Genomic DNA, 113,601 nt, shown 5'->3' with positions numbered 1-113,601 from the left:
GCCCACACGATAGGGCTTGCTGTCCGGGCCGATCACGTAGAGGCCACCGATTTCCGGCTCTTCACCGGCATCTTCGGCAAACGGCGGCACCGGGAAGGCAGCGCCCGGGCGCACGACGGTGCTGCCGTCGCCCTTGTAGAACCACTCAGGTTGCACGCCCGCCTGGCCGGCCGCCGGCTTGCCGCCCTCCACGCCCCATTTGAAGATGCGCATGGTGTCGGTCAAGGCGGTCTCGTCGCCCGCCTGGTGCATCTTGTCGCGTGCCGAGGCGCTGCCCAGGTGGGTCAGGCCGGTGCCGCTGATCAGCATGTGCGCGGGGTCCGGATGATCCAGCGGCGGCAGGACCTTCAGGTCGGCCAGCAGGCTCGCATAGTCGTGGCTGTCGCCCAGACCGAGGCCGTTCACCTGTTGTTCCAGGCTCACGCCCGCTTCGATGGCGGCCAGGGCCAGTTCGCGCACGCTGCGCGCCGTGCGCACCTCACGCAGTTGACTGCCCGCGACGACGCCGACGCGGCGTTCGCCGTTGCTTGACTCGAACTGAACTAAACGCATGAATTTTCTCCCAGATTAAGGTCGTGTGGCGCCACGGGCGCTGGCGGCGAATTGGTCGACGGGCAGCACATGCTTGCGCTCCAGCACGCGGTAGACCACGCCGGTCAAGACCAGCCCGAACACCATCACCGCAGACAGGAAATACAGGCCCGAGGCCAGGTTGCCGGTGTATTCCTTGAGCGCACCGATCACGAACGGGCCGATATAGCCGCCGAGGTTGCCCACCGAGTTGATCAACGCAATACCCGCCGCCGCACTGGCGCCGGCGAAGAACCGCCCCGGCAAGGTCCAGAACACCGCCGTGCAGGAAAACATGGCGAATGCGGCCAGGCACAGCGCGGCCATTTGCAGCACTGGCGCGCTCAGCCAGGCGCTTGAGAACAGGCCGATGGCGCCCAGCACATAGAGCACGGCGAGATGGCCATAACGGTCGTTCAGGCGGTCGGAACTGCGCGGAATGATCAGCAAACCGATGATGCCGAAGAGGTAGGGCACGGCCGAGATGAAGCCGGTAGTGAGGTCACTGCCGCCAAACTGCTTGATCAAGGTCGGCAGCCACAGGCCCAGGCCGTAGATGCTCAGGGTCACCGGCAGGTAGAACAGCGCCAGCAGCAACACGCGTTTGTCTTTCAACGCATGCAGCGGGTTGCCATGGCGGGTCTGGCCGTAGGCTTGCAGGTCTTTGTTCAACTCACCCGTGAGCCAGGCCTTTTCTTCCTCGCTCATCCACTTGACCTGTTTGGGACCGTCCGGCAGGTAGCGCAGCACCGGCCAGGTCAGCAGGATCGCCGGGGTGCCGATCACGATAAACAGCCACTGCCAGCCGTGCAGGCCGAGAATCCCATCCATGCCCAGCAGGCCGCCCGACACCGGGCCGGTGATCATCATCGCGATGGGTTGGGAGAGAATGAACAGCCCGAGGATCTTGCCGCGATGGCGCACCGGGAACCATTGGGTGATGTAGTACAAAACGCCGGGAAAGAACCCCGCCTCTGCCGCGCCAAGCAGAAAGCGCATCACATAGAAGCTGTGCGGCCCCTGCACAAAGGCCATGCCGATGGTGATGGTGCCCCAGGTGATCATGATGCGCGCAAACCAGCGCCGCGCGCCGAAGCGGTCGAGCATCAGGTTGCTGGGAATCTCGAACAGGAAGTAGCCAATGAAGAACAACCCCGCGCCCAGGCCATAGGCCGCATCGCCGATGCCGACGTCGGCGCCCATGTGCAGCTTGGCGAAGCCCACGGCGGAGCGGTCCACGTAGGCAATCAGGTACAGCAGGATCAGGAAGGGAATCAGTTTCAGCGTGATGCGCCGAATAAGCCGCAGTTCCTGGCTCATGGGGTCGATCTCCGATTGTTGTTTTTATAGAAGCTCGGGGGACGCCTCTCGCGAAAATCCGCCAGGGTCATACCTCAGTTGAGAAAGACTATATAGTAGGACTATTTACAAAACAACTCTTCCAAAGCTTGGTCTTTGCGCTTATGTTTAGCTACGGTTAGAACATATAGTCATACAATAAGAGAATCGATCATGTCTGATAAAAAGCCCGGCCTACGCTCCGCCCAGTGGTTCGGTACTGCCGACAAGAACGGCTTCATGTACCGCAGCTGGATGAAGAACCAGGGCATTGCCGACCATCAGTTCCATGGCAAGCCGATCATCGGCATCTGCAACACCTGGTCGGAGCTGACCCCGTGCAACGCGCATTTCCGCCAGATCGCCGAGCACGTCAAACGCGGCGTGATCGAAGCCGGTGGCTTCCCGGTGGAATTTCCGGTGTTCTCCAACGGCGAATCCAACCTGCGCCCTACCGCCATGCTCACGCGCAACCTGGCGAGCATGGATGTGGAAGAGGCGATTCGCGGCAACCCGATCGATGGCGTGGTGTTGCTGACCGGCTGCGACAAAACCACCCCGGCGCTGCTGATGGGCGCCGCCAGTTGCGATGTGCCGGCCATCGTTGTCACCGGCGGGCCGATGCTCAACGGCAAGCACAAGGGCCAGGACATCGGCTCGGGCACGGTGGTGTGGCAGCTCAGCGAACAGGTCAAGGCCGGCACCATCACCCTGGATGATTTCCTTGCGGCCGAAGGCGGCATGTCGCGCTCGGCGGGTACCTGCAACACCATGGGCACCGCGTCGACCATGGCCTGCATGGCCGAGGCGCTGGGCACTTCCCTGCCGCACAACGCAGCGATCCCGGCGGTGGATGCGCGGCGTTACGTACTGGCGCACATGTCGGGCATGCGCGCGGTGGAGATGGTGCGTGAAGACTTGAAGCTGTCGAAAATCCTCACCAAGGAAGCCTTCGAAAACGCGATCCGCGTGAACGCGGCCATCGGCGGTTCGACCAACGCGGTGATTCACCTGAAAGCCATCGCCGGGCGCATCGGCGTCGAGCTCGACCTGGATGACTGGACCCGCATCGGACGTGGCATGCCGACCATCGTCGATTTGCAGCCGTCGGGGCGCTTTTTGATGGAGGAGTTCTACTACGCCGGTGGCCTGCCCGCCGTGTTGCGACGCCTGGGCGAAGCCGACCTGATCCCGCACCCGAACGCCCTGACCGTGAACGGCAAGTCGCTGGGCGAGAATACCAAGGACTCACCGATCTACGGCCAGGACCAGGTGATCCGCACCCTCGATAACCCGATCCGCGCCGACGGCGGCATCTGCGTGCTGCGCGGCAACCTGGCGCCACTGGGTGCGGTGCTCAAGCCGTCGGCCGCCAGCGCCGAGCTGATGCAGCACCGGGGCCGCGCGGTGGTGTTCGAAAACTTCGACATGTACAAGGCCCGCATCAACGACCCGGCGCTGGACGTGGACGCCAACTCGATCCTGGTCATGAAAAACTGCGGGCCCAAGGGTTACCCAGGCATGGCCGAGGTCGGCAATATGGGCCTGCCGGCCAAGCTGCTGGCCCAGGGCGTGACGGATATGGTGCGCATTTCCGATGCGCGCATGAGTGGCACCGCTTACGGCACGGTGGTGCTGCACGTGGCGCCGGAAGCCGCGGCCGGCGGGCCCTTGGCCGCGGTGAAGGAAGGCGACTGGATCGAACTGGACTGCGCCAATGGCCGCTTGCACCTGGACATCCCCGACGCAGAGCTGGCGGCGCGCATGGCCGACCTGGCGCCCACCGAAAAACTCATCGTCGGCGGCTATCGCCAGCTGTACATCGACCATGTGCTGCAGGCCGACCAGGGCTGCGACTTTGACTTCCTGGTGGGCTGCCGTGGCGCCGAAGTCCCACGGCATTCCCACTAATTGGGATGCTATGATGCGGCGAATCTAAGCCAGAGCCTGCCCGTCGTTATGGATCACCAGCCGCCCAAGCCGCGCAAGAGCATGCATGCCCAGATCGTTCAGGACTTGGGCATGCACATCGTTTCCGGTCGCTTCAAGCCCGAAGAAAGACTGCCCATGGAAGCCACGCTGTGCGAGGAATACAAGGTCAGCCGTTCGGTGCTCCGCGAGGCGACCCGGGTGCTCAGCGCCAAGGGCCTGGTGTATTCCAAGCCCCGGGTGGGCGCCGTGGTGCGGCCGCGCTTGAAATGGCACCTGCTCGACCCGGACGTGCTGTCCTGGTTGATGCAGTCCACGCCCCACAGTGAATTCTTCAACACCCTGGCTGGGGTGCGGCGCATTCTCGAACCGGAAATCGCCGCCATGGCCGCGACCACCGCCACCGATGAAGACATCGCCACCATCGAACACGCCTACCAGGGCATGGAAACCGCCAAGACCCACGACGAGCTGTTGCAGGCCGACCTGGATTTTCACCGCGCGATTGCCGACGCCACGCGCAACGACCTGCTCGCCTACATGTGCAACATGCTCTCGCTGCCCTTGCGCGAATCGATCAACATCACCAACCGCCGCCCGGACATCCAGGGCCTGAGCCTGCCCCGGCACAAGGCGATTCTGACCGCGATCCAGAACCGCGATGCACTGGGCGCGCGGCATGCCTCGCTGGTGCAGCTGGATGACACGCGGGTGGCGCTGGATACGGTGATGAATGTGTTGACGCCGTTGTAGCGCGCCCAGGGTATAAATGGGATCAGATGTGGGAGGGGGCTTGCCCCCGATGGCAGTGGATCAGTCTCAATATTTTTGACTGATACACCGCCATCGGGGGCAAGCCCCCTCCCACATCTGGAACTGTGTACAACCTCAGAGGGTGTAGGCGATTCCGACCTGCACCGTGCGCGGTGCGCCTGGGTAGGCGTAGATATTGCCGAAGGCGCCCTCTTCATACTCACGGTTGAACAGGTTTTTCACGTCCAGATTGACGCGTACCTGTTCATTGATTTTGTAGTACCCGAGCAGATCGACCACGGTGTACGCGTCCATCGAGAAGGCCGTGTTGGCGGTCTGGCCGGCGCGCTGGTCGACGTATTTGCCGCCGGCGCCAAGGCCCAGCCCTTTCAGAGCGCCGTCCTGGAACTCGTAGACGTTGAGCAGGCTGAAGCTGTTGCGCGGGATGTTCATCAAGCGCGTGCCGGAGCGCAATGTGTTGTCGCGGGTGACTTCGGCATCCACGTAGGCGTAACCGCCGATCATGCGCCACTCGGGTGTGAGGTTGCCCGCCACGTTCAGGTCGAACCCGCGGCTGCGCACCTGGCCGGCAGCGACGCTGAAGGTGTTGTCCACCGGGTCGGTGGTCAGCACGTTTTTCTTGTCGATCTGGTAGATCGCCGCGTCGACGCTCAGTTGGCGGTCAAGCGCTTCCCACTTGATACCCATCTCGTAGGACTTGCCCTTCTCCGGTGCGAAACCACCGCCCTCACGGCTGGCGCCGGTGTTGGGCTTGAACGAACGTGCGGCGTCGGCATACACCGCGACGGTGTCGGTAAGGTCGTAGATCACCCCCACTCGCGGGGTGACGGCATTGTCGGCGGCCTGCCAGTTTTTACTGCCCGGCACGAAGGTGTCGTAAGCGTGTTCAAAACGTTCGAAGCGCGCACCCGCGAGCACTTTCAAGCGTTCGGTCAAGGCGACCTGATCCTGCACAAACGCGGCGTAGGTCTTGAGGTTTTCTTTGTCGTGGGTGGGCGTGCGGGTCAGCGCCGGACGAGGCTGGCCGTACACCGGGTTGAAGATGTCGATTGGGTAAGTCCCCGCAGCGGCGCTGGAACGCTGGATGATCGACTTGTAATCGTAGTCCTCGTACTCCACGCCTGTGAGCAAGGTGTGGTCGAACCCGCCAGTGGAAAAATGCCCGGTCAGGTTGAGCTGGTAGTCCTTGTCGGTCCACTCCAGCTTGCGGTAGTTGAAGTTGCGTTGCAGGGTGCGGCCATCGGCGCCCAGGCTGCCCGGCCCGTTGGCCTCGATGGCGTTGCCTTTCAAACTGCCGTCCAGCCACTGGAAGCCGCCGCCGAGGGTCCAGTTGTCGTTGAGCGCATGTTCGAAACGCAATTGCGCCATGTTGTTGTCGTTGTGCAGCTTGCCGGCGTCCTTGTCGCCCCAGAACGTGTCGCGCGAGGGCGTGCCGCGCTGGTTGGGCAAGCGCGTCAGGCCACGGTCCAGCGGATGATTGTTGCGCATGAAGTCGCCTTCGAAGATCACCTTGGTGTCATCGCTGGCCTGCCAGGTGATAACCGGCGCCACGCCGTAACGCTCGGTCTCGACGTGATCGCGAAAGGTGTCGCCGCCCTCGCCCACCACGTTCAGGCGATAGGCCAGGCGGCCTTCTTCGTCCAGCGGGCCGGAGGCGTCCAGGGTGCCGCGCTGCATGCCCTGGTCATTGACTTGGCTGCCCAGGGTGACGCTGCGTTCGGCCAGCGGCTGCTTGGACACCACGTTGAACGTGCCACCCGGGTCGCCACGGCCGTAGAGCATGGTCGCGGGGCCGCGCAATACCTCCAGGCGCTCGATGGTATTGGCATCCGGCATGTTCGGGTAACCCCGATTGATCGGGAAGCCGTTGCGGTAAAATTCACCGGTGGTGAAGCCACGCACGGTGAAGGTGGTCAGGCCCTGGCCACCGAAATTGTTGGCGCGGCCCACGCCGCCGGCATAGTCGAGGGCATCCTGCAGGCGCGTTGCGCCGATGTCTTCAACCACATCCTTGGACACCACGCTGATGGACTGCGGGGTTTCATGAATCGAAGTGTCGGTGCGCGTCGCACTGGCTGATCGTGTGGCGTGGTAGCCCTGCACCGGTCCCTGGGCCGACTCGAAATCCGCCGTGGCGGTCACATTGGTCGCTTGCAGCTCAATGCCGGCTTTGTCAGCAGGGGCGTCCTCTGCCCAGGTAAAGGGCGAAAACGCCTGAAGCACACAGATGGAAATCAGGGTACGACGCATGGATGTTGAACCTAGTGAATGAGCCAGATGGGGCGGCAAACCTGCCAAGAATTCGCCGCGCATCATATATCAAACAATTCTCGTTTGATATCGGTTCTCATTTGTTGTTTTTCGTGTATCAACTTTGTATGGAGTGACTCGGAGTTATCTGAGGCATGAAAAACAAAATGTGGGAGGGGGCTTGCCCCCGATAGCGGTGTATCAGTCGAAACTATCGAGACTGACCCACTGCTATCGGGCGCAAGCCCCCTCCCACAGGAAAGCGGCTACCCTACAACCCGCTAGCTCAACGATAGCGTTCCAACCAATGCGCGTAAGGCGCCGGCAGGGTCCAGGACGATTTGTCCACGCCCAGCTCCTTGGCCGCAAAGTAGGCCCAATGCGGATCCGCCAGGTGTGCACGGCCCACCGACACCAGGTCAAGATGCCCGGCCTGCAGCGCGCCTTCGGCCAGTTGCGGCGTACCAAAGCCCCATGCCGACGTCACCGGAATGCCCGCTTCGCGGCGCACACGCTCGGCGATCGGGCCCATGAAGGCCGGCCCCCACGGGATGTTGGTGTCGGGAATGGTGAACCCGACGCTGACGCTCAGCAGGTCCAGACCACCGGCCTTGAAGCGGCGAGCCAGTTCGATGGACTCGGTCAGGGTCTGCTCGTCGCGACCGTCGTATTCGATCACACCGAAGCGTGCGGTAAGCGGCAGGTTTTCTGGCCAGACTTCACGCACGGCGGCCAGGGTTTCCAGGAGGAAGCGGCTGCGGTTGTCGAAGCTGCCACCGTAGGCGTCGGTACGCTGGTTGGAGTGTTCGGAGAAAAAGCTCTGGCCCAGGTAACCATGGGCGAAGTGCAGTTCGATCCACTCAAAACCGGCATCACGGGCGCGACGGGCGGCGTCGACGAAATCCTGCTGGACGCGGGCGATATCGTCCAGGGTCATGGCACGCGGCACGTTGGGCAGGTTCGCGCCGAACGCGATCGCCGACGGGGCGATGGTTTCCCAGCTACGGGCATCCGAGGCAGGGATGTGGTCGTCACCTTCCCATGGACGATTGGCGCTGGCTTTGCGACCGGCGTGGGCAATCTGGATGCCCGGTACGGAACCTGCGGCCTTGATGGCCTTGACCATCGGCACGAAGGCCTCGGCATGGGCATCGCTCCAGATACCGGCGCAGCCTGGGGTGATACGCCCCTCGGGCGCGACGGCAGTGGCCTCGACCACCAGCAGGCCGGCACCGCCGCGGGCCATGCCGGCCAGGTGCACGTGGTGCCAATCATTGACCATGCCGTCGTCGGCCATGTATTGGCACATCGGTGGAATGGCAATGCGATTGCGCAGGGTAACGTCTTTGAGTTTGAACGGTTCGAATAAAGCAGACATCAGATACTCCGAGGGAAAGGTGAGTGATTCGATAGTTCGATGGTAATCGAACTATGGTATTCAGTGCTACCCCCCTGTTATGATTCGCCCCATGCGCGCCTTCAAACACCCTACCCCGCAAGAACTCACGCTGGAGCGTCTGCTCTACGCTCTCAGCGACCCCGTGCGCCTGGACATCGTGCGCTGCCTGGCCGGCGTGCCCGAAGCCACCTGTGGCGAACTGGACGGTGGGCGACCCAAATCCAGCATGTCCCATCACTTCAGGGTATTGCGCGACGCCGGCCTGGTGAACACGCGCAATGTGGGCACCACCCACATGAACTCGTTGCGGCGTGAAGAGCTCGAGGAGCGCTTCCCCGGGTTGCTGGCCAGTGTGCTGGCCCAGCGCTGACCGACTCGACCCGCGCTTCAGGCCGCGACGGGGCGCAGCGGTGCGCCATCCAGATGCACACAGTCCTTGCCATTGCGCTTGGCGCCATACAGGTTCTTGTCGGCGATCTTGAGTACCATCGACAGTTCGTCACCTGACGCAAAGCGCGCCATGCCGGCACTGCACGTATAGTTGTGCGGGGCCGCGACGCTGCAACGGATCGCCTGCAGCAAATCCAGCACAAACTCGCAGGCAAGCGCCGGGTCATCGCCTTGCAACAGCACCCCGAACTCTTCCCCGCCGATCCTGCCAAAGCTGTAGCTGCCTTTGGCGTTTTTCAGGCAGAGCGCCATGGCGCGCAGAATCTTGTCCCCGACGTCGTGGCCATACAGGTCGTTCATGGCCTTGAAACTGTCGATGTCGAGCATGATGAAGTAGCCACCGTGGCCACTGTCGAGCAACTTTTCGAAGCTCTGCATGAACGCTCGCCGGTTGAGGATAGACGTCAGGTAATCGGTCTCGGCCAAGGCGCGAAACTCACTTTCCACCAGCAACACCGAACGCAGGTTCTTCAAGTACGAGTAACTGAGGATAAAACCGATCGACACCGACGAGGCGCAAAATATCAACAGATAACCCTGGGTTGCGGCATACAGCTCGGCCTGCATGGGCGACCACAGGATGAGCCACACCGACAGCGCGCCGACCAGATAGTCCTGAACGCTGATAAACAGGATGGCGCTGCCGACCACCAGGGTGACCGCCAAGGGCAAGCCATAGATACGCAGTTGCGGATTCAAGTGAATCACATAGGCAAACCCCACGGACAACAGCACGATATAGATCACCCCCAGCAATCGCCACAGCAGAAAATTCGTGGTCAGCGAATGAACACGGCAGACAAGCAACAGGCCAAGGGTGACACTCAACATACAGAGATCGAACAGCGTGGCCTGGATCCAACCGATACCGGTCCAGGCAATGATGCCTATCCATTCGGCTTGCGTGACCGCAGGCGACAGCAACCTGCGCATCCTGGGTCTTAACTTCAAGTGAGCCGGCATCCTTACGCTCCCATTTCAATAGCATGCAGGCCTACCGCAAATGAAAAGGCCATGAACCGCTTTACCAGGCTGACGAAGGGTGGCAGCACTTCCAGGCGGGTCTTGGAGTGCGCTTTGAAATAGCCCTTTTCCACGCCCTCTTGAACCATTCGGATAATGTGGGTCTTGGACACCGAAAGTTGCTTGGCCAATGCCAGATAGGACGATGACCTGAACGTTGCCCGATCATTTTCCGGCGCAAAGGCATCGTTATAAATGGCCAGCATCAACAGGTGTCCGGCGTCTCTTTTCACCAGCCAGTAACACTCGGGCAGCAATACATCGACCGTAAGGTCGGCGTCGAGAATAATGGCAAAGCCCCTGAAGTAGAGGGCCAGGAAGCCGCGATCATCCAACTCGCGCATTTGCCGGAAGATCGCCCGGTCAGGGTACAGCCGCGCCAACGACTCAGTGAGCGAGGTCAACATCAAGCGTGCTTCGCGGCAGGCCTCGTCCGAGGGCGCATACACCCGAAAACGACTGTCTTCCGGGTGCGGCGCCACCTCCATGAAGCCCAGCGCGCGTAGTAACAGAAACATTGACTCCAGGCTGTTTTTCGAACAATACCTGCGCGTTACGCACAGGGTTTTAACTTCGGACAACAACGGTAACGGTGTGGCGAAGTACTCACTCAATAACGCAAACGACACCATCAAACGACTGTATTTAAGTGCACTCTTGTAGAAAAACGGTCGTCTGGAATAGGGCACGAGCAGCACGTGGTAATGCGCTCTCAAGCACGATTCAAAATCCTTATGACGTTCGAGCGCTTGCGCGGTATTACACATAGCCGACTTCAACGAACTGACATGCATGAAAGAGCCCTGATCATCCAACTTGATTCCTGATCTCAGCTACGAAATCCCTGCAGCCCGGCCCCAAAACAAATCACGTGGTAAACCCTGCGGTTAATGGCTTTTTGCCTCGAACGCAATGTACAGCGATTGCTGCGCAAGACGTCATCAATACCAAAGTTGTTCCAGTTTCCCAGGTGGTCTCAGGCCTCGGCAGTTCGAAGATACTTCCTGTTACATTCCTGCCGACACAGGGCCTTGCCGTGACTAAAACATCCAACCGGGTCTCGCCGGGCGAACCTTCATCCGCCATCGGCGTCGTAACCTGGCACTGTCGCCAACTGCACGCCGCGAGGTTCTCGTTTGAAAGCTGCCCTTCTCAAGAAATACCGCCTGATCATCAAGACCATGGGCTATGTGGGCTGGGCCCTGTTCTGGCTGTTGTTGTGGGATATCGCCGTCACGGTGGATTTCATGCTGTTCCTCAACACCAAGATCAACCTGCCGCTGATGCCCCTGACCTTGCTGGGTTCGGCGCTGGTGGTGCTGATCAGCTTTCGTAACAGCAGTGCCTACAACCGCTGGTGGGAAGCGCGCACCTTGTGGGGCGCGATGGTCAACAACTCGCGCAGCTTTGCGCGCCAGGTGCTGACCTTGCTGGACGATCCCGACAGCGAAGTGAACCCGATCAAATCCACCCTGCTGCGCCGTCATGTGGCCTATGTGAATTGCCTGGCCGCGCACCTCAAGGGCGAGCCCTGCCCGGAGGAAGTGCGCGCGTTCATCCCTGACGAGGAATTCGCGCGCAATGGCGCCACCAACAACTTTGCCAACGATATTCTCACCGGCTCGGCCGCCTTGCTGGCGCGCGAATACAAGGCCGGTCACCTGGACAGCATCCGCCTTGCGCGACTGGAGTCGACCCTGGTGGACCTGTCCAATGCCCAGGGCGGCATGGAGCGCATCGCCAACACGCCGCTGCCCTACCCTTACGTGTATTTCCCACGGCTGTTCATCTCGCTGTTTTGCCTGATCGTCCCCGTGGGCCTGGTGGAATCCCTCGGCTGGTTCACCCCGCTGGCCTCTACGGTGGTGGGCTTCATGCTGCTGGCGATCGAACGTATCGGCACCGACCTGCAAAGCCCGTTTCGCTCCAGCGAACATCAGATCCAAATGGAAGCGATCTGCGAAACCATCGAGAAGAACCTGCAGTCCATGCGCCGCGACGCCCTGGCCGGCGATCAGATCGGCTGAGTCCCCGCCCTTCCCCCTCAAGTGCCGGCGCCCTCGGTCGATAAACCGAGGGTACGCATGGCCTCGCCCCCATAACAACGCATGCGACGCTTAGCACGACCGTTTCCCCCTTGCCAAAACTATAAATACCCGCGGGTGAAGTCATGAATATCAAGCAGAAGCTGACATGGGCGTTTGCGGCCATCGCGTGCGTGCCGGTCATCCTGGTCGCCGTTATCGTGGTGCTGAACGTGCGCGAAGGCGCCCTCGCCAACTTTCTCGACAGCAGCGGTCGCGAGATCCGCCAGATCGACAATGGCATGAAGCAGTTTTTCGACGGCATCAGCCAGAACGTGGAGTACGTGGCCAAGGACCCGCGCGTTGTCGCGGCCAAGGACCTGAAAAGCTACGCCGGCGCGGACGCCGCGCAAATCCCCCTCACACCGACCAATACCGAACTGCTGGCGATATTCGACCAGTTCGCCAAAAGCCACCCCAGCACCGCCTACCTGTCCCTGGGCCTGCGCGACGGTGGCTACGCCAGTTGGCCGGACGACACCAAGCTGAACAACTACGACCCACGCGTGCGCCCCTGGTACCAGGCCGCCGTCGCTGCGCCGGGCAAGACCGTGCGCACCGGTGCCTACTACTGGGCCCCGGACGACGTGGTGCTGATCGGTACCGTGCGTACCGTCGCCGATGCCGCCGGCGACATTCTCGGCGTGGTCGGTCTGGACGTATCGCTCAAGCAACTCACTGAACTGGTGCGCACCATCAAGCTTGGCGACAGCGGCTACCTGATGCTGGTGGAAGGCAACGGCAACGTGCTGGTGGACCCCAGCGATGCCAAGCACAACTTCAAGCCCCTGGCCGACCTGGGCCCCAACTACGCCGAACTGGCCAAGGGCGGCGACGGTGTGACCCAGGTCGACATCGACGGCGTGGCCTACATGGCCAACGTGGTCAGCTCCAAAGACCTGGGCTGGCGCTTTATCGGGCTGATCAAGCGCGATGAAGTGATGGCCGGCGCCACCCGCCTGACCTGGTTGATCGCGGCCATCGCCGCCGTATTGGCCGTGGTGTTCGCCATCGTCGGCGCGAGTTTCGCCAGCATGATCGTGCGCCCGATTCGCGGCGTGGCCGATGGCCTGCAAGAGATCGCCGAAGGTGAAGGCGACCTCACGCGCCAGCTCAAGGTGCAAGGCAAGGACGAAACCGCCAGCCTGGCCGGCTGGTTCAACCAGTTCCTGAGCATGATCGCCCAACTGGTGCAGCGTATCGGCAACGCATCCTCCGACTTGCAGACCGCCGCCGCCGACACCAGTGAAGTGGCCAATAACATGAACCAGGCCGCCGGTCGCCAGCGCGAAGCCGTGGAACTGGTGAGCACCGCCTTCAACGAAATGGTGGCTACCGCCAATGAAGTGGCCCGCTCATGCAGCGCCGCGGCGGTGAGCGCCGACGAAGGCTATCGCGACGTGCACAACGGCCAGCAGCACATCGGCGAAGCCACCGGCAGCGTGCTCAAGCTCAGCGAAGATCTGCAGAAGTCGACCCAGACCATGCAGTTGCTGGAGCAGGACAGCCAGAACATCAACACCATCCTCGACACCATCCGTTCGATTGCCGAACAGACCAACCTGCTGGCGCTCAACGCCGCGATCGAAGCCGCCCGCGCCGGCGACCAGGGCCGCGGTTTTGCGGTGGTGGCCGACGAGGTCCGCGCCCTGGCCCGACGCACTGCCGACTCCACCGGCGAGATCGACAGCCTGCTGGGCAATCTTGCCCGTCGCACCCAGGAAGTCACCCAACAGATGCAAGGCAGTTTGCTGGTGTCGCACACCAGCGTGGAGCGCATCCAGCAGGCCCGCGACAGCTTCGACAAGATCCGTGGCTCGGTGGACTCGATCCGCGACCAGAACACCCAGATCGCCACCGCCGCCGAAGAACAGCACCAGGTGGCCGAGGAGATCAACCGGCACATCGCGCAGATTCATGCCGATGCACAGCTGGTGGAAGGATTTGCGCATACGGCGCAGACCGGGTCGGGTCGGTTGACCGATATTTCCGGCCAGCTCAAAGGCTTGGTGGGTCGCTTCAAGTTCTGACCTCCCCTCCCAAAGCAGGCGGTGAACCCTTCACCGCCTGATCGCTGCACACCTCACCTCCTCAACAACCCCGCACGCTTGCCCGGGATCTTGCCGCTCGCCTATTGCGCTTCTGGTATTATGGTATACCATCATACGCAGACCCTCACTTAGACGGAGCAGCCCATGAGTTTCGAAATCCGCAAGATCGTCAGTTATGTAGAAGAGACCTTTATCGAGGGCGGCAAAGCCTCCGACACGCCTGTGAAAATGGTCGGTCTGGCCGTGGTGCTGAAAAACCCCTGGCTGGGTCGTGGTTTTGTCGAAGACCTGAAGCCGGAGATCCGCGCCAACTGCTCCGACCTCGGCGCGCTGATGGTCGAGCGCCTGGTGGGCATCATCGGTGGCGCCGAGAACATCGAGGCCTACGGCAAAGCGGCCGTGGTGGGCGCCGATGGCGAGATCGAGCATGCGAGCGCGATCATCCATACCCTGCGCTTCGGCAACCACTACCGTGAAGCGGTCAAGGCCAAGAGCTACCTGAGCTTCACCAACAAGCGCGGCGGCCCGGGTACCTCGATCCAGATTCCGATGATGCACAAGGACGACGAAGGCCTGCGCTCGCACTACATCACCCTGGAAATGCAGATCGAAGACGCGCCGCGCGCTGACGAAATCGTCGTCGTGCTGGGCTGCGCCGATGGCGGTCGCCTGCACCCACGGATCGGCAACCGTTACATCGACCTGGAAGAGCTGGCGGCTGAAAAAGCCCAGTAAGCGACACCGGCCATAAGAAAAAGCATGCAGGAGCGCTCCATGATTCGGCTCACCGCTGAACACACCCCGGCGGGTACCAGTTACCTGGCGACCGGCCAAGGCCAGCCTGTGGTTTTGATCCACGGCGTGGGCCTGAACAAAGAAATGTGGGGCGGGCAAATCGTTGGCCTGGCCACGAATTACCATGTGATCAGCTATGACATGCTCGGCCATGGCGCCAGCCCGCGCCCAGCCGCCGGCACGCCGTTGCTCGGCTATGCGGACCAGTTGCTGGAACTGCTTGACCACCTGCAACTGCCCCAGGCCACGGTGATCGGATTTTCCATGGGCGGTTTGGTTGCACGGGCGTTTGCCCTGCATTACCCCGACCGTCTCAAAAGCCTGGTGGTACTTAATAGTGTGTTCAACCGCAGCCCCGAGCAGCGTGCCGGCGTCATAGCGCGCACGGCCCAGGCCGCCGAGCACGGTCCGGATGCGAATGCGCAAGCGGCGCTGTCGCGCTGGTTCAGCCCTGAATACCAGGCGGCCAACCCGGCGCAGATCGCCGCGTTGCGCCAGACCCTGGCGGGCAACGACCCCCAGGGCTACCTCACCACCTATGAGCTGTTTGCGACCCAGGACATGTACCGCGCCGACGACCTCAAAGGCTTGCGCGTGCCCACCCTGGTCGCCACCGGCGAACTGGACCCCGGCTCGACGCCGGAAATGGCCCGACAACTGGCCGACCGTATTCCCGGCGCCACGGTTGCGGTGCTGGCCGAGCAACGGCATATGATGCCGGTGGAATCACCGCGCCTGGTCAATAGCCTGTTGCTGGGGTTCCTGGACACCGTGTACGCCCAAAACACTCCAATAAAGGGGATCGTTGCATGACACTCGCACGCTTCCAGATGTGCATCGGCGGTGAATGGGTCGATGCCCTGTCCGGCAAGACTTTCGACAGCCTCAACCCGGCCCTGGCCGAACCCTGGGCGCAATTGCCCGATGCCGATGAAGCCGACGTGGACCGCGCCGTACAGGCCGCGCAAACGGCTTTCGAGAGTCCGGTCTGGCGCGGCCTCAGCGCCACGGCACGGGGCAAATTGCTGCGCCGCCTGGGTGACTTGATCGCCCAGAACATCGAACAACTGGCGCAATTGGAAAGCCGCGACAACGGTAAGCTGATCCGCGAGACCCGTGGCCAGGTCAGCTACCTGCCGGAATTCTTCCACTACACCGCAGGCCTGGCCGACAAGCTCGAAGGCGGCACCTTGCCGCTGGACAAACCGGACCTGTTCGCCTACACAGTGCACGAAGCCATGGGCGTGGTCGCCGCGATCATTCCGTGGAACAGCCCGTTGTACCTGACCGCAATCAAGCTCGCGCCGGCCCTCGCGGCGGGCAATACCATCGTGATCAAACCCTCGGAGCACGCCTCGGCAACCATCCTGGAATTGGCGCGCCTGGCCCTCGAAGCCGGGATCCCGCCGGGCGTGGTCAACGTGGTGACCGGCTACGGCCCGAGTACCGGCGCCGCCCTCACCCGCCATCCGCAGGTGCGCAAGATCGCTTTCACCGGCGGTGCGGCCACCGCACGGCATGTGGTGCGCAGCAGTGCGGAGAACTTCGCCAAGCTGTCGCTGGAACTGGGTGGCAAGTCACCGAATATCATTTTTGCCGACGCCGACCTCGATAGCGCCATCAACGGTGCGATTGCCGGGATCTATGCGGCGTCCGGGCAGAGTTGCGTGTCCGGTTCGCGCCTGCTGGTGCAGGATGAAATCTACGACGAATTCGTCGAGCGCCTGGTGGCACGTGCCGAGCGCATCCGCATCGGCAACCCTCTGGACGATGCCAGCGAAATGGGCCCCATGGCCACCGCCCAGCAGTTGGCTGTGGTCGAAGGGCTGGTGGCGGACGCCATCGCCGAAGGCGCACGCCTGCGCACTGGTGGCAAGCGCCCGCAGAACCTCGGTGAGGGCTGGTTCTATGAGCCGACATTGTTTGAGTGCGACGCCAACTCAATGAAAATCATGCAGGAAGAAGTGTTCGGCCCGGTGGCTTCGGTGATCCGTTTCAAGGACGAAGCCCAAGCGCTGGCGATTGCCAACGACTCGCAGTTCGGCCTCGCCGCCGGCATCTGGACCCGCGACCTGGGCCGCGCCCATCGACTGGCCCGGGACGTGCGCTCGGGGATCATCTGGGTCAACACCTACCGCGCCGTCTCGGCCATGGCGCCCATCGGCGGCTTCAAGAACAGTGGCTACGGACGCGAAAGCGGCATCGATTCGGTGCTGGCCTACACCGAGCTGAAGACGGTGTGGATCAACCTATCCCAGGCGCCCATGCCTGATCCCTTTGTGATGCGTTAAGAGGCCACACCCATGATCGAACCCGGCATTTACAAAGACGTCATGAGCTCGTTTCCTTCGGGCGTCACGGTGGTCACCACCCTCGACCCGGACGGCGGCATCGTCGGCATTACCGCCAGCGCATTCAGTGCGCTGTCGATCGACCCGGCCCTGGTGCTGTTCTGCCCCAACTACGCATCGGACACCTACCCGATCCTGCGCGACAGCAAGCGCTTCGCGATCCACCTACTGTCCGCCGGCCAGACCGCCGAAGCCTATGCCTTCGCCAGCAAAGGCAAGGAAAAGGCCAAGGGCATCGAGTGGCACCTGAGCGACTTGGGCAACCCGCTGCTGGCCAACGCCACGGCCATCATCGAGTGCGAGTTGTGGCGCGAATACGACGGCGGCGACCACGCGATCATTGTCGGCGCGGTGAAGAACCTGATCCTGCCCACACAGCCGGTCACGCCGATGATCTATCACAAAGGCAAGCTGGGCCCGCTGCCGACCCTGGCCTGAGGAGCGCTGAACCATGAGCAACGACAAATATGCACAAGGCCTGAAAATCCGTACGCAGGTCTTGGGTGAAGCCTACGTACAGCGTTCAATCGACAATGCCGATGACTTCACCCGACCACTGCAGGAGATGGTCACCGAGTACTGCTGGGGCCATGTGTGGGGCCGGGAGGGTTTGTCGCTTAAGGAACGCAGCATGATAAACTTGGCAATGATTTCGGCCCTCAATCGGCCTCACGAACTCAAGCTGCACGTGCGCGGCGCCTTGCGCAACGGGCTGAGTCGTGAACAAATACGCGAAATTCTGCTTCAGGTCGGCATTTATTGCGGGGTTCCCGCCGCCGTGGACAGCTTCCGGCTGGCCCGTGAAGCCTTCGCGCAAGCCGATGCCGAGGCCTCCAGTTAACCGCTACATTCAGAGCAAACCCCATGAAACGCGCGCCCCTCGACGACAGCTTCAAGGTCAATCACAACCCGGTCACCCTGCGCGAAATCGTGCTGGAGAAACTGCGCAGCGCCATCATGAATTTCCAGCTGCTGCCCGGTGACCGCCTGGTGGAGCGCGACCTGTGCGACCGCCTTGGCGTCAGCCGCACGTCGGTGCGCGAAGCCTTGCGCCACCTGGAGTCCGAAGGCCTGGTGGAATTCGCCGATGCCAAGGGCCCGCAGGTGGCGATCATCACCCTGGCCGATGCCGTCGATATCTATGAACTGCGCTGCGTGCTCGAAGGCTTGATCGTGCAGCTGTTCACCCTGCGCGCCAAGGCCAAGGACATCAAGGCCCTGGAAAAAGCCCTCGAGGAAAACCGCAAGGCCCTCAAGGAAGGCGAACTGCAGCAAGTGATCGACTCCGTGCAGGGCTTCTACGATGTGTTGCTCGAAGGCTCCGGCAACCACGTGGCCGCCACGCAATTGCGCCAGTTGCAGGCGCGCATCAGCTACCTGCGCGCAACCTCGGTGTCCCAGCAGAACCGGCGTGGCGCCAGCAACCAGGAAATGGAACGCATGGTCCAGGCGATCAAGAGCGGCGACCCCCTTGCCGCCCACCAGGCCTGCGTCGATCACGTGCGTGCGGCGGCAGCCGTGGCCCTGGATTACCTCAAGCGCAAACAGGAAGAAACCGGCAAGCTCCCCGAGATAACCCTGCCCATCGCGCTCAAAGAACCGCGCATAGGTCACTGACCGTGCCCAGCCCCAGCTTCTGCCCGACCTGCGGCGGCCGTGACCTTAGTCATCAGCTGCCACCGGGCGACACCCACGAGCGCCTGATGTGCCGGGGCTGCGGCTACATCCACTATATCAACCCCAAGATCATCGCCGGATGCATCATCGAGCAGGACGGCAAATACCTGCTGTGCCAGCGCGCAATCCCCCCGCGCCCCGGCACCTGGACGCTGCCGGCGGGCTTCATGGAAGGTGGCGAAACCACCGAAGAAGCGGCGTTGCGCGAAGTCTGGGAAGAAACCGGTGTGCGCGCCGAGATCGTGTCGCCCTACTCGATCTTCAGCGTGCCGAAGATCAGCGAGGTGTACATCATCTTCCGTGCCATCGCGCTGGAGACCACCGGCCAGTTCGGCCCGGAAACCCTGGCCTACACATTCTTCGCCCCCGAAAACATCCCCTGGGACAGCATCTACTACCCGGCGATCCGGCAGATCCTGGAGCGCTATATCGAAGAGCGCCAGGCGGGGGTGTACGGCATCTATATGGGGAATGATGACAGCGGCAAGATTCACTTCATGCGCTGATCTTCAGCCCAGAATCAGTTCAAAATGTGGGAGGGGGCTTGCCCCCGATAGCGGCCTGTCAGTCAGCTTGTTTATAACTGACCCACCGCCATCGGGGGCAAGCCCCCTCCCACATTTGGACCACACTCGGTCTCGTGTGGCCTAGGATGCCAGCCCTTCCACGATTATGATCTGCGCCTCCCCCACCCCCGCTCTGTGCCCCTTCGCCTCCTGATATTCAGCAGACTCATAGCACGCCACCGCCTGCTCGTAGCTATCAAACTCAATCACCACATTGCGCTGCCGTGCCGGCCCGCCTTCCAGCGCCTCACTGCGCCCGCCCCTGGCCAGAAATCGTCCGCCGAACTTCGCAAACGCCGCCGGGGCGCGCTGGGTGTACTGGGTGTATTGCTCTGCATCGGACACGTCCACATGGGCAATCCAATAGGCCTTCATCGAGACATCCTCTTGTTTGGAATTTGTGGTATACCATAATACATACAACCAACAAGCAGAGCACTCCCCATGCCCTTCAACAACATCGCAGACATCATCGAAGACTACCGCCAGGGCAAGATGGTGCTTCTGGTGGACGACGAAGACCGGGAAAACGAAGGCGACCTGCTGCTGCCTGCGGCGTGTTGCACCGCCGAGACTATCAGCTTCATGGCCCGCGAGGCCCGTGGCCTGATCTGCCTGACCCTCACCGATGAACATTGCCAACGCCTGGGCCTGGAGCAGATGGTGCCCAGCAATGGCAGCGTGTTCAGCACTGCGTTTACCGTGTCCATCGAAGCCGCCACCGGCGTGACCACCGGCATCTCCGCCGCCGATCGCGCACGCACCGTTGCGGCGGCTGTGGACATCAACGCGGGGCCCGCCGATATTGTGCAGCCAGGGCATATCTTCCCGTTGCGCGCCCGGGATGGTGGTGTGCTGACCCGCGCCGGCCACACCGAAGCCGGTTGCGACCTGGCGCGCCTGGCCGGGCACACACCGGCCTCGGTGATTGTCGAAGTGATGAACGACGACGGCACCATGGCCCGCCGTCCCGAGCTGGAAGCCTTTGCCCGCAAGCACGGGATCAAGATCGGCACCATCGCCGACCTGATCCACTACCGCCTCAGCACCGAACGCACCGTGGTACGCATCGGCGAACGCGACCTGCCCACGGTGCACGGCACCTTTCGCCTGATCACCTTTGAAGACCGCATCGACGGCGGCGTGCACATGGCCATGGTCATGGGCCAACTGCGCCGCGATGAACCGGCGCTGGTGCGTGTGCATGTAATCGACCCGCTGCGCGACCTGGTCGGCGCCGACTACAGCGGGCCGTCCAACTGGACCTTGTGGGCCGCCCTGCAACGCGTGGCGGCAGAGGGCTGCGGCGTGGTGGTGGTGCTGGCCAACCATGAATCGTCCCAGGCACTGCTCGAACGCGTACCGCAGTTGACCCAGGCGCCACGTCAGTTCAGCCGCTCCCAATCACGGATTTACTCGGAAGTGGGTACCGGCGCGCAGATATTGCAGGATCTGGGCGTGGGCAAACTGCGCCACCTCGGACCACCGCTGAAATACGCAGGCTTGACCGGTTACGACCTGGAAGTCGTGGAAAGCATCCCCTTCATCTGAGGTGAGAAACCCAGCGCCGGCGGATAGCCGGTATGGCAAAGTGCTTGCGCAAAGTTTGGAATACCATAATATGATATTCCATGGTCCGGACACCCCCAATAAGTGGTCCGGACCGACTGCTCCCGATAGGCGGGCACTCCAAAGCCCCGCTCATAAACACAACAATGAGGGCGTAAACATGGTGTTGAACAAAGGTACAACCGCGCTGCTGTTCGCGGGATTGTTGAGCGTGGCCTCCCACGCGGCCATGGCAGCCGAAAGCGTCAATTTCGTCAGCTGGGGCGGCAGCACCCAGGATGCGCAGAAGCAGGCGTGGGCCGATCCTTTCAGCAAGGCCAGCGGCATCACCGTGGTCCAGGATGGCCCCACCGACTACGGCAAACTCAAGGCCATGGTTGAAAGCGGCAACGTACAGTGGGACGTGGTGGATGTCGAAGCCGACTTCGCACTGCGCGCCGCCGCCGAAGGCCTGCTCGAGCCCCTCGACTTCTCGGTGATCCAGCGCGACAAGATCGACCCGCGCTTCGTCTCCGACCATGGCGTCGGCTCATTCTTCTTCTCCTTCGTGCTCGGCTATAACGAAGGCAAGCTCGGCGCCGGCAAACCGCAGGACTGGAGCGCCTTGTTCGACACCAAGACCTACCCCGGCAAACGCGCCCTCTACAAATGGCCAAGCCCAGGCGTGCTCGAACTGGCGCTGCTGGCCGACGGTGTTGCAGCCGACAAGCTCTACCCCCTGGACCTGGACCGCGCCTTCAACAAACTCGACACGATCAAGAAAGACATCGTCTGGTGGGGCGGCGGCGCGCAGTCGCAACAGTTGCTGGCCTCCGGCGAAGTCAGCATGGGCCAGTTCTGGAACGGTCGCATTCACGCCTTGCAGGAAGATGGCGCACCGGTGGGCGTGAGCTGGAAGCAGAACCTGGTGATGGCCGACATTCTCGTGGTGCCTAAAGGCTCGAAAAACAAAGCGGCCGCGATGAAATTCCTGGCCAATGCCAGCAGCGCCAAGGGCCAGGCTGATTTCTCCAACCTGACCGCCTATGCACCGGTGAACATCGACAGCGTGCAGCGCCTGGATTCAGTCCTGGCGCCCAACCTGCCGACGGCCTACGCCAAGGACCAGATCACCCTCGATTTCGCCTACTGGGCCAAGAACGGCCAAGCCATTGCGACACGGTGGAATGAATGGCTAGTCAAATGAAAATGACGGCAACCACGCGGGCCGAAGGCGCCATCGGCGGTGCCGTTGGCGCCAGGGTCGGGGCGCCGTCCCTGGCAAGGCGTTGGCGCGGATCGAGCAACCTGATCCCGGCACTGCTGTTCCTTGGCCTGTTCTTCCTGGCGCCGCTGATCGGCCTGCTGCTGCGTGGCGTGCTGGAGCCGGTGCCGGGCCTGGGCAATTACGAACAGCTGTTTGCCAATTCCGCGTATGCGCGGGTGTTGCTCAATACCTTTTCGGTAGCCGGCCTGGTGACGCTGTTCAGCCTGCTGCTGGGCTTTCCGCTGGCCTGGGCGATTACCCTGGTGCCGCGCGGCTGGGGCCGCTGGATCTTGAGTATCGTGCTGCTGTCGATGTGGACCAGCCTGCTCGCCCGCACCTATTCCTGGCTGGTATTGCTGCAGGCCTCGGGGGTGATCAACAAGGCGTTGATGGCCATGGGCATCATCGATCAACCGCTGGAGATGGTGCATAACCTCACCGGCGTAGTGATCGGCATGAGCTACATCATGATTCCGTTCATCGTGTTGCCGCTGCAGGCGACCATGCAGTCCATCGACCCGATGATCCTGCAGGCCGGCTCCATCTGTGGCGCCAGCCCGTGGACCAACTTCTTCAGGGTGTTCCTGCCGCTGTGTCGGCCGGGGTTGTTTTCCGGCGGGCTGATGGTGTTCGTGATGTCCCTCGGTTACTACGTCACCCCGGCCCTGCTGGGTGGAGCGCAGAACATGATGCTGCCCGAGTTCATCATTCAGCAGGTGCAATCGTTCCTCAATTGGGGCCTGGCCAGTGCCGGTGCGGCGTTGCTGATTTTCATCACGCTGGTGCTGTTCTACTTGTACCTGAAGCTCCAGCCGGAATCCCCGGTTGGCGCCAGCAACGCGAGGTAAGCCGTCATGCTCCTGACCCCCAACGCCATGAGCCGCAGGATGCGCCTGGGCCTCTACACCACCACCGGTTTGATTGGCCTGTTCCTGCTGCTGCCGATCGTATTCATCGTGTTGCTGTCGTTCGGTTCGTCGCAATGGCTGGTGTTCCCGCCACCGGGCTGGACGCTGAAATGGTACGGCCAGTTCTTCTCCAACCCCGACTGGATGAACGCGGCGATGGCCAGTCTCAAGGTGGCGGTGCTGACCACGTTCTTCGCCGTCGCGCTGGGGCTGCCGACCGCCTTTGCCCTGGTGCGCGGACGCTTCCCCGGTCGCGAGCTGCTCTACGGTCTGTTCACCCTGCCGATGATCGTGCCGCTGGTGATCATCGCCGTGGCGGTGTACGCGCTGTTCCTCAAGCTCGGCTACACCGGCACGATGTTCGCCTTCGTGGTCAGCCATGTGATTGTCGCGCTGCCGTTCACCATCATCTCGATCATCAACTCGCTGAAGCTGTTCGACCAGTCGATTGAAGACGCGGCGGTGATCTGCGGCGCCTCGCGCGTGCAGGCGGTGTTCAAGGTGACCTTCCCGGCGATTCGCCCAGGGATGGTGGCCGGTGCGCTGTTCGCCTTTCTCGTCTCGTGGGACGAAGTGGTGCTCAGCGTGATGATGGCCAGCCCGACCCTGCAAACCCTTCCCGTCAAAATGTGGACCACCCTGCGCCAGGACCTGACGCCTGTGATCGCCGTCGCCTCGACGTTGCTGATCGGCCTGTCGGTACTGGTCATGGTGATTGCCGCCGCCCTTCGTCGGCGCACCGAAACCCGCGCCTAGGCGCCCAGGAGCAGAACATGAGTGCAGTGATCCAAGATGCCACGCAGAACCCCGGCCAACCCCTGGTGAGCCTGCGCAACCTGAACAAGTACTACGGCGACTTTGCCGCCGTGGACAACATCTCCCTGGACATCCAGGACGGCGAGTTCCTCACCTTCCTTGGTTCCAGCGGCTCGGGCAAGAGCACCACCCTGTCGATGCTCGCCGGCTTTGAAACGCCGAGCAGCGGCGAGATCCTGGTGAGTGGGCAATCCCTGGTCAACGTGCCGCCGCACAAGCGCGACATCGGCATGGTGTTTCAACGCTACTCGCTGTTTCCGCACTTGTCGGTGCGCGACAACATCGCCTTCCCCCTGGCCATCCGCAAACTGGCCAGCGCCGAACGTGAGAAACGCGTTGACGCCATGCTCAAGCTGGTGCAGCTGGAACCGTTCGCCCATCGCCGCCCTTCGCAACTCTCCGGCGGCCAGCAACAACGCGTCGCCATCGCCCGCGCGCTGGTGTACGAGCCGCGTATCCTGCTGATGGACGAACCCCTCGGCGCCCTCGACAAGAAGCTGCGTGAAGACCTGCAGGACGAGCTGCGCCAGCTGCACCGGCGCCTGGGCATCACCATCGTCTACGTGACCCATGACCAGGAAGAAGCCATGCGCCTGTCCCAGCGCATCGCGATTTTCAGCCACGGCAAAATCGTCGGCCTGGGCAGCGGTTTCGACCTGTACCAGAACCCGCCGAACGCGTTTGTCGCCTCGTTCCTGGGCAATTCCAACTTCCTCAAGCTCAAGGCCCAGGGCAATGCGGCAGCGTCGTTCGAAGGCCAGTCGCTGTCGATCCGCCTGACCACCGGGCTGCGCACCGAGCAGGACGTATTGCTGATGGTGCGCCCGGAAAAGGCCCTGGCGCTGAGCGTCGAACAGGCCACCGAGCAACCGCTGGCGGCGGGCTGGAATGAGGTTTCGGCGATTGTCGGGGAGGTGCTGTTTCTGGGCGAGAGCCAGACGTGCGCGGTGAAAACCCTGGGTGGGACTTCGATGACGGTCAAGGCGCTGTCTGCTGCGGGCATGCCGCTCAAGGCCGGTGACCCGGTGCGGGTGCGCTGGGCCACGGCGGATGCGTGTGTGTATACGCAGTGGGCCGAGAGTGATTTGAACAAGGCGGCCGGGGCGCATTGAGCCTGCCTTGGAAGGCTTCATGTGGCAGCGGCTGGGAGAGTGTCAGCTCGTTTGTAGCTGGCCGTTCCGCCATCGGAGCTTCGTATCAACCTCTGTACCAAATGGCCCAGATGACGGTTGCAATCGCCCAGATATGACAGCTGCGATAGGGCCACAATGCCCATCTTCTGAGCGCTAAAGGAACTGACGCCAACTCTTCCTCGGTGACGAGGCCAGCTTTCACGAAGCGCTTTGAATCGGACAGGAAATCAACCATAAGCCCCATGCGGTGAAACCTATCGATCCGTTGGTTTCTTTTCCAAAAACGTTTATGCCTACGAACTCTTTCGTTGTCACTGAAGTAACTTTCCAGCTCGTCGAGTTTTCTATATTCGGCGTATAGAATCAGCCCCAAAAGGACGTGCGTCCCAGCCATCAGCACGATGCTATAGACAAGAAAGAGCGACATTATTAAGCCCCCTCTGATTGAAATAAAAAAACACCATCGACCTCTAGGATCTCTCCACCCAGGAAAGCACCGACATCTCCCAAAAAAGAACCTCCTGCGTACCCTCCCGCAGCGCCACCGATAATTCCACAGGCCAACTCAGCGCGTCCCTTGGTCGAAATAGCGAAAGCTATCTTACAAACACTCCGCCCAACCCTTGCACCATAGACTCCCCCGATCGAGGCCCCCGTCACGCTACCCGCCAACCGCCCCGTCTCCACGTATTTGGCTCGCCGACACTGCGCCTCCCTCCCGGTCATACAGGCCTCCTTGATCTCCAATCCCGCCGCGCCAACGTCCATCGCCATTCCCACATACATACCCTTGCCCAACCACTTCGACACTTGCGCAATCGCCCCCATCCGCTGGGCATAGCCGGCAATCTCGCCCTTGTGCAAATAGCTGTTGGTGGAGACCCCGAGGACCTCCTTCAACGACTGGTTGCTGCGCAAGCCCGTGCCCAATCTGCCCGCGCCACGCAGTTGAGTATCCAGCAATGCAAACAGCATCTGCCGCTGGCGAATGAAAGTCTCGCGATCCAACCCGCCCGTTTTCAATCGTTGATGCAAACGCTCTATTTCCTCCAACGTATGCACTGTTTCATCCAAATGCCGCGCCCAGGCCGATGTCGCGCTGCCGACGCCAATCGAGCCATAGGTCAGCAAGCTCTGCAGCAAGTCATAGTCATTGACCACCGCCGCGCCGGTCGATGAGTGCTGTTCCAGGTCGCGCCGCACCTGCTCGGCATGGCGCATCAACCAGGCTTCGTCCCTGGAGCATTCCACGCTGTGTGCATCGGGAATAATCACTAATTGCCCCGGCGTGACCAGCCCATGGCGCAGGTGCCGGTTGAGCACATCAAAATGGTCGGAGCGCTGGCGGCTCAAGCCTCCCCCCATCAAGCGGGACTTCAAGCTGCTGTAGTCGGTTGTATGGTCGTTGATATAACTCTGCGCCATGCCCTGCATCCCGCGTCCAATAGAGATGGCGTCGGAATATAGGCAAGCGAATACGGCCCGGAAACAAGCAGCAAGGAGTGAAGATAAATAGAGAAGTTGCCTACGCCGCCAGGAAAAACCGACTACAGAAAAATACCCGGCAAGCGCCGGGTATTTGATTTGACGTGATGATCAGTCCGAATAACCCAGCCTTACCGCACGAACCTTCTGCGTCTGCTTGCGCGTCGCCAGGCAGTAATACAAAGGACACGTCACCACCAACCCCACCAGCCACGACAAGTCCGCGCCTTCCACCAGGTTGGCCCAGGGCCCCACATACAACGACGTATTGGCAAACGGCAATTGCACGATGATGCCGATGAAATATGCCACGATCGCATGCAGGTTGAACCGGCCATACACCCCGCCGTCGGCCTGGAAGATCGAGGCGATGTCGTACACCCCGCGCTTGATGATGTAGAAGTCGATCAGGTTGATCGAGGCCCACGGCACCAGCACCAGCAACAGCGCGAGGATCAATCCGATAAATTGCGCGATGAAGTCCGCCGACGCGCCCAGCGCCACTACACAGCAACCGGCGAGGATCACGCCCGACAGCACTACGCGCACCTTGATGCTGGGCGTCCAGCGGCTGGCGAAGGTCTGGATCGAGGTGATAATCGAGAGCACCGCGCCGTACAGGTTCAGTGCGTTGTGGCTGATGATATTGAGCAGGAACAGCACCATCAGGATCGGCCCCAGCGCGCCCGTGGCTTGCTTGACCGCGACCATCGCTTCGGTGCCTTCCGGTGTCGCCAGTGCCGCCACCAGGCCGAAGGCGAACGACAGGATGGTGCCCAGTGTTGCGCCCAGGTAGGTGGCGATAAATGGCCGGGTGATGCCGATGTCCGCCGGCAGGTAGCGCGAATAGTCACTGGTGTAGGGCGAGAAGCTGATCTGCCAGATCACCCCGAGCGACACCGTGGCCAGCCAGCCGGCGGCGTTGAAACCGCCGCGGGTGAGGAAGTCGGCCGGCAGGTCATGGGCAAAGATGTAGACAAACCCGGCGAGCAACGCGCTGCCCATCACCCAGGTGCCGATGCGATTCAAGGTATGGATAAAGCGGTAGCCGATCACGCCGATGGCCGTGGCGCTGAGGGCGCCGATCAGGATGCTCGCCGGCACCGGGACCGACGGCACGATGCCGACGATGGATTTGCCGGCCAGCACGATGTTGGAAATGAAAAAGCCGATGTAGATCAGCGCCGCGAAAAATACGATCAGCAGCGCGCCGTAGCGCCCGAACTGGCCACGGCTCTGCACCATCTGCGGGATGCCCATGCGCGGGCCCTGGGCGGATGCGAGGGCAATCACGATGCCGCCAAGCAGATGCCCAAGGGCAATCGCCAGCAGCCCCCAAATCAGATTGAGATGAAACACCTGGGCCACCATTGCGCCGGTGACGATGGGCAGCGGCGCGATATTGGTGCTGAACCACAACGTGAACAGGTCGCGGGCTTTCCCGTGGCGCTCTGAGAGGGGGACGTAATCGACCGTGTGATGCTCGATCAGGGGGTCTTGCCGGGACATCTGAGGCATAGGAATAACTCGCGTTTGTCTGATCTTATAGTTGTTTGACGCCAACCGAGGGGAACTCTAGGGCCGCCCTCAGCATGAACACCATATTATGGTATTCCAAGCTTTTAACAAGACTGATCCGTTGTTTTAGCCCCCTCCGATCCGGCAATCCCGCCCCGAGAAAACCCATTATCAAGGCATAAATTCCCGTAATAGAGGGTTTTTTGCGGTTCTTGACACGTTTATCGCCCGTTTAAAAAAGCCCTTGCAACTCATGTATTACGGTATACCATCAGACCTATAAATTTAAAAAAAACCGCTTCATAGCAGAGGACAATCCCATGATCGATGCCGCCGTCTACAAACAAGTGATGGGTTCGTTTCCGTCCGGGGTCACCGTAATTACTACGCTGGACGACGACGGGCAAATCGTCGGCCTCACCGCCAGCGCGTTCAGCACGCTGTCCATGGACCCGGCCCTGGTGCTCTTCTGCCCCAACTACAGCTCTGACTCCTACCCCGTACTGATCAAGAACAAGCGCTTCGCCATCCATGTGTTGTCCGGCGGACAGCAAAGCGAAGCCTATGCCTTTGCGCGCAAAGGCAAGGACAAGGCCCAGGGCATCGAGTGGACCCTGAGTGCATTGGGCAATCCGATCCTGGCCAATGCCACGGCGGTCATTGAATGCCAGTTGTGGCGCGAATACGAAGGCGGCGACCACGCAATCATGGTTGGCTCGGTCAAGAACCTGATCGTGCCGACACAGCCGAATGGACCCCTGGTGTATTGCCACGGCAAGATGGGTACCCTGCCGGTGCCTGCCTGATACCCCGCTGAACCCATTTTTTTTGCGGAAAACAACAATAGATCCGAGGTACGCGTCATGAAATTTTCGCTGTTCGTACACATGGAACGCTGGGATGAAAGCGTCAGCCACCGTCAGTTGTTCGAAGACTTGACCGAACTGACCCTGATGGCCGAAGCCGGTGGTTTCAGCACCGTGTGGATTGGCGAACACCACGCGATGGAATACACCATATCGCCAAGTCCCATGCCGCTGCTGGCTTACCTCGCGGCCAGGACCACCACTATCCATCTGGGCGCCGGCACCATCATCGCGCCGTTCTGGCACCCGCTGCGGGTGGCGGGCGAATGCGCGTTGCTCGACGTGATCAGCAACGGGCGCATGGAAGTAGGCCTGGCCCGTGGCGCTTATCAGGTCGAGTTCGACCGCATGGCCGGCGGCATGCCTGCCTCGAGCGGTGGCCAGGCCCTGCGCGAAATGGTGCCGGTAGTGCGCGCCCTGTGGAAAGGCGACTACGCCCACGACGGCGACATCTGGAAATTCCCCACCTCCACCAGCGTACCCAAGCCGATCCAGCAGCCCAGCCCACCGATGTGGATCGCCGCCCGCGACCCCGACTCCCATCATTTCGCCGTGGCCAACGGCTGCAACGTGATGGTCACGCCGCTGATGAAGGGCGATGAAGAAGTCCTGGACCTGAAAAACAAATTCCAGGCTGCCCTGGACAACAACGCTGGCGTGCCGCGCCCGCAGTTGATGGTGCTGCGTCACACCCACGTGCACGCCGCTGATGATCCGCAGGGCTGGAAAGTCGGGGCCAAGGCGATCTCGAAGTTCTATCGCACCTTCGATGCCTGGTTCGGTAACAAGAGCGTGCCGGTCAACGGTTTCCTGGAGCCAAGTCCGGAAGAGAAGTTCGCCGCACGCCCCGAGTTCGAACTGGAGAGCCTGCACAAAACCGCGATGATCGGCACTGCAGAAGAGATCATCCCGCGTATTCGGTATTACCAGGAACTGGGCGTGGATGAGTTCAGCTTCTGGTGCGACAACAGCCTGCCCCATGCCGAGAAGAAGAAGTCCCTGGCCCTGTTTATCGAGCAGGTGATGCCAGCGTTTCGTTGACCGTCCGCAGGCGTCGCTTCAAGCAGATGCGACGCCTGCACACCCGGTGATCAGTTGAACAGCTCGACACCCAACTGGAACGCGACCCACAGCGCCAGACCCGTGGCGAAGAGCAACGCAATGTTCTCGAACAGGTTATTGCGGTACTCCTTGCCGAGCAGCGACTTCTGGTTGGACATGATCAGCAGGCCGAGGGAAATCACTGGCAGACCGATGATGTTCAACGCGCTGACACCAATGGTCAGCGTGACAAAGTCCGGCATGCCCGGCAGTGACCAGACCAGCGGGGTCACCAGGATGAACAGCATGAACCACTTGTGCATCGGGTCATGGTGGAACTCTTTGCCATAGCGTTCCCGGCGTCCGGGGCGCACGTGCTGGAAGGCATCGGTGATCAGCATCGGAAAGGCCGTGGTCTTGCCCGAGATGCTGGCGAACAGCGTCGCGAACACGCCGATAAAGAAGATGTACCAGCCGATCGGGCCGAAGAAGATCTCCAGCGCCTTGCCCAGGTCGCCCAGGGTATTCACTTCAATGCCGTTGGGCCGCAGGATCTCGGCGCCGACAATCCAGATCGCCAGGTTGATCACAATGCCGACGAACACGGCGAACAGCAGGTCGTTACGCTGGATGCGCTTGTGCTGCGGGCCGATCCAGCCCTTCTGGCGCATCACATAGGGGTGCACAAAGTTGGCGATCGAGCCCGCCACCGCGCCGATCACCGAGACCGCCACCAGCAACGCGCCATGCACGCCCTCATCCGGCGGAATGCTGAAACCGATCGTGCCTCTGACAATACCCGCCATGTCCGGCCCGGACATCACTGCCAAGGCAATGAACGCCAGGGTCATGATCGCCAGCAGGCCCTTCATCACGCCTTCGATCATCGAATAGATATTGCGCCCCACCAGCAGCCACACCGCCAACACCACCGCCACCGAACACAGCAGCGCGTAGTCGGTCTTGAACAGCATGGCCAGGGCTTCACCCGCGCCCTTGATCATGTAGGCATTCATCAAATGCCCCATCAGCAGCGCATACACCAGCAGGAACCAGGCGAAAAACGGGTTCAACTGGGCATAGCCCTGAAGGATCGTCATGCCTTGGTTATTGCACAGCTGGAAGCGCGCAATGATGTTGACGATCAGGTACCTGAGCAGCAGCGACACCGCGAGCACCCACATCATGGCGTAGCCGTAGTTGGCGCCGGCAACGGAGGAGGTAATCAAATCGCCTGCGCCCAGCCAGGACAGTACCGCGATAACGCCGGGGCCGAGCAGCTTTAGAAGTCGTACAACATGGCCGGGCGCAGGCGCCGCAGCCTTGCCTTCGACGGAAGGAAAACCGGTCATAGGGGGGAGTCTCCGTTATTTTTTTTGTGAGAGCGGTGATAGTCGAACACAGTTGATACGACGTCGTACAACTCCAATAGCCGGTTAAGTATTAATAAATGTTTCGCGCCGCGCCGGTTGTCCGCGACGCGCTGGAATCATCGCCCTGCGACAAAATGTACTAACCAGTTACTTATCTTGCTAAAATCGCGGTCCTGCCCTATTGCCTGTCAATTAAGCGAACGAAATGTTCAACGCAGCGAAGATCAAATGTGGGAGGGGATCTGCGCTAACTGATCGGCATTAGGCTTTGCCCTCTCTCACTCGAGCCCTTTCGACATGAAACGAGCATCGCGCGCCGCTGGCGTCTCTAGATTCTTACTCCTTGGCCTGGGCGTGATCATCGCCCTGCTCGGCCTTGCCCTCGCCGTTGGCGGCGCCAAACTGGCCAGCCTGGGAGGTTCCTGGTACTTCCTGGTCGGTGGCGTGGCCATGGCCCTTGCCGGACTGCTGATTGCCCGGCGCAACCCGGCGGGTGCCTGGCTGTTCGCCGCGTTCCTGGTCGCCACGGCCGTATGGGCCGTCGCGGATGTGGGCCTGGTGTACTGGCCGCTGTTTTCGCGCCTGTTCATGTTCGCGGTGATCGGTATCGTGGTCGCGCTGGTGTATCCGCTGCTGGTCGGTAAACCGGCGCGTGGTGCGTACGGCGTCGCCGCTGTACTGGCGCTGGGCGTGGCGGTGGCGGCGGGCAATATGTTCGTCGCTCACCCAAGCGTCGCGCCGACCGGCGCCGGCCCCGGCATCACCCCGGTGGCCGCGGCCGATGCCCAGAAAGACTGGGCCCACTACGGCAACACCGAAGGCGGCAGCCGCTTCGCCGCGCTGGACCAGATCAATCGCGACAACATCGACAAGCTCAAAGTCGCCTGGACCTACCACACCGGTGACGTGGCGATCAGCGACGGTAACGGTGCCGAGGACCAGCTGACGCCCCTGCAGATCGGCAACAAGGTCTTCATCTGCACCCCGCACAACAACCTCATCGCGCTCGACGCCGACACCGGCAAGGAACTGTGGAAGAACGAGGTCAACGCCCAATCGGCGGTCTGGCAGCGGTGCCGTGGGATGGCCTACTTCGACGCCACTGCGCCGATTGCCCAGCCGACCCAACCCAACAGCTCGCCGATCATTGCCGCCAGCGTGGCCGCCGGTGCGCAATGCCAGCGTCGCCTGCTGACCAACACCATCGATGCACGCCTGATCGCCGTGGATGCCGACACCGGCAAATTCTGCGAAGACTTCGGCACCCACGGCCAAGTGGATTTGAAGGCCGGCCTGGGTAATGTGCCGGACAGCTACTACCAATTGTCGTCGGCGCCGCTGATTGCCGGTACCACCGTAGTGGTGGGCGGTCGCGTCGCGGATAACGTACAGACCGATATGCCCGGCGGCGTGATCCGTGGTTTCGATATCATCAGCGGCCAGATGCGCTGGGCGTTCGACCCCGGCAACCCTGAAGACAAACATGCGCCAGCCGAGGGCAGCACCTACGTGCGCAGCACCCCGAACAGCTGGGCGCCGATGTCCTACGACCCGCTGATGAACACGGTCTTCCTGCCGATGGGCAGCTCGTCCACCGACATCTACGGTGTGGAGCGCACCCAGCTCAATCATAAATACGGTGCTTCGGTACTGGCGCTGGACGCTTCCACCGGTGCCGAGAAATGGGTGTACCAGACGGTCCACAATGACCTGTGGGACTTCGACCTGCCGATGCAACCCAGCTTGATCGATTTCACCCCGCCGGGCAGCGACAAGGCGGTGCCCGCCGTGGTGATCGGCACCAAGGCCGGGCAAATCTATGTACTCGACCGCGCCACCGGCAAGCCGTTGACCGACGTGCAGGAAGTGCCGGTCAAAGCCGCGAACATTCCCAACGAGCCGTACTCCCCCACCCAGCCCAAATCCCTGGGCATGCCGCAGATCGGCGCACAGACCCTGACCGAATCGGACATGTGGGGCGCCACGCCGTTTGACCAGTTGCTGTGCCGCATCGACTTCAAGGGCATGCGCTACGACGGCCTGTACACTGCGCCGGGTACCGATAAATCCCTGAGTTTCCCGGGTTCCCTGGGCGGCATGAACTGGGGCAGTATTTCCACCGACCCGGTGCACGGTTTTATCTTCGTCAACGACATGCGCCTGGGCCTGTGGATCCAGATGGTGCCGTCGCAGAACAAGGCCCTGGCGGCCTCCGGCGGTGAAGCGCTGAACACCGGCATGGGCGCTGTGCCGCTCAAGGGCACGCCCTATGCGGTGAACAAGAACCGCTTTCTGTCGGTAGCCGGCATTCCGTGCCAGGCGCCGCCGTTCGGCACCTTGACCGCCATCGACATGAAAACCCAGAAAATCGCCTGGCAAGTACCGGTGGGCACTGTTGAAGACACCGGCCCCCTGGGCATCCGCATGCACCTGCCGATCAAAGTCGGCCTGCCGACCCTCGGCGGTACGCTGTCGACCCAGGGTGGCCTGATCTTTATCGCCGGCACCCAGGACTTCTACCTGCGCGCCTTCAACAGCGGCAACGGCGATGAAATCTGGAAAGCCCGCCTGCCGGTGGGCAGCCAGGGCGGCCCGATGACCTACGTGTCACCCAAGACCGGCAAGCAGTACATCGTCGTCACCGCCGGCGGTGCGCGCCAGTCCACCGACCGTGGCGACTATGTGATCGCCTACTCCCTGCCGTAACAACCCCTGTTCGCGCGGTGCGCCCGCACCGCGCTTTTGTGTCTGGAAAATCCTGCATGAACCCTACTTCTCATACCTGCATTGGGCGCCTGGTGCTGGGCCTGGCCTTTGCCGCCGCCCTGCCCGCTCAAGCCGACGACACCACCCTGACCGGCGACTGGGGCGGCCTGCGCCGTGAACTCGACGACCAGGGCGTGCGCTTCAGCGGCGACTACAGTGGCGAGACCGCCTACAACGCCCATGGCGGCCAGCATCGCTCGGCGCGCTACTCACAAAACCTCAAGCTCGGCGTGCAGTTCGACCTGGGCAAGCTCTACGGTTTCAACAACGGCGACCGCATCCAGCTGACCATCAACGACCGACGCGGCAACAGCGCCTCCGAAGACCTGGTGGGCAACCGCCTGCCGATCCAGGAAAACTACGGCGGCCTTTATACCCGCCTCACCGAGTTGAGCTACGAACGCACGCTGTTCACCCCGGCACTTAACGTCAAGCTCGGCTACATGGCCATGGGCAATGACCTCGGCGGCCTGGACAGCGGCATCCTGTGCAACTTCATGAACGCCGGGTTCTGCGGGCATCCGTTGAACATGTCGGGCGGCAGCGGCTGGGCCAACTATCCGAATGCGCACCTGGGTGCACGGGTTAAATACGACTTTTCGCCCAACTGGCAACTGCGCGTGGCCGCGTTCAATGTCGACCCGTCCAGCAACGGCAATTCCAGCCGCGCCTGGCACCTGGGGCCCAAACACACCACCGGTACCGTGGTGCCCATTGAGCTGATCTACAAACACGCCGGCAACCTGCCGGGTGAGTACAAGCTCGGTTATTACTACGACAGCTCCGATGTAAAACGCATCGGCAGCGACAAAGCGGTCAGCGGTCGCGGCGGCCACTACCTGTTGATCGACCAGGCGGTGTGGGCCTCTCCGACGTCCCAGGGCCGCAGCCTGCATGCCTTTGCTCAATACTCGGCGGCCAGCGAAGCGGCGTCGCCGTTCAGCAAGTGGTATGGCGCGGGGGTGGTGTTGTACAAACCGTTCGAAGGCCGCCCACGGGACACCGTCGCCCTGGGCTATGGCCGCGCCGTGCCGAACCCGCGCAGTCGCGATGTACAGGAACTGGCGGCCGTCAATGCAGGCAACCCCTACCCTGCCCTGGACAGCGCCGAGCAGTTGATCGAACTCAGCTACGGCTACCAGGCCACGCCGTGGCTGACCTTGCGTCCGGATGTGCAATACATCATCGAACCGGGGGCGTTTTCCGGGGAAAGTATCGACAATGCGCTGATACTGGGTTTGCAGGTCAAGGCGGTGTTCTAAGCCGCGCCCTGCTGGTACTGCCTGGGCGTACACCCGAACTCGCGGCGAAACACCGTGTGCAGGTATTGCGCCGAGGTGAACCCGCAGGTCTGCGCAATATCGGCAATCGCCAGCGCCTGGTTTTCCAGGCCCTTGGCGGCGGCGGCGAGTTTGAAGCGCAAGATCTCGTCGTGCACGCTGCACCCGCGCACCTTGCGAAAGTGCGACTCCAACGATGAGCGCGACACCCCGACATACGCCGCCACCTGCGCGGTCTTGATGCCCTGGCACGCGTACTGGCGGATAAACAGCAGGGCCTGCATCACATAGGGATTGCCCAAAGGCTGGTGCAGGCTGGAGGCCTGCACGTTGATTGCGTCCGGCGGCACCAGCACCTGCGTACCCGCGCAGGGTTTGCCATGCAGCATCTGGTGCAGCAGCGCGGCGGCAGTGCGGCCCATGGTTTCGGTGCCCTGGATCACCGAACTGAGCGGCACCCGCGTCAGCGTGCGGGTCAGCGGGTCGTTGTCGATGCCGATCAGCGCCACTTCCTCCGGCACCGCAATGCCTGCTGTCAGGCAGGCCTGCAACAGCTGCCGGGCACGGGCGTCGGTCACCGCAATAATGCCGATAGGCTTGGGCAGGCTGTGCAGCCAGGCAATCTGCTGCTCCACCGCGCTGTCCCACAACGGCGCGCTGGTCCCCAGGCCGCGATAGATCTCTACCTGCAAACCGTCGCGCTGCATCAACCCGCGAAAAGCCTTCTCACGCTCCTGGGCCCAGCGGTTGGCCTGGGCTTCAGGCAGGCTGAAACAGGCAAACCGCGTCAACCCGGCCTCGATCAGGTGCTCGTAGGCCAGTTTCATGAGCGCATGGTTATCGGTCGCCACATAGGGAATCCCCTTGGGGTACAGGCTGACGTCCTCATACGACCCGCCCACCGCCACCACCGGTATCCGACTCCCGACCAACGCCTCGCCAATCAGCGGGTCATCGAAATCGGCAATGATCCCATCGCCCTGCCAACGCTCGATACCGCGCAGGCGACAGAGAAAATCCTCCTCCAGGAACAAATCCCAGGACGCACGCGTGCTGCTCAGGTAATTGCCGATACCGGCGATGATGCCACGGTCGTAGATTTTGCTGCCGTTGAAGAGCAAGGCGATGCGGTGCACGGGCGGTAGGGTTTTCATTGGTTTTGTCCTGGGGCCGGTGGGTGCAAACAGGTACGCGGATGTCTGGCGGCTAAGGATAGCGGACCTGGGATGAGGCCCGCTTAACTTACCTAAACTCCACCAGCAGGGCTGCAACTACTGACCAAAAGACGGAGCCGATCAACATCATCATATTGATGGCCAATAGGCGCCTTAGGTGAGGAGGAAAGTTTTAAGATCGACAGGGTCCAGTTCTCCGATGCGAAGAGACGCCTTTGGCAACGTCACCCTTCCGGCAATTTTTGATATTTCCCAAAGCGACCAGATTACCCCCCCCTTTTCCAGGCTTGTCCCCAGCTATAAATAAAGCGACTGTTCCTCAGTGCTTCTTTCATAGCGTCCAGGTACCGACGACTTAGGTAAAGACTAAAGATAACGCCAGCAACTGCGAGCAAAATTGGCCCACCTGTAACAATGATTGAAATCCAAGGAGGCCAAGTATCGATACTGGTCATGGTTGTCCGGCCTCGTAAATTTTTTCACTCCTGAGGTTTGCCTCGGCGTCCCCACCAGAACCTAGTGATGCGTCAGGCTACGAATTGGAAACGCCGAGGGCTTTTCGAGTAAGGGATGTCGCCCCCTCAAACTACCTAAACTTAAGTAGTACAACTACGGTGACAAGCCAAGTAAAACCAATGACTTTCATAGCCGTATCGATAACCAGCAGACGCTTTAGGTAAGGTGGAAAACTTTCGAGATCAGCAGCGTTTACATCCCCAATTCGGATATACGCCTTCGACCACGTTACCATTCCTGCGATTTTCGCTATCTCCAACAGGGACCAAATCACACCCCTGCGCCCCAAACTCGGTCCCCATAAGTAAATATAACGGCTATTCTTCAATGCGTCCTTAATGGCGTCCAAGTGACAGCGGCTCAGATACAACGTGTATCCAATGCTTATAATTCCAAGCAAAAAAGGACCACCGCCAACAATCCAAAAAGCGAACCAAGACTTCCAGAATTCCTCCTCAGTCATGGCGCAGTTTTCTCGTACAGAATTTCTCCACCTAGTTCCCCTCCCATCCCACCTGCAGTCGTGCCCACCCATGCACCAGTTGCTACCAGTGCCGCAGCACAAATAACATCACCTTTTGTCTTGGGGCCGGTGAGTGCAGATGAGTACTCAAAGGTCTGACTGCTCAGGATAACGGGCCTCGGATGAGGCCCGCTAGAACAATGAGTCGCGGCGACTCTTCAAACTATCTGATTCTAAGCAGCACAACCACGACCCCCATCCAAATACAAGCAATTATCATCATTGCCAAATCGACAACTAAGAGACGCTTCAGGTATGGGGGAAACTTTTCAATATCGCCTGGATCAACCTCCCCCATAATGATAGAAGCCCTTGGCCAGACAACCATTCCGGCAATTTTCGAAATTTCCAAGAGCGACCAAATCAAACCTCGCCTCCCCAGACTTGTGCCCCATATATACATATAACGACTATTTTTTAGGGCCTCCTTCATGGCATCTAGGTGACAGTGAGTAAGGTAAAGGCTAAATGCAAGGCCAGCAGCTGCAAGTAAAATAGGGCCTCCGGCGAATATGATCGCAACCCAAGGTGGCCAAGTATCGATGTTAGTCATGGTTTGTAGCCTCATAGATTTTTTCACCTATGTATTCGCCACCTTCACCACCGTAAGTGGTACCTGCCCATGCGCCAGCACCGACTAAAGCCGCGACGCAGACAACTCCTCCTATCCCAGTGGTAACACCCAATGCTAAACAGATTGATCCGCCAGCCGCGCCGGCCAACCCTCCTGCTCCAGCACCAAAAAAGGTAGCGCCTGCAAATTTTCCCGCTTCCGTAAACTTGATCCTCTTGCACGACTGCGCAGAGTCACCGTTACACACTTGCTGAACAGCCAATAACGAAGACACCCCACCAAGACCAATACCAATGTACCCCCCTGCCTTCATATACTTCGTGGCACGGCTGACCGACTCCACATGAGCGGCATACCCCGGAATCTGCCCCGGCCCGCCCGCCTTGTTCCAGTGATGCACCAGGCTGCGGCTGGAAATACCCAGGGCCGATTTCAACTTCGGGTGATCGCCCAAGGTTGTCTGGCCGCGCAAGCGCGTGGAGTTGAGCAAATGGGCATCCAACTGGTTCATCAGCCGTTGACGATCAGCAAAGAACTGCGGCGATCTAAGGTGGCCGTGCCGCCGATAGCTTTGCTGATGCAGGCGCTCCATCGCCTGGAGTGTGTCGCGCAGATTGCTCAGGTGCTTCTCCATCACCACTGCACTGACGCCGAGCCAGGTTGAGGTATGGCCGATAAACCCGGCAATTTCGGCACCGTGGCGAAACAGGAAGTCAGCCTCGTCCGGCGTCAAGGTATCCAGGGAGGCGTCGACCTGTATGGCGGCCTGCATCAGTTGCGCTTCTTGATAGGTGCAGGAGGTATTGCTCGGATCACTGAGCACAATCATTGAGCCGGCTTTGACACTACCCGTATTGGGATTTAGTGCCTGGAACTTGCGCATCACAGCTGGGTCGAGCGTCGGAAAAAGCGTAGCCTCCAGCGCCTCGCGGGTCATGCTCTTAGGCACGATATAGAAGCCAGGCTCCTGGTCGCTCTCTGCGTTGAATGCTCGACGGGTGGGCACGAAACCAGATTGACGCGGCGCTACAGGGCTGGCGCTTACCGTTGATGTGTTGGGTTGAGCAATTCGCTGATTAATAGGCGATGCTGAGTTTTCGTTTTCGTAGGTGGCTGAGTACACCGAAGGAATCAACCGAGCTTGACATGGGCAACTGCTGAAACTATCCAGTGTGCCTGCCACACGTTTACCGTGACTCTCAATATGGGAAATGCCGCCTAGAATCTGGTATGTCCCTTTATGTTTTCCGCAGGTAACCAGGTCACCTTCGCGAGCATGGAGAATCCCGTAGATATTAACTCTTGGATCACCTTCGATAATTCTACCGCCGCACGTCGTTCTATCACCCAGGCCAACAAAATGTCCTTCACTCATGCACTGCGCCCTTTAAATTAGTCCACTGCCAATGCGCGAAACGGCAAAGCAATCAAGCCCTGTCCCGCTCAATCCTTACTGGGTGACTGCCTTCGGCCGCCACTCGATAAATTGCAATAGGTGGATGAGCCTTGCGGTAGGCATTTTTTTTATCATCACGTCCAACACTTGCTTACTGAGCCCCGTTTTTTTGCTCAGTGAGCGAAGACTTATCCAACCCACTCAAAAACTCAGGCGATACGTCGTTGGTATACAACAAGGCTTGTGATGTATTCATCTCTATGTTCCTTATCTCAGTTTAGTTCGCCGCCCTCACTTGATCACATCAAGGCAGTGACTGGCGCTCCGAACTTTGAAGAGGCATTTACCCGCCGTAAAGTCAGACGTTTCCCTAAATCCTGTACTCCCTGAGCCGTCCCGAGTTCCTCACTCAAAATCGCACCACCCCTTGGTGATTTTCATAATCAGCAGCCCCAGTGCCGTTGCTAGTATCCAGACACCGCCAAGAACAATAAGGAAAACGCCATGCCGTACTTCCCCGGTGTCGAGCAGGTCCGCTTCGAAGGCCCTGCCAGCGACGCTCCCCTCGCCTTTCGTCACTACGACGCCAACAAGCTGATCCTCGGCAAGCCCATGCGGGAGCACCTGCGCATGGCGGCCTGCTACTGGCACACCTTTGTGTGGCCGGGGGCGGACATGTTTGGTGTGGGCACCTTCAAGCGGCCGTGGCAGCGCAGCGGTGGCCCCATGGAGCTGGCCATGGGCAAGGCGGAGGCGGCCTTTGAGTTTTTCTCCAAGCTGGGCATCGACTACTACAGTTTTCACGACACCGATGTGGCGCCCGAAGGCAGTTCGCTCAAGGAGTACCGCAACCACTTTGCGCAGATGGTCGACCACCTGGAGCGTCATCAGGAACAGACCGGCATCAAGCTGCTGTGGGGCACCGCCAATTGCTTCAGCAACCCGCGCTTTGCCGCCGGTGCCGCGAGCAACCCCGACCCGGAGGTGTTCGCCTACGCCGCCGCCCAGGTGTTCAGCGCGATGAACGCCACGCTGCGGCTCAAGGGTTCCAACTACGTGCTGTGGGGCGGTCGTGAAGGCTATGAAACCCTGCTCAACACCGACCTCAAGCGCGAGCGTGAACAGCTCGGCCGGTTCATGCGCATGGTGGTGGAACACAAGCACAAGATCGGCTTTACCGGCGACCTGCTGATCGAGCCCAAGCCCCAGGAGCCGACCAAGCATCAGTACGATTACGACAGCGCCACGGTGTTCGGCTTCCTGCACGAGTACGGCCTGGAGCACGAGATCAAAGTGAACATCGAGGCCAACCATGCGACGTTGGCCGGGCACAGCTTTCACCATGAGATTGCCACCGCCGTGTCCCTGGGGATTTTCGGCAGCATCGACGCCAACCGTGGCGACCCGCAGAACGGCTGGGATACCGACCAGTTCCCCAACAGCGTCGAGGAAATGACCCTGGCCACCTATGAAATCCTCAAGGCCGGCGGCTTCAGGAACGGCGGCTACAATTTCGATTCCAAGGTGCGCCGCCAGAGCCTGGACGATATCGACCTGTTCCACGGGCATGTCGCAGCGATGGATGTATTGGCCCTGGCCCTGGAACGCGCGGCCGCCATGCTGCAGAACGACCGCCTGCAACAGTTCAAGGACCAGCGCTATGCCGGCTGGCAGCAGCCGCTGGGCAAAGCCGTACTGGCGGGCGAGTTCAGCCTGCAATCCCTGGCCGAACATGCGTTTGCCAACGAACTGGACCCGCAGGCCGTGAGTGGGCGGCAGGAGATGCTGGAAGGAATCGTGAACCGGTTCATCTACACCTGACGCTCCTACAGGGGCTGTGACATTTGCGCGACAAATCTATGCACAGAGCGCCCAAGGACGCTCTACAGTTTCAGGCGCACCACGCTGTGTCTTTTCCAACAACAATAAAAGGACGCACCACCATGAAGTCATTCAAACGTACGCTGCTCGCCACTGCCCTGGCCCTGCTCGCCCTGCCGGTGATGGCCGATTCGGCTCACCCGAAAATCGGTTTTTCCATCGACGACCTGCGCCTGGAGCGCTGGTCCCGTGACCGTGACTACTTCGTCGCCGCGGCGGAGAAACTCGATGCCAAGGTGTTCGTGCAGTCCGCCGATGCCAACGAGCAGAAGCAAATCTCGCAGATCGAAAACCTGATCTCCCGTGGCGTCGATGTGATCGTGATCGTGCCGTTCAATGCCACGGTGCTCACCAACGCGGTGGCCGAAGCCAAGAAGGCCGGGATCAAGGTGGTGTCCTATGACCGCCTGATCCTCAATGCGGACATTGACGCCTACATTTCCTTCGATAACGAAAAAGTCGGCGAAATGCAGGCCAGCGGCGTGCTGCAAGCGGCGCCCAAGGGCAATTACTTCCTGCTCGGTGGCGCGCCGACCGACAACAACGCCAAGGTGCTGCGCGAAGGCCAGATGAAGGTGCTGCAACCGGCCATCGACAAGGGCGATATCAAGATTGTCGGCCAACAATGGGTGAAAGAGTGGAACCCCACCGAAGCCCTGAGCATCGTCGAGAACGCCCTGACTCGTAACAACAACAAGATCGACGCCATCGTCGCCTCCAACGATGCCACCGCCGGCGGTGCGATCCAGGCCCTGGCCGCGCAGAAGCTGGCGGGCAAGGTGCCGATTTCCGGCCAGGACGCCGACCTGGCGGCGATCAAGCGCGTGATCGACGGCACCCAGACCATGACCGTCTACAAACCGCTCAAGTTGATCGCCACCGAGGCGGCCAAACTCTCGGTGCAGTTGGCGCGCAATGAAAAGCCCACCTACAGCTCGCAATACGACAACGGCAGCAAGCAGGTCGACACCATCCTGCTCACCCCGACACCGCTGACCAAGGCCAATATCGACGTGCTGGAGAAGGACGGGTTCTACACCAAAGAGCAAATCGGCGGGCAATGATGACTGCCTCGATAAAACCTCGCCCCCTGTAGGAGCGAGCTTGCTCGCGAAAAACGTCAACGATAATGCGCGCTTCCTGGATAAACGCGGCGCTCTCGGGTTTTTCGCGAGCAAGCTCGCTCCTACAGGGGTGGGGGCCAGCCTTTTTGTGTGAGCCTTTCCCATGTCCGACTACCTGCTGCAAATGAACGGCATCGTCAAACGCTTCGGCGGTGTCAACGCCCTCAACGGCATCGACATCAACGTACAGCCCGGCGAGTGCGTCGGGTTGTGCGGCGAAAACGGTGCCGGCAAATCCACCCTGATGAAGGTGCTGTCGGCGGTCTATCCGTATGGCACCTGGGAGGGAGAAATCCTCTGGGACGGGCAGCCGCTCAAAGCCCAGTCCATCAGCGAAACCGAAGCCGCCGGCATCGTCATCATCCACCAGGAACTGACCCTGGTGCCCGACCTGTCGGTGGCCGAGAACATCTTCATGGGTCACGAGTTGACCCTGCCCGGCGGGCGCATGAATTACCCGGCGATGCTGCGCCGCGCCGAGGCGTTGATGCGTGAACTCAAGGTGCCGGACATGAATGTGGCGCTGCCGGTGTCGCAGTATGGCGGCGGCTACCAGCAACTGGTGGAGATCGCCAAGGCTCTCAACAAACAGGCACGCCTGCTGATCCTGGACGAGCCCTCCTCGGCCCTGACCCGTTCGGAAATCGACGTGCTGCTGGACATTATCCGTGACCTCAAGGCCAAGGGCGTGGCCTGCGTGTACATCTCGCACAAGCTCGATGAAGTGGCGGCCGTGTGCGACACCATCGCCGTGATTCGTGACGGCAAGCACATCGCAACCACTGCCATGGCCGACATGGACATCGCGCAGATCATCACGCAAATGGTCGGCCGCGAGATGAGTAACCTCTACCCCACCGAACCCCATGAGGTGGGTGAGGTGATATTCGAAGCGCGCAACGTCACCTGCTACGACGTCGACAACCCCAGGCGCAAACGCGTCGACGATGTTTCCTTCGTGCTCAGGCGTGGCGAAATCCTCGGTATTGCCGGGCTGGTGGGCGCCGGGCGCACGGAGCTGGTGTCGGCACTGTTCGGCGCCTACCCCGGCCGCTACAGCGGTGAGGTGTGGCTGGAAGGCCAGGTGATCGACACGCGTACGCCGCTCAAGTCGATCCGCGCCGGACTGTGCATGGTGCCCGAGGACCGCAAGCGCCAGGGCATCATCCCCGACCTGGGCGTGGGCCAGAACATCACCCTCGCGGTGCTCGACAGCTATGCCCACCTGACCCGCATCGACGCCGAGGCCGAACTGGGCAGCATCGACCAGCAGATCGCGCGCATGCACCTGAAAACCGCCAGCCCGTTTCTGCCGATTACCAGCCTGTCCGGTGGCAACCAGCAAAAGGCCGTGCTGGCGAAAATGCTGATGGCCAAGCCCAAGGTGCTGATCCTGGATGAGCCCACGCGCGGGGTGGATGTGGGCGCCAAGTACGAGATCTACAAACTGATGGGCGCGCTGGCGGCCGAGGGGGTGTCGATCATCATGGTGTCGTCGGAACTCGCCGAAGTGCTCGGCGTGTCCAACCGCGTGCTGGTGATCGGCGACGGCCAGTTGCGGGGCGACTTCATCAACCAGGGGCTCACCCAGGAACAGGTACTCGCCGCTGCGCTCAGCCAAAATAATAACGATCGGAAGACCGCGTAGATGAATCAGGTCAAACAGCTTTTCACCCGCTACAAAATGCTCGCGCTGGTGATCGCCGTCGCGTTCATCTGGCTGTTTTTCAGCTGGCAGACCGACGGCGGTTTCCTCACGCCGCGCAACCTGTCCAACCTGCTGCGGCAGATGTCCATCACCGGGATACTGGCGTGCGGCATGGTGCTGGTGATCATCAGCGGCGAAATCGATTTGTCGGTCGGCTCATTGCTGGGCTTGCTGGGCGGGCTGGCGGCGATCCTGGATGTGGTTTATCACATCCCGCTGCTGGCCAACCTGAGCCTGGTCGCGTTGTGCGGCCTGATGATCGGCCTGGCCAACGGCTATATGACGGCGTACCTGCGCATCCCTTCGTTCATTGTCGGCCTGGGCGGGATGCTGGCGTTTCGCGGGATCCTGCTGGGCATTACCGGCGGCACCACCATCGCGCCGGTGTCGCCGTCGCTGGTGTACGTGGGCCAGGGGTATTTGCCGCATTCGGTGGGCATTGGCCTGGGTGTCCTGCTGTTTGCGTTGACCTTGTTCCTCACCTGGAAGCAGCGGCGCAACCGCGCACTGCATGGTTTGACCGCGCATGCCCTGATGCGCGACGCACTGCGCGTGGTGCTGATCGGCGCAGTGCTGGCCGGGTTCGTGACCACCCTCAACAGCTACGACGGCATCCCGGTGCCGGTGTTGCTGCTGCTGGTGCTGCTCGGCGTGTTCAGCTACGTCACCAGCCAGACCGTGTTCGGCCGCCGCGTGTATGCGGTGGGCAGTAACATGGAGGCCACGCGGCTGTCCGGTATCAACGTGCAGGCGGTGAAACTGTGGATCTTCGGCATCATGGGCGTGATGTGTGCGCTGGCCGGCCTGGTCAACACCGCACGCCTGGCCGCCGGCTCACCGTCAGCGGGGAACATGGGCGAACTGGACGCGATTGCCGCGTGCTTTATCGGCGGCACCTCGATGCGCGGCGGCTCGGGCACGGTGTATGGCGCGTTGCTCGGGGCACTGGTGATTACCAGCCTGGATAACGGCATGTCGATGCTGGACGTGGACAGTTACTGGCAGATGATCGTCAAGGGCAGCATCCTGGTGCTGGCGGTGTGGGTGGACGTGAGCACGCGGGCGGGACGGCGGTAAACCCAACGCCTACCGACACTGAATAACCCTGTGGGAGGGGGCTTGCCCCCTCCCACATTTGTCTGCCTTTCAACATTGGGATTGGTGGCATTTGGTCATGATTTTTAAAGGGCCAGCAAGGCATGTCCCTTTAAATTGCAGGACGTTTCCTAGACAATCCCTGGCGCCTTGTGCCTGCTGGAATCGGTGGCTAGTCTGCGCTCCGTCACTGCCAAATCAGTGATCGGGTTTAGTCGCCCGGAATGTCACAAGGCGCATGGTCCATCAAGCTTTATGGTGGCTGTGCGCAGGGCACCTTCGGGTGCGCCGGATTTTCCTTGTGGCCGGTCGACTAACCTGCGTACAGCCGCCACCCATCGTTTAGTCGCGACGGGGGTCGGTACCAAATCACACAAGGAACTGCACCATGAATAAAGTCCAGCCAGATCCCCCGTTTGACCCCGCAAAAGACCGCGCCGCCTTCAACCGCGCCATCGACCACTACCTGCCCGCCCAAGGCTTCCACTCGGTCAACGAAGACCTGAGCTTCGAAGACGCCCTGCTCTACACCGCCAGCTTGCTCGACAGCGCCTCCGCCACCGCACTCGATTGCGGCGAGCTGCTGCAAAGCCCCGCACGGGCGAAGATCCTGGCGGTGTGGCACTTGCTGGAAATTGCCAAGACCACGGTTGATCGTTCCATCGCGTGCCTGACCGACACCAAAGCCCCTGCCTGAACGCGGTCAACCTTGTGGGAGGGGGCTTGCTCCCGATGACGGCGGATCAGTCACAGAGGTATAGCTGACCCACCGCTATCGGGGGCAAGCCCCCTCCCACATTGGCCGCATTTTTTCTTGGATTATTGCGAACCGGAATTAAATGTCCATAATAGACAAACACGTTCAGTTCGAGGTTTCCATGTCCAATACCGTCATGATCGACCAGACCCCGGCCCGCACCGCAGACTTCATCATCATCGGCGGTGGCATCGCGGGGGCGTCCACCGGGTTCTGGTTGTCGCAGCACGGCAAAGTGCTGGTGCTGGAGCGCGAAAACCACCCGGCCTATCACTCCACCGGGCGCTCGGCGGCGCTCTACAGCGCAGCGTATGGCACTGCTCAAGTACGCGCGCTGACCCTGGCCAGCCGGGCGTTTTTCGACCAGCCGCCAGCAGGTTTCTGCGAACACCCACTGCTCACACCCCGGGGCGAAATGACCGTCGATTTCACCGGCGATCCGGCCGAGCTCGATAGCCAATACCGGAACGCCAAAGCCACCGTGGCAGAGGTGGAGCGCTTGAGCGCCGACGAGGCCTGCAAACGCTTGCCGATCCTGCGCCGGGAAAAGGTCCACGGTGCCATCTATGACCCCACGGCGTGTGACATCGACACCGATGCCCTGCACCAGGGCTACCTGCGCGGCATACGCCGCAACAATGGCGAAGTGCGCACCGACAGCCATGTGCTGAGCTTGAGCCGCGAGTCCGACGGCCTCTGGCATGTGCATACCCAGGATGCGAACTTCACCGCCCCGATCATCATCAACGCCGCTGGCGCCTGGGCCGACCATATCGGCGGCCTGGCGGGTGCGGCGTCCATCGGCCTGCAGCCCAAGCGCCGATCGGCATTTATCTTCGCAGGTCCCGACGGTGTGAACAGCCATGACTGGCCAATGCTGGTAGCTCTCGACGAAGCCTTCTACATGAAGCCGGATGCCGGCGTGTTCCTCGGCTCGCCAGCCAACGCCGACCCGGTGCAGCCCCAGGACGTACAGCCCGAAGAGCTGGATATCGCCATGGGCATCTACCAGATTGAAGAGGCGACCACCCTGACCATCCGCCGCCCGATACGCACCTGGGCCGGGCTGCGCAGTTTTGTGCACGACGGTGATTTGCTGTCCGGTTTTGATCTGCGGGTGCCGGGGTTGTTCTGGGTGGCGGCACAGGGTGGTTATGGTATCCAGACGTCACCGGCCATGGGCCAGGCGAGCGCCGCACTGGTGCGAGGCGCGACACTGCCCGAGGCACTCACGCGGTTCGGGCTGGACGCTGGTATGCTCTCCCCCGTCCGCCTGGAGCCCCATTGATGACCATCGCCGAACAAGACACTGTCATGCAGAACTTTCGCGGGATCGCCGATGCGATCGCCACCCTGTTCTTCCCGCATGCGGAAGTGGTGCTGCATGATTTGCGTACGCAAACCGTCGACTATATCGCCAACAATCTATCTAAACGCAGCTTGGGGGATGACTCGTCGCTGGATGACATGCTGGCCGGTGACGTCAGCGAAGTGAATATCGGCCCTTACGAAAAGCTCAACTGGGACGGTCAGAAAATTCGTAGCCTGAGCACAGTGCTGCACGATCATAAAGGTCGTCGGCTGGCCATGCTGTGTATCAACCTGAATATCTCAATGTTTGAGACCGCCAAGGCGGCGCTCGATATGTTCCTGTCACCGAGCAAGCTGATCGCCCAGCCGGACGCGCTGTTTCGCGATGATTGGCAGGAACGCATCAACACGTTCCTTCACGCCTGGCTGCGCGAACGCCAGTTGAGCCTCAACCTGCTGACCCGCGACCACAAGCGCGAACTGGTGCTCGCGCTGCATGCCGAAGGTGCGTTCAAGGGCAAGAGCGCCTCCAACTACGTGGCCAATGTGCTGGGCATGGGGCGGGCCACGGTCTACAAGCATTTGAAAGAGTTAAAGGCTTAACCACCTGTAGGAGCGAGCGTGCTTGCGAAGAACCTCGCCGATAACGCATGGGTTCTGGTTAACGCGGCGCCTGTGAGTCCTTCGCGAGCACGCTCGCGCCTACAAGGGTTCGAACAGTTGGGATCAGTCGCCGTAGATATCGGCCTTGAAGTACTGCTGGGAAATCTTCTGGTACTCACCACTGGCGCGTATGCCGTCGATGGCAGCATTCAACGCGCTGACCAACGCCGTATTGCCCTTGCGCACGGCAATCCCCGAGCCCTCGCCCACGTATTTCGGATCCTGGAGTTCCGGGCCGACAAAGGCGTAGCCCTGGCCGCGTGGCATCGACAGGAAGTCGCTCAGGGGAAGGGTATCGGCAAAGATCGCATCCAGGCGCCCCGCTGCCAGGTCCATGTAGATTTCTTCGTTATTGCTGTAGCGCTTGACGTTGATGCCCCTACGCTCGAACACCTCGGAGGCATACCGGTCGGTGGTGGTGGCGCGCTGTACGCCGACGTTCTTGCCCTTGAGGCTGGCGTATTGGTCATCCACCACCGCGCCGTCCTTCATGACCAGCCGTGAGGAGGTGAAGTAATACTTGTGGGTGAAATCCACCGACTTCTTGCGGTCTTCGGTGATGGTCATGGACGACAGGGCCATGTCGATTTTCTTGACCTTGAGGGACGGAATCAGACCGTCGAATTCACCTTCAACCCACACGCACTTGACCTTCATTTGCGCACAGAGGGCGTTGCCGATGTCGTAGTCGAAACCGACGATCGTGCCGTCCTGAGTCTTGGACGCGAACGGCGGGTAAGCGGCGTCGATGCCGATACGCAGGGTTCTCTCGGCGGCCAGCAGGTGGCTGGAGGCAAGCAGGCTCAGGGCCAGGGCGGGGATGAGGTGGCGTTTCTTCATGATCGGGTTCTCGCGGGTTGTTGGTTTGCAAGAGTGAAGAAAAACGGAACGTGACGATTTTGTACTTATAATTCCATACTGGACTTTTATGTTTCGCGCGTCAATTCAGCGCCAACACGCAAAAAAAGTGGGAGGGGGCTTGCCCCCGATTGCGCTGTATCAGCCACGTATACAGTGCCTGACACTCTGCTATCGGGGGCAAGCCCCCTCCCACACTTGGACTTGCGGGGTCTGTAAGACTTTACCTGGACACCGGCATCGCAAACTCCGCACCCTGCTCAATGCTCTCCGACCAGCGCTGCATGATCGACTTCTGTTTGGTGTAAAAGCGCACACCCTCAGTGCCATACGCATGCATATCGCCGAACAGGCTCTTCTTCCAGCCACCAAAACCATGCCAGGCCATCGGCACCGGGATCGGCACGTTGATGCCGACCATGCCTACTTCGATGCGCCGCGCAAATTCGCGGGCGATGTGGCCGTCGCGGGTGAAGCAACTGACGCCGTTGCCGAACTCGTGGTCGTTGACCAGCTTCACGGCTTCGGCGAAATCGTTGACGCGCACACAGGCCAGTACCGGGCCGAAGATCTCTTCGCGGTAGATGCTCATGTCCCGGGTCACGTGGTCGAACAGCGTGGCACCGAGCCAGAAGCCATTTTCCAGGCCGGGCTCGGTGGGCACGTAGTCACGGCCATCGAGCAGCAATTGCGCGCCGGCTTGTACGCCCTGTTCGATATAGCCACTGATACGCTCCAGCGCCACCTTCGACACAATCGGCCCCATCTCGGCTTTCAAATCGCGGCCATCGGTGATGCGCAGTGTTTTGGCGCGTTCGGTCAAGGCCGCAATGACTTTGTCGCCCACATCCCCCACCAGCACTGCCACCGAGATCGCCATGCAGCGCTCGCCGGCACTGCCGTAGGCGGCGCCCATCAGGGCATCGACGGTGCGCTCGATATCCGCGTCGGGCATCACCACCATATGGTTTTTCGCGCCGCCCAGGCCTTGCACGCGCTTGCCGTTGCGCGCGCCGCTCTCGTAGATGTACTGGGCAATCGGCGTGGAACCAACGAAGCTCACGGCCTTGACGTCCGGGTGTTCGATCAGTGCGTCCACCGATTCCTTGTCGCCCTGCACCACGTTGAACACGCCTTTGGGCAAGCCCGCTTCACGCAGCAGTTCGGCCATGAACAACGAGGCGCTCGGGTCGGTGGGGCTGGGCTTGAGGATGAAGGTATTGCCCGCCGCAATGGCAATCGGGTACATCCACATCGGTACCATCACCGGGAAGTTGAACGGGGTCACGCCGGCCACCACCCCCAGCGGCTGGCGCATCGTCCAGTTGTCCATGCCACGGGAAACTTGGTCGGAATGTTCGCCCTTGAGCAGGTTGGGAATGCCGCAGGCAAATTCGAGAATGTCGATGCCACGGTCGACTTCGCCCTGGGCATCGGTAAAGACCTTGCCGTGTTCGGCGACGATGATGCGCGCCAGGTCGTCCTTGCGTTCACGCAGCAGGTGCAGGTATTGGAACAGCACACGGGCGCGGCGAATCGGCGGGGTGTCGGCCCAGCCGGCGAAGGCAGCCTGGGCGGCGGCGACGGCTTCGGCCACGGTCTGGCGGCTGGCCAGGGCCACGCGCGCGGTGACTTCGCCGGTGGCCGGGTTGTAGACGTCCTGATAGCGATCATCGCGGCTCACGCGCTGGTCGTTGATGTAGTGCTCAATGGTAGTGGACATGGCAGGCGCTCCAGGTAGTTGGCGTTGGCACCCACCTTAGGCTTTCGCTTTGTTCCTAACCAGAGCAGAATCCAGAACTTATTGTGCAATTTGGCGAACAATCCTCCCATGGAAAAAGCTGAGATCGAAGGGCTGTGGACCCATATCCACTGGCTGTCGGTGCTGGAAGAACAAGGCACCTACACCGCCGCCGCCGCGCGCCTTGGCGTGAGCAAGTCGGCGGTGAGCCAGCGTATTTCCGACCTGGAAAAGGCCACCGGCACCCGGCTGGTCACGCGCACCACGCGCAGCGTTCGACTGACCGACGCCGGCTTGTCATTGACCCGCGAGGTGCGCAGCGCCTATGAACACATCGCCCGCAGCTTTTCTTCGGTGCGCGACCAGGCCGGGGAAGTTCGCGGCCTGGTTCGGCTCACCGCCCCTGTAGCGTTCGCCCGGCAACAGCTGGTGCCGCACCTGCCGCAATTCCTGCAGCAATACCCGCAGGTGCGCGTTCAGCTGGACGTGTCCGACGCCTTGAGTTCACTGGCCGCCGAAGGCTACGACCTGGCCGTGCGCCATGGCTTCCAGATCCCCGAGACCCATGTGGCCTGGAAGCTCTGCGACACCGCCTCGGTGCTGGTGGCCACCCGCGAGTATCTGCAGCGCCATGGCGAACCCGGCGCGCCTAGCGAGCTGTCGGCGCACAACTGTCTGTTCTACCCGCGCGGCACCGACCAGCCGGCCTGGACCTTCGAACGCGGCAGCGAACACATCGAACGCCTGACCATCCCCATCGCCGGCAGCTTCGCCACCAACAACAGCGAAGCCTTGAGAGACGCAGCACTCAACCACCTGGGCATCGCCCTGCTGCCGGACTTCAGTGCCCATGCGGCGCTGGCCGAGGGCAAGCTGGTGCAGGTCTTGAAGGGTTGGACGCTCAAAGGCGCGTTTGCCGATGAAATCTACCTGATCCGGCCGTACTCGCCCCATGTGCCGAAGTCGGTGAGTGCGCTGGTGGGCTTTTTAAAGGCGCAGTTGGCCGGCGGGTTTCGATTCGTCGGCTGAGGCAAAAAAAAGCCCGGCGACACACGCGCAGGCGTCACCGGGCAAAGCAAGCGACCTGCTTCAGAAACGCGGCTTGAGCGTTTTCCAGTCCGGTTGATAGCGCTGCATCTGTTTCACGTCATCACGCTGACGGATACCGCAACTGAGGTATTGGTCATGCAGCTTGCCCAACTGATCGTGGTCAAGTTCCAGGCCCAGCCCCGGCGCACGGGTGACGCTCACGCAGCCGTCGACGATGGGCAGCTTGCCGCCCTTGATCACCTCCTCGTCCGGCTCCTGCCAGGGGTAGTGCGTGTCGCAGGCATAGTCGAGGTTGGGCACCGCGGCCGCTACATGGGCCATGGCCATCAGGCTGATGCCCAGGTGTGAGTTGGAGTGCATCGACACGCCCAGGCCAAAGGTGTGGCACATTTTCGCCAGCACTTGGGTGTCACGCAGGCCGCCCCAGTAATGGTGGTCGGCGAGCACGATCTGCACGCTGTTCAACGCGACACTGCGGCGAAATTCGTCAAAGTCGGTCACCACCATATTGGTCGCCAGGGGCAAGCCGGTGCGTGCGTGCAGCTCGGCCATGCCGTCCAGGCCCGGCGTCGGATCTTCGTAATATTGCAGGTCGTCGCCCAGCAGTTCGGCCATGCGAATCGAGGTGTGCAACGACCAGTTGCCGTTCGGGTCGATGCGCAGCGGCACACCCGGAAACGCCTTTTTCAGCGCCTTGATGCAGCGCACCTCGTGCTCCGGCGCCAGCGCACCGGCCTTGAGTTTGATGCTTTTGAAGCCATAGGTCTCGAGCATGCGCCGTGCCTGGGCGACGATCTGCGCTTCAGTCAGGGCCTCGCCCCAACTGTCGGGCTGGTAGGGCGAATCGATATGTTCGGCGTATTTGAAAAACAGGTAGGCGCTGAACGGGATCCGGTCGCGAATCGCACCGCCGAGCAGGTCCACCAGCGGCACATTCAACGCGTGCGCCTGCAGGTCGAGAAACGCCACTTCGAACGCCGAATAGGCATTGCTGACGGCTTTGCTGGCATGGGAGCCCGGCGCCAGCTCCGCACCGGCAATGCTCTGCGGTTTATACGCCGCCACTGTGGCCTGGACGACAGCGCGCAGGCCGTTGAGGTTGAACGGGTCCAGCCCGATCAGCTGTGGCTGGACCTGTTGCTGGATCGCCAGCGCCGGCGCATCGCCATAGCTTTCGCCGAGGCCGATGTAACCGGTGTCGCTTTCAATCTCGATGATCGAGCGCAGTGCGAAAGGTTCGTGGATGCCACTGGCGTTAAGCAGCGGCGGGTCGCGAAAGGCTATCGGGGTGACGGTGACGCGGACAATTTTCAAGAGACGGCTCCCTGTGGACCTGGACGCACTGTGTGATGTGCCGTGGATGAAGTGGGCGGCGTACCGCTGCGCGGCGCGGTGCGGGCAAAAAACACCAGCACCGCCGCCACCAGTGAAGTGGCCGCCAGCCCGTAGAGGCCGCCTTCGATAGACCCCGTGGTCTGCTCCAGCAAACCGAAGGTGGTGGGCGCCACGAAACCGCCCAGGTTGCCGACCGAATTGATCAAGGCAATCACCGCCGCCGCGACCCGCGCATCCAGGTACCCCTGGGGAATCGGCCAGAACAGCGCCGAAGCGGCCTTGAAGCCGATGGCGGCGAAACAGATAGCGACGAACGCGAACACCGGCCCGCCGGTGGTGGACATGAACATGCCGAACGCGGCGATCACCAGCATCAGTGACACCCACGCCTGCTGGTGCTTCCACTTGCTGGCCAGCGCGGCGAAGCCGTACATGGCGACGATGGAAATCAACCAGGGAATGGAATTGAACAAGCCCACCTGGAAGTCACCCAGGTCACCCATTTTCTTGATCATGCTCGGCAGCCAGAACGTGGCGCCGTAAATGGTCAGGGCGATGGAAAAGTAGATAAAGCAGAACAGTGCGATCTGCGTATCGGCGAGCAGTTTGAACATCGACGGCCGCACGCCCCGGCCCGCCTCGCGCGCCTGTTGCTCGAGCGCAATGGCACTGACCAGCGCCTGTTTTTGCGCAGCGCTGAGCCACGTGGCCTGGTGCGGATGGGACTGCAACCAGAACCACACGAAGCCGCACAGCACGATAGAGGCGAAGCCTTCGATCAGAAACATCCATTGCCAGCCATGCAGGCTCAACCCGCTGACAGTGAGCAACGCGCCCGACACCGGCCCGGAGATCACCGAGGCAATCGCCGACCCACTGAGGAAAATCGCCATGGCCTTGCCGCGCTCGCTGGCCGGCAGCCACTGGGTGAAGTAATAGATGATGCCGGGAAAGAACCCGGCTTCGGCCGCGCCGAGAATAAAGCGCAACACGTAGAAGCTGGTTTGCCCCTGCACGAACGCCATGCCCATCGCGGCCGCGCCCCAGGTGAACATGATGCGCGTCAACCAGGCCCGCGCGCCGTAGCGTTGCAGCAGCAGGTTGGACGGTACTTCGAAGATCGCATAGCCGATGAAGAACAGCCCGGCGCCCAGGCCATAGGCCGCCGCGCCAATGCCCAGGTCGGTTTCCAGATGGCTGCGCACGAAGCCGATATTGACCCGGTCGATGTAGTTGACGATGAACATCACCACGAACAACGGCAGTACATGGCGCTTGACCTTGGCGGCGGCGCTGGCAAGCACGCGTGGGTCAGGCGCATTCTGAAGGGTATCCACGGGCAACTCCCACTGATTGTTTTTTTTGGGAAGGCCCGATGATGGACGCCGGCAATTGTTCCCGTCTAATCTAACCTGGCATTGGATTGATACCGGAATTAGATCAATGTTTGAACTGACGCAACTGCGCTGCTTCACCACCGTGGCCACCGAGCTGAACTTTCGTCGAGCCGCCGAACGCCTGAACATGACCCAGCCGCCGCTGAGCCGGCAGATTCAGTTGCTCGAGCATCATCTGGGCGTGGAACTGTTTACCCGCACCACCCGCAGCGTCGCGCTGACTGCCGCCGGCCGGGCCTTTTTCATCGAGGCGCAGTACCTGCTGGAGCGCGCCCAGCAAGCGGCGGTCACCGCGCGGCGCTTTGCCGAGGGCGATATCGGTACGGTCAACATTAGCTTCGTCGGCAGTGCGGTGTACGAGTTTTTGCCCAAGGTGATCGCCGAGGCGCGGCTCAAGCAGCCCCACGTCAAGATCGACCTGTCCGAGATGAACACCTATCAGCAATACGAAGCCTTGCGCGCCCGGCGCATCGACCTGGGCATTGTCCGCGCGCCGCTGCTGGAGCCCGGCTACGCCACCGAATGCCTGGTGCGCGAGCCGTTTGTGCTGGCGGTGCCGAGCAGTCATCGGCTGGCCCAGGCAGAGACGGTCAGCGTGCACGATCTGGATGCGCAACCGTTCCTGATGTATGCCCATTCCGCCTACCCGCCGTTCAATGAATTGCTCACCGGCCTGCTGCGCTCGGCTCGCGTGGCGCCGCAGTATGTGCAGTGGCTGGGCTCGTCGCTGACCATCCTCGCGCTGGTCAACGCCGGCATGGGCCTGGCCCTGGTGCCGCGCTGCGCCAGCAGTGTGGTGTTCAAGAACGTGGTGTTCCGCGATATCGACCTGGGCGAAGGCGCACAGAGCGAACTGCACCTGATCTGGCGCGAGCACAACGACAACCCGGCGTTCACGATGCTGCTCGAAGGTATTCGCCATGCCGTGGGAGGGAATTTGCCGGCTGATTGACCCAATACTGTTGAATACTTGCCTGATCCTCTGAACTTGCAGGTTATTGCATAGATAGCGTTTACGCCGTGGTCTAGAGTTCGACGATGGGCGACCTGCGGTCGCACCACACCTATAAGAACTCTTGCACCACCAACCGATGATCAGCAGGTGAGCCGCCATGGAATTACGTATTAACCAACAGGCCTATCAGGTCGATGCCGACGCCGACACGCCGTTGCTGTGGGTGATCCGCGACGACCTGGGCCTGACCGGCACCAAGTACGGCTGCGGCCTGGCCCAGTGCGGCGCGTGCTCGGTACTGGTGGACGGCAATGTGGTGCGCTCGTGCGTCACGCCGGTGGCGGCGCTGGTCGGTCGCGAAATCACCACCATCGAAGCCATCGAGGCCGATGAAGTGGGCAAGCGCGTGGTCGCGGCCTGGGTCGATCGCCAGGTGGCGCAATGTGGTTATTGCCAGTCCGGGCAAGTGATGGCGGCCACCGCGCTGCTCAAGCACACCCCGGCGCCCTCGAAGGCGCAGATCGACGCGGCCATGGTCAACCTGTGCCGCTGCGGCACCTACAACGCCATCCATGCCGCCATGGATGACTTGGCCGCCGGGAAGGAGACCGCTTGATGAACACTGTCCTGCCTGACGTAACCCTGGACGCGCCGATCAACCTGTCGCGTCGACGCTTCCTGGCGAGCACCGCCGTCGGTGCGCTGGTGATCGGCTTCGGCCTGCCCCTGGGCACTTCCCGGGTGCAGGCCGCCACTGGCGCTGGCGCCGAACGCGGCACCCAGGTGCCGGCATTCCTCGAAATCCGCCCGGACGGCAGCGTGCGCCTGCTCAGCCCCTTCATGGAAGGCGGCCAAGGCACGCACACCGCCATGGCGCAGATTATCGGCGAGGAGTTGGATGCCGACCCGGCGACGTTCACCGTTGAAGCCGCCCCACCCGGCGAGGCTTATGTGGTGATGGAAAATGGCATGCGCATCACCGGCGGCAGCATGTCGGTGCGCATGAGCTACCCGACCATGCGCCGCCTCGGCGCCCTCGCCCGTGCCATGTTGCTGCAGGCCGCCGCCGAGCAGCTCGGTGTGCCGGTCGCCCAACTGACCACCCAGCCCGGCCGCGTAGTGCACGCCGCGTCGGGCCGCTCGCTGGGTTACGGCGAGTTGGCCGGGCGCGCCCTGGACATGCCGGTGCCGGACCCTGCCGGCATCACCCTGCGCGATCCGAGCCAGTTCCGCTGGATCGGCAAGCCGGTCAAACGCCTGGATGCCTATGACAAATCCACCGGCAAGGCGCAATACAGCATCGACCTGAAGGTCGACGGCATGCTCCATGCCGCCGTCCAGCACGCGCCGCGCCTGGGCATGACCGTGGGCAGCCTGCGCAACCAGGCCCAGGTCGAGGCCATGAAGGGCGTGCATTCGGTGCACACCTTGCCCGGCGCCGTGGCAGTGGTTGCCGAACGCTGGTGGCACGCCAAGCGGGCCGTTGAAGCGATCCAGGTAGACTGGCTCGAAGCCGCCGCCGACTCCAGCGTACGCGCCATGCCGGCGGACTTTTCCAGCGACACGTACCGCGACTTTCTCGCCGCCCAACAGGGCCCGGCCCGTGACGACGAAAACCAAGGTGACGTAGCCGCCACACTGGCAAGCGCCAAGACCCGCGTCGACGCCACCTATCACAACCAATACCTCAATCACGCCCAACTGGAGCCGCCCTCGGCGCTGGCGCGCTATAACCCCGACGGCACGCTGGAAGTGTGGCTGCCCAACCAGGCCCCGGATATGTTCCGCGCCGACATCGCCAAGCGCACCGGCTTGTCCCTGGAACAAATCACCCTGCACTCGCCGCTGCTGGGCGGTTTTTTCGGTCGGCATTTCCTCTACGACTCGGCCAATCCGTATCCGCAGGCTATCGCCTTGACCAAGGCCGTTGGCCGTCCGATCAAGCTGATCTGGAGCCGTGAAGAAGAGTTCGTGCGCGATGTGCTGCGCCCGGTCGCGGTGGTCAAGTTCCGCGCCGCGCTGGATGACCAAGGCCTGCCGCTGGCCATCGAAGCGGTCAGCGCCACCGAAGGCCCCACCGAAGCGATTGCCGGCAAACAGGGCGACAAGCTCGACCCCACGGCCCTCGAAGGCCTGTCGGGCAAGAGCTATGCGATCCCCAACAAGCGCATCGCGCAGATCTACGTCAAGGGTCCGGCCATGCTCGGCTACTGGCGTTCGGTGGGCAATTCGTTGAACGACTTCTTCTACGAAGCGTTCCTCGACGAACTGGCGGACAAAGGCGGCCATGACCCGTACGAACTGCGCCTGCACCTGCTGCGCGACAATGCGCGGCTGACCACGCTGCTGCGCGCGGTGGGCGAGCTGTCCGGCGGCTGGAAGCGCGGGCCGTTCACCGCCGAAGACGGCAGCCGCCGTGCCCGTGGCGTGGCCATGGCATCGCCCTTTGGCTCCCACGCAGCCGTGGTCGCTGAAGTGTCGATCGAGAACGGCCAGGTCAAGGTGCATGACATCTGGCAGGCCATCGACCCCGGCAGCATCGTCAACCCGGCGATCATTGAAGCCCAGGTCAACGGCGCCGTGGCCCTGGGCCTGTCGCAAACCTTGCTGGAGGAAGCGGTGTACGTGAACGGCATGCCACGTGCGCGCAACTACGACCTTTATCCGATCCTGCCGCCGTCGCGAATGGCGCGGGTGCACGTGAAGATCGTCGAGAGCGGCGAAAAAATGGGGGGCATCGGCGAACCGCCGTTACCGGCCGTGGCACCGGCGGTCGCCAATGCGGTAGCCCGGTTGACGGGCCAGCGCATCCGCAGCTTGCCGTTGAGCCGCTACACCTTCAGTTAACCCACAGGGAACGTCCATGAACAACCGCCGATTCGCAAGAACCGCAGGCTGGCTGGCGCTGCCCTGCCTGGTCGTCGCAGGCCTGCTGGCCTGGTACGTCACCCGCGAGCCCGCCTCGCCGTTTGAACAGGAACACGCCACACGTTTCGACCCGGCACTGGTCAGTCGCGGCGAGTATGTCGCCCGCCTGAGCGACTGCGTGGCCTGCCACAGCCTGGCGGGCAAAGCGCCGTTTGCCGGAGGCCTGGAGATGGCCACGCCGCTGGGGGCCATCCATGCCACCAACATCACCCCCGACCGCGATCATGGCATCGGCCGCTACAGCCTCGCCGACTTCGACCGCGCCGTACGCCACGGCGTGGCGCCGGGCGGGCGACGCCTGTACCCGGCCATGCCCTACCCGTCCTACGTGAAGCTCAGCGACGACGACGTAAAAGCGCTGTATGCGTTTTTCATGAAAGGCGTGCAACCGGCCAACCAGGCGAATATCCCCAGTGATATTCCCTGGCCGCTGAATATGCGCTGGCCCATCGCCCTGTGGAATGGCGTCTTTGCACCGACTGCGCCCTATGCGGTCAACCCCGGCCAGGACGCGCTGTGGAACCGTGGCGCCTATATCGTCCAAGGCCCTGGCCACTGCGGCAGTTGTCACACGCCGCGCGGCCTGGCGTTCAACGAGAAGGCCCTGGACCAATCCGGCGCGCCCTTCCTTGCCGGTGCCCTGCTCGACGGCTGGTACGCGCCAAGCCTGCGCCAGGACCCCAATACCGGGTTGGGGCGCTGGAGCGAGGCGCAGATCGTGCAGTTCCTCAAGACCGGGCGCAACCAGCATGCGGTGGTTTACGGATCGATGACCGAAGCGTTCAACAACTCCACGCAGTTCATGGCCGATGACGACCTGGCCGCCATCGCCCGCTACCTCAAGTCCCTGCCCGGCGACCCGCAGCGTGATGGCGCGCCCTGGCAGTATCAGGTGGCCGATACGCGCCAGGACATTCCCGGCGCCCACACCTACGCGACCCGCTGCGCCTCCTGCCATGGCCTGGACGGCAAGGGCCAACCGGAGTGGATGCCGCCGCTGGCCGGCGCTACCTCGGCGTTGGCCAGGGAAAGCGCCTCGGCCGTCAACATCACCCTCAACGGCTCGCAACGGGTGGTCGCCGCCGGGCTGCCGGACGCCTACCGCATGCCGGCGTTCCGTGAGCAATTGTCCGATCAGGAGATCGCTCAGGTGCTGACGTATGTGCGCAGCACGTGGGGCAACCACGGTGATGCGGTCGACGCACAGGCGGTGGGCAAGTTGCGCGGGCATACCGACCCTGCGAGCAGCAGCCCGATCATTTTGCATATGCGTTGAGGCCAGGCTTCAGGAACCGGGGCGTGGTGTATCTGATATACACCGATCAAATGTGGGAGGGGACTTGCCCCCGATGGCGGTCTCCCAGCCGACAGCTACCCAACTGACACGCCTCGGTTCAATGTGGGAGGGGGCTTGCCCCCGATGGCGGCCTCCCAGCCGACAGCTACCCAACTGACACGCCTCGGTTCAATGTGGGAGGGGGCTTGCCCCCGATGGCGGCCTCCCAGCCGACCAGGATGCTGGATCAGACCGAGTACATATCCGTTTCTGCGGTAACGGCGGCTGGCGGTTCCGCTTTTACAGCGGGTCACTTTTGGAAAAGAGCCCCAAAAGTAACCAAAAAGGCTCTTGCCCCACCACTCGGCACCTCGCCTAGGCTCGGTGTGCCCTCTCTCCGGCTTGAATCCGTGGGCCGCCGCAATGGGCCATCCATGGCCCAGTGCGGCTAACCCGGCGTCCTGCCGGGTTACCCACGGATTCAAGCCTGCGTTCGGCCAGAGTGGTTTAACGGGGCGCCTAAGATCAAGATCAAAAGCCAGATCAAGATCAAGATCAAGAGCGACTCGCTGCGCATCGTGGTTAGCGTTGTGTAGATACCCACCTTTCCACCGTGTGCAAACTGGCGAAGCGCGGCCTACTTGCTGTCGTCGGCCTTGCCTTCCTGCATTTGCACCGAAGACTTGCTGCCGCTGGCGTTGTCCTTGGTGGTGTTATCGGAATTGTCGAAGCAGCCGTGCAGCAGGAACACGCTGCAAAGGCTCAAGCCCATATAAAACTTTTTCATGAAGTCACCTGGTGAGTAAGCGCAATAGTGGTCATCCCTTGCTGCGTGAGGCCCGCGCGCAGGCATGAACGTTCCCTGCCATGGCGGTGAGACTGACGAATGGTGTGCCATTAACTTGCTAGCTGTTACGCACAGGATATTTGAGCTAACCTTGATCCGCTAAGGCCTGCTCCGGTGATCCCATGGACACGTTGACCAGAACGCAAATCGAGCAGGCTCTTTCAGAGCGGCTGCCCAATTGCATTGTCACTTGCACGATCAATCCGGACAGCAGCCTGTCCGTCACGGTGCTCGCGCCCGACGCCAATCAGTTCACCATCGCCAATATCAACCGCGCCCGCTACCACGGCGAGTCAGGCATCAACCGGCTGGTACGCGAAATCCTCGAAGACATGGTGGTGTCCCGAAAAACATCCCGTCTTTCATCCGTGGGCTAACTGCTGCGACAAGAACAGAGCGAGGCTTCCCATGCCGCATACCTCTGCTACACCAGCGCAACACTGCACAATCGATTACCTTCAAGACACGCTGTTTGGCGTAAAGCCGCTTTCCTGTGAGTGCCAGGCCTGGATTACGGAGAACGGCGAGTGCGTAACGCTGCGTATTCTGTCGCCGTGGCCGCAGACGTTGGAAAAGGCCCATACGATTACGATCAAGGGAGAAGGCCACACCTATCATGGCGTCCTTCTGCAAGCCCACGCATCCGACACCGATGAACTGGTGTTGAACGTTGCACGTCAGCCGCAACGGCCGGGGGCAACTGATCGCTAACCGCGCTCCCCCGCCAATGCGCGTTGGTGAAAAGGCGCCAGCCACTTCAACCCATGCACCGCTGCAGCAAGTTGCACCTGCTCGCGCGACCCCACGCCCAGCAGGCGCTGTTTGGCCTGCGGCGAGTAGGCGACATAGCCACACTCGATAGCGGTGTCCATTCGCGCGATTGAACATTTATAAAAATGACCCGGGACGTCGAGCGGTTGTTCCGCCAATCTTGCGTCGGGCATGCAGCGCATCAATCCGGTTGAACACCCACTTCGGCAGGCTTTCTAGATGTGCTCTACAACTGCCCATGGAGGGATTGCCCAATGACTATTACCCGCCTGCATTCTGTGTGCCTGGCGATTTCGATTGCGTCGCTGACCGCCTGCGCCGGCAATGATTCGGCCTCGAACGTCGTCGCGCCCGGCGAAGCCAAGTCAGCCACCACGCGCAGCCTCGACGCCGGCGCCGCCCTATTGCAATCGCGCCCGCCCATCGACGCGCTGAATGCCTATCTGGACGGCTTTCACTTCTACAACGGCCATCCCGACGTGCAAATGGAAGCCCATCACTACTGCGCCATCCTCAATGAGGAGGTGATCCAGTGTGTGATTTACGACGGCAACCGCAAGGATGCCAAGTTGATGGGGGTGGAGTACATCATCAGCGAGCAGTTGTTCAACACGCTGCCTGCGGCGGAAAAGGCGCTGTGGCACAGCCATGTGCATGAAGTGAAATCGGGCCAATTGGTCGCACCCGGTATTCCAGGGGTGGCCGAACACGCGCTGATGGAAAAACTGGTGCATACCTACGGCAAGACCTGGCACACCTGGCATACCGACCTGCACAAGCGCCTGCCGCTGGGGGTTCCGCAATTGATGATGGGGTTTACCGCCGACGGTCAGGCCGACGCGAAGATGGTCGCCGAGCGGGATCAGCGGCTGGGGGTCGACAGTGCCAGTAAAAAAACCGACCGCGCCGACATTGTCGCTCCGCCCATCGCGCCCGGTGCGGACGCCTGGCGTCAGGGCAACATCATCCAGATCGTCGATCCCACCCAGACCGCTCACCAACACTGACGGCGGCAGCCGGTCATTTGGATTGAACGATCATTTGCCGGCGCTTGCCCAACAAGAATCGGGGCGCATTTGCTGCCCTTTGCACAAGGAATCCGTCCATGTCTTATGACCATCAAGACACTGTCAGCATCATCACCGCTTCGCGCCATCTGGGCACCGAAGATGATGAATGCCTGAATGAAAATGTCGATATAAAAATGACCCGCAGCGGCAAGCCAACCATTGTCCGCGTGGACTTTTCCGCCCCGCTGCAATGGCCCGGCCATCCCAACTCCGTCACGGTCAACCTGCCCGACGGCACGTCCCTCAGCGGTGTCATCGTGGCCTTGGAACGCCCCGCCGACGGGCCAGGCTCGGTCACCTTCACGGTGGACGATTGAGGCAGAGCGCACGTTATCGCATTGTCTGACAACTTCTTTGAATTATTCTTGACGCCAAATATCTGTAGTTCATGAGCATAGGGAGGCCTCATGAAAAACAACGAGTTATTCACCATCAATTATCAGCTTCACGGCAAGCCCAGGTCGTTTATCGTGCGCGCGGCGCGCATGAATAACGCTGAAGCATGGCACTGGGCCAGTTGCGATGCCGGCGTGGCGGTCATCCCCAGGTTCGGGCAAAACAACCTCAAGCGCGTCTCCAAGCCAATGGCGGAAAAATACGGCATTACGGACGTGCGCTGGAGCGGTGCTGCAGCTATCCAATGGGCGGAGGGGGTTACACCATGAACAGTCAGGTGAACAGCCAGGTGCCGGACTTTACAAAGCGGCAGGCGGTGGACGCCGAGGTGGCGCACTACAGTCAGATGTTTTTCGAAGCGGATCGACTGGATGCGCTGGCGTACGAAATCATCGAATCCTATAGCGGCGATGCGGCCATCTGGGCGCGCTTCACCGAGACCAAGAAGTCTGCGGATGCGCAGCGTACCGCCGCCTATCGAGAGTGGATGCGCATTCACCGCGCCAGCAAGAAGTAAACCAGAGGTCCGAAAGCACTGAGTACCCAATGTGGGAGGGGGCAAGCCCCTCCCACATTAGATGTGCAGCGTACTCGGCATCCTCGGTCGCCCCCGCCTGAGCAAGCGGGGGCGCACGTTCAGAGGATCGGCTTGCCTCCCGTCACGCCAAAGCGCTCGCCAGAGATATAACTGCCCTCGTCCGACGCCAGCAGCACATAGATCGGTGCCACTTCGACCGGCTGGCCAGGCCGACCCAGCGGCGTGTTGCCGCCAAACTCCTTCACCATGTCGTCGGTCATCGTCGACACGATCAGCGGCGTCCAGATCGGCCCCGGCGCCACGCTGTTCACGCGAATCCCGCGCTCGCCCAGCATCTGCGCCAGGCCTGCAGTGAAGTTGGCAATCGCGCCCTTGGTGGCCGCATAGGGCAGCAGTGACGGGTTGGGCATGTCGGAGTTGACCGAGGTGGTGTTGATGATCGAACTGCCCTTGGCCATGTGCGGCAGCGCCGCCTTGCAGATCCGGAACATCGCGGTGATGTTGATGTTGAAGGTTTTTACCCAGTCTTCGTCGGGGATGTCTTCCAGCGATTGGTAGGTCATCTGGAACGCGGCGTTGTTGACCAGTACGTCGATACGTCCGAACTGCTTGACCGTGTCATTGACGATGGCGCTGCACTGCGCCGCCTCGCCCAGGTCGCCGGGTAACAGCAGGCACTGGCGCCCCGCCGCTTCGACCCAGCGCGCGGTCTCTTTCGCATCCTCGTGTTCATCCAGATACGACACCGCAACGTCGGCACCTTCGCGGGCAAAAGCAATCGCCACCGCACGCCCGATACCGCTGTCGGCGCCAGTGACCAAGGCAATCTTGTTGGCCATTCGGCCCGAGCCTTTGTAACTTTGCTCACCGCAATCGGGCATTGGGTCCATCTTGCGCTGATCCCCGGGGACGGGCTGCTGCTGTGGCTTGAAGGGTGGCTTTGGGTAGTGGGTCATCGGATTCCCTCCTGTGTATGGATAGTGTTGCGAGGGTTGTCCGAGCACGATAGTTCAGAGCAATTTCAGGAAAATCAGATGACCGTTGCTTTGGCTTTTTTCAGCCCTTGCCGTGCTCCAGCGAAGACGGCGTGGTGGTCAGGCCGCGTGGGCTGGACGCTGCCCCTGCCATCTGAATCTAAAAAAACGATAGTTGCGACGGAACTGAATCGTTGAATTGATCAATATTTCAAAGGCAAGCAAATTGATACCGTCGCTTTCCAGGCCGGTCACAGCCTTATCGGAACCTGTTGAAGAAGGATTTACGCATGCAACACGCTGATCTCTACACAAAGCGGATGGCCTGCCGCCAACTGGCAATGGAGCAAAACCAGAAGCTGTTCAATGAAGCCAACGCCATCAGCCGCGAGGCATTCGACATGTTGGAGTGCGCCGATTTCGATAGCGCAAAGTTCGATCAATACCTGCGCCTGCGCGCCAAGGCCGAAGCGCTGTTCCGTGAGGCGATCGAGCATTTGGGTGTGCTCAACACACATTTCCCGGCGCCCACATCCAGCGTGGCGATCGACGATGCGCCGGTAGTGATGCTTGAACAGGAGGTGGCGTGATGAATAATTCACAACGGGCCTGGGAGCTGGCGATGGTGCTGGTCGCCAACGGCAAGATCCCGTTCGACCCTGCGAACCCGAGCGGATCGATAAAGATCCTTTCGCGGCATCTGCAAGCGTTGGAAACCGCCCTGCATGAGGAAGCAATGGCGAACACACCGGTTGAGCGCTTGCGCAAGCTCGGCAGTCGCCAGTGCGCTCTGGCGTGTGCCGATTGAGCTTGAGCCAACAAGGTCAATGTCGGAGGGGGCAAGCCCTCTCCACCATCAACTCAGCGCAAATCCATTGCGCCCCGCCGACTTCGCGCCATAAAGCGCCTTGTCGGCCGCCTCGATGAAGCTGAGCACAGGCTCCAGTTCAGCACCCGCTGCCGCTGCAACGCCGATACTCACGCTCACCCGTCCCAACGGACTGCCCGGATGTGCGATGTTTTCCCGCAGCAGCCGATCAATGATCAGTTGCGCCACCACCACCGCACCATCGCTGTCAGTCGCGGGCATGATGATGGCTAATTCCTCTCCGCCGTAACGTGCCACCAGGTCAGAAGGCCGGCGCACACAGGTCTCCAGCAATGTGCTGACCCTCTGCAGGCAGGCATCGCCGGCGACGTGACCCAGGGCATCGTTGTAGCGCTTGAAATAGTCGATATCGATCATCAGCAAGGCCAACGTCGTGCCATCGCGTTGCGCCCGGCGCGCTTCCAGGGCCAGGCTCTCATCGAAGCAGCGGCGGTTGGCCAGGCCGGTCAGCGCGTCCTTCAGCGCCAGCAGTCCAAGCTGCCGGTTGGACTCGAGCAACTGTTGCTGGGCGATACGCAGCGCGTCTTCCACCAGGGTTCGCCGGCGAATATCGAGGATCAGAAACCAGCCGATCAAACCGGTCAGGCCGAGCAGTCCCGCCACCACCACCGCCGACAACGCCGCTTCCGTTCGCCAGGCTGCCAGCGACTCGTGCTTGCCCAGGGCAACGGTGGTGATCAACGGCAGGCTTTCGCTTTTGCGGAAGGCATACAGCCGCTCTACGCCATCCAGGCTGGAGGTGTACGAAGCGGTGCCGACGGAGCGGTCGACCAGATATTGGGAGTAGATGGGCGACTTGGAAAAGTTGCGGCCCATGTCCTGCTCGCGAAAGGGGTAGCGCACCAGCAAGGTGCCGTCGGTATAAGACAAACCGATCGCGCCTTCCTGACCGATGTCGAGTTTACCGAACACGTGCAGAAAGTTTTCCACCCCCAGCGTCACGGCGACCACGCCGGCGAAGTGGCCGGCCGCGTCATCGAAGCGGCGGCTGACGGTCACTACCCATTCCTGGTTGGTATGGCTCTGGATCGGCGGGCCGATGAACGGCTCACGGCTCGGATCGTCGCGATGATGGATGAAATACGCACGCGCGCTACTGTTGGCACCCGTCGGAATCAGGCGATTGGAGGACATCAGCCAACCGCCCTGCCGGTCATAGATGGTGATGCCGCTCAGTTGCGGCATCAGCGGCTGTTGTCGACGGATCAACGCGTTGATGCGCTGGATCTGCGCCGGGCCACTGCCTTCGGTTTCCAGGCGCTCGACCAGCCCCAGCAACAGCAGCGCGCTTTGCCGCACGATGCCTTCGGTGTAGGTGTTGAGCGCCTGGGCCAGGTTCAAGCCATGCACGTCCACTTCCGCCAGCGCCCGCTCACGGGAAGAGAGGACTTTCCAGATCGTCAACGAAGTCAGGGAACAGCCGATGACCAACAGCAAAAGCATCACAAGACGGGTATCACGCTTCACGTCAGCACCTTAAGGAAGCCTGGTATGTGTTCCAGCCATCATTCGAACGTCGGTACTCACAGCGGCCACCGGTTCCGGGGCGCACGCATACAAGCCGTCTGAAGGACCCGCACCAACAGAGCAGCTTTTACCAGAACCGCTGCTGGGTCAGCCGGCTCCACCAGGTCAGCAACACACGATCCACCGAACCACTGGCGGCCAGCCCTACACGCTCCTGCAAGCTTTTACGCTCGGCATAGTGCAGGTGGAACACCTCTGCGGTGCGGGCTTTGGTGGCCAGGTACTCGTCGCTGGTCTGCAGTTCGTCGACCAATTGCTTGTCGAGAGCGGCAACACCCAACCACACTTCGCCGGTGGCGACCTCGTCAATCGCCAATTGCGGGCGATAACGCGAGACGAAGTTCTTGAACAACTGGTGGGTGATGTCCAGGTCTTCCTGGAACTTTTCGCGGCCCTTCTCGGTGTTTTCGCCAAACACCGTCAGGGTGCGCTTGTATTCGCCGGCAGTCAGCACTTCGAAGTCGATATCGTGCTTTTTCAGCAGACGGTTGACGTTGGGCAACTGCGCCACCACGCCGATGGAACCGAGGATGGCGAACGGGGCGCTGATGATCTTCTCGCCGATGCACGCCATCATGTAGCCGCCGCTGGCCGCGACCTTGTCGATGCACACGGTCAACGGCACGCCTGCCTGGCGAATACGCGCCAGTTGCGACGATGCCAGGCCGTAGCTGTGCACCATGCCGCCGCCGCTTTCCAGGCGCAGTACCACTTCGTCTTTTGGGGTGGCCAGGCTCAGCAATGCGGTGATTTCATGCCGCAGGCTTTCGGTGGCCGATGCCTTGATATCACCGTCGAAATCCAGCACGAACACCCGGGGCTTGGCCTCAGGCTTGTGCTTGCCCTGCTTTTTTTCGGCTTTGCTTTCGGATTTGCGCAGGGCCTTGAGCTGGTCCTTGTCGAGCAAGGACGATTCGAGGCGCTCGCGCAGGCCCTTGTAGAAATCGTTCAGCTTGCTGACCTGCAATTGGCCGGCGGCTTTACGACGCCCTTTGCTGCGCAGGGCCGCGAAGCTGATCAGCACCACCACAATAGCGACCACCAGGGTGACGGTCTTCGCCAGAAAGCTCGCGTATTCGGCCAAAAAATCCATATGTCTCCTTAAGAATGCACTGCGCCAGGCGCGGATGGCCCAGCATACCGGCGCCACTGCCTGCGGACCAGTGCCCAGACCGCCAGCAACGCACCTCTAACGGGCTTTTAAAACAAGCGTATGTTTTTTCATTGACAGCTCGCGGGCATCCTCATAACCTCGCCAGACTTTCAACGTACCGGGAAAACGGACGTGGGCAGCATCTATCTGATTCGACATGGCCAGGCCTCCTTCGGTGCAGACGACTATGACGTCCTGTCGCCCGTCGGCGTGGAACAGGCCCAGGTACTCGGTCGCCACCTGGCAGAGCTGGAGCTGACGTTCGATCGTTGCCTGTCGGGTGATCTGCGCCGCCAGCAGCACACCGCCACCGCCGCGTTCGATCAATACCGAGCCCTGGGCCTGCCGGCTCCGCCCCTGGAAGTCGACAGCGCATTCAACGAATTCGACGGCGAGGCGATCATTCGCGGCCTGCTTCCCGATCTGCTTGGCGCCGAACCCGACGCCGCGCACATCCTGCGCAATGGCGCGCAGAACCGCAGCGAATTCCAGCGCATCTTCGCCCTGATCATCGAGCGCTGGCTGGCCGGCACTTACGACCCACCGGGGCTGGAAAGCTGGCAGGGGTTTGTCGAGCGTGTCGAGGGCGGCTTGCAGCGCATCCTTGCAGCAGCCGACAACTCGCAAAAGATTGCAGTGTTTACCTCCGGCGGCACCATCACCGCCCTGCTCCACCTGATCACCCGAATGCCGGTCGCCCAGGCGTTCGAACTGAACTGGCAAATTGTTAACACCTCGCTCAACCAGCTGAAATTCCGCGGCCGCGAGGTGGTACTGGCTTCCTTCAACAGTCATGCCCACTTGCAGCTGTTGAAGGCGCCGCAGCTCATCACTTTCCGATGAGCTGCGGCCAACCGTGACCCCAAGGTCACTGGACTCCACCCTAAAGGATCGAAACCATGACTGACGTAGCCAAAGCTGTAGAAGCAATGAAAGCCAAATTCAACCCAAGCGCTGCCGAAGGCCTGGACCTGGTCTTCGGTTTCCGTATCGACGACAGCAAGAACTTCTCGCTGGTGGTCAAGGACAAGACCTGCGAACTGCAGGAAGGCGAAAACCCGGACGCCCAAGTGACCCTGGTCATGGACAGCGAAACCCTGGAAGGCATCGTCGACGGTTCTACCGACGGCATGCAGGCCTTCATGGGCGGCAAACTGCGCACCGAAGGCGACATGATGCTGGCGATGAAGCTGAGCGAGTTGTTCCCGGCCTGATAACGCCGCGCTCAAAAAATCCCGCCTTCCGGCGGGATTTTTCATTTCTGGCCCAAGCCTCGCTATCAACGCCCAGCAGCGGCTTCGACTTTTTTAAACTGCGCCACTTCTTCTGGCGAACCCGGGTTGCCGTATTCATTGAGGAACCGCCAATGGCCCGGTCTCATCTTGAATTCGCCGCTCTCCACGTCCCGGCCAACCGTCACCATGTATTGATTGCGACCTACCCGCACATAGACTTTATAAAAGTCCACAGGTTGATCTTCAGCCATAAAAAGACTGTACGCGTACCGCGCACGACGAGTCAGGTCGGGCCACTGCTGCTCCAAGACACTGCTATCGCGTCCGGAATTACCCATGGCATCGATTGCGTCTACGCTTGCCTGAACCAACGCATCATTTTCATCAATGCCCAGAACCAAAGGTTTGATCCGGGTCATTTTGCGTTTCTCGTCGGCTTCTGCACCCATCTCCTTTTCGTCATCCGTCAGCGTCACTGCGTCAAGACGGTACATGCCGTTCTTGACCCATTTAGTCGCATCGGTCGCAAAGCCGACATCGCATGCCAGGCACATTGCCCTCAGTTCCTGCGCACCGGCGCTGCCAACCGGCAGGCAGGCGAGCAACGCAGCGGCGCTGACCAGCAATGCGCCCAGCAGGTTGGCAGGGTTTGAAACGATGGCGCGGTTTGCCATGATCTACATCCTTGTAAGGGTAAGGCCGGCGAATCTACCTGATTCAAGCCTTTTGGTGGCGGGATTCTTTGCCTGCACTGTCGCAAGCAATGAAGCTCCCACAGAAAAGCGAGCCAGTGGCGCGGCTTAGCTTTTCGGCTGCAGCAACAACGCCACCAACGCACTCCACCCCGTCTGATGCGACGCCCCAAGGCCACGCCCGGTTTCGCCGTGGAAATATTCATGGAACAACACCAGATCGCGACTGGCCGGGTCCGCTTCCAATTGCGCATACCCCGCCATCGAAGGGCGCAGGCCATTTTCATCGCGTAGAAACAAGCGCGTGAGGCGCTGGCTGAGGCTGTTTGCCACTTCCTCAAGGGACGCCAGATAACCGCTGCCCGTAGGGTACTCCACCGAGAAATTATCCGCGTAGTAGCGGTGAAACTCGCGCAGCGATTCGATCAGCATGTAGTTCACCGGCATCCACAACGGCCCGCGCCAATTGGAGTTGCCGCCGTACAAGCGTGAGTCGGACTCGCCGGGCTGGTAGCGCGCGCACAGGGTGTCGCCGTTCATCTTCAGCGCCAGCGGCTGTTCGGCAAAGGCCTTGGATAACGAGCGCACGCCAAACGTCGACAGAAACTCATGGTCATCGAGCATGCGCCGCAGCAGGTCCTTGGTGCGCTCGCCACGCAGCAAGGCGAGCAACAGGCGGTTGCCCTGCCCCGGTTCGTTCCAGCGCGACACCAGCTTGGCCAGGTCCGGCCGGTGTTTCATAAAACCCAGCAGTCGCTCACGCAGGCCTTGCAGCCCTTCGTGCTCGCGCTGCTCCAGCACCAACACGGCAAACAAAGGCATCAGGCCGACGATGGAGCGCAGGCGCACCGGCTCGTTCTGGCCGTCCGGGCGGTGCAGCACATCGTAGAAGAACTGGTCCTGCTCATCCCACAAGCCTTCGGCGCTGTCGTCCACGCGGTTGATCGCGCCGGCGATGTACAGGAAGTGCTCAAAGAACTTCACCGCGATATCCACGTACACCCCATTGCGCTTGGCCAGTTCCAGGCCAATGCGCATCAGGTCCAGGGCATACGCCGCGACCCACGCGGTGCCGTCGGCCTGATCCAGCTGGTAGCCGGGCGGCAAGGTGGCCGAGCGGTCGAACAAGGCGATGTTGTCCAGGCCCAGGAAGCCGCCCTGGAACAGGTTGCGGCCCTCGGCGTCCTTGCGGTTGACCCACCAGGAAAAATTCAGCAGCAGCTTGTGGAAAATCCGCTCGAGAAAGTCCATGTCGCCCACGCCGGTCAGCGCCTTGTCCTGCTGATACACGCGCCAACTGGCCCAGGCGTGTACCGGCGGGTTGGCGTCGTCGAAACGCCATTCATACGCCGGCAGCTGGCCATTGGGGTGCATAAAGCGATCTTTAACCAGCAACAATAACTGTTGCTTGGCATACCCCGGATCAATCAGCGCCATTGCCACGGCCTGGAAGCCCTGGTCCCAGGACGCGTACCACGGGTATTCCCAGGTGTCGGGCATGGACAAAATGTCGAAATTGGACAAGTGCCGCCAATGGGTATTGCGGATATGCAGGCGCTCGGGCGGCGGCGCGGGTTGGGCCGGGTCGCCGTCGAGCCACTGGTTTACATCAAAGTAGTAGAGCTGCTTGGACCACAGCAACCCGGCCAGGGCCTGGCGCTGCACATTGCGCGCGTCAGCATCGGCAATGCCTTGCTGCAAGGCGGCGTAGAAGTCGTCCGCCTCTTGGCGGCGCAGCTCGAACAGCTTGCGTGCATTGACCTCGGGCGCGTCCACCGGCGCAAACCGCAGGTACAGGGTTTTGCTCTCCTGGCCCGCCAGTTCGAGGCTGAAACGCGCGGCAACCTTGGTACCCGTGTCGCGGCGAATTGCAGAGTCTGCGCCGCCCACCACATAGTCGTTGATGCCATCCTTGAACGGCCCCGGGGCCGGTTGCCCATCGAGCTTGGGGACGTTGCTTTCGTTTTCGCAGAACAGCCACTCCAGGCCGTCCTGGCCCCAGGCGCTGAGGTGACGGTCAGTCAGCTCATGATGCCGGGCCAGCACCCGTTCACCGTCCAGGCACACCTGCGGCTTGGGCGCGTCAAAGGTCCAGCTCCAGTCATTGCGCGCCCACAGTTGGGGCAACACCTGCACACGCGTCGACTGGTCCGCGCGGTTGTGCACGGTGACGCGCATGAAAATATCGTCAGGCTGATGCTTGGCGTATTCGACCGTTACATCACAGTAGCGGTTGTCTTCGAATACGCCGGTGTCGAGCACTTCGTACTCGGCATCCTCAAGCCCGCGACGGGCATTTTCGGCGAGCAGGTCGGCGTAGGGAAACGCCGCATGGGGATATTTGTAGAGCATGCGCATGTAGGCATGGCTCGGCACGCCATCGACGAAAAAGTACAGCTCCTTGACGTCCTCACCGTGGTTGCCCTCGGCGTTGTCGAGGCCGAACAGGCGTTCCTTGAGGATCGCGTCGCGCTCGTTCCACAGCGCCAGGCCCAGGCACCAGCGTTGCGCCTTGTCGCTGAAACCGGCCAGGCCATCCTCGCCCCAACGGTAGGCGCGGCTGCGTGCATGTTCATGGGGGAAATAGGCCCAGGCGTCGCCATCGGCGCTGTAGTCCTCGCGCACAGTGCCCCATTGGCGTTCACTCAAGTAAGGCCCCCACTCGCGCCAGCATTCGGCATCCTCCGTCGCCAGCCGCTGGCCTTCGAGGGTGTCGAGTATCGAGTGTGTGGGTGTGGCCGTCATTGAGTGCTCCATCGCCTGCCGGATGAGCAGCAGTGTAGAACCCAATAACGTCCGGATGCACATGAAGACTTGGAAGAGGGCGTACATGTAGTTGAAGGTCAGGCGGGTCTGGTCCTGGTCGGCGGTGCCGGTGTGTTTGCCAGATGTGGTCATATTCACGTCATCTCATTCATTTGCAGAATGAAGTCCAGAGGATTCTTCGTTTGCAAGCCGGCGCGCCGCTCAACAAAATCCGGACAAGGCCACTTTTGTCATCCCAGCCATCAGGAATTTTTCTATGCACGCCACTGCACATGTCAGCCCCGATGAGATCCGCAAGGGCTTTTCCAAGGCGATGTCCGACATGTACCGGGATGAAGTTCCGTTGTACGGCGCGCTGCTGGAACTGGTGGCGCAGACCAATGCCCACGTGCTGGAGAGCGACCAGGGCCTGGCCGGGCACCTGCACCGCACCGGCGAGATCCAGCGCCTGGGCATGGAACGCCACGGTGCGATCCGCCTGGGCACCGCCGCCGAGCTGGCGACCATCAGCCGCCTGTTTGCCGTGATGGGCATGCAACCAGTGGGCTATTACGACCTGACACCGGCGGGCGTGCCGGTGCATTCCACCGCCTTTCGCGCCGTGCATGAGCAGTCACTGCAAGCCAGCCCGTTCCGCGTGTTCACCTCGCTGCTGCGCCTGGAGCTGATCGAAAACCCCGCGCTGCGCAGCTTCGCCGAAACCGCCCTGGCCAAGCGGTCGATCTTCACCCCAGGGGCCCTGGCGTTGATCGAGCAGGCCGAAACCGACGGCGGCCTCGATGCCGAGGATGCCGAGGCCTTTATCCGCCAGGCGCTGGAGACCTTTCGCTGGCACCACAGCGCCACCGTCACGGCCGAACAGTATCGGCAACTCAGCGACCAGCATCGCCTGATCGCCGACGTGGTGGCCTTCAAGGGCCCGCACATCAACCACCTCACCCCGCGTACCCTGGACATCGATCAGGTACAGGCCGCCATGCCCGCCCACGGCATCACCCCCAAAGCCGTGATCGAAGGTCCACCGCGACGCCATTGCCCGATCCTGTTGCGCCAGACCAGTTTCAAGGCCCTCGACGAACCCATTGCCTTTACCGATGCCCAGGGCCGCCACAGCGCGCGCTTCGGTGAAATCGAACAACGCGGCGTCGCGCTGACGCCCAAGGGTCGCGCCCTGTACGACCAGTTACTGAATGCCGCCCGCAATGAACTCGGCGCGGCACCCAACGAGGCCAATGCCGCGCGCTACGAGCAATTGCTGGAGCAACACTTCCAGGCATTCCCGGACAACCACGCGCAGATGCGCGAACAAGGCCTGGCCTACTTTCGCTATTTCCCCAGCGAAAAAGGCCTCGCAGCCCGCGGCCAGCCCGACCCACCGCGCACGCTGCAGGCCTTGCTCAGCGCAGGGCACGTGGAGGTGGAACCGCTGGTGTACGAGGACTTCCTGCCGGTGAGCGCAGCGGGGATCTTCCAGTCGAACCTGGGCGATACCGCGCAGAGCCACTACGCGGCCCATTCAAACAAAGCCGAGTTCGAAAAGGCGCTGGGCCGCAGCACGATTGACGAGTTGCAGTTATATGACGAAACGCAGCAGCGTTCCGTGGAGGCGTGTGTGAGAGCACTGCTGGTATAAAAAAGCTGCCGGTATAAAACGCTGCAGATATAACCAGAGCGTCCACCGGCAGCGGTTTTTGCTTAAGCCAACTTCGCGACAATTTCGTCTTTGATCAGCAACCGTTTCTTCTTCAACTTCTCCACGTCCTCATCACTGGCGCTTGCCGATTCAGCCTTCAGCACCTCCCCGTCGGCAGCGTCGTATTGCGTAAGCAGCGAGTCCAGCCGTTTGTCCCCCGCCCTGCGCTCGTGGACAACTTCCTTGCTCAACCCCAAGTCCTGATACAGGTCGTGTTTCACTGGCATGACTTACCTCCACAAGTTGATCAATGGCCTACCCCTTGAAGCTAGCCCATTGACCGGGGTGTTGTCATGTTTGCAGTCGATACAGCCCCGTTCGTCGCAACCCTGGCGATGGGATCAAACCTTTTGGCCTGCCCTGCCCTCCACTATAGATCGCCACTCGAGGGAGACCGGTTTCATGAATCACACCGCAACTGCCGCCGACACGCAATGCATCAACACTATCCGCACCCTGGCCATGGATGCCGTGCAGAAGGCCAACTCGGGCCACCCCGGCACGCCCATGGGCCTGGCGCCGGTGGGTTATACGTTGTGGAGTCGTTTCCTGCGTTATCACCCGGAGCATCCCGACTGGCCCAACCGTGACCGGTTTGTATTGTCGGTGGGGCATGCGTCGATGCTGCTGTATTCGCTGCTGCACCTGGCCGGCGTGGTGGAAATCGACGCCCACGGCAAGCGTTCCGGTGAGCCGGCGGTCAGCCTGGACGACATCAAACAGTTCCGCCAGATGAGTTCCAAGACCCCGGGGCATCCCGAGTACCGCATGACCACCGGCGTGGAAACCACCACTGGCCCCCTGGGCCAGGGCTGCGCCAACAGCGTGGGCATGGCCATGGCCGAGCGTTGGCTGGCCCGGCGTTTCAACCGCGACGGCCAGGTGCTGTTCGATTACGACGTCTACACCCTGTGCGGTGACGGCGACATGATGGAAGGCATCAGCAGTGAAGCGGCGTCGATGGCCGGGCATTTGCAGCTGGATAACCTGTGCTGGATCTACGACAACAACACCATCAGCATCGAGGGTCACACCGAGCTGGCCTTCAGTGAAGATGTGATCAAGCGCTTCCAGGCGTATGGCTGGCACACCGTGCATGTCACCGATGCCAATGATCTGCAGGCATTGAGTGTGGCGCTGGAGACCTTCAAGGCCAATACCGGCGCACCGACCCTGATTGTGGTCGACAGCGTGATCGGCTACGGCTCGCCGCACAAACACAACACCGCTGCCGCCCATGGCGAGCCGCTGGGCGAGGATGAAATTCGCCTGACCAAGGCCGCGTATGGCTGGCCGGAGGACGCCAGTTTCCTGGTGCCCGATGAGGCGCGCACAACATTGCGCGATGCACTCGTTGAGCGGGCCGAGCCGCTGTATGCCGAGTGGAACCAGACCTTGGCCTCCCTCGACCCACAACGCGCCGATGAGCTGCAGCGCATGCGTGCCGGGGAAATGCCCGAGCATTGGCAGGCCGATCTGCCGAGCTTTGCGGCCGATGCCAAGGGCGTCGCCAGCCGTGCTTCGGGCGGCGAGGTGCTGAACGCTTTTGCGCAAAATATCCCGTGGTTGCTGGGCGGCTCTGCGGATCTGTCGCCGTCGACCAAGACCAACCTCACCTTCGACGGCGCGGGCCGTTTCAGCGCCGACGACTACAGCGGGCGCAACCTGCACTTCGGCATACGCGAGCACGCCATGGGCGCGATTGCCAACGGCGTGGCGCTGTCCTACTTGCGGCCCTACACCTCGACGTTCCTGGTCTTCAGCGACTACATGAAACCGCCGATCCGGCTCGCGGCGATCATGGAGCTGCCAGTGGTGTTCGTGTTTACCCACGACTCCATCGGCGTGGGCGAAGACGGCCCGACGCATCAACCCATCGAACACCTGACCCAACTGCGCGCCACCCCGGGCTTGCTGACCCTGCGCCCAGGGGATGCGAATGAAACCCTTGAGTTGTGGAAGGTGGCGCTGGCGCAAACCCATCGGCCCAGCTGTGTCGTGCTGTCGCGCCAGCCGCTGCCGACTCTGGACCGTAGCCGTTACGCGTCGGCCGCAGGTGCGACCAAGGGCGCCTATGTGTTGGCCGGTGCGGACAAGCCAGAGGTGATCCTGATCGCCACCGGCAGTGAAGTCAGCCTGGCGGTCACGGCCTACGAGCAACTCACGGGCGAAGGCATTGCTGCGCAGGTGGTGTCGATGCCCAGCTGGGAATTGTTTGAAGACCAGGACCAGGCCTACCGCGACAGCGTCTTGCCGCCGACCGTGAAGGCCCGGGTGGTGATGGAGCAGGCCGGCCCCCTGGGCTGGGATCGCTACGTCGGACAGTCTGGCGCCAAAGTGGTGATGAACAGCTTTGGCGCCTCGGCCCCCCTGTCGAAGTTGCAGGAAAAGTTCGGCTTCACCGTGGAAAATGTGGTGGCGCTGGCCAAGCAGCAAATCCAGCACACCCGGCCTGAATAAACGGCGGCAATGCACAGGGGGCTTGCTCCCTGCTGCATCCGCGTGCGGCTCGGGATCAATGTTTATAGTCGGTATCGGTGCGCTCCAACTGCCGAATCAATGCATTCCAGTGCCGCGTCACCCCAGGCCCTTCCCCGCTGCTGAAGACCTTGGCCTGCTGCTCGACCCTGGCCACCACTTCAGCGGGCGGGAAGACCAACTCCGCCTTCCCGCCTGCCTGCGCCGCAATCTGAATAGTGCACGCCCGCTCCAGCCCTTGCAGTTGTTGAAACGCATGCTCCACGCTGATGCCTGCCGTCAACAGCCCATGGTTACGCAGGATCATCACACTCTTGTCGCCCAGGTCCGCCACCAGCCGCTCCCGCTCGTCCAGGTCCAGGGCCACCCCTTCGTAGCCGTGATAGGCCACACGACCGGAGAAGGCGATGGAGTGCTGGGAAATCGGTAACAAGCCGTCCTTCTGTGCGGACACCGCAATACCGTCACGTGTGTGGGTGTGCAGCACCGCTTGCAAGTCGTGGCGGGCACCGTGGATGGCACTGTGGATCACGTAGCCGGCGTAATTGATGCCCAGCCCGGTGGGATCGTCGACCAGGGTGCCGTCGAGGTCGACCTTGACCAGGTTGGAGGCGCTGATCTCATCGAATAACAGCCCGAACGCGTTAATCAGGAAATGTTCCTCGGGCCCTGGCACACGGGCGGAGAAGTGCGTGTAGATATGGTCGGTCCACTTGTACAGGGCCGCCAGTCGATAGGCGGCGGCCAGTTTGACGCGCACCTCCCATTCCTCTGGCGTGACGCGTTGGCGGACGGTATTGGCGACGCTCGATAGCGAGGTAACGCTGCTCATGGCAAAACTTCCCGGATGGCCTTAAGGACTTCAAGGCCAGCCTAGGGGATGCCCAGTAATAATAAAAAGCACATTTTAATCTAAGCTAATTATTATTAATTTTCATAAAACAGTCACAACAACACAAGACCAATGTGGGAGGGGGCTTGCCCCCGATGGCGGTGAGTCAGTCAACAGTGTGCTTACTGACACTCATCGAGGCATAGGTATTACACAACTCTGTAGCGCGAAACGTAACCACGATGCGAAGCGAGCCGCTCTTGATCTTGATCTTGATCTGCTTTTGATCTCAGGCGCCCCGTTAAACCACGCTGGCCGAACGCAGGCTTGAATCCGTGGGTAACCCGGCAGGACGCCGGGTTAGCCGCACTGGGCCAGGGATGGCCCATTGCGGCGGCCCACGGATTCAAGCCTGCGTTCGGGCACACCGAGCCTAGGCGAGGTGCCGAGTGGTGGGGCAAGAGCCTTTTTGGTTACTTTTGGGGCTCTTTTCCAAAAGTGACCCGCTGTAAAAGCGGAACCCATAGTGGCCGTGACCGCAGAAACGGATATGTACTCGGGTCCAATCCAACATCCTGGTCGGCCCGGAGGCCGCCATCGGGGGCAAGCCCCCTCCCACATTGGATCGAGGCATGTCAGGTGGGTAGCTGTCGGCTGGGAGGCCGCCATCGGGGGCAAGCCCCCTCCCACATTGGATCGAGGCGTGTCAGGTGGGTAGCTGTCGGCTGGGAGGCCGCCATCGGGGGCAAGCCCCCTCCCACATTGGATTGAGGCATGTCAGGTGGGTAGCTGTCGGCTGGGTTGCCGCCATCGGGGGCAAGCCCCTCCCACATTGGATCGAGGCATGTCAGGTGGGTAGCTGTCGGCTGGGAAGCCGCTATCGGGGGCAAGCCCCCTCCCACATTGGATCGAGGCGTGTCAGGTGGGTAGCTGTCGGCTGGGAGGCAGTCAAGGAAGTTCAAGCCCCCTCCTACAGGGATTCAGGCCGCATTGCGGATCTTGTGCAGCGAATCGGCCACCCATTTGCCAAACGCATCCACCGGCCCCTGCAGGTTGCCAAGGAAGTGCGGATAGACCAGCCATAAATCCATCACCGGCTTGAAATCCTTCAGCGGCATCACTGCCAGTTGCTCTCGATGGGCACTGCGCTCGAGCAGCGGACGTGGTACCAGGCCCAGGCCCAGCCCATCCGCCACCAGCCCCAGTTGCAACTCGGTGCCAAAGGTTTCCAGGTTGACCCGCAAGGCCAGCCCCTGATCCGCCAGGGTGCGCTGCAAGCCGGCACGGAAGCCACACCCGTCCGGGTTGAGGATCCAGCCGTTCTGGTACACGTCGGCCAGCTTGCACGGCTTTTTCGGCAGTTGCGCCTTGGCGCACACCACCACCAGTTCCATCTTGCCGATGGACTCACCGACGATAGTGTCCGCAAAGATCTTGCCCGCCGGGAACAACGCCACCGCCGCATCCAGCTCGCCGCGTTCGATCTTGCCCACCAACTGGCTGCCCCAGCCCGTGGCCACCTGGGCGCGCAGGTCGACGTACTCGGTGCGCAAGTGCTTGAGCGCATCGAGCAGCACCACGTCGCCGATGGTCTGCGGCACGCCCAGGCGCAACACGCCGCTAGGCGGTGCATCGGTGGCGACCAACTCGCGCAGCGCGTCCATCTCACGCAGGATCAGCCGGCACTGCTCATACACCCGGGTACCGATCAGCGTGGGCTTGAGGGGTTTGGTGTTGCGGTCGAACAGCTCCACCCCCAGTGCCTGCTCGAAGTTCTGCACGCGGCGGGTGATGGCCGGCTGGGTCAATTGCAACGACTCGGCGGCATGGCTGATGGACTGGCAACGAATCACTTCGACAAAGGCATCGATATCGTCAATTTTCATTTGGGCCGCACATAGAGAACAGTCATTAAGATGTGTCGCAAGCATAGTGGGCGCAACCCGGTCTGGATAGCCCGCCCAGTGATCGATAACGTCTAATGCTATGCAGCGCTGTTCTAAATTACTTGCAGCTATAAGCTAATCATTAAAAAATAGCATATTAACCATCAACATTATGCTTAGATAAACCTATCAAAACCGCCTATGGAATGTTCATGAGCCAGGCCCGACACCCCGAGAGACTGCGCGCCTTTATTGGCGCCTTGGCTGAGCTGATCGACGGCAACCCGCGCGAAGGCGACCTGCTGCACCGTGGCGGCAAGCTGCTGGCGCAACTGGTCAGCCACGACGACTGGCTGCCTGAGGAGTTCGCCCAACCCGACCCCGAGCGCTACCAGCAATTTCTGCTGCACGCCGATTCGCGCCAGCGCTTCAGCATCGTCAGTTTTGTCTGGGGGCCGGGGCAGCGCACGCCGATTCACGATCATCGGGTGTGGGGGCTGATCGGCATGTTGCGCGGTGCGGAGTTTTCCCAGGGGTTTGCCCGGACGGCCGATGGCGCGCTGGTTGCCGAGGGCACGTCGGTGCATCTGCGGCCTGGCCAGGTCGAAGCGGTGTCGCCCAGGATCGGTGATATCCATCAGGTAAGTAATGCTTACGATGACCAGGTGTCCGTCAGCATTCATGTGTACGGCGCCAACATCGGCGCGGTGCGCCGTGCGGTGTATCAAGTCGACGGCAGCGAAAAACTGTTCATCTCCGGTTATTCCAACGCCTACCTCCCGAATATCTGGGACTTGTCCAAAGAAAAGAGCCCTGCCCTATGAGCACCCTATCGACCCGCAGCTTTGCCCAGATTCGCCAGGCCCTGTTGGACCGCGAGGAAGTCGCCCTGGTAGACGTGCGCGAGGAAGCGCCGTTTGCCCAAGGCCATCCGCTGTTTGCCGCGAATATCTCACTGTCCAAGCTGGAACTGGAGGTGTATTCGCGCATTCCACGCCGCGATACCCAGGTCACGCTGTACGACAACGGTGAAGGGTTGGCCGAACGCGCCGCCGAACGCCTGGTTGCCCTGGGCTACACGCGGGTCAGCCTGCTTGAAGGCGGCCTTGAGGGTTGGCGCCAGGCCGGCGGCGAGCTGTTTATCGACGTCAATGTGCCGAGCAAAGCCTTTGGCGAACTGGTGGAAAACCAGCGCCACACGCCGTCCCTGGCGGCCGAAGAGGTCCAGGCGCTGCTCGACAACCAGGCCGATGTGGTGGTGCTCGACGCCCGGCGTTTCGATGAATACCAGACCATGAGCATCCCCACCGGCATCAGCGTGCCGGGTGCCGAGCTGGTGCTGCGCGCCCGTGAACTGGCCCCGGACCCGGCCACGCGCATTATCGTCAACTGCGCCGGGCGTACCCGCAGCATCATCGGCACCCAGTCGCTGATCAATGCCGGCGTGGCCAACCCGGTGTCGGCGCTGCGCAACGGCACCATCGGCTGGACCCTGGCCGGCCAGACACTCGCCCATGGCCAGGCGCGCCGTTTTGCCCCGACCGCTGAGGAACATCGGCGCAGCGCCGCCCAGCAGGCGCGCGGCGTGGCCGACAAGGCTCGCGTCGGCCGTGCAACCCTGGATGACCTGCAACGCTGGCAGCAGGATGGGGCACGCACCACTTACCTGTTCGACGTGCGCACCCCGGAAGAATTCGAAGCCGGCCACCTGCCCGGCGCCCGCTCCACACCGGGCGGGCAACTGGTGCAGGAAACCGACCACGTCGCCAGCGTGCGTGGCGCGCGCCTGGTATTGGTGGACGATGACGGCGTGCGCGCGAACATGTCGGCGTCCTGGCTCGCGCAATTGGGTTGGGAAGTCTTTGTGCTGGACGAGCTGCAAGACGCGCACTTCAGCGCACAGGGCGCCTGGATCGCCCCGGTGCCCGCGCCGCCCCAGGCCGAACTGATCAGCCCGCCGACACTGGCCGACTGGCTCGATCATGGCGACACCGTGGTGCTGGATTTCACCGCCAGCGCCAATTACGTGAAACGCCATATCCCCGGCGCCTGGTGGGTGCTGCGCGCGCAATTGCCCGAGGCCCTGGCCAAGGTGCCCACCGCGCAGCGCTACGTATTGACCTGCGGCAGCAGCCAGTTGGCACGCCTGGCGGTGGCTGAAGTTCAAGCGTTGACCGGCAGGCAGGTGTACCTGTTGCAGGACGGCACCGCCGCCTGGGTCGCTGCGCAACTGCCGCTGGAAGCAGGTGAAAGCCATCTTGCCTCACCGCGCATCGACCGCTACCGCCGCCCCTATGAAGGCACCGATAACCCACGCGAAGCCATGCAGGCCTACCTGGACTGGGAATTCGGCTTGGTCGAGCAATTGGCGCGCGACGCCACCCACGGCTTCTACGTGATCTGATCCACCGCTGCACCGTTCCCGGAAATCCGACCCCTTCTCCAGGCGGAGGCATCTTCCCTTACCCAACGCCTGGAGTCTGTCCCATGCTGTCTACTACCCCTTTCAAGCGCCTGTTCCTGGGCGGCGCCCTGGCGCTCGGCCTGCTCGGCAACGTCCATGCCGCCGACCTGCAACCCCTGCGCGTGGCCAACCAGAAGTCGACGATCAAAGCGCTGCTGGAAGCCTCAGGCGAGACCCGAAACGTACCGTACGAAATCAAGTGGTCGGAATTTCCCTCGGCCTCGCCCCTGGGCGAAGCGCTGAATGCCGGTGCGGTGGATGTCGGCGCCCTGGGCGATGCGCCCTATGTGTTCGCCCTCGGCGCCGGTGCATCGCTCAAAGTGATCAGCATCATCCACGCCGAAGGGCGTAACACCACCGCCCTGCTGGTGCCGCAGGATTCGCCGATCAAGACCGCCGCCGACCTCAAGGGCAAGAAAATCGTCACCGGACGCGGCTCCATCGGGCACTACCTGGCGATCAAAGCCCTGGCCGGCGCAGGCCTGACCTCACAGGATGTGCAGTTCATCTTCCTGCTGCCCGCCGAATCGCGGCTGGTGCTGGACAACGGCACCGCCGATGCCTGGGCCACCTGGGACCCGTACACCACCGTGGTCACCTCGCAAAGCAACGCGCGTGTGCTGGTCAGCGGCAAAAACCTGTTGAGCAACCACCTGTACTTCGCCGCCACCGACAGCGCCATTGCCGACAAACGCGTGCAACTGGACGACTTTGTCGCCCGCGTTGACCGCGCCTATGCCTGGGCCAACCGCCACCCCGACGAATACGCCGCCGCCCAGGCCAGAATCACCGGCCTGCCGCTGGCCGTGCACATCGAAGTGGCCAAGGACACCCGCCTGTCCCCGGTGCTGATCGACGACGCCGTGATCAGCGGCCTGCAAGCCACCGCCGACACCTACCAGAAAGAAGGCCTGCTGAGCCGGCATATCGACGTGTCGCAAGGCTTCGACAAAGCCTTCAACGCCCTGCGCGCCCCCAATTCCCAAGCCTCACGCTAAGGAGCAGCCCATGAGCAAGCCACGTCAATTGAAACTCGGTGCCATGGTGCACGGTGTCGGCCACGGGTGGGGCGAATGGCGTCACCCGCAGGCGCAGCCCGACGCCAGTGCGAATTTCGGCTTTTACAAGCAGCAGACCGAATTGGCCGAAGCCGCCCGGTTCGACTTCGTGTTCATCGCCGACAGCCTGCATATCCACGCCAAATCCAGCCCGCACTACCTCAACCGTTTCGAACCGTTGACCACTATCCCCTGTGGGAGGGGGCTTGCCCCCGATGGCGGTGTGTCAGGCGGTACATACCTTGGCTGAACCACCGCTATCGGGGGCAAGCTCCCGCCCACATTTTTAATCGGGTACATGCTTATGACTCAATCGCCTCTACGCGCCGTGGAAGCCGTCGATTTCGACGCCACCCTCGAACGCCTCAGCGCCGAGCTGGCCAGCACCGCACATCTTTACGATGAAAGCGGCGCCTTCCCCCACGCCAACTTCGCGTTGCTGCACGCCCACGGCCTGACCGCGCTCACGGTGCCCAAAACCCTCGGCGGCGGCGGCGCCAACCTGCCCCTGGCGCGCAAAGCCATCAGCGCGATTGCCAGGGGCGAGCCCTCCACCGCACTGATCCTGGTGATGCAATACCTGCAACACACCCGCCTGCAAGACAGCCAGACCTGGCCCCGGCACTTGCGGGTGCGCGTCGCCGAGGACGCGGTGAAAAAGGGCGCGCTGATCAATGCCCTGCGCGTCGAACCGGACCTGGGCACACCGGCCCGCGGCGGCCTGCCGGCAACCATCGCCGTGCGCAGCGCCGAAGGCTGGCGCATCAGCGGGCGCAAGATCTACTCCACCGGCAGCCATGGCCTGAGCTGGTTCAGCGTCTGGGCGCGCAGTGACGATGCCGACCCGCTGGTGGGCGCCTGGCTGGTGCCCAAGGACAGCCCCGGCGTGAGCATCATCGACACCTGGGATCACCTGGGCATGCGCGCCACCTGCAGCCATGAAGTGGTGCTCGACAATGTGCGGGTGCCGCTGGACCACGCGGTCAGCGTCAGCCCCTGGAGTGCGCCGCAGCCGGAGCTCGATGGCGAGGGATTCCTGTGGATGTCGGTGCTGCTGTCATCGGTGTACGACGCTGTGGCCCAGGCTGCGCGGGACTGGCTGGTGCACTGGCTGGAAGAACGCCAGCCGTCGAATCTCGGTGCAGCGCTGTCGACCTTGCCGCGTTTCCAGGAAACCGTCGGCCATATCGACACCCTGTTGTTTGCCAACCGCAGCCTGCTCGACGCCGCCGCCCACGGCCGTACCCCGGTCGCCAACGCGGCGCAATTGAAGTACCTGGTGACCGGTAACGCCATTCGTGCGGTCGAGTTGGCCATCGAGGCCTCGGGCAACCCCGGCCTGTCACGGCACAGCCCACTGCAACGGCATTATCGCGACGTGCTGTGCAGTCGCGTGCATACCCCACAGAACGACGCCGTGCTGCAAGGCGTCGGCAAAGCGGTGTTCGCCCAACGTCAGAAGGATCGCACATGAGTCAGGTGATTATTGCCAGCCAGTTGGACGAAGACTACAACGACGTGATCCGCGCGCGGCTCGCCACGCTGCATCCCCAAGCCCAGGTGATCGGGGTGCCGGTCGGCGTGCCGAGCGACCTGCCGCCCCAGGCGAATATCCTGCTGCTGCGCCCCATCAACGTGCGCGGCTACACCGCACCCGATACGCCGCCACCGGGCTGGCCCTACGGTGCGCAATGGGTGCATCTGGTGTCGTCGGGCATCGACTTCTACCCGCAATGGCTGTTCAACGGCCCGCCGGTGACCACGTCACGGGGCAGCGCCGCCGACAACCTGGCCGAGTTCGCCCTGGCGGCAATGTTTGCCGCGTCCAAGCATCTGCCGGCTATCTGGGTGCAGGATTCGCAGTGGCAGTTCACCGCGTTGCGCCCGCTCAAGGGCACGACCCTGGGCATTCTCGGGTTTGGTGCGATTGGCCAGCGCCTGGCGCAAAAGGCCCTGGCCCTGGGCATCAAGGTCGTAGCGCTGCGCCAAAGCGCGACGCCATTTGACGTCGACGGTGTGGAGCCGGCCAAGGATATCCACGACCTGTTCGCCCGTGCCGATCATCTGGTGGTGGCGGCACCGCTGACCGATGCGACGCGGCGGATCATCAATCGCGACGTACTGGGCAGCGCCAGGCCGGGGCTGCACCTGATCAATATCGCGCGGGGTGGGTTGCTGGACCAGGAGGCGCTGCTGGAGGCGCTGGATAGCGGCCGTATCGGGCTGGCGTCACTCGACGTGACCGAGCCTGAGCCGTTGCCGGATGGGCATCCGTTGTACACGCATCCGAGGGTGCGGTTGTCGCCGCACACCTCGGCGATCTCCACCCATAGCAAGGAGGAGATTGCCGATACGTTCCTGGCGAATCTGCAGCGGTATGTGGCGGGCCTTGAATTAGCCAACGTCGCCAACGCCTGAGGCGATCCAAACTGTGGGAGGGGGCTTGCCCCCGATAGCGGTGCATCAGTCAAATGATGCATTGGCTGACACTCAGCAATCGGGGGCAAGCCCCCTCCCACAGTTTTATCGGGGTACTGGTGGGTCTCATTTTATGCGGTAGTGAAAGGTGTTGCGCACCGCCGGTACGGCGACGGGCTTGCCGTCGACGATCCTCGGCTGATAGCGAAAGGTATTCGCCGCCGCCAGTGAGGGTCGGATAAACAATGGGTGACAGCCGTCCAGTACCTTGGGGTTTTCCACCCGGCCCTGGGGATTGACGGTGTATTCCACCGAACAGTCGCCTTCAATATTTTTGTCCAGTGCACGCTCCGGGTAGTCCGGGACGGCCTTGCTCAAGGGCTGGTACTGGCGGCTATCGAACGCCGGAGCAGCGGTGGGCGCGGGCACGGCGGCGCGGGCTTTTTCAGCAGCCACACGCTCCTGGTTCAGACGTTGCTGCTCCAGCTCCCGATTGCGTTGCTCGGCGGCCAGGCGCTGCTGTTCGATTTTCTGCGCTTCGACCCGTTTGCGCGCCAGGGCGGCTTTCTCAAGTTTTTGCGCCTGAATCTGCGGGTCAACCGTTGGTTTGGCCGGTACAGGGACAACAACAGGCTCAGGCGCTACGGGAGTAAGCGGGGCTACCGGCTCAGGCGCTGGCGCCGGCATCATCACCAACTGCGTGTGCATCACCCTCGGCGCGTCTGCCTGCGGTTTTTCCGGCGACCAGCCCAGCATCAGCGCCGCCGCTACCGCCACATGCAGCGCCACGGCCAGGCCTGCCGCCAGGCTGTTGCGCCACAGCCCGTCGCTGTCCGGTATCTGCGCCCGCGTCGCACCGTGCATGATCATCGCGGTCATTGGGGGGCCTCGGTCACCAGCCCCAGGTGGGTGACACCCCCCTTTTGCAACACCGCCATGGCGGCCACCACGCGACCGTACCCGGCGTTGTCGTCAGCGCGGATATACACCTGGGTGTCGCTGCGCGCCGCCACCACCTGCATGACCTTGGCGCCCATGTCTTCCAGGCTCACGGCGCTGTCGGTCTGGTGCCGTGTGTCGAGTTCGCCGCCCAGGTTCCAGTAGTAACCGCCGTCCGCCTTCACCGACAGCGTGAGGATTTGCTGGCGGGTGTCGGTGGCCAGCGCCTCGGCGGCGACCTTGGGCAATTCGATCTTCACGCCCTGGGTCAGCATGGGCGCGGTGACCATGAAGATCACCAGCAGCACCAGCATCACATCGATATAGGGCACCACGTTCATCTCGGCCTTGGGCCCGTGTTTGCGTTGCGGCCTGGTCAACATCGGTTCGCTCCTGTTCAGGCGGCCACGGCCAGGTTGATTGAGGTACCGCGCAGGGCGCGATGCAGGCGCACTTGCAGTTCATTGCCGAAGGCGTAGTAGCGGGTGAGCAGGGTCTGGCTGCGCGCGGCAAAACGGTTATAGGCGATCACGGCCGGAATCGCCGCAAACAGGCCAATGGCCGTGGCGATCAAGGCTTCGGCAATCCCCGGCGCCACCGTGGACAAGGTGGCCTGTTGTACCTGGGACAAGCCCAGGAACGAATTCATGATGCCCCACACGGTGCCGAACAACCCGATATAGGGGCTGACCGAACCCACCGTCGCAAGAAACTGCAGGCCCTTTTCCAGCTCCAGCTCCTGCTCGGTGATTGCCACCTGCAGCGCACGTTCCACGCCTTCGAGCACCGCAGGGTCATGGGTGTGCAGGTGCTGGTATTCCTGCATACCGGCGATAAAGATCGGCGCAACACCGTCCTTGCCCGCCTGCACGGCGTCGCGGTACAGCGGCTGTAAGTCCGATGCGACGCGAAAGCGCGCCACGAAATCATTCAATTGCCGCTCCAGGCGCCGCAGCACACTGCCGCGCCGAATGATCAGGTACCAACTGAGCAGGGACGCCAGCAGCAAAGTGATCATCACCGCCTTGACCAACAGGCTGGCATCGCTGATCAAGCTCCAGATCGTCATATGTTCCATCGTCGCGTGCATGGTGAAACTCCTATTCGATTAAAAACGGATGACTGCGTGATGACAGCTCAAGGCAGTTTCAGCGCGCGGGTCACCTCGGCCCAGGGCACGAACTTGAAGTTCTGGGCTTGCTCGGGCATGCGCTTGCGCCCGTCCTGCACCACCAGCATGCCCTGGCTCCACGGTCCGCCCAGGTTGATGGCGGTGGCTTCCAGGCCGTCGGTTTCGGAGGCCCCGTCGATGCCGGCGGCGGCGTTCAAGCCGACGCGAAAGGCACCGTGCACGGCGAACGGCGGTTCGGCATCCAGCACCAGGTAGCTGTCATTGCCCTGGCTCGAGATCACCAGGTAATCCCGTGCGACGCTCTGGTACAGCGCCAGGCCTTCGACATCCGCGTGCAGTTGCGCGCCGACCTTGATCACGCTGGTCAGCGTGGCCGGTTGGTCGGCGCGGGCATCCAGCGCCCACACGCCGACGTCCTCCTCCCCCAGGAACAAGCGCTGGCGTTGGTCATCGGCCACACAACCTTCCGGCTGGCTGTCGACCTTGAACTGTCGCACCAGCTCGCCCTGCACACGCCCGGTCGGGGCACTCAGGCGGTATTGCAGGAAGGTGCCGTCCTTGCCGTTGGCTATCGCATACAGCTCGCCGCCGGCGGGCTGGAACAGGCAGATGCCGTAGATCTCTTTGAGCGGCGTCGGCACTTCGCCGGCTTCCTGCAGCTCGCCGCTCTGGCGGTCGATGCTGAACAGGCTCAGGCTGTTGCGATCGCGATTGCTGGCGACGGCGAGGTCGACGGTCTGCGTGCCCAGCTTGAAGTTGGGGCGTACGTCGACATTGTTCAGGCGCCCGACCGCCAGTTCCTGCAGCAGCTTGCCGTTGAGGTCATAGGCGAGCAGGCCGTGCTTCTTGTTGGTGCCCAATACGCGGCTGTGCGTGGGTGTGTGCGGGTGAATCCAGATGGCCGGGTCATCCGCCGCATCGCCCTGGCGACTCACCGGCTCGGTCTGGCGCAGAGCCGTGACCTGCGCCAGCCCCGGGGCGGCCGGTACCGGCGTGGCCTGCCAGTCGAGTTTGCCCTGGTAGAGCTGGCCGCTGTCATCATCGCGTACCAACAGATGCCGGCCGTTGATCGCCAGTTGCTCCGGCTCCTTGAGGCCCGGCAAGGTCAGGCTCGATTGCTCGGCCCAGCGTTCGCCGGTCTGCTGGAACAGATGCAAGCGAGCGGTTTTCGGGTCCAGCGCCACCACCCCACCCGGCATCAGCGCCATGGCGCCAGCTTCGCGCCCGAGATTGTCGAACAGCGCCACGGGCGTGCGTTTCACCTCGGCTTCCGGGTGCGCCGGGTAGGCCCACCAGCCGACGTTTGCTTCGTTCACCAGCAGGCGCTCGGCCCCATCGTCCACCTGACAGAACTGCGCCGACGGCGGCAGCGGCAGGCCGCGCACGCGCTGCGCCTGGGCCAGCAGCGTCGCGCCACTGCCCACCAGCCATTGCTCGCCCTTGCCCTCCTCACCCACCAGGAACACGAACAGATTGCCCGCCGCATCGCGGTACAGGCACAGGCCGTTCACCGGGAAGTCGCGGGTGGGCAGATACAGCGGCTTGCCCCAGGCCTTGCCAGCGACATCAAGGCTGATCAACACGGCCTGCTGGCGGTCGTTGTCGAGGCTGGCGACCAGCGATCGGTTGCCGGCGGTGCGGCTGTCGAGGCTGCTGAAATTGCCGTTGAATCGGGCCAGTTCGGCGCCTTTTTCGTCAAGCAGCAACAGGCCATCGCGGGTACTGGCGACCACAGGGTCGGTGCGGTTGGGCAGGAATGCGACAGCCTCGGCATTCAGGCCCGGCGCCCAGGGGGTCAGGGCCAGGTCAGTGGCGAATGCATTAGCGCTGATGACCAGCGCGATCAGCAGGTACAGCCTGGAAGTTCTCATGAACAGGCAAATCCTTCGAATACGGTGAAGATCCACTGTGGGAGGGGGCTTGCCCCCGATGGCGATGTGTCAGTTGATGCAGCTTTGACTGACCCACTGCTATCGGGGGCAAGCCCCCTCCCACATTGGGAATGGGTTGAATTCAAAAATGGGTGAAGGTCAGGCCCAGCTTGTAAGTGGGCCCGTACTCTTCGTACTGGCCGTTGTAGCTGCGGTGGCCGGTGTAGACGAAGTACGACTCATCCGTCAGGTTCTGTGCCTCGAAGCTCACTTGCAGGTTTTTGCTCAGCGAATAACGCGCGCTGAAATCGACGAAGGTCTGCGCATCCACATGCAGGTCATGGGCTTTGTCGTTGATCGACGCCAGCTCGTACAGGTAGGCCGACTTGTAGTTGGCGGAGAGGCGCAGGCTGAGTTTCTCGTCTTCCCAGCCCAGCATCAGGTTGCCGACGCTGTCCGACTGGTTGGGCAGGCTGATGTTGCGCTTGCGGTTGCGCCCGCCGGCACTGTCGAAGCCCTCGATGTCCGCGCTGGAGCGGCTGAAGGTGCTGTTGGCGCCGATCAGCAGGCCGTTCCACGGCGCGGGCAGCCAGTCGAATTTTTGTGAGTAGGCCAGTTCCAGGCCATACAGCTTGGCGCTGTCACCGTTGGCAAAGGTGTGGGCCTCGGCGAAGTTGGTCCAGGCGCCCGTGCCGGCGACGTCGGTGTTGTAGACGAAATTCTGGATGTCCTTGTAGAACACGAACGCCGACACGCTACCGGCGCGGCCCATGAAGTGTTCGATGCCCAGGTCCAGGTTGCTCGACTCCAGGGGCTTGAGGTCCGGGTTGCCGAAGGTGGCTTCGTCATCGTCGATCACGAAGCCTGGGGCCAGTTGACCAAAGGTCGGGCGTACCACGGACTTGGTCCAGGCGGCACGCAGCTGGGTGTTCTTGTCGATCTGGTAGCGCGCGTGCAGGCCCGGCAACCAGTGGTGATAACGGCGTTTGGTCTCGGTGGTGCTGAACTGACCGTTCGTGGCGCCGGTGCCCTTGGCGTCGAATTCGGTGCCCTCGTAGCGCATCCCGGCAATGAACCGCCAGTCGTCGATGTCGACGGTGTTCATCAGGTAGCCGGCGTTGATGTCCTCGCGGATTGTGAAGTCGTTGACCCGCGATTCGGTCGGGTCGTAGAAGTCATCACGGTTGAGGCCACCGATCAACTGGCGGATATTGCCCGCGCTGATGCCTGGGCCAAAGCGGCCGAGACGGTAGTCGACGTTGCCCTTCTGGAACTGCGTGAGGTTGAGCTGCTCGTCAGTGAAGCCCTGTTCATCGAGGTCCTTGTAGGCCCAGGCTTGCAGGTCGTTGTCTTTATGGCGGCGGCTGACCTTGCCGCCGAACTTGAACTGTGAGGCGTAGCCACTCAGGTCATAGTCACGGGCCAGGTCCAGGCGCAGGTTTTTCTCGGTGTCCTGGGTGTGCTGTTTCTCCCAGTCGACTTTATCGAGGCTGAAATTGCTGGCGTCGTAGAAGCCGCTGCCGATGATCGGGCGTGGCTTGGCCTTGTCGTAGAAACCGCTGCCTGCAAAGTCACCGCCGTCAAAGGTGGCCCCGGCGATATGCACCGGGCTGTCCTCACTGGAGCGGCTGTAACCGGCCTGGCCACTCAAGGTCCACAGGCCGAGCATCCGCTCGCCGCCGAACACGTAGGACTGGATCTGCTGGGTTTCTTCGCGGTTCTTGAGCTTGCGCTTGCCGTCGGCCTCGCCCAGTTCGCCCGGCGCTTGTGGTTCCGCGAATTCGAGGCTGGCGGCGTTGCGCGTTTCGGTGTCCTTGTAGCGGCTGTAGAGGGTGCGCAGGTAGTAGCTGCTCAGGTCATCGGGCTTGTAGTCGAAGTTCAGGCCACCACCGGCGCGTTCGCGGCTGATGTCGTAGTCGCGCTGCTCGAACTCGTTGAGCCTGGCGCCGTTGCGAAAATCCCAGGCGCCGCCGGTTTCGACGTTGTCCGAGCCGAAATCGCGCTTCTGCCAACTGAGGGCCGCAGCCACGCCGAAATTGTCGACACCCTCGCCAAGGCTGAAGCGGTTGCTGGCGGCGCCGGAGAATTTCGGGCTGGTCTGGCGGGTGTTCTTGTCGTAGCTGGCCTCGGTGCTGCCGGTGTAGAACAGGCCCTTGTGGTCGAACGCCGACAGGCTTTTTACGTCGACGGTGCCGCCGAGGGAGTTGGCGTCCATGTCCGGCGTCAGCGTCTTGATCACCGACAGCGACTGCACCAGTTCCGAGGGCAGTACGTCGAGAGCCACGGCGCGGCGCTCGCTTTCGGGCGAGGGCACCAGAGTGCCGTTGATGGTCACGCTGTTGAGGTCCGGCCCCAGGCCGCGCACGCTGACAAACCGGCCTTCGCCCTGGTCACGTTCGACGCTGATCCCCGGCAGGCGCTGCACCGCTTCGGCGACGTTTTCATCCGGCAACTGGGCCACACCGTCGGCATGCACCACGCTCTTGATGCTGTCGGAGACGCGTTGCTCCCTGAGGGCGCTGCCAATGGCGGCGGCCTGCCCGACCACATCGACATGCTCGGTGGTGGCCGCTTCGGCGGCGTTGAGCCGCTCGCAGGCGATTGCCAGGGCCAAGGCGGTAAGCGTGAAGCTGACGAGCCCGGTGCGCTTGTACATGAAACCCTCCCCAAGAATCCGTTGGCGCCAGGCAAGGGACCCGGCAACTGGGAGGGCAAGCTAGGGGTGGGGGATGACGGTTCTGTGACAGCGTTGGGTAGCGAGGCCCGTAAACCGGGGCTTTGAACGAACTCTTGGCTCACAATGAGCTGATATGACCGGTGAAAATCCCCTGTGGGAGGGGGCTTGCCCCCGATAGCGGTCTATCAGCCAGCTTATTTGTCGCTGGCACACCGCTATAGGGGGCAAGCCCCCTCCCACATTGTTTGACTTTCATTGCCGGTCAGATGAGCTGATTCGACCCTCCCCCACCGTCATCCAACCGTCACATGCATCTGCTGTGCTGGCGTCCATCGCTTACCTGTCCAAGGACCCGCAGCCATGTTTCGCGTGCTCAAACCCCACCGCTGGAAACTTGCCCTGCTGCTGATCGCGGCCAACCTCGGGCTGATCCTGCACCTGGCCTGCGGCGAGCTCAAAAGCATCAGTGAATGGGTGTGGCTGGATATCGTCGGCGAAGGCGGTTCGGCGCTGCTCGCGCTGATCTGGCTGGGCCTGGTGCTCAAAAGCCGGCCCGCCGGACGGGTCACAAACTACCTGGCACTGGGTTTGTCGTGCATCTTCTTTTCCTGGTGGATCGACAGCCTCGACGAGTTCATCCGCCTGCCCGACAGCATCACCTGGGACCACTGGCTAGAATCGGGGCCGATGCCGGTGGGCATGATTCTGCTGACCATCGGCATCTACCACTGGCACCGCGAACAACTGGCGATCAGCGCGCAGATGGAAAAGCGCGAGCGGCTGTTTCGCGAGCATCGGCTGTTCGACAAACTCACGCCCCTGGCCGGTGCCGACTACCTCAAGCGCCAACTCCAGGAGAGCCTGCACGACAGCCGCGACCAGCAGCAACCGCTGTCGCTGCTGGCCCTGGACCTGGACCGCTTCGCCGCCGTCAACCAGGCCTACGGGCATGCCGAAGGCGATGCGGTGTTGCAGGCGGTCAGCCATGTGCTGCTGCTCAACCTGCGCCGTCAGGATTTGTTATGCCGCCTGGCCGGCGACCGTTTTGTGGTGCTGCTGCCCAACACCGGCGAGCGCCAGGCCCAGGGGCTGGCGCTGGAGTTGCAGCAGGCGGTGCAGAGCCTGGCGCACAAAACCCGGCTACAGGGCGAGCGCCTGCAGCTGGCGGCGACCACGGCGGTGGTGATGGCCCTGGACGAGCCGCCCCACGACCTGCTCAAGCGTCTGAACCTGGCGCTGGCGCGGGCCAAGCAACCCCTGGCGAAAAGCGCCTGAGATGGCGGTGAAAGCCAACTGGTATGAAAGCGACAGCCGCTTCATTCCCGGCCACCACCAACCCGCTACGTTGATCGACCTGGCCTTGTCCCGGGACATCGACAGCCATCGCCTGCTGCGCGGCACCGGGCTGTTCCATGAGGACATCCTGGCCGGCGACGCCCACTTGAGCCCGCAGCAGTTGCTCGGTCTGATCGGCAACAGCCGCAAGCTGCTGGACGCCGATGACAGCAGTTTCCTGTTTGGCCAACGTCTGCTGCCCGGCCACTACGGCGCCGCCAGCCATGCACTGGGACATGCGCAGAACCTGCACCAGGCGCTGGAGATCCTGATGCAGCAGCACGTACTGCTCAGCCCGCTGGTCACGCCGCACCTGGAGCTGGATGAGCACCACGCCTACCTGTACTGGCTGGACAGTTGCGGCGCCGGCGAGCAGTGGCGCTTTTTGCTCGAAGCGAGCATGACCGCGCTGGTTGCCATGAGCCAATGGCTCGGCGGCGAGCGCCTGCCGTGGGTGTGCAGCTTCAGCCATGCCGAGCCGCGGTACGTAGAGCAATACTGGGTGCACCTGGGCGAACAGACGCGCTTCGAACGCCCGCTGGACATGATGTGTCTGCCGCGCGAGTACCTCACCCGCGCCTGGCCCGGCGCCTCGGCCACGGCCGGCCAGGTGGCGCGCCAGCACGCCCGCGGACAGATCGAACAGTTGGGTTTTGCCGCCAGCTTTCTCGACGGCCTTAACGACTACCTGCGCGAGCACGTGCGCCAGCCGCCCAGCCTGGAACAGGCCGCACAGGCCTTCGCCATGAGCCCGGCCACCCTCAAGCGCAAGCTGCACAAGCACGACACCGGCTATCAGCAACAGGTGGACCGGGTGCGCAAGCACATGGCGTTGCACCTGTATCAGGTCAAGGGACTGAGTAACGACGAGGTGGCCGCCTACCTGAACTTCAACGATGCGGCGAACTTTCGGCGCGCGTTCAAGCGTTGGACCGGCAGTACGCCCAACCTGATCCGGCAGTTGTTCAGCAGCCGCTAGCCAGGCGTTCGCGCAGGAATTCGACCAACGCCTGCACCGGCCGCGAACTCTGTCGGTGCTGGGGGTACACCGCCGACAACGTCAGGGCTTCGGGGGCGAAGTCGTCCAGTACGCTGACCAGGCGACCATCCTTCAACGCATCGCCGACGATAAAGGTCGGCAGGTAGGTCACGCCCAGGCCGGCAATCGCGGTGTCGCGCAGCAAATCGCCGTTATTGACGCGCATGCGCCCGCTCACATTCAGCGCCTGCAGCTTGCCCTTGAAACGCCATTGCACCTGGCGACCGTGCCCGTAGGGCAGGCAATCGTGATCGGCGAGGTCATCGGGTTTGTGCGGCGTGCCGCGCAGGGCCAGGTAATCGGGGCTGGCGCAGTAGACGCGCGGGATGCTGGCAATACGTCGGGCGATCAAGGTGGAATCTTCCAGGGTGCCGATGCGCAGCACCAGATCGTAGCCCTCGCCGATCAGGTCCACCGGGCGGTCGCTGAGGTCGACTTCCACCGCGACGTCCGGATAGCGCTGCAGGAACAGCGGCAGCAGGCAACCCAAATGCGCCATGGCAAACGACAGCGGCGCGCTGAGGCGGATGGTGCCGCGCGGTTCGCTGTTCTGGCCGGCAATGCCCTGCTCCACTTGCTCGACATCACTGAGCAGGCGCAAGGCCGATTCGTAGTAACTCTGGCCCAGCGGCGTGACATCCAGGCGGCGCGTGGAGCGGTTGAGCAGGCGCACGCCCAGGCGGTCTTCCAACTGGATCAGGCGGCGGCTGACGAACTGCTTGGACAGGCCCAGTTGCTCGGCAGCGGCGGTGAAACTGCCGGACTCCATGACCTGGCAGAACAGGCGCATGTCTTCGAAGGGGTTCATTGTCGCTTCTCGGTGGACGATGGGCTGTTTTATAACCGGTCAGTGGTCACACCACAAACCAAAAGTGTGAGCACAGTCAAATGTGGGAGGGGGCTTGCCCCCGATGGCGGTGGTTCAGACACAGCAACTGTGACTGTTGCACCGCTATCGGGGGCAAGCCCCCTCCCACAGGGATTACCGGTAACGTTGAGACCGGTTTACTTGGCGGTGAACGCCGAGTAGCTGTTCATCAGGTTGCGGTAGTTGGGGATGCGCGGCGACAGCAGGTTGGCCAGGCCTTCCATGTCGTTGCGCCAGTCAACCTGCAGCTCGCAGGCCACGGCGAACCAGTTCACCAGTTGCGCACCGGCGGCGGTCATACGCGCCCAGGCCGCTTGTTGCACGGTTTCGTTGAAGGTACCGGAGGCGTCGGTGACCACGAACACCTCGAAGCCTTCATCAAGGGCACACAGGGTCGGGAACGCGACGCACACATCGGTCACGACACCGGCAATGATGATCTGCTTGCGGCCGGTGGCCTTGACGGCCTTGACGAACTCTTCGTTGTCCCAGGCGTTGATCTGGCCAGGGCGAGCGATGTACGGCGCGTCCGGGAACAGCGCCTTGAGTTCCGGCACCAGTGGGCCGTTGGGGCCGCTTTCAAAGCTGGTGGTCAGGATGGTCGGCAGGTTGAAGAACTTCGCCACGTCGGCCAGGGCCAGCACGTTGTTCTTGAATTCGTTGGGGGAGAAATCCTGCACCAGCGAGATCAGGCCGGTCTGGTGATCGACGAGCAGGACAACCGCGTCATCTTTGTTCAAGCGCTTGTAAGTCATGGGTTAACTCCTTGGGTTTTGATTAGAAGGCAAAGCACGAGCAGCCGAACGCACCCCAGAAGCCCTGGAAGTCGCTGACCGGCACGCTGGAAAGACGGGCCTTTTCATGGCTGTGGGCATGCACGCCGCAGGGGCCGCTGCACTGGTGCACCTGGGCCTGCAGTGGCGAGCTTGGGCGCCAGTGCCCCGGCACCTTGACCACCGGCGACCAGTCCGGCAGTACCGGAACGCGCGGCGGTGCGTAATCGTCGAAGTCGCCGGCGCCATACACCACCTTGCCGCCGACCACGGTCAGTACCGACTCGATCCACTTGATGGCTTCTTCGTCAACGCTGAAGAAATCCGCCGACAACGCCGCAACGTCTGCCAGTTGGCCGACCTTGATCTGGCCTTTCTTGCCCTGCTCGGACGAGAACCAGGCGCTGCCGTGGGTGAACAGCTCCAGCGCGGTGAGGCGCGGCAGGCCCTCGGCGTGCAGTTCCAGGCCACCGACGGTGCGGCCGCTGACCATCCAGTACAGCGACGTCCACGGGTTGTAGCTCGACACCCGCGTGGCATCGGTGCCCGCGCCTACCGGTACGCCTTCGGCGAGCATGCGCTTGATCGGCGGCGTCGCTTCGGCGGCCTTGGCACCGTAGCGCTCAACGAAGTATTCGCCCTGGAACGCCATGCGGTCCTGGATCGCAATACCGCCGCCGAGGGCACGCACGCGCTCGATGTTTTTCGGGGTGATGGTTTCGGCGTGATCGAAAAACCACGGCAGGCCATTGAACGGAATGTCGCGGTTGACCTTCTCGAATACGTCGAGCATGCGCGAGATGGATTCGTCGTAAGTGGCATGCAGGCGGAACGGCCAGCGCTGTTCCACCAAGTGGCGCACCACCGGTTCCAGCTCCTGCTCCATGGTCAGCGGCAGGTCCGGACGCGGTTCGAGGAAGTCTTCGAAGTCGGCGGCGGAAAACACCAGCATCTCGCCGGCACCGTTGTGGCGCAGGTAGTCATCGCCCTGATGCAGGGTGACGCTGCCAGTCCAGTTCTTGAAGTCGCTGAGCTCTTCCTTGGGCTTCTGGGTGAACAGGTTGTAGGCGATGCGCACCGTCAGCTGCTGGTCCCTGGCCAGTTGCTCGATCACCGCATAGTCGTCGGGATAGTTCTGGAAACCGCCGCCGGCGTCGATGGCGCTGGTCAGGCCGAGGCGATTGAGTTCACGCATGAACTGGCGGGTGGAGTTGACCTGATACTCCAACGGCAGTTTCGGGCCTTTGGCCAGGGTCGAGTACAGAATCATCGCGTTGGGCCGCGCCACCAGCATGCCGGTGGGGTTACCGTTGCTGTCACGCACAATTTCGCCGCCCGGTGGGTTCGGCGTGTCCCTGGTGTAACCGGCCACGCGCAACGCCGCACGATTGAGCAAGGCGCGGTCGTACAGGTGCAGCACGAATACCGGGGTATCCGGCGCGGCCTGGTTGAGTTCTTCAAGCGTGGGCATGCGTTTTTCGGCGAACTGGAATTCGTTCCAGCCACCCACCACGCGTACCCATTGCGGCGTGGGGGTACGGTCGGCCTGGTCCTTGAGCATGCGCAGGGCATCGGCCAGGGACGGCACACCTTCCCAGCGCAACTCGAGGTTGTAGTTCAATCCGCCGCGGATCAGGTGCAGGTGCGAGTCGTTGAGGCCGGGAATCACGGTACGGCCCTTGAGATCGATGACCTGGGTGGCGCTGCCGCGCAGGGCCATGGCTTCACCGTCAGTGCCCACTGCGACGAAGCGCCCGTCACGAATGGCGACGGCGCTGGCGTGTGGGTTTTCCCGGTCCACGGTGTGGAACTGGCCATTGAACAGAATCAGATCGGCGTTCATAGGGTTTCCTTTACAGAGGCTTCGAGCCAGGGAGCGAACAGGCGGGTGGCCGCCGGCATCAGCAGGTAAACCACCAGCAGCACGATGGTCAGGGTGACCAGGAAGGTGGAGACCACGTAGTTGGACAGAAACGGATGCAACCGCAGGATCGGCCCCCAGATAAACGGCAGGAGCAGGGTTTGCGGCAGGATCACAAACAGGCTCACCACCGCCTGCTTCCAGCGCGGCGGCTTGGCGGCGCCGTCGGCCTGGGGGGCGAACCAGAATTCATTGGCACCGCCGATTTCAGTCTGGTCGCCGTCGGCCAGCATCGGCGCGGCTTCGTCGATCAGGGCCTGGCGTTGCGGGGACTCGAGCCACAACTCCAGAGCGGCGGTGGAGCGATAGCGCAGTACGCAGGTAAACAGGGCCATGCCGCTCTGCTGGCTGCGCACGACGTCGACGCCAAGGTGGCCGGGGCGTTCACCGGCGATGCGCACGATGCGGCGCAGCCAGGCTTCGTACTCGGTTTCACGGCCGGGCTTGACCCGGTGCTTGACGACCAGCGTGACGACTTCGTCGGGGCTGGTGTTAGGTGTTGGGTCCATGATGGGTGTTTCCCCCCGGTGCATTGAGCGATGGGGGGAGTTTGCTGGGCAATGGCAGTGGAGAATTGAATGTATGTGCTGTTTGACCCAGCCATTCGAGGCGCGAGAGGACACCGTGAGGCCCCCTCCCCTGCGACGCTCAGCTTGGCTTTTGGTAGCCGACACCCTGGAATGAGAACTTGAGCTCCTTACTCTCGCCGTTCACTCGAGTCACTTCCAGATCGCCTGTGATCGAATTGCGGAACCGACCATACAAGCCTTCGTTCGTGACGGAGCCCACCGTGATAGTGCCTTTGTCATCCGTCGTAAAGGGCGCGGAAAAACTGCCTGCGGTCGGCGCAATCTGCGAACTGCGATCGATGTCCTTACCGTAGTGTTCAACGAACCCGCTATGCCGTGTGGCCAAGCTGACCTTGCTATCGACGTAAAGGTCTTTGACATGCTGCTTGGGCCCGACTTTATCGGGGTCGGTGACGTCCTGGATATACCCGCTCAGCCGCTGCAGGTTCTTCGGGTCTTGCTCCACGGTGAGGTTGTATTTATGACCGAACTTGAAATCCACCGTTGTACTGTTGCTCGCCCCCGGGCCACCATCCGCGTCGGTACTGCCGTGTGGCGCAGTGAAGTGCGACCCGAACCCGGAAAACGGCACCTGCGCCTTGCCATCCGCCCCTGGTTGCAGCCCGATATACCCGTCGCCGAGGGACTTACCCTGTTCGTCATTGATGCCGAACTGCATCGCGTAATAAATCCCCGCGGACTCGCTACTGGTTCTTTGAGCGCCCGCGCCAATACTGATTGGAAAAGTAATGTTGCTCAGCCCCTGGCCTGATCCGGGAACCGAGTAATAAGCGAGGTACATTCCATCGGGCGCTGAAGCCTCCTTCTTAACCTCCAGGCGTGGATCGCTCACCCTGTCCAGCTTTGACGCCTCGACAGTCACCGGGATCGTTCCCTGCGTAGACACAACAGAGCGGGTTGAGCGCGCGAGGCTAGCGCCCGCGGCGGGATGATCATCGCTCGCGGGTAGTTGCACCGGCTGCCGCGCCGTCGATGCGGGCGCGTCATGACCCGGCGGCGGTGTAACCGGTGGAATAAACTGTGGCTTCTGAGAGATATACATAGTCGTGACCAGCCCCTGCTTGAAAGTTGACCCATGGTAGGCGGGCCAAACCCAGGCGGGCAGCCGGAAAAAGCGTGCGCACCGTTAGGACTTTGCTGTACATCAAGGCCGGCCAGGTCAAAACGCGTACGGCGCCAGGGCTGAACAGCTAGACCTCCCCGGCCATATGCTGCGCAATCTTTCCCCGCAACCAGCGCTCGGCCGGGTCATTGTCATGCACCCCGCTCCACACCATCGACAGCTCTGCCGCATCAATCGCGAACGGCGGGTCTTCGGCCCGCAGACGGGTGCCCTCGGTCAATGCGCACGCCGCGTAGTCGGGTACGGTCGCGATGATCTGCGAACCCGCCAGTAATGCGCGCAGCCCGCTGAACTGCGGCACCGCCAGCACCACCCGCCGCGACCGTCCGATGCGTGCCAGGTCCAGGTCGATATTGCCGCTCAGGTCGCCCGAGAACGAGACCATGGCATGGGGTCTGGCACAGTAATCGTCCAAGGTCAGTGGCGCCTCGCCATCATCCCCTCGCAGCACCTTGCAGGGAATATCGCGCAGCTTCTTGCGCTTGGCGTTGGCCGGCAGTTCGGTGGTGTAGCTCACGCCTACCGAGATTTCACCACTGGCCAGCAACGACGACATCAACAAGTAATTGGCCCGGCGCACCACCACGATGATGCCTGGCGCCTCTTCGCGCAGGCGACTGAGCAAGGGTGGAAACAGTCCGAACTCCGCGTCGTCGGACAGGCCGATGCGAAACACCGCGCAGCTGGTGGAGGGGTCGAAATCCTTGGCCCGGCTGACGGCGCCCGAAATGGTGTCCATGGCCGGTTGCAGTTCCTTGAGTATCGCCACCGCCCGTGGCGTGGGTTCCATGCCGCGACCGTTGCGCAGCAGCAACGGGTCATCGAACAAGTCGCGCAGGCGGCCCAGTGCGGCACTCACCGCCGGCTGGCCCATAAAGAGTTTCTCGGCGACCCGGGTCAGGTTCTTCTCGAACATCAGGGCTTCGAAAATCACCAGCAGGTTCATGTCGACGCGGCGCAGGTCGTTGCGGTTCATGGCGGTATCCAGACGGTTTGCAGGGGGTCAGGGAAGCATGCCCGCAACGCTCTGGATTGCATGCCTGTGCTGTCTTTTCCACGCCGGCACCTGGCGAAATTAACAACGATTAACTCGTCAGCCAGGCGGTCCGGCAACAAGATGAACGGCGTCTACACTGCATCCATTCAACGGGAACGCTCCCATCGACTGCGGATATTTGTCATGGCCCGACTCGAGCAATATGCCCCTCGTTTATCCGCCACCGGAGGCCTGTGCCCCCGGCGCGAGCGGATCGCCAAGCAACTGATCCTCGCCAACCTCGGCGAAAGCCTGAGCATCGCCGAGCTGGCCCAGGCTTGCGCGTTGTCGCGCAGCCACTTTTCCCGCGCCTTCAAGTGTTCCACCGGGGTATCGCCCCAGGAGTGGATTCGCCACCAGCGCATCCTGCGCGCCAAGGAACTGATCACCGGCTCTTCCCTGAGCCTCACGCAAATCAGCCTGGAATGCGGCTTTTGCGACCAGGCGCACTTCTGTCATATGTTCACTCGCAGCGAGGGCGTGAACCCGATGACCTGGCGAAACCACCACTCGCGCTCCAAGCCGCAAGTGATCGCGGCCTAGTGGTCTTCAAGCGCCTGGAATATGCTTGCCCATCCGTTACTCTTGAACCTGGGCAGCCATGAATGATTTGAGCGACCAGGCCGTGCACTTCGGCCCCTACCGCATCCATCCGCGCGAGCGCCTGGTGCTGGAGGCCGGTCGCCCGCTGCGCCTGGGACGGCGGGCGGTGGACATTCTGCTGATCCTGCTGGAGCACGCCGGCAATGTGGTGAGCAAGCAGGAACTGATCGCGCGGGTCTGGCCCAAAAGCGTGGTGGAAGACGGCAACCTGCGGGTGCACATGGCCGCGTTGCGCAAGGCCCTGGGCGATGGCCAGGCGGGGCAGCGCTATATCGTCACGGTCGCCCAGCGCGGCTACAGTTTTGTCGCGCCACTGAGCATCGAACCGATGACGCTACCCACCGACGGCGCGCCCCAACGCCCTGGCCACAACCTGCCGCTGCGGCGCACGCGAATGATCGGCCGCCAGGCCCTGATCGATGCGCTGGTGCAGCAACTGCCGCAGCAACGTTTCATCACCCTGACCGGAGCCGGTGGCATCGGCAAGACCACCGTTGCCCTGCGCGTCGCGGAATTGCTGATCGGGCATTACCGCGACGGTATTCACCTGCTCGACCTGGCACCGCTCAGCGACGCATCGATGATCCTGCCCAACCTCGCCGCCCTGCTGGGCGCCACACCTGGGGAGAATGCGCCGCTGGTCAGCTTCGCCCGCAGCCTGCAGGCACGCCAGCTGCTGCTGGTGATCGACAACTGCGAGCACCTGCTCGACGACATCGCCCTGATCAGCGAAACCCTGTTGCGCCATGCGCCGCACCTGCACATCCTCACCACCAGCCGCGAAGCCCTGCGCGCCGAAGGTGAGTCGGTGCAACGCCTGGAGCCGCTGAGCTGCCCGCCCGCCACCGGCAACCGCGCCCAGGCCCTGGGTTACCCGGCCATGCAATTGCTGATCGAGCGGGCCATGGCCCATCAGGACAGCTTTGCCCTGAGCGATGCTCAATTGCCGCTGTCCATCGATATCTGCCAGCGCCTGGACGGCATTCCCCTGGCGATCGAGCTGGTGGCCGCGCAGATCGAGCGTTTTGGCTTGCCGGGACTGCTGGTGCAGATGGAAGACAACTTCCGCCTGCTGACCCGCGGACGGCGCAACGCCCTGCCCCGCCAGCAAACCCTGCGGGCCACGCTTGACTGGAGCTTCGAGCTGCTCACCGAAGGCGAAAAAATCTGCCTGCGCAGGCTTGCGGTCTTTCGCCGGGGCTTCAGCCTGGTCAGTGCAGCGGCGGTGATCGCCGGGGAACACATCGCCCCGACCGAAGTGCTCGGTTCGATCACGCAACTGGTGGCCAAGTCGCTGCTGAACGTGGACGCCAGCGAGGATGAGATGGTCTATCGCCTGCTGGATATCACCCGCACTTACGCCCTGGAAAAGCTCAGCCTGGCGGGCGAGTTGCAGGCCACGCGCGAGCGCCACGCGGCACGCTGCCTGGCGTTGATGGAACAGGCCCGCGGCGAGTGGGAACTGATCGCCACCCAGCCCTGGATCGAGCGCTACGCACCGCTGCGCGAAGACGTGCGCGCCGCCCTCGACTGGGGGTTTACCGATGACGCGGGGCATTTGCTGGCGATCCGCCTGACGGTCAGTGCGATGCCGCTGTGGCAAGAACTGTCGTTGCTGCGCGAACATGCCGGTTATGTGGACAAGGCGCTGGCGTTGATCGATCAGGTCGAAGCGCCCTGCACGCAATTGACCCTGCAACTGCAATTGGCCCTGGGCAGCCTCTCCTACCACGCCCTGGGCGCCGCGCCGCAGACCATTGCGGCGTTTGTCGGTGCCGCGCGCCTGGCCGAAGAGCGCCAGGACCTGGCCGGCCAGTTGCGTGCGGTCTCCGGGCATATGGCGGTGAACCTGTGTGCCGGGCGCTATGGCCAGGCGCTGCAACAGAGCCTGCAATTCGATCGCCTCGACCCGCGCACCGAGCCACTGCTGGACCTGAGCACCCAGCGCCTGCGCGCCCTGGCCCAGCATTACACCGGCAATCAGGCACTGGCCCGGCACCATGCCGAGCAGGTGCTGCAGCGCATGAGCCACAGCAGCCACGTGAACCGCTTCGCCCAGGGCGTCGGCGTGCAGTACGACCAGAGCGTCGCGTCCCTGACCGTACTGGCGCGCATCCTGTGGCTACAGGGCTTCCCCGAGCGTGCCTGGCGCACCGCGAGCCAGGCATTGGACCTGGCGCTGCAGATCAACCACGGCACCTCGATCTGCTACACCCTGGCCCTGGCCGGTGTGGTGATCGCCCGCTACAACGGTGCCGACGACGAGGCACAGGCCATGCAACGCCTGCTGCTTGAGCAGTCGCACAAGCATTCGGTGCAACTGTTCCAGACTTGGGCCGGACACTACGCCGGTATCCTGGGCGACCAGGCTCTACAGGGCCTGGGACTGATCGAGGACACCCTGGTCACTTTCGGCATGAGTCAAGTCGATGAGCCGGGTATGCAACGCGCGCGCAGTGGCGCGGCGGGCTGGTGCGCCGCGGAAATCCTGCGGGTGTACGCCGGCCAGGCGGCGCTCCAGGGCGATACCCCCGGCGCTGAAACGCTGCTGCTCGAAGCCCTTGGCCTAGCACGCCAGCAAGGTGCCCTGGCCTGGGAGCTGCGGTGTGCGGGCTGCCTGGCGCAACGGTGGCAGCAACAAGGGCGCAGGCAGGCCGCCAGGGCGTTGCTGGAGCCCATCTACGCTCGATTTACCGAAGGCTTCGCCACCCGCGATCTACTGCGCGTGCGCCGCCTGCTCGACGAGTTGCAGGACAAACGGCCGGCCTGAAAAAGCCCCCAGACACTGCCCGTAGCCGTGCTGCAAACGCTCTACCTGACGCGGATCGCGCAGTTGCGCCAGGGCGTAGCTGCGCACGCAATTGAGCAGGCGATAGCGCGTCGGGCCCAGGCCAGGCTCGGCGGTCAGCATCGACAGATTGACCAGACGCGCCAGCAGGTAAGACAAATCGGCGTGTTCAAGCTCGGTTCCGGTGACCATTTCACTCAAGGTGGGCAGGGTTACCGCCATCTTGAACAGGCCCAACTGCAGGAACAGCCAGCACTCCGGCAGGCTCAGCCGCTGGTAGCTCCAGTCCAGCGCGGCAGTCAGTGAGTGATGGCGTTCCACCGCCGTGCGACGACCGCGGCTCAGCCCGTGCAGGCCGGTGCGCAATTGCCGCTGCACACCGCCGATACCCAGTGCGTCAACCTGGGCGGCCGCCAGTTCGAGGGCCAACGGGATACCGTCCAGGCGCCGACAAATATCGTGCAGCGGCATCAATTCCTGGGGCCGCAACATAAAACCCTGCTGACTGGCGCGTGCCCGTGTGACGAACAACTGCACCGCGGGACAGGCCATGGCCTGCTCGACACTGCCCAGCGCCGACGGTGACGGCACGCCCAACTGCGGTACGCGCACCAGCCATTCGTCCGGCGCCAGCAAGGCCTCGCGGCTGCTGACCAGCACGCTGACTTCGGGCGCCCTCTGCTGCAGCGCGCGCAGCAGCTTGCGACAGGCACCGAGCAGCAGGTCGGCCCCATCGAGTACCAGCAACAAGCGGCGCGCGGCCAAACGCCGGCACAGCTCATCGAGGCTGTCGCAGCGGTCCAACTGGAATAGCGTGGCCAGATGCCCGAGCAGTTCGCCCAACGTACGCAGATTGCCCAGGTCTACCCACCACACCCCGTCGCGATAGCGGGGCAACACACGCTCGGCCAGGGCCAGGGCCAGGGTACTTTTGCCGATACCGGCCACACCGGTCAGGGTCAACAGCCGTTGCCCGGCCATGCGCCGCACCAGCACGCCCACCAGCTCATCGCGACCGACCACCGGGCTGAGCCGCGCCGCCAGGTTGTGCGGTGCCGGCAACGTCGCCAGCGCGCCTTGTACCGGCGCAGCGAAGCAGTAGCCGCGCTGCGGGTGATTGAGGATCAAAGGCTGCACATCAAGGGCGCGACGCAACGCGGCAATGTGCACGCGCAGGTTATTGTCTTCAACGACGCTGTTGGGCCAGACCCGTTCGATCAAGGTCGCCTTGCTGATGAAGTGCCCCGGCGCTTCCAGCAGCACGGCGAGGATATCCAGGGCGCGCCCGCCCAGCGGCACCGGCCAGCCCGCCTTGCTGACCAGACGCTGGTGTCGATGAAATGTGTAGGGGCCGAAGCTCACCGCCGCAGAATGATTCATGTCCGTAACAGCGCTGAAACACCCGTGCTTGAGTGCCTGCGCATCCTTTTTCGTGGGCTCGTCGTTATCTTGCCAGCTAGCGGTGACAGGACAATGCTGGCACGGGGAGCGATACGGACAATCGGGTGCCTCAGACGGACATTGGGTCGTTAACTGAACTGTTGTCGGTATTGGGTAGGGTTCAAGCCGAGCTTTTCACTGAACAGAAAGCGCATATGCCGCACGCTGCCGAAGCCTGAGTGGAACGCCACGGTCTTGAGCGGCAGGTCGGTGGTTTCCAGCAACTGGCGGGCACGGTCGATGCGTGCGCCTTGCAGGAACGCCATGGGCGTCATCTGCACCTCCTTGGCGAACAGTCGCGCAAAGTGTCGCGCACTCATGCCGGCCAGTTCGGCCATCGACTCGATCGTAAAAGGTTGGTCGAGATGGGCCAGCACATGGTGCTGCACCCGAGTGACCGCGGTTTCCTGAGGCGCCACGGCGGCGGTCATCGGGCTGAACTGGGCCTGGCCACCCTGGCGTTTCATCACCACCAGCAACACCTTGGCCACGTCCACCGCCACCTGCTTGCCATGGTCCTGGGCGACAATCGAGAGGGCCAGGTCGATACCGGCCGTGACGCCACCCGAGGTGATCAACCGTCGGTCCTGCAGGTAGATGCGATCGGTCTCGACGATGGCGTTTGGGAATGCCTTGATCAAGCGTTCGGTGTAATGCCAGTGAGTAGTCACGCGGTGCCCGTCGAGCAAGCCGGCGTGCCCGAGCACAAAGGCGCCGGTGCAGATCGAACCGAAACGCCGCGCCCGTGGCGCCATCGCCTTCAACCAGGGCAGCAGCGCAGGATGACATTCGTTATAGGCACCCGGACCGCCAGGCACCAGCAGCACATCATAGGCCGCCTGGGCCTGCTCCAGCAGCAGGTCGGTCTGCACCGTGACGCCATTGGACGCGCGCAACGGCCCGGACTCGGTGCCGACAGTCAGGATCCGGTAGTGGTCGGCCACCGGCAGGTAGCGGTTGGCAATCGAAAACACTTCAAGCGGCCCGGCCATGTCGAGCAGCAGGAAGTCCGGGAACAGCGCCATGGCCACGGTTTTCATAAGCGGGAAACGTCCATCGAGAAGGAATGCGACGGGCATTATGGCATGCCTTTTACTGTCAACTCAGAAGAGACAGTTATTCAAATTTGATCTTCTTAATGAATTTACCGCTAACCATTAATCTTCTTCTCAACGCAAGCGCCCTGCATCTCGCAGCCCGCGCTCACTTGAGGACTGGACCATGCTGACCCTTCGCAAAGCTTCCGAACGCGGCGCCGCCAATCACGGTTGGTTGAAGTCGTTCCACACCTTCTCCTTCGCCAACTACTGGAACCCCAATGAACAGGGTTTTTCCGACCTGCTGGTGATCAACGATGATCGCGTCGCCGCCGGCAAAGGCTTCGGCCAGCACCCGCACCGCGACATGGAGATTTTCTCCTATGTGCTCGAAGGCGCCCTGGAACACAAGGACACCCTGGGCACCGGCTCGGTGATCCGCCCTGGCGATGTGCAATTGATGAGCGCCGGCAGCGGCGTGGCCCACAGCGAGTTCAACCACAGTCAAAGCCGTGGCGTGCACTTCCTGCAAATCTGGATAGTGCCCAACGAGGCCGGGGCCAAGCCGCGCTATCAGCAAGAGCACTTCAGCGCAGCGCAAAAACGTGGGCGCCTGCAGTTGATCATCTCGCCGGACGGCGCCGACGGTTCGTTGAATGTTCGCCAGGATGCGCGGGTGTATGCCGGGCTGTTCGATGGCGATGAAAGCGCGCAACTGGACTTGCCGCCGGATCGCTACGCCTACATCCATGTGGCGCGCGGCAGCGTCGAGCTCAATGGCCAACGCTTGCAGGAAGGCGACGGCGTGCGCGTACGGGACGAGCGCCAGATTCGCTTGAGCCAGGGCACTGACGCCGAGGTGCTGGTGTTTGACCTGCGCCCCAATGAAGTGCCGCAGATGCCATGACGGTCGCAGTGATGGCCCGTGAGCGGGTCCATCGCTGGCGTCGATAGTCACCATCAGCGCAATGAAGTTCTCTTAAAAACTGCGACGCGTAACATCAAACCCATGCCAAACGGCACCCCACTAAAACACTTGGAGCACACCACCATGAAACGCCAACTCTTGCTTAGCCTCGCTTTTTCGGTACTGGCTGCAAACGCTTTCGCCCACCCGGTAGTCGCTGAAGGCGGCGCCGATCGCATGATTGAAACACGCGTTGCCGAAGGCGGTGCGGATCGCTTGCAGGAACGTGGCCTGGCTGAAGGCGGTGCAGATCGCCTGCAGGAACGTGGCCTGGCTGAAGGCGGTGCAGATCGCCTGCAGGAACGTGGCCTGGCTGAAGGCGGCGCGGATCGCCTGCAGGAACGTGGCCTGGCTGAAGGCGGTGCGGATCGCCTGCAGGAACGTGGCTTGGCTGAAGGCGGTGCGGATCGCCTGCAGGAACGTGGCCTGGCCGAAGGCGGTGCTGAACGCCTGCTGAGCAACCACGTATAACCCCTGCTGTTGAAGGGAACCCCAAACCGGCCTGATCAGCCGGTTTTTTTTCGTCTTCGATTCAGGCTCTTCAAGCAGGTTTGAAAGGCTGAACGTGCGGGTGTCAGGCACCTCCCTCGCCACAGGCATTCGGGTTGCCCTTACCCTTCGCGCTTGACCTTCAAGTGCCGCGCATACCAGGGTCGTTGCGGCACGCGCTTGAACAGGCCCTTGAGCAGTTCCTCATCGGCGCCAAAGGTGATGCGCAGGGCGAGTTTCATTATTTCCGGGTCCATTTCCATCGAGCGCCCCTGCTGCAACCCCGGCGTGGTGCTGCACCCGTGGGTGTCCGGGCCGAGCCAGGGGTCGCCGACTTCAACCCAGCGTCCCGCTGCAAACCAGGCTACGCCGTTGACCTCAAGCCGGGTGACCTCGCCCGGATGGAACCGCTCGTGGGCGCGAAACCAGTCCTCGATGCGATCGTCGATCCAGCCGTGGAAGTGCCAGAACACCGGGTTCACGTGGGATGAAAACGGATCGCCGAGGAAGTCGTTCTCCGGGGCGTACCAGCGCGGCGCAAAATCCGCCGGGTCGCGGGCAAACGGCACCGGGGCGCCATTGGACGGGTCGCGCGGCACCGAGGCCCAACGCATGTGCAGCCAGTCGTGCAGGCCCAGCTCCATCTCCGAACCCAATTGGCCCAGGGTCAGCCTGGCCAGGTAGCGTGGGTCGCGGTATTGGGATTCCCACACCTGGAAATTACTGTGGTAGGTCTCGGCCGCCTTGATGTCGCTGACCCACTGGGTGTAATCGGCGTCATCCGGCGCCGACCAGCAGGGCGGCAGCGCAAAGCCGTCGTGGTTATCGAAGTAACGCACGAAGCCCTGGCGATCGCGCTCCAGCGCCGGCTGGGGCTCGGGGAAATGCGGCCATGACGGCAGGTCCTGCATGGCGCGGGCAGTGCCGAGCATATGCCGGTGCATGAAGAAAAAGTCGATGCCCGAGCCGTTACGGTCCTTGAGCTTGCCCCGCGCATCGCGCTCCCGACCACGCGGCCCGGGTTGCCAGCCGAGGCCGCGCAGGGCCTCGCGTTTTTCTTCGGACAGCTTGTGCCATTGGTCACGGGTGGCGTGCCAGAGCTGATGAAACAGGCGATGTTCGGGGGCAATCAGCCAGGCCAGCAGGGTCGGGTTGAGGCCGATACGCTGGCGGGCTTCGGGGAACAGCTGTTTGTGGGCGATAAATCGATTGTCGCGCTCGGTCAATGCCAAGGGCCGCTCGAGGTCGAGGACCTGCCCACTGAGGGTGCCGCTGCCGGCATTGCCGAAGTCGGCCCAGACTTCATCGAGGGTCATCTTGAATTCGTAGGCCGGAATGCCCGCCGCCGAATCGCGGTCGATCAGCCGCCAATAGAGCACGGCGCCCTCGCCCGTCACCAGATCGCCCAATACGCGGTAGCGCGGCTCGCCGTCGGCCCGCAGGTTCTCGGCGGTGTCCAGGTAACCGCGCAAGCCGCGGCCACGGGGAGCGATATCCAGCAGCAGCGCCAGGCTCTGCGTCGGCAAGCCCCTGAGGCCGGCATCGCGGCCTTCCAGGCGCAGGCTCCAGACGCCGCGCAAGGTGTTCGCCAGGTGCTGGCCCTGGGTGTCGGCCAGGTCGACCGTGGCTTCGCCGGGGGTGACCGGGAATTCTTCTTCCCGCGTCAACTCGCGATGGGCATAAAAGGCCGCGGGCACCGCCGCGCCGGTCAGCGCCAGGCCTGCGATGAACCCACGTCGAGAGATCGTCATTGTCTACCTTAGGAAACGGCTTAATCAGAGCTAGAACGTTTGCAGCCTGGGGAAATTTACCGCCAGGGCAGCGCCCGCTAAATTTCCCCCGTCATCGCTCGTTCTTCCCTGATAGCAAAGGCCTCAACTGACTGAGATGGCAATGACAAAACCACGTTCGAAAAAGGCGCTGTATATCGGCCTGCCGCTGGCACTGGCGGTCGCTGCCGGGGCTGGCTTTCTGGTCTGGGATCATTGGTTCAAGGGCAACGCCGGCTACCCGCTGGAGGTGATCAAGCAAGCCAATGAAATGCAGGATCGCCTGTTGTCGTTCGACAGCCATATCACCGTGCCCATGGATTTCGGCACCGCCGGCAATGAAGCCGACAAGGATGGCAGCGGCCAGTTCGACCTGGCCAAAGCGGCGCGCGGACGATTATCCGGCGCGGCCCTGACCATTTTCGGCTGGCCGGAAATCTGGAACGGCCCCAACGCCCCGCACAAACCCACCGACGGCTTTGTCGAGGAAGCCCGCCATGAGCAGGAGGTACGCTACAAAATCATCTCCGGCATGGTCCGCGACTTCCCCAACCAGGTGGGCATCGCCTACACCCCGGACGACATGCGCCGTCTGCACGGCGAAGGCAAGTTCGCGATCTTTATCAGCATGCTCAACGCCTACCCGCTGGGTAACGACCTGAACCAGCTGGACCTGTGGGCGGCGCGCGGCATGCGCATGTTCGGCTTCAGCTACATCGGCAATAACGCGTGGTCGGACTCGTCGCGCCCGTTGCCGTTTTTCAATGACACCACCGACGCCCTCGAGGGCCTGTCGCCCATCGGCCAGCAAGCGGTGCAGCGCCTCAATGACCTGGGCGTGATCATCGACGTGTCGCAGATGTCGACCAAGGCCCTGGAACAGGTTGCGCAGTTGAGCCGTACGCCGATGGTAGCGTCCCACTCGGCGCCCCGGGCGTCGGTGGACATCCCGCGCAACCTCAGCGACAAGGAACTGCAACTGATCAAGCACAGCGGCGGCGTGGTGCAGGTGGTGGGCTTTGCTGCCTACCTGCGACCCCTGAGCCAGCCGACCCAGGACAAGCTCAACGCGCTGCGCGCCCGCTTCGATCTGCCGCCGCTGCCTAACCTGGCGATGGCCTTGATGCCGGGCGACGCGATCATCGCCGCGTGGTCCGAACAACGCTTCGGCCAGTACGCCAGCGAGCTGTACGCGATTCTCGAGGAAGAACCCAAGGCGACCCTCAAGGACTGGGGCGATGCCATCGACTACACCGTGCGCAAGATCGGCATCGATCACGTCGGCATCGCTTCGGACTTCAACGACGGCGGCGGCCTGCAGGGCTGGGAGAACGTTGGTGACGCGCGCAACGTCACCGCCGAACTGATCCAGCGCGGTTACTCCGAAGCCGATATCGCCAAGCTGTGGGGAGGCAACTTCCTGCGGGTGTGGGAGCAGGTACAGAAAGCCGCCAAACCCTCGGCGCATCAAGAAGTCAGTCCATGACCGACCGTCGTACATTCCTCAAGCAGGCCGGCGTATTGGCCGCCAGCCTGCCGCTGGGCAACACGCTGATTCCCCAGGCGCTGGCCGCCGCCACGAACGATCCATGGGCGGGATTGAAACAGCTGTTCAACCAGGACCCGGATTACCTGCACTTTTCCAACTTCCTGGTGACGTCGCACCCCAGGCCGGTGCGCGAGGCCATCGAACGCTACCGCGCGCAGATCGACCGCAACCCCGGCCTGGCGATGGACTGGGACCTGCAGGAAACCTGGAAGCGCGAAGGCCAGGTGCGTGAGTGGGCGGGCCGCTACCTGAACGCCACACCGGCGCAGATCGCCCTGACCGGCAGCACCTCCGAAGGGCTGGCGATGATTTATGGCGGGATCAAGGTGCGCGCCGACCAGGAAATCCTCACCACCGAGCATGAGCATTACGCGACGCAGAACGTCCTGGATTTTCGCGTGCGCAGGGAAGGCACCCAGGTACGCCGCATCCGGCTGTTCGACAGTGCCAGCCGCGTGTCCGCCGATGAAGTGCTGGGCAATATCCAGCGCAATATCCGCCCCAACACCCGCGTGCTGGGCATGACCTGGGTACAGTCGGGCAGCGGTGTCAAATTGCCCATTGGCGAAATCGGCCAACTGGTCGATGAATACAACCGCAACCGTGACGACAACGACCGTCTCCTCTACGTGGTCGACGGCGTGCACGGCTTCGGTGTGGAAAATCTCGACTTCCCCGCCATGCACTGCGACTTCTTCATCGCCGGCACCCACAAGTGGATGTTCGGCCCGCGCGGCACCGGCCTGGTATGCGCTCGCAGCCCCGAAAACACCTACGTCACGCCGATGGTGCCGACATTCTCCGAAGATACGGATTTCGCCACCACCATGACGCCCGGCGGCTACCACGCGTTCGAGCATCGCTGGGCCGCCGACGAAGCCTTCAAGCTGCACCTGCAGCTGGGCAAGGCGCCAGTGCAAGCGCGTATCCACGCCCTCAACACCGAGCTTAAAGAGCAACTGCTGGCGAATCCGCGGATAGAACTGGTCACGCCGCGCAGTCCAGCACTATCGGCAGGTTTTACCTTCTTTCGGGTCAACGGCCAGAACAGCGATGCCATAGCTGCCTACATGCAGCAAAACCGCGTAGTGATCGACGCGGTGGACCGCGACGTAGGCCCCGTGATCCGCACCTCCCCCGGCCTGCTCAACAGCTCGGATGACATCCAGCGCTTCATGGCGTTGCTGAGCCAGCGGTCGTGACCTTTTTTTCTTTGAACGAGACGCTCACATGACGCCATTTCGACTCAAACCCCTGACAGCCCTGGCGCTGACCGCACTGTGTGGCGCCCTGCTCCCGGGCCTGGCCCAGGCGGCGGCACCACAACCGGGCAAAGTCTTCAAGGACTGCAAGGACTGCCCGGAAATGGTGGTATTGCCTGCCGGCACCTTCACCATGGGCACCCCGGAAGACGAAGTCGGCCGCGAGCCGGACGAAGGCCCGCTGCATGAAGTGACCTTCGCCAAACCCTTCGCCATGAGCCGCTTCCACATTACCGCCGGTGAATGGGACAGCTACGTACGCCAGACCGGGGTGAAGATCGCCAATGGCGATGATCGTCCCGGCCGCGAATGCATCGCCAGCAAGCCGCGCTACCCTCAGGGGCCACGCCAGCCAGCGGTGTGCATGGACATGGACGACATCAAAAATTACGTGGCCTGGCTGTCGAAAAAGACCGGCCAGCAGTACCACATGGTCAGTGAAGCCCAACGCGAATACGCGGCCCGCGCCGGCACCCGCGGGCCGTTCCCCTTCCCGTTCGACGACGGCAAGGGCTACAGCATTGCCAAACACGCCAACACCTACGGCCCGGCGGACGGCTACAGCTATTCGTCACCGGTGGGCAGCTACCCGCCGAACGCGTTTGGCATGTACGACATGCATGGCAATGTGTATGAACGGGTTGCCGATTGTGAACACCCGAACTACATCGGTGCACCTACCGACGGCAGTGCCTGGATGGAACCGAACTGCGAGTCGTACCAGATTCGCGGCAATGACTGGGGCGAGGCGCCAGTGTTTTCCCGTTCCGGCAACCGCAACAACATCTACCCGCAGACCCGCGGTGACTGGATTGGCTTGCGTGTAGTGCGCGACCTCTAAGCCCTACACCAACCCAAAGTGGGAGGGGGCTTGCCCCCGATGCGGCACTGTCAGTGCATGCATCTGCGCCTGACACACCGCCATCGGGAGCAAGCCCCCTCCCACATTTGAACGCCATGCATCAGGAGGAATGTATTTACCCGCAGACGCGGCGTGACTGGATTGGTTTTCGGGCAGTGCGCGAGCTCCAAGCCCTACACCAACCCAATGTGGGAGGGGGCTTGCCCCCGATGAGGCACTGTCAGTGCATGCATCTGCGCCTGACACACCGCCATCGGGGGCAAGCCCCCTCCCACATTTGAACGCCATGCATCAGGAGGAATGCATTTACCCGCAGACGCGGC

The 113,601-nt window shown here is 62.1% G+C and carries 101 protein-coding genes and 1 pseudogene (1 of these 102 running past the window's edge); 60 read left to right on the top strand and 42 right to left on the bottom strand.

Annotated elements, in window-relative coordinates; genetic code table 11:
• Together araD1 and PspCFBP13528_RS16185 are read right to left on the bottom strand one after the other, a co-directional pair.
• Positions 1–552 carry the 5' portion of an AraD1 family protein gene (araD1, locus tag PspCFBP13528_RS16190; RefSeq protein ID WP_101220913.1) on the bottom strand. The gene continues 438 nt to the left of window position 1, outside the view, so only the first 552 of its 990 coding nucleotides appear in the window; it begins with the start codon at positions 550–552; its stop codon lies off the left edge, out of view.
• A gap of 15 nt (positions 553–567) precedes the next feature.
• Entirely contained in the window at positions 568–1,890 is a 1,323-nt protein-coding gene (locus tag PspCFBP13528_RS16185) for an MFS transporter (RefSeq protein WP_065952739.1), read from the bottom strand.
• Between the two features lie 192 nt (positions 1,891–2,082).
• Between PspCFBP13528_RS16185 and PspCFBP13528_RS16180 the strand changes: the two genes are divergently transcribed.
• Together PspCFBP13528_RS16180 and PspCFBP13528_RS16175 are read left to right on the top strand one after the other, a co-directional pair.
• Positions 2,083–3,819 carry an IlvD/Edd family dehydratase gene (locus tag PspCFBP13528_RS16180; protein WP_065952740.1) on the top strand — a complete coding sequence of 579 codons (1,737 nt, stop codon included), beginning with the start codon at positions 2,083–2,085 and terminating at the stop codon, positions 3,817–3,819.
• Positions 3,820–3,867: 48 nt separating this feature from the next.
• Positions 3,868–4,590 carry a FadR/GntR family transcriptional regulator gene (locus PspCFBP13528_RS16175; protein WP_065952741.1) on the top strand — a complete coding sequence of 241 codons (723 nt, stop codon included), beginning with the start codon at positions 3,868–3,870 and terminating at the stop codon, positions 4,588–4,590.
• A gap of 135 nt (positions 4,591–4,725) precedes the next feature.
• Here PspCFBP13528_RS16175 and PspCFBP13528_RS16170 read toward each other — a convergent pair whose 3' ends face one another.
• Together PspCFBP13528_RS16170 and PspCFBP13528_RS16165 are read right to left on the bottom strand one after the other, a co-directional pair.
• Entirely contained in the window at positions 4,726–6,861 is a 2,136-nt protein-coding gene (locus PspCFBP13528_RS16170; protein WP_137200661.1) for a TonB-dependent receptor, read from the bottom strand.
• 286 nt (positions 6,862–7,147) lie between these two features.
• Entirely contained in the window at positions 7,148–8,239 is a 1,092-nt protein-coding gene (locus PspCFBP13528_RS16165) for an NADH:flavin oxidoreductase/NADH oxidase (RefSeq protein ID WP_101220917.1), read from the bottom strand.
• A gap of 91 nt (positions 8,240–8,330) precedes the next feature.
• Between PspCFBP13528_RS16165 and PspCFBP13528_RS16160 the strand changes: the two genes are divergently transcribed.
• Positions 8,331–8,630: a helix-turn-helix domain-containing protein gene (locus PspCFBP13528_RS16160; RefSeq protein ID WP_065952744.1), complete on the top strand. Its 300-nt coding sequence runs from the start codon at positions 8,331–8,333 to the stop codon at positions 8,628–8,630.
• Between the two features lie 17 nt (positions 8,631–8,647).
• Here the strand turns inward: PspCFBP13528_RS16160 and PspCFBP13528_RS16155 are convergent, their stop codons facing one another.
• A complete protein-coding gene (locus PspCFBP13528_RS16155; RefSeq protein WP_065952745.1) occupies positions 8,648–9,673 on the bottom strand; it encodes a GGDEF domain-containing protein in 1,026 nt (341 codons plus the stop codon).
• Between the two features lie 2 nt (positions 9,674–9,675).
• The gene (locus PspCFBP13528_RS16150; RefSeq protein ID WP_175413314.1) at positions 9,676–10,527 is read right to left on the bottom strand and encodes a hypothetical protein; all 852 of its coding nucleotides are present in this window, start codon (positions 10,525–10,527) and stop codon (positions 9,676–9,678) included.
• A gap of 342 nt (positions 10,528–10,869) precedes the next feature.
• Here PspCFBP13528_RS16150 and PspCFBP13528_RS16145 point away from each other — a divergent pair, with 342 nt between their 5' ends.
• The 9 genes from PspCFBP13528_RS16145 (at position 10,870) to PspCFBP13528_RS16105 (ending at position 19,197) form a co-directional block, all read left to right on the top strand.
• Complete coding sequence (locus PspCFBP13528_RS16145; RefSeq protein WP_065952747.1) at positions 10,870–11,760, top strand: bestrophin family ion channel; 891 nt, start codon at positions 10,870–10,872, stop codon at positions 11,758–11,760.
• Between the two features lie 143 nt (positions 11,761–11,903).
• Positions 11,904–13,847, top strand: a complete 1,944-nt coding sequence (locus PspCFBP13528_RS16140; RefSeq protein WP_137200659.1) for a methyl-accepting chemotaxis protein — start codon at positions 11,904–11,906, stop codon at positions 13,845–13,847.
• 165 nt (positions 13,848–14,012) lie between these two features.
• Complete coding sequence (locus tag PspCFBP13528_RS16135; protein ID WP_049708911.1) at positions 14,013–14,603, top strand: amino acid synthesis family protein; 591 nt, start codon at positions 14,013–14,015, stop codon at positions 14,601–14,603.
• Positions 14,604–14,642: 39 nt separating this feature from the next.
• Positions 14,643–15,476, top strand: coding sequence for an alpha/beta fold hydrolase (locus tag PspCFBP13528_RS16130; protein ID WP_137200657.1), 834 nt, complete (start codon positions 14,643–14,645; stop codon positions 15,474–15,476).
• Entirely contained in the window at positions 15,473–16,954 is a 1,482-nt protein-coding gene (locus tag PspCFBP13528_RS16125) for an aldehyde dehydrogenase (RefSeq protein WP_065952750.1), read from the top strand. The genes PspCFBP13528_RS16130 and PspCFBP13528_RS16125 overlap by 4 nt, the downstream gene beginning before the upstream one ends.
• A gap of 12 nt (positions 16,955–16,966) precedes the next feature.
• The gene (locus tag PspCFBP13528_RS16120; RefSeq protein ID WP_065952751.1) at positions 16,967–17,452 is read left to right on the top strand and encodes a flavin reductase family protein; all 486 of its coding nucleotides are present in this window, start codon (positions 16,967–16,969) and stop codon (positions 17,450–17,452) included.
• Positions 17,453–17,465: 13 nt separating this feature from the next.
• Positions 17,466–17,855, top strand: coding sequence for a carboxymuconolactone decarboxylase family protein (locus tag PspCFBP13528_RS16115; protein ID WP_065952752.1), 390 nt, complete (start codon positions 17,466–17,468; stop codon positions 17,853–17,855).
• A 23-nt stretch (positions 17,856–17,878) separates the two neighbouring features.
• Positions 17,879–18,631: a GntR family transcriptional regulator gene (locus tag PspCFBP13528_RS16110; RefSeq protein ID WP_065952753.1), complete on the top strand. Its 753-nt coding sequence runs from the start codon at positions 17,879–17,881 to the stop codon at positions 18,629–18,631.
• Positions 18,632–18,633: 2 nt separating this feature from the next.
• On the top strand, positions 18,634–19,197 hold the full coding sequence (locus tag PspCFBP13528_RS16105) for an NUDIX hydrolase (protein ID WP_065952754.1): 564 nt from the start codon (positions 18,634–18,636) through the stop codon (positions 19,195–19,197).
• A gap of 141 nt (positions 19,198–19,338) precedes the next feature.
• Here the strand turns inward: PspCFBP13528_RS16105 and PspCFBP13528_RS16100 are convergent, their stop codons facing one another.
• Positions 19,339–19,632, bottom strand: coding sequence for a DUF1330 domain-containing protein (locus PspCFBP13528_RS16100; protein WP_101220921.1), 294 nt, complete (start codon positions 19,630–19,632; stop codon positions 19,339–19,341).
• A gap of 69 nt (positions 19,633–19,701) precedes the next feature.
• Here PspCFBP13528_RS16100 and ribBA point away from each other — a divergent pair, with 69 nt between their 5' ends.
• The 5 genes from ribBA (at position 19,702) to PspCFBP13528_RS16075 (ending at position 24,908) form a co-directional block, all read left to right on the top strand.
• Positions 19,702–20,808 (top strand): bifunctional 3,4-dihydroxy-2-butanone-4-phosphate synthase/GTP cyclohydrolase II, encoded by a 1,107-nt coding sequence (gene ribBA / locus PspCFBP13528_RS16095; RefSeq protein ID WP_137200655.1) that lies wholly within the window; start codon positions 19,702–19,704, stop codon positions 20,806–20,808.
• Between the two features lie 178 nt (positions 20,809–20,986).
• A complete protein-coding gene (locus tag PspCFBP13528_RS16090) occupies positions 20,987–22,012 on the top strand; it encodes an ABC transporter substrate-binding protein (protein WP_065952757.1) in 1,026 nt (341 codons plus the stop codon).
• A gap of 2 nt (positions 22,013–22,014) precedes the next feature.
• Positions 22,015–22,920 carry an ABC transporter permease gene (locus PspCFBP13528_RS16085; RefSeq protein WP_241669099.1) on the top strand — a complete coding sequence of 302 codons (906 nt, stop codon included), beginning with the start codon at positions 22,015–22,017 and terminating at the stop codon, positions 22,918–22,920.
• A gap of 6 nt (positions 22,921–22,926) precedes the next feature.
• Positions 22,927–23,736 (top strand): ABC transporter permease, encoded by an 810-nt coding sequence (locus PspCFBP13528_RS16080; RefSeq protein ID WP_065952759.1) that lies wholly within the window; start codon positions 22,927–22,929, stop codon positions 23,734–23,736.
• 17 nt (positions 23,737–23,753) lie between these two features.
• Entirely contained in the window at positions 23,754–24,908 is a 1,155-nt protein-coding gene (locus PspCFBP13528_RS16075) for an ABC transporter ATP-binding protein (RefSeq protein WP_137200651.1), read from the top strand.
• Between the two features lie 85 nt (positions 24,909–24,993).
• Here PspCFBP13528_RS16075 and PspCFBP13528_RS16070 read toward each other — a convergent pair whose 3' ends face one another.
• The 3 genes from PspCFBP13528_RS16070 to PspCFBP13528_RS16060 all read right to left on the bottom strand — a co-directional run bounded on the left by PspCFBP13528_RS16070 (position 24,994) and on the right by PspCFBP13528_RS16060 (position 27,932).
• Positions 24,994–25,356 (bottom strand): hypothetical protein, encoded by a 363-nt coding sequence (locus tag PspCFBP13528_RS16070; protein WP_065952761.1) that lies wholly within the window; start codon positions 25,354–25,356, stop codon positions 24,994–24,996.
• Positions 25,357–25,358: 2 nt separating this feature from the next.
• Complete coding sequence (locus PspCFBP13528_RS16065; protein ID WP_065952866.1) at positions 25,359–26,354, bottom strand: hypothetical protein; 996 nt, start codon at positions 26,352–26,354, stop codon at positions 25,359–25,361.
• A gap of 171 nt (positions 26,355–26,525) precedes the next feature.
• On the bottom strand, positions 26,526–27,932 hold the full coding sequence (locus PspCFBP13528_RS16060; RefSeq protein ID WP_137200650.1) for a cytosine permease: 1,407 nt from the start codon (positions 27,930–27,932) through the stop codon (positions 26,526–26,528).
• Positions 27,933–28,252: 320 nt separating this feature from the next.
• On the opposite strand from PspCFBP13528_RS16060, the gene PspCFBP13528_RS16055 reads away from it, so the two are divergent.
• Together PspCFBP13528_RS16055 and PspCFBP13528_RS16050 are read left to right on the top strand one after the other, a co-directional pair.
• Positions 28,253–28,738, top strand: a complete 486-nt coding sequence (locus tag PspCFBP13528_RS16055; RefSeq protein WP_137200648.1) for a flavin reductase family protein — start codon at positions 28,253–28,255, stop codon at positions 28,736–28,738.
• Positions 28,739–28,795: 57 nt separating this feature from the next.
• Positions 28,796–29,839, top strand: coding sequence for an LLM class flavin-dependent oxidoreductase (locus PspCFBP13528_RS16050; RefSeq protein ID WP_137200646.1), 1,044 nt, complete (start codon positions 28,796–28,798; stop codon positions 29,837–29,839).
• Positions 29,840–29,889: 50 nt separating this feature from the next.
• On the opposite strand, the gene PspCFBP13528_RS16045 is transcribed toward PspCFBP13528_RS16050, so the two are convergent.
• A complete protein-coding gene (locus PspCFBP13528_RS16045) occupies positions 29,890–31,191 on the bottom strand; it encodes an Nramp family divalent metal transporter (RefSeq protein WP_065952765.1) in 1,302 nt (433 codons plus the stop codon).
• A 318-nt stretch (positions 31,192–31,509) separates the two neighbouring features.
• On the opposite strand from PspCFBP13528_RS16045, the gene PspCFBP13528_RS16040 reads away from it, so the two are divergent.
• Both PspCFBP13528_RS16040 and PspCFBP13528_RS16035 read left to right on the top strand, forming a co-directional pair.
• Positions 31,510–33,918 carry a glucose/quinate/shikimate family membrane-bound PQQ-dependent dehydrogenase gene (locus PspCFBP13528_RS16040; RefSeq protein ID WP_137200644.1) on the top strand — a complete coding sequence of 803 codons (2,409 nt, stop codon included), beginning with the start codon at positions 31,510–31,512 and terminating at the stop codon, positions 33,916–33,918.
• A 56-nt stretch (positions 33,919–33,974) separates the two neighbouring features.
• On the top strand, positions 33,975–35,240 hold the full coding sequence (locus PspCFBP13528_RS16035) for a carbohydrate porin (protein WP_137200642.1): 1,266 nt from the start codon (positions 33,975–33,977) through the stop codon (positions 35,238–35,240).
• Here PspCFBP13528_RS16035 and PspCFBP13528_RS16030 read toward each other — a convergent pair.
• The 3 genes from PspCFBP13528_RS16030 to PspCFBP13528_RS16010 form a co-directional block, all read right to left on the bottom strand.
• The gene (locus PspCFBP13528_RS16030; protein ID WP_101220928.1) at positions 35,237–36,412 is read right to left on the bottom strand and encodes a XylR family transcriptional regulator; all 1,176 of its coding nucleotides are present in this window, start codon (positions 36,410–36,412) and stop codon (positions 35,237–35,239) included. The genes PspCFBP13528_RS16035 and PspCFBP13528_RS16030 overlap by 4 nt on opposite strands.
• Positions 36,413–37,635: 1,223 nt before the next feature.
• Positions 37,636–38,025: a hypothetical protein gene (locus tag PspCFBP13528_RS16015; protein ID WP_137200638.1), complete on the bottom strand. Its 390-nt coding sequence runs from the start codon at positions 38,023–38,025 to the stop codon at positions 37,636–37,638.
• Complete coding sequence (locus PspCFBP13528_RS16010) at positions 38,018–39,421, bottom strand: PAAR domain-containing protein (RefSeq protein ID WP_137200636.1); 1,404 nt, start codon at positions 39,419–39,421, stop codon at positions 38,018–38,020. Before PspCFBP13528_RS16010 ends, PspCFBP13528_RS16015 begins: the two co-directional genes overlap by 8 nt.
• Positions 39,422–39,946: 525 nt before the next feature.
• Between PspCFBP13528_RS16010 and xylA the strand changes: the two genes are divergently transcribed.
• The 7 genes from xylA (at position 39,947) to PspCFBP13528_RS15970 (ending at position 47,921) form a co-directional block, all read left to right on the top strand.
• Positions 39,947–41,263, top strand: coding sequence for a xylose isomerase (xylA, locus tag PspCFBP13528_RS16005; protein ID WP_137200635.1), 1,317 nt, complete (start codon positions 39,947–39,949; stop codon positions 41,261–41,263).
• 122 nt (positions 41,264–41,385) lie between these two features.
• On the top strand, positions 41,386–42,387 hold the full coding sequence (xylF, locus tag PspCFBP13528_RS16000) for a D-xylose ABC transporter substrate-binding protein (protein WP_137200633.1): 1,002 nt from the start codon (positions 41,386–41,388) through the stop codon (positions 42,385–42,387).
• Positions 42,388–42,550: 163 nt separating this feature from the next.
• The gene (xylG, locus tag PspCFBP13528_RS15995; protein ID WP_137200631.1) at positions 42,551–44,095 is read left to right on the top strand and encodes a D-xylose ABC transporter ATP-binding protein; all 1,545 of its coding nucleotides are present in this window, start codon (positions 42,551–42,553) and stop codon (positions 44,093–44,095) included.
• The gene (locus tag PspCFBP13528_RS15990) at positions 44,096–45,232 is read left to right on the top strand and encodes a sugar ABC transporter permease (RefSeq protein WP_065952774.1); all 1,137 of its coding nucleotides are present in this window, start codon (positions 44,096–44,098) and stop codon (positions 45,230–45,232) included.
• A 406-nt stretch (positions 45,233–45,638) separates the two neighbouring features.
• Complete coding sequence (locus PspCFBP13528_RS15980; protein ID WP_137200628.1) at positions 45,639–45,947, top strand: hypothetical protein; 309 nt, start codon at positions 45,639–45,641, stop codon at positions 45,945–45,947.
• 181 nt (positions 45,948–46,128) lie between these two features.
• Positions 46,129–47,295: an FAD-binding oxidoreductase gene (locus PspCFBP13528_RS15975; RefSeq protein WP_241669098.1), complete on the top strand. Its 1,167-nt coding sequence runs from the start codon at positions 46,129–46,131 to the stop codon at positions 47,293–47,295.
• Positions 47,295–47,921, top strand: coding sequence for a PAS domain-containing protein (locus PspCFBP13528_RS15970; protein ID WP_065952776.1), 627 nt, complete (start codon positions 47,295–47,297; stop codon positions 47,919–47,921). Before PspCFBP13528_RS15975 ends, PspCFBP13528_RS15970 begins: the two co-directional genes overlap by 1 nt.
• 123 nt (positions 47,922–48,044) lie before the next feature.
• Here PspCFBP13528_RS15970 and PspCFBP13528_RS15965 read toward each other — a convergent pair whose 3' ends face one another.
• Together PspCFBP13528_RS15965 and PspCFBP13528_RS15960 are read right to left on the bottom strand one after the other, a co-directional pair.
• Entirely contained in the window at positions 48,045–48,821 is a 777-nt protein-coding gene (locus tag PspCFBP13528_RS15965) for an ABC transporter substrate-binding protein (protein ID WP_137200626.1), read from the bottom strand.
• A gap of 241 nt (positions 48,822–49,062) precedes the next feature.
• Entirely contained in the window at positions 49,063–50,562 is a 1,500-nt protein-coding gene (locus PspCFBP13528_RS15960; RefSeq protein ID WP_101220935.1) for a CoA-acylating methylmalonate-semialdehyde dehydrogenase, read from the bottom strand.
• A 108-nt stretch (positions 50,563–50,670) separates the two neighbouring features.
• On the opposite strand from PspCFBP13528_RS15960, the gene PspCFBP13528_RS15955 reads away from it, so the two are divergent.
• Entirely contained in the window at positions 50,671–51,609 is a 939-nt protein-coding gene (locus PspCFBP13528_RS15955; protein ID WP_137200624.1) for a LysR family transcriptional regulator, read from the top strand.
• A 60-nt stretch (positions 51,610–51,669) separates the two neighbouring features.
• On the opposite strand, the gene PspCFBP13528_RS15950 is transcribed toward PspCFBP13528_RS15955, so the two are convergent.
• Positions 51,670–52,944, bottom strand: coding sequence for a glucarate dehydratase family protein (locus tag PspCFBP13528_RS15950; RefSeq protein WP_137200623.1), 1,275 nt, complete (start codon positions 52,942–52,944; stop codon positions 51,670–51,672).
• A complete protein-coding gene (locus PspCFBP13528_RS15945) occupies positions 52,941–54,302 on the bottom strand; it encodes an MFS transporter (protein WP_137200621.1) in 1,362 nt (453 codons plus the stop codon). Before PspCFBP13528_RS15945 ends, PspCFBP13528_RS15950 begins: the two co-directional genes overlap by 4 nt.
• 106 nt (positions 54,303–54,408) lie before the next feature.
• Here PspCFBP13528_RS15945 and PspCFBP13528_RS15940 point away from each other — a divergent pair, with 106 nt between their 5' ends.
• The 4 genes from PspCFBP13528_RS15940 to PspCFBP13528_RS15925 all read left to right on the top strand — a co-directional run bounded on the left by PspCFBP13528_RS15940 (position 54,409) and on the right by PspCFBP13528_RS15925 (position 59,521).
• Positions 54,409–55,314: a LysR family transcriptional regulator gene (locus PspCFBP13528_RS15940; RefSeq protein WP_065952782.1), complete on the top strand. Its 906-nt coding sequence runs from the start codon at positions 54,409–54,411 to the stop codon at positions 55,312–55,314.
• A 160-nt stretch (positions 55,315–55,474) separates the two neighbouring features.
• Entirely contained in the window at positions 55,475–55,933 is a 459-nt protein-coding gene (locus tag PspCFBP13528_RS15935; protein ID WP_065952783.1) for a (2Fe-2S)-binding protein, read from the top strand.
• Positions 55,933–58,164: a molybdopterin cofactor-binding domain-containing protein gene (locus PspCFBP13528_RS15930; RefSeq protein ID WP_137200619.1), complete on the top strand. Its 2,232-nt coding sequence runs from the start codon at positions 55,933–55,935 to the stop codon at positions 58,162–58,164. The genes PspCFBP13528_RS15935 and PspCFBP13528_RS15930 overlap by 1 nt, the downstream gene beginning before the upstream one ends.
• A gap of 16 nt (positions 58,165–58,180) precedes the next feature.
• The gene (locus PspCFBP13528_RS15925) at positions 58,181–59,521 is read left to right on the top strand and encodes a cytochrome c (protein ID WP_065952785.1); all 1,341 of its coding nucleotides are present in this window, start codon (positions 58,181–58,183) and stop codon (positions 59,519–59,521) included.
• Between the two features lie 637 nt (positions 59,522–60,158).
• Here PspCFBP13528_RS15925 and PspCFBP13528_RS27600 read toward each other — a convergent pair.
• Positions 60,159–60,308 (bottom strand): hypothetical protein, encoded by a 150-nt coding sequence (locus tag PspCFBP13528_RS27600; protein ID WP_178084434.1) that lies wholly within the window; start codon positions 60,306–60,308, stop codon positions 60,159–60,161.
• 182 nt (positions 60,309–60,490) lie between these two features.
• On the opposite strand from PspCFBP13528_RS27600, the gene PspCFBP13528_RS15915 reads away from it, so the two are divergent.
• Both PspCFBP13528_RS15915 and PspCFBP13528_RS15910 read left to right on the top strand, forming a co-directional pair.
• A complete protein-coding gene (locus tag PspCFBP13528_RS15915; protein WP_065952786.1) occupies positions 60,491–60,745 on the top strand; it encodes a hypothetical protein in 255 nt (84 codons plus the stop codon).
• 31 nt (positions 60,746–60,776) lie between these two features.
• Positions 60,777–61,079 (top strand): hypothetical protein, encoded by a 303-nt coding sequence (locus PspCFBP13528_RS15910; RefSeq protein WP_137200617.1) that lies wholly within the window; start codon positions 60,777–60,779, stop codon positions 61,077–61,079.
• On the opposite strand, the gene PspCFBP13528_RS27530 is transcribed toward PspCFBP13528_RS15910, so the two are convergent.
• Positions 61,076–61,240, bottom strand: coding sequence for a hypothetical protein (locus PspCFBP13528_RS27530; RefSeq protein ID WP_161594764.1), 165 nt, complete (start codon positions 61,238–61,240; stop codon positions 61,076–61,078). The two genes, PspCFBP13528_RS15910 and PspCFBP13528_RS27530, sit on opposite strands and share 4 nt — an antisense overlap.
• 153 nt (positions 61,241–61,393) lie before the next feature.
• Between PspCFBP13528_RS27530 and PspCFBP13528_RS15905 the strand changes: the two genes are divergently transcribed.
• The 4 genes from PspCFBP13528_RS15905 (at position 61,394) to PspCFBP13528_RS15890 (ending at position 63,122) form a co-directional block, all read left to right on the top strand.
• Positions 61,394–62,146: an OBAP family protein gene (locus PspCFBP13528_RS15905; protein ID WP_065952789.1), complete on the top strand. Its 753-nt coding sequence runs from the start codon at positions 61,394–61,396 to the stop codon at positions 62,144–62,146.
• A 98-nt stretch (positions 62,147–62,244) separates the two neighbouring features.
• Positions 62,245–62,526, top strand: coding sequence for a hypothetical protein (locus tag PspCFBP13528_RS15900; RefSeq protein ID WP_065952790.1), 282 nt, complete (start codon positions 62,245–62,247; stop codon positions 62,524–62,526).
• Positions 62,527–62,616: 90 nt separating this feature from the next.
• Positions 62,617–62,874: a DUF6555 family protein gene (locus PspCFBP13528_RS15895; RefSeq protein WP_065952791.1), complete on the top strand. Its 258-nt coding sequence runs from the start codon at positions 62,617–62,619 to the stop codon at positions 62,872–62,874.
• Positions 62,871–63,122: a hypothetical protein gene (locus PspCFBP13528_RS15890; protein ID WP_137200615.1), complete on the top strand. Its 252-nt coding sequence runs from the start codon at positions 62,871–62,873 to the stop codon at positions 63,120–63,122. The genes PspCFBP13528_RS15895 and PspCFBP13528_RS15890 overlap by 4 nt, the downstream gene beginning before the upstream one ends.
• A 119-nt stretch (positions 63,123–63,241) precedes the next feature.
• Here the strand turns inward: PspCFBP13528_RS15890 and PspCFBP13528_RS15885 are convergent, their stop codons facing one another.
• Entirely contained in the window at positions 63,242–64,099 is an 858-nt protein-coding gene (locus PspCFBP13528_RS15885) for an SDR family oxidoreductase (protein ID WP_065952793.1), read from the bottom strand.
• Positions 64,100–64,407: 308 nt separating this feature from the next.
• Between PspCFBP13528_RS15885 and PspCFBP13528_RS15880 the strand changes: the two genes are divergently transcribed.
• Both PspCFBP13528_RS15880 and PspCFBP13528_RS15875 read left to right on the top strand, forming a co-directional pair.
• Complete coding sequence (locus tag PspCFBP13528_RS15880; RefSeq protein ID WP_137200613.1) at positions 64,408–64,707, top strand: hypothetical protein; 300 nt, start codon at positions 64,408–64,410, stop codon at positions 64,705–64,707.
• Positions 64,707–64,925 carry a hypothetical protein gene (locus PspCFBP13528_RS15875; protein ID WP_065952795.1) on the top strand — a complete coding sequence of 73 codons (219 nt, stop codon included), beginning with the start codon at positions 64,707–64,709 and terminating at the stop codon, positions 64,923–64,925. The genes PspCFBP13528_RS15880 and PspCFBP13528_RS15875 overlap by 1 nt, the downstream gene beginning before the upstream one ends.
• A 48-nt stretch (positions 64,926–64,973) precedes the next feature.
• On the opposite strand, the gene PspCFBP13528_RS15870 is transcribed toward PspCFBP13528_RS15875, so the two are convergent.
• A complete protein-coding gene (locus PspCFBP13528_RS15870; RefSeq protein ID WP_137200611.1) occupies positions 64,974–66,473 on the bottom strand; it encodes a sensor domain-containing diguanylate cyclase in 1,500 nt (499 codons plus the stop codon).
• Between the two features lie 127 nt (positions 66,474–66,600).
• Positions 66,601–67,626 (bottom strand): protease SohB, encoded by a 1,026-nt coding sequence (sohB, locus tag PspCFBP13528_RS15865; RefSeq protein WP_101221428.1) that lies wholly within the window; start codon positions 67,624–67,626, stop codon positions 66,601–66,603.
• Positions 67,627–67,818: 192 nt separating this feature from the next.
• Between sohB and PspCFBP13528_RS15860 the strand changes: the two genes are divergently transcribed.
• Both PspCFBP13528_RS15860 and PspCFBP13528_RS15855 read left to right on the top strand, forming a co-directional pair.
• On the top strand, positions 67,819–68,529 hold the full coding sequence (locus PspCFBP13528_RS15860) for a histidine phosphatase family protein (RefSeq protein ID WP_137200609.1): 711 nt from the start codon (positions 67,819–67,821) through the stop codon (positions 68,527–68,529).
• A gap of 56 nt (positions 68,530–68,585) precedes the next feature.
• Positions 68,586–68,900 carry an SCP2 sterol-binding domain-containing protein gene (locus tag PspCFBP13528_RS15855; protein WP_101221427.1) on the top strand — a complete coding sequence of 105 codons (315 nt, stop codon included), beginning with the start codon at positions 68,586–68,588 and terminating at the stop codon, positions 68,898–68,900.
• Positions 68,901–68,965: 65 nt separating this feature from the next.
• Here PspCFBP13528_RS15855 and PspCFBP13528_RS15850 read toward each other — a convergent pair whose 3' ends face one another.
• Both PspCFBP13528_RS15850 and PspCFBP13528_RS15845 read right to left on the bottom strand, forming a co-directional pair.
• Positions 68,966–69,595, bottom strand: coding sequence for a hypothetical protein (locus PspCFBP13528_RS15850; protein ID WP_137200607.1), 630 nt, complete (start codon positions 69,593–69,595; stop codon positions 68,966–68,968).
• Between the two features lie 126 nt (positions 69,596–69,721).
• Entirely contained in the window at positions 69,722–72,358 is a 2,637-nt protein-coding gene (locus PspCFBP13528_RS15845) for a glucosidase (RefSeq protein WP_137200677.1), read from the bottom strand.
• 277 nt (positions 72,359–72,635) lie between these two features.
• Here PspCFBP13528_RS15845 and PspCFBP13528_RS15840 point away from each other — a divergent pair, with 277 nt between their 5' ends.
• On the top strand, positions 72,636–74,012 hold the full coding sequence (locus tag PspCFBP13528_RS15840) for a VOC family protein (RefSeq protein ID WP_137200605.1): 1,377 nt from the start codon (positions 72,636–72,638) through the stop codon (positions 74,010–74,012).
• Positions 74,013–74,074: 62 nt separating this feature from the next.
• Here PspCFBP13528_RS15840 and PspCFBP13528_RS15835 read toward each other — a convergent pair whose 3' ends face one another.
• Complete coding sequence (locus PspCFBP13528_RS15835; protein ID WP_137200603.1) at positions 74,075–74,299, bottom strand: DUF465 domain-containing protein; 225 nt, start codon at positions 74,297–74,299, stop codon at positions 74,075–74,077.
• 175 nt (positions 74,300–74,474) lie between these two features.
• Between PspCFBP13528_RS15835 and tkt the strand changes: the two genes are divergently transcribed.
• Positions 74,475–76,532 (top strand): transketolase, encoded by a 2,058-nt coding sequence (tkt, locus tag PspCFBP13528_RS15830; RefSeq protein ID WP_137200602.1) that lies wholly within the window; start codon positions 74,475–74,477, stop codon positions 76,530–76,532.
• Between the two features lie 55 nt (positions 76,533–76,587).
• Here the strand turns inward: tkt and PspCFBP13528_RS15825 are convergent, their stop codons facing one another.
• Entirely contained in the window at positions 76,588–77,382 is a 795-nt protein-coding gene (locus tag PspCFBP13528_RS15825; RefSeq protein WP_065952803.1) for a class II aldolase/adducin family protein, read from the bottom strand.
• 980 nt (positions 77,383–78,362) lie between these two features.
• On the bottom strand, positions 78,363–79,268 hold the full coding sequence (locus PspCFBP13528_RS15815) for a LysR family transcriptional regulator (protein ID WP_065952804.1): 906 nt from the start codon (positions 79,266–79,268) through the stop codon (positions 78,363–78,365).
• 212 nt (positions 79,269–79,480) lie between these two features.
• On the opposite strand from PspCFBP13528_RS15815, the gene PspCFBP13528_RS15810 reads away from it, so the two are divergent.
• From PspCFBP13528_RS15810 to PspCFBP13528_RS15785, 6 genes and pseudogenes are all read left to right on the top strand, one after another.
• Positions 79,481–80,092: a cysteine dioxygenase gene (locus tag PspCFBP13528_RS15810; RefSeq protein ID WP_137200600.1), complete on the top strand. Its 612-nt coding sequence runs from the start codon at positions 79,481–79,483 to the stop codon at positions 80,090–80,092.
• On the top strand, positions 80,089–81,672 hold the full coding sequence (locus tag PspCFBP13528_RS15805; protein ID WP_065952806.1) for a rhodanese homology domain-containing protein: 1,584 nt from the start codon (positions 80,089–80,091) through the stop codon (positions 81,670–81,672). The genes PspCFBP13528_RS15810 and PspCFBP13528_RS15805 overlap by 4 nt, the downstream gene beginning before the upstream one ends.
• Positions 81,673–81,755: 83 nt before the next feature.
• On the top strand, positions 81,756–82,730 hold the full coding sequence (locus PspCFBP13528_RS15800) for an ABC transporter substrate-binding protein (protein WP_137200598.1): 975 nt from the start codon (positions 81,756–81,758) through the stop codon (positions 82,728–82,730).
• A gap of 10 nt (positions 82,731–82,740) precedes the next feature.
• A pseudogene (locus tag PspCFBP13528_RS15795) lies at positions 82,741–82,974 on the top strand (LLM class flavin-dependent oxidoreductase); the annotation flags it as partial.
• 120 nt (positions 82,975–83,094) lie between these two features.
• Entirely contained in the window at positions 83,095–84,264 is a 1,170-nt protein-coding gene (locus tag PspCFBP13528_RS15790; RefSeq protein WP_065952809.1) for an acyl-CoA dehydrogenase family protein, read from the top strand.
• On the top strand, positions 84,261–85,208 hold the full coding sequence (locus tag PspCFBP13528_RS15785; RefSeq protein WP_137200596.1) for a D-isomer specific 2-hydroxyacid dehydrogenase family protein: 948 nt from the start codon (positions 84,261–84,263) through the stop codon (positions 85,206–85,208). The genes PspCFBP13528_RS15790 and PspCFBP13528_RS15785 overlap by 4 nt, the downstream gene beginning before the upstream one ends.
• Before the next feature lie 126 nt (positions 85,209–85,334).
• Here the strand turns inward: PspCFBP13528_RS15785 and PspCFBP13528_RS15780 are convergent, their stop codons facing one another.
• The 5 genes from PspCFBP13528_RS15780 to PspCFBP13528_RS15760 all read right to left on the bottom strand — a co-directional run bounded on the left by PspCFBP13528_RS15780 (position 85,335) and on the right by PspCFBP13528_RS15760 (position 91,806).
• Positions 85,335–86,087: an energy transducer TonB gene (locus tag PspCFBP13528_RS15780; protein ID WP_137200593.1), complete on the bottom strand. Its 753-nt coding sequence runs from the start codon at positions 86,085–86,087 to the stop codon at positions 85,335–85,337.
• The gene (gene tolR / locus PspCFBP13528_RS15775) at positions 86,084–86,530 is read right to left on the bottom strand and encodes a protein TolR (protein WP_065952812.1); all 447 of its coding nucleotides are present in this window, start codon (positions 86,528–86,530) and stop codon (positions 86,084–86,086) included. Before tolR ends, PspCFBP13528_RS15780 begins: the two co-directional genes overlap by 4 nt.
• A gap of 14 nt (positions 86,531–86,544) precedes the next feature.
• The gene (tolQ, locus tag PspCFBP13528_RS15770; protein ID WP_137200591.1) at positions 86,545–87,237 is read right to left on the bottom strand and encodes a protein TolQ; all 693 of its coding nucleotides are present in this window, start codon (positions 87,235–87,237) and stop codon (positions 86,545–86,547) included.
• A 47-nt stretch (positions 87,238–87,284) separates the two neighbouring features.
• The gene (locus tag PspCFBP13528_RS15765) at positions 87,285–89,150 is read right to left on the bottom strand and encodes a phytase (RefSeq protein WP_137200589.1); all 1,866 of its coding nucleotides are present in this window, start codon (positions 89,148–89,150) and stop codon (positions 87,285–87,287) included.
• 142 nt (positions 89,151–89,292) lie between these two features.
• Complete coding sequence (locus PspCFBP13528_RS15760) at positions 89,293–91,806, bottom strand: TonB-dependent receptor (protein ID WP_137200587.1); 2,514 nt, start codon at positions 91,804–91,806, stop codon at positions 89,293–89,295.
• Positions 91,807–92,187: 381 nt separating this feature from the next.
• On the opposite strand from PspCFBP13528_RS15760, the gene PspCFBP13528_RS15755 reads away from it, so the two are divergent.
• Both PspCFBP13528_RS15755 and PspCFBP13528_RS15750 read left to right on the top strand, forming a co-directional pair.
• Positions 92,188–93,102, top strand: a complete 915-nt coding sequence (locus PspCFBP13528_RS15755) for a GGDEF domain-containing protein (protein WP_101221306.1) — start codon at positions 92,188–92,190, stop codon at positions 93,100–93,102.
• Between the two features lies 1 nt (position 93,103).
• Positions 93,104–94,141: an AraC family transcriptional regulator gene (locus PspCFBP13528_RS15750; protein ID WP_137200585.1), complete on the top strand. Its 1,038-nt coding sequence runs from the start codon at positions 93,104–93,106 to the stop codon at positions 94,139–94,141.
• Here the strand turns inward: PspCFBP13528_RS15750 and PspCFBP13528_RS15745 are convergent.
• The 6 genes from PspCFBP13528_RS15745 to PspCFBP13528_RS15720 form a co-directional block, all read right to left on the bottom strand.
• Positions 94,128–95,009 carry a LysR family transcriptional regulator gene (locus PspCFBP13528_RS15745; RefSeq protein ID WP_065952818.1) on the bottom strand — a complete coding sequence of 294 codons (882 nt, stop codon included), beginning with the start codon at positions 95,007–95,009 and terminating at the stop codon, positions 94,128–94,130. The genes PspCFBP13528_RS15750 and PspCFBP13528_RS15745 overlap by 14 nt on opposite strands.
• A gap of 197 nt (positions 95,010–95,206) precedes the next feature.
• Entirely contained in the window at positions 95,207–95,824 is a 618-nt protein-coding gene (ycaC, locus tag PspCFBP13528_RS15740) for an isochorismate family cysteine hydrolase YcaC (protein ID WP_065952819.1), read from the bottom strand.
• 22 nt (positions 95,825–95,846) lie between these two features.
• Positions 95,847–97,685, bottom strand: coding sequence for an amidohydrolase (locus PspCFBP13528_RS15735; RefSeq protein WP_137200584.1), 1,839 nt, complete (start codon positions 97,683–97,685; stop codon positions 95,847–95,849).
• Positions 97,682–98,272, bottom strand: coding sequence for an antibiotic biosynthesis monooxygenase (locus tag PspCFBP13528_RS15730; protein ID WP_065952821.1), 591 nt, complete (start codon positions 98,270–98,272; stop codon positions 97,682–97,684). The genes PspCFBP13528_RS15735 and PspCFBP13528_RS15730 overlap by 4 nt, the downstream gene beginning before the upstream one ends.
• A gap of 139 nt (positions 98,273–98,411) precedes the next feature.
• Positions 98,412–99,215: a hypothetical protein gene (locus PspCFBP13528_RS15725; protein ID WP_241669097.1), complete on the bottom strand. Its 804-nt coding sequence runs from the start codon at positions 99,213–99,215 to the stop codon at positions 98,412–98,414.
• A gap of 328 nt (positions 99,216–99,543) precedes the next feature.
• Positions 99,544–100,452 (bottom strand): LysR family transcriptional regulator, encoded by a 909-nt coding sequence (locus tag PspCFBP13528_RS15720; protein ID WP_101221308.1) that lies wholly within the window; start codon positions 100,450–100,452, stop codon positions 99,544–99,546.
• Between the two features lie 204 nt (positions 100,453–100,656).
• Between PspCFBP13528_RS15720 and PspCFBP13528_RS15715 the strand changes: the two genes are divergently transcribed.
• Positions 100,657–101,055 carry an AraC family transcriptional regulator gene (locus tag PspCFBP13528_RS15715; protein WP_065952823.1) on the top strand — a complete coding sequence of 133 codons (399 nt, stop codon included), beginning with the start codon at positions 100,657–100,659 and terminating at the stop codon, positions 101,053–101,055.
• A gap of 58 nt (positions 101,056–101,113) precedes the next feature.
• Positions 101,114–103,885, top strand: coding sequence for a winged helix-turn-helix domain-containing protein (locus PspCFBP13528_RS15710; RefSeq protein WP_137200582.1), 2,772 nt, complete (start codon positions 101,114–101,116; stop codon positions 103,883–103,885).
• On the opposite strand, the gene PspCFBP13528_RS15705 is transcribed toward PspCFBP13528_RS15710, so the two are convergent.
• Together PspCFBP13528_RS15705 and PspCFBP13528_RS15700 are read right to left on the bottom strand one after the other, a co-directional pair.
• Complete coding sequence (locus PspCFBP13528_RS15705) at positions 103,832–105,283, bottom strand: winged helix-turn-helix domain-containing protein (RefSeq protein ID WP_137200580.1); 1,452 nt, start codon at positions 105,281–105,283, stop codon at positions 103,832–103,834. The two genes, PspCFBP13528_RS15710 and PspCFBP13528_RS15705, sit on opposite strands and share 54 nt — an antisense overlap.
• A gap of 149 nt (positions 105,284–105,432) precedes the next feature.
• Complete coding sequence (locus PspCFBP13528_RS15700) at positions 105,433–106,383, bottom strand: GlxA family transcriptional regulator (RefSeq protein ID WP_101221311.1); 951 nt, start codon at positions 106,381–106,383, stop codon at positions 105,433–105,435.
• Between the two features lie 181 nt (positions 106,384–106,564).
• Here PspCFBP13528_RS15700 and PspCFBP13528_RS15695 point away from each other — a divergent pair, with 181 nt between their 5' ends.
• On the top strand, positions 106,565–107,287 hold the full coding sequence (locus PspCFBP13528_RS15695; protein WP_137200577.1) for a pirin family protein: 723 nt from the start codon (positions 106,565–106,567) through the stop codon (positions 107,285–107,287).
• A 144-nt stretch (positions 107,288–107,431) separates the two neighbouring features.
• Positions 107,432–107,818 (top strand): hypothetical protein, encoded by a 387-nt coding sequence (locus tag PspCFBP13528_RS28095; protein WP_124432425.1) that lies wholly within the window; start codon positions 107,432–107,434, stop codon positions 107,816–107,818.
• 140 nt (positions 107,819–107,958) lie between these two features.
• On the opposite strand, the gene PspCFBP13528_RS15685 is transcribed toward PspCFBP13528_RS28095, so the two are convergent.
• On the bottom strand, positions 107,959–109,587 hold the full coding sequence (locus PspCFBP13528_RS15685; RefSeq protein ID WP_137200575.1) for a PvdJ/PvdD/PvdP-like protein: 1,629 nt from the start codon (positions 109,585–109,587) through the stop codon (positions 107,959–107,961).
• Positions 109,588–109,729: 142 nt separating this feature from the next.
• On the opposite strand from PspCFBP13528_RS15685, the gene pvdM reads away from it, so the two are divergent.
• The 3 genes from pvdM to PspCFBP13528_RS15670 are packed head-to-tail and all read left to right on the top strand — an operon-like array spanning position 109,730 to position 113,257.
• A complete protein-coding gene (pvdM, locus tag PspCFBP13528_RS15680) occupies positions 109,730–111,091 on the top strand; it encodes a pyoverdine-tailoring dipeptidase-like protein PvdM (RefSeq protein ID WP_065952829.1) in 1,362 nt (453 codons plus the stop codon).
• The gene (locus PspCFBP13528_RS15675; protein ID WP_065952830.1) at positions 111,088–112,356 is read left to right on the top strand and encodes an aminotransferase class V-fold PLP-dependent enzyme; all 1,269 of its coding nucleotides are present in this window, start codon (positions 111,088–111,090) and stop codon (positions 112,354–112,356) included. Before pvdM ends, PspCFBP13528_RS15675 begins: the two co-directional genes overlap by 4 nt.
• A gap of 28 nt (positions 112,357–112,384) precedes the next feature.
• The gene (locus PspCFBP13528_RS15670) at positions 112,385–113,257 is read left to right on the top strand and encodes a formylglycine-generating enzyme family protein (RefSeq protein WP_137200573.1); all 873 of its coding nucleotides are present in this window, start codon (positions 112,385–112,387) and stop codon (positions 113,255–113,257) included.
• Positions 113,258–113,601 lie beyond the last annotated feature (344 nt).

This window comes from Pseudomonas sp. CFBP13528, from assembly GCF_005233615.1.
Taxonomy (GTDB): Bacteria; Pseudomonadota; Gammaproteobacteria; order Pseudomonadales; family Pseudomonadaceae; genus Aquipseudomonas; species Aquipseudomonas fluorescens_AM.
Note: the sequence above shows the minus strand (reverse complement) of the source record. Positions and strands in the feature narration are given on the sequence as shown.

Excerpts from the sequence above, each read along its gene's own strand:
- PspCFBP13528_RS16185 (WP_065952739.1), bottom strand. The coding sequence starts at position 1,890 with ATGAGCCAGGAACTGCGGCTTATTCGGCGCATCACGCTGAAACTGATT.
- PspCFBP13528_RS16180 (WP_065952740.1), top strand. The coding sequence starts at position 2,083 with ATGTCTGATAAAAAGCCCGGCCTACGCTCCGCCCAGTGGTTCGGTACT.
- PspCFBP13528_RS16175 (WP_065952741.1), top strand. The coding sequence starts at position 3,868 with ATGGATCACCAGCCGCCCAAGCCGCGCAAGAGCATGCATGCCCAGATC.
- PspCFBP13528_RS16170 (WP_137200661.1), bottom strand. The coding sequence starts at position 6,861 with ATGCGTCGTACCCTGATTTCCATCTGTGTGCTTCAGGCGTTTTCGCCC.
- PspCFBP13528_RS16165 (WP_101220917.1), bottom strand. The coding sequence starts at position 8,239 with ATGTCTGCTTTATTCGAACCGTTCAAACTCAAAGACGTTACCCTGCGC.
- PspCFBP13528_RS16160 (WP_065952744.1), top strand. The coding sequence starts at position 8,331 with ATGCGCGCCTTCAAACACCCTACCCCGCAAGAACTCACGCTGGAGCGT.
- PspCFBP13528_RS16155 (WP_065952745.1), bottom strand. The coding sequence starts at position 9,673 with ATGCCGGCTCACTTGAAGTTAAGACCCAGGATGCGCAGGTTGCTGTCG.
- PspCFBP13528_RS16150 (WP_175413314.1), bottom strand. The coding sequence starts at position 10,527 with ATGCATGTCAGTTCGTTGAAGTCGGCTATGTGTAATACCGCGCAAGCG.
- PspCFBP13528_RS16140 (WP_137200659.1), top strand. The coding sequence starts at position 11,904 with ATGAATATCAAGCAGAAGCTGACATGGGCGTTTGCGGCCATCGCGTGC.
- PspCFBP13528_RS16135 (WP_049708911.1), top strand. The coding sequence starts at position 14,013 with ATGAGTTTCGAAATCCGCAAGATCGTCAGTTATGTAGAAGAGACCTTT.
- PspCFBP13528_RS16130 (WP_137200657.1), top strand. The coding sequence starts at position 14,643 with ATGATTCGGCTCACCGCTGAACACACCCCGGCGGGTACCAGTTACCTG.
- PspCFBP13528_RS16125 (WP_065952750.1), top strand. The coding sequence starts at position 15,473 with ATGACACTCGCACGCTTCCAGATGTGCATCGGCGGTGAATGGGTCGAT.
- PspCFBP13528_RS16120 (WP_065952751.1), top strand. The coding sequence starts at position 16,967 with ATGATCGAACCCGGCATTTACAAAGACGTCATGAGCTCGTTTCCTTCG.
- PspCFBP13528_RS16115 (WP_065952752.1), top strand. The coding sequence starts at position 17,466 with ATGAGCAACGACAAATATGCACAAGGCCTGAAAATCCGTACGCAGGTC.
- PspCFBP13528_RS16110 (WP_065952753.1), top strand. The coding sequence starts at position 17,879 with ATGAAACGCGCGCCCCTCGACGACAGCTTCAAGGTCAATCACAACCCG.
- PspCFBP13528_RS16100 (WP_101220921.1), bottom strand. The coding sequence starts at position 19,632 with ATGAAGGCCTATTGGATTGCCCATGTGGACGTGTCCGATGCAGAGCAA.
- ribBA (WP_137200655.1), top strand. The coding sequence starts at position 19,702 with ATGCCCTTCAACAACATCGCAGACATCATCGAAGACTACCGCCAGGGC.
- PspCFBP13528_RS16090 (WP_065952757.1), top strand. The coding sequence starts at position 20,987 with ATGGTGTTGAACAAAGGTACAACCGCGCTGCTGTTCGCGGGATTGTTG.
- PspCFBP13528_RS16085 (WP_241669099.1), top strand. The coding sequence starts at position 22,015 with ATGACGGCAACCACGCGGGCCGAAGGCGCCATCGGCGGTGCCGTTGGC.
- PspCFBP13528_RS16080 (WP_065952759.1), top strand. The coding sequence starts at position 22,927 with ATGCTCCTGACCCCCAACGCCATGAGCCGCAGGATGCGCCTGGGCCTC.
- PspCFBP13528_RS16075 (WP_137200651.1), top strand. The coding sequence starts at position 23,754 with ATGAGTGCAGTGATCCAAGATGCCACGCAGAACCCCGGCCAACCCCTG.
- PspCFBP13528_RS16070 (WP_065952761.1), bottom strand. The coding sequence starts at position 25,356 with ATGTCGCTCTTTCTTGTCTATAGCATCGTGCTGATGGCTGGGACGCAC.
- PspCFBP13528_RS16065 (WP_065952866.1), bottom strand. The coding sequence starts at position 26,354 with ATGGCGCAGAGTTATATCAACGACCATACAACCGACTACAGCAGCTTG.
- PspCFBP13528_RS16060 (WP_137200650.1), bottom strand. The coding sequence starts at position 27,932 with ATGCCTCAGATGTCCCGGCAAGACCCCCTGATCGAGCATCACACGGTC.
- PspCFBP13528_RS16055 (WP_137200648.1), top strand. The coding sequence starts at position 28,253 with ATGATCGATGCCGCCGTCTACAAACAAGTGATGGGTTCGTTTCCGTCC.
- PspCFBP13528_RS16050 (WP_137200646.1), top strand. The coding sequence starts at position 28,796 with ATGAAATTTTCGCTGTTCGTACACATGGAACGCTGGGATGAAAGCGTC.
- PspCFBP13528_RS16045 (WP_065952765.1), bottom strand. The coding sequence starts at position 31,191 with ATGACCGGTTTTCCTTCCGTCGAAGGCAAGGCTGCGGCGCCTGCGCCC.
- PspCFBP13528_RS16040 (WP_137200644.1), top strand. The coding sequence starts at position 31,510 with ATGAAACGAGCATCGCGCGCCGCTGGCGTCTCTAGATTCTTACTCCTT.
- PspCFBP13528_RS16035 (WP_137200642.1), top strand. The coding sequence starts at position 33,975 with ATGAACCCTACTTCTCATACCTGCATTGGGCGCCTGGTGCTGGGCCTG.
- PspCFBP13528_RS16030 (WP_101220928.1), bottom strand. The coding sequence starts at position 36,412 with ATGAAAACCCTACCGCCCGTGCACCGCATCGCCTTGCTCTTCAACGGC.
- PspCFBP13528_RS16015 (WP_137200638.1), bottom strand. The coding sequence starts at position 38,025 with ATGACTAACATCGATACTTGGCCACCTTGGGTTGCGATCATATTCGCC.
- PspCFBP13528_RS16010 (WP_137200636.1), bottom strand. The coding sequence starts at position 39,421 with ATGAGTGAAGGACATTTTGTTGGCCTGGGTGATAGAACGACGTGCGGC.
- xylA (WP_137200635.1), top strand. The coding sequence starts at position 39,947 with ATGCCGTACTTCCCCGGTGTCGAGCAGGTCCGCTTCGAAGGCCCTGCC.
- xylF (WP_137200633.1), top strand. The coding sequence starts at position 41,386 with ATGAAGTCATTCAAACGTACGCTGCTCGCCACTGCCCTGGCCCTGCTC.
- xylG (WP_137200631.1), top strand. The coding sequence starts at position 42,551 with ATGTCCGACTACCTGCTGCAAATGAACGGCATCGTCAAACGCTTCGGC.
- PspCFBP13528_RS15990 (WP_065952774.1), top strand. The coding sequence starts at position 44,096 with ATGAATCAGGTCAAACAGCTTTTCACCCGCTACAAAATGCTCGCGCTG.
- PspCFBP13528_RS15980 (WP_137200628.1), top strand. The coding sequence starts at position 45,639 with ATGAATAAAGTCCAGCCAGATCCCCCGTTTGACCCCGCAAAAGACCGC.
- PspCFBP13528_RS15975 (WP_241669098.1), top strand. The coding sequence starts at position 46,129 with ATGTCCAATACCGTCATGATCGACCAGACCCCGGCCCGCACCGCAGAC.
- PspCFBP13528_RS15970 (WP_065952776.1), top strand. The coding sequence starts at position 47,295 with ATGACCATCGCCGAACAAGACACTGTCATGCAGAACTTTCGCGGGATC.
- PspCFBP13528_RS15965 (WP_137200626.1), bottom strand. The coding sequence starts at position 48,821 with ATGAAGAAACGCCACCTCATCCCCGCCCTGGCCCTGAGCCTGCTTGCC.
- PspCFBP13528_RS15960 (WP_101220935.1), bottom strand. The coding sequence starts at position 50,562 with ATGTCCACTACCATTGAGCACTACATCAACGACCAGCGCGTGAGCCGC.
- PspCFBP13528_RS15955 (WP_137200624.1), top strand. The coding sequence starts at position 50,671 with ATGGAAAAAGCTGAGATCGAAGGGCTGTGGACCCATATCCACTGGCTG.
- PspCFBP13528_RS15940 (WP_065952782.1), top strand. The coding sequence starts at position 54,409 with ATGTTTGAACTGACGCAACTGCGCTGCTTCACCACCGTGGCCACCGAG.
- PspCFBP13528_RS15935 (WP_065952783.1), top strand. The coding sequence starts at position 55,475 with ATGGAATTACGTATTAACCAACAGGCCTATCAGGTCGATGCCGACGCC.
- PspCFBP13528_RS15930 (WP_137200619.1), top strand. The coding sequence starts at position 55,933 with ATGAACACTGTCCTGCCTGACGTAACCCTGGACGCGCCGATCAACCTG.
- PspCFBP13528_RS15925 (WP_065952785.1), top strand. The coding sequence starts at position 58,181 with ATGAACAACCGCCGATTCGCAAGAACCGCAGGCTGGCTGGCGCTGCCC.
- PspCFBP13528_RS27600 (WP_178084434.1), bottom strand. The coding sequence starts at position 60,308 with ATGAAAAAGTTTTATATGGGCTTGAGCCTTTGCAGCGTGTTCCTGCTG.
- PspCFBP13528_RS15915 (WP_065952786.1), top strand. The coding sequence starts at position 60,491 with ATGGACACGTTGACCAGAACGCAAATCGAGCAGGCTCTTTCAGAGCGG.
- PspCFBP13528_RS15910 (WP_137200617.1), top strand. The coding sequence starts at position 60,777 with ATGCCGCATACCTCTGCTACACCAGCGCAACACTGCACAATCGATTAC.
- PspCFBP13528_RS27530 (WP_161594764.1), bottom strand. The coding sequence starts at position 61,240 with ATGGACACCGCTATCGAGTGTGGCTATGTCGCCTACTCGCCGCAGGCC.
- PspCFBP13528_RS15905 (WP_065952789.1), top strand. The coding sequence starts at position 61,394 with ATGACTATTACCCGCCTGCATTCTGTGTGCCTGGCGATTTCGATTGCG.
- PspCFBP13528_RS15900 (WP_065952790.1), top strand. The coding sequence starts at position 62,245 with ATGTCTTATGACCATCAAGACACTGTCAGCATCATCACCGCTTCGCGC.
- PspCFBP13528_RS15895 (WP_065952791.1), top strand. The coding sequence starts at position 62,617 with ATGAAAAACAACGAGTTATTCACCATCAATTATCAGCTTCACGGCAAG.
- PspCFBP13528_RS15890 (WP_137200615.1), top strand. The coding sequence starts at position 62,871 with ATGAACAGTCAGGTGAACAGCCAGGTGCCGGACTTTACAAAGCGGCAG.
- PspCFBP13528_RS15885 (WP_065952793.1), bottom strand. The coding sequence starts at position 64,099 with ATGACCCACTACCCAAAGCCACCCTTCAAGCCACAGCAGCAGCCCGTC.
- PspCFBP13528_RS15880 (WP_137200613.1), top strand. The coding sequence starts at position 64,408 with ATGCAACACGCTGATCTCTACACAAAGCGGATGGCCTGCCGCCAACTG.
- PspCFBP13528_RS15875 (WP_065952795.1), top strand. The coding sequence starts at position 64,707 with ATGAATAATTCACAACGGGCCTGGGAGCTGGCGATGGTGCTGGTCGCC.
- sohB (WP_101221428.1), bottom strand. The coding sequence starts at position 67,626 with ATGGATTTTTTGGCCGAATACGCGAGCTTTCTGGCGAAGACCGTCACC.
- PspCFBP13528_RS15855 (WP_101221427.1), top strand. The coding sequence starts at position 68,586 with ATGACTGACGTAGCCAAAGCTGTAGAAGCAATGAAAGCCAAATTCAAC.
- PspCFBP13528_RS15850 (WP_137200607.1), bottom strand. The coding sequence starts at position 69,595 with ATGGCAAACCGCGCCATCGTTTCAAACCCTGCCAACCTGCTGGGCGCA.
- PspCFBP13528_RS15845 (WP_137200677.1), bottom strand. The coding sequence starts at position 72,358 with ATGACGGCCACACCCACACACTCGATACTCGACACCCTCGAAGGCCAG.
- PspCFBP13528_RS15840 (WP_137200605.1), top strand. The coding sequence starts at position 72,636 with ATGCACGCCACTGCACATGTCAGCCCCGATGAGATCCGCAAGGGCTTT.
- PspCFBP13528_RS15835 (WP_137200603.1), bottom strand. The coding sequence starts at position 74,299 with ATGCCAGTGAAACACGACCTGTATCAGGACTTGGGGTTGAGCAAGGAA.
- tkt (WP_137200602.1), top strand. The coding sequence starts at position 74,475 with ATGAATCACACCGCAACTGCCGCCGACACGCAATGCATCAACACTATC.
- PspCFBP13528_RS15825 (WP_065952803.1), bottom strand. The coding sequence starts at position 77,382 with ATGAGCAGCGTTACCTCGCTATCGAGCGTCGCCAATACCGTCCGCCAA.
- PspCFBP13528_RS15815 (WP_065952804.1), bottom strand. The coding sequence starts at position 79,268 with ATGAAAATTGACGATATCGATGCCTTTGTCGAAGTGATTCGTTGCCAG.
- PspCFBP13528_RS15810 (WP_137200600.1), top strand. The coding sequence starts at position 79,481 with ATGAGCCAGGCCCGACACCCCGAGAGACTGCGCGCCTTTATTGGCGCC.
- PspCFBP13528_RS15805 (WP_065952806.1), top strand. The coding sequence starts at position 80,089 with ATGAGCACCCTATCGACCCGCAGCTTTGCCCAGATTCGCCAGGCCCTG.
- PspCFBP13528_RS15800 (WP_137200598.1), top strand. The coding sequence starts at position 81,756 with ATGCTGTCTACTACCCCTTTCAAGCGCCTGTTCCTGGGCGGCGCCCTG.
- PspCFBP13528_RS15790 (WP_065952809.1), top strand. The coding sequence starts at position 83,095 with ATGACTCAATCGCCTCTACGCGCCGTGGAAGCCGTCGATTTCGACGCC.
- PspCFBP13528_RS15785 (WP_137200596.1), top strand. The coding sequence starts at position 84,261 with ATGAGTCAGGTGATTATTGCCAGCCAGTTGGACGAAGACTACAACGAC.
- PspCFBP13528_RS15780 (WP_137200593.1), bottom strand. The coding sequence starts at position 86,087 with ATGACCGCGATGATCATGCACGGTGCGACGCGGGCGCAGATACCGGAC.
- tolR (WP_065952812.1), bottom strand. The coding sequence starts at position 86,530 with ATGTTGACCAGGCCGCAACGCAAACACGGGCCCAAGGCCGAGATGAAC.
- tolQ (WP_137200591.1), bottom strand. The coding sequence starts at position 87,237 with ATGCACGCGACGATGGAACATATGACGATCTGGAGCTTGATCAGCGAT.
- PspCFBP13528_RS15765 (WP_137200589.1), bottom strand. The coding sequence starts at position 89,150 with ATGAGAACTTCCAGGCTGTACCTGCTGATCGCGCTGGTCATCAGCGCT.
- PspCFBP13528_RS15760 (WP_137200587.1), bottom strand. The coding sequence starts at position 91,806 with ATGTACAAGCGCACCGGGCTCGTCAGCTTCACGCTTACCGCCTTGGCC.
- PspCFBP13528_RS15755 (WP_101221306.1), top strand. The coding sequence starts at position 92,188 with ATGTTTCGCGTGCTCAAACCCCACCGCTGGAAACTTGCCCTGCTGCTG.
- PspCFBP13528_RS15750 (WP_137200585.1), top strand. The coding sequence starts at position 93,104 with ATGGCGGTGAAAGCCAACTGGTATGAAAGCGACAGCCGCTTCATTCCC.
- PspCFBP13528_RS15745 (WP_065952818.1), bottom strand. The coding sequence starts at position 95,009 with ATGAACCCCTTCGAAGACATGCGCCTGTTCTGCCAGGTCATGGAGTCC.
- ycaC (WP_065952819.1), bottom strand. The coding sequence starts at position 95,824 with ATGACTTACAAGCGCTTGAACAAAGATGACGCGGTTGTCCTGCTCGTC.
- PspCFBP13528_RS15735 (WP_137200584.1), bottom strand. The coding sequence starts at position 97,685 with ATGAACGCCGATCTGATTCTGTTCAATGGCCAGTTCCACACCGTGGAC.
- PspCFBP13528_RS15730 (WP_065952821.1), bottom strand. The coding sequence starts at position 98,272 with ATGGACCCAACACCTAACACCAGCCCCGACGAAGTCGTCACGCTGGTC.
- PspCFBP13528_RS15720 (WP_101221308.1), bottom strand. The coding sequence starts at position 100,452 with ATGAACCGCAACGACCTGCGCCGCGTCGACATGAACCTGCTGGTGATT.
- PspCFBP13528_RS15715 (WP_065952823.1), top strand. The coding sequence starts at position 100,657 with ATGGCCCGACTCGAGCAATATGCCCCTCGTTTATCCGCCACCGGAGGC.
- PspCFBP13528_RS15710 (WP_137200582.1), top strand. The coding sequence starts at position 101,114 with ATGAATGATTTGAGCGACCAGGCCGTGCACTTCGGCCCCTACCGCATC.
- PspCFBP13528_RS15705 (WP_137200580.1), bottom strand. The coding sequence starts at position 105,283 with ATGAATCATTCTGCGGCGGTGAGCTTCGGCCCCTACACATTTCATCGA.
- PspCFBP13528_RS15700 (WP_101221311.1), bottom strand. The coding sequence starts at position 106,383 with ATGAAAACCGTGGCCATGGCGCTGTTCCCGGACTTCCTGCTGCTCGAC.
- PspCFBP13528_RS15695 (WP_137200577.1), top strand. The coding sequence starts at position 106,565 with ATGCTGACCCTTCGCAAAGCTTCCGAACGCGGCGCCGCCAATCACGGT.
- PspCFBP13528_RS28095 (WP_124432425.1), top strand. The coding sequence starts at position 107,432 with ATGAAACGCCAACTCTTGCTTAGCCTCGCTTTTTCGGTACTGGCTGCA.
- PspCFBP13528_RS15685 (WP_137200575.1), bottom strand. The coding sequence starts at position 109,587 with ATGACGATCTCTCGACGTGGGTTCATCGCAGGCCTGGCGCTGACCGGC.
- pvdM (WP_065952829.1), top strand. The coding sequence starts at position 109,730 with ATGACAAAACCACGTTCGAAAAAGGCGCTGTATATCGGCCTGCCGCTG.
- PspCFBP13528_RS15675 (WP_065952830.1), top strand. The coding sequence starts at position 111,088 with ATGACCGACCGTCGTACATTCCTCAAGCAGGCCGGCGTATTGGCCGCC.
- PspCFBP13528_RS15670 (WP_137200573.1), top strand. The coding sequence starts at position 112,385 with ATGACGCCATTTCGACTCAAACCCCTGACAGCCCTGGCGCTGACCGCA.